At 52.1% G+C, this 115,343-nt stretch carries 101 protein-coding genes, 1 tRNA gene, 1 pseudogene and 1 riboswitch (1 of these 104 cut by a window edge); of the genes and pseudogenes, 33 read left to right on the forward strand and 70 right to left on the reverse strand.

Translation table 11 applies throughout. From position 1 onward, the window contains the following. The first annotated feature begins 93 nt into the window (after positions 1-93). The 4 genes from purE (at position 94) to P8H26_RS10015 (ending at position 2,899) form a co-directional block, all read left to right on the forward strand. Positions 94-600: a 5-(carboxyamino)imidazole ribonucleotide mutase gene (gene purE, locus P8H26_RS10000; protein WP_289632822.1), complete on the forward strand. Its 507-nt coding sequence runs from the start codon at positions 94-96 to the stop codon at positions 598-600. A 3-nt stretch (positions 601-603) separates the two neighbouring features. After that, positions 604-1,677: a 5-(carboxyamino)imidazole ribonucleotide synthase gene (locus tag P8H26_RS10005; protein WP_289632824.1), complete on the forward strand. Its 1,074-nt coding sequence runs from the start codon at positions 604-606 to the stop codon at positions 1,675-1,677. A gap of 242 nt (positions 1,678-1,919) precedes the next feature. Then, complete coding sequence (gene ykgO, locus P8H26_RS10010; RefSeq protein ID WP_075657282.1) at positions 1,920-2,045, forward strand: type B 50S ribosomal protein L36; 126 nt, start codon at positions 1,920-1,922, stop codon at positions 2,043-2,045. A 182-nt stretch (positions 2,046-2,227) separates the two neighbouring features. Further along, positions 2,228-2,899, forward strand: a complete 672-nt coding sequence (locus P8H26_RS10015; RefSeq protein ID WP_289632825.1) for a M48 family metallopeptidase — start codon at positions 2,228-2,230, stop codon at positions 2,897-2,899. A 56-nt stretch (positions 2,900-2,955) separates the two neighbouring features. On the opposite strand, the gene pyk is transcribed toward P8H26_RS10015, so the two are convergent. Together pyk and P8H26_RS10025 are read right to left on the reverse strand one after the other, a co-directional pair. Further along, on the reverse strand, positions 2,956-4,392 hold the full coding sequence (gene pyk, locus P8H26_RS10020) for a pyruvate kinase (RefSeq protein WP_289632826.1): 1,437 nt from the start codon (positions 4,390-4,392) through the stop codon (positions 2,956-2,958). Next, a pseudogene (locus P8H26_RS10025) lies at positions 4,389-4,781 on the reverse strand (DUF1036 domain-containing protein); the annotation flags it as partial. The pseudogene P8H26_RS10025 and the gene pyk, both read right to left, overlap by 4 nt. Before the next feature lie 602 nt (positions 4,782-5,383). Between P8H26_RS10025 and P8H26_RS10030 the strand changes: the two are divergent. The 3 genes from P8H26_RS10030 to P8H26_RS10040 all read left to right on the forward strand — a co-directional run bounded on the left by P8H26_RS10030 (position 5,384) and on the right by P8H26_RS10040 (position 6,944). After that, positions 5,384-6,187 (forward strand): N-formylglutamate amidohydrolase, encoded by an 804-nt coding sequence (locus tag P8H26_RS10030; protein ID WP_289632934.1) that lies wholly within the window; start codon positions 5,384-5,386, stop codon positions 6,185-6,187. 18 nt (positions 6,188-6,205) lie between these two features. After that, positions 6,206-6,514 (forward strand): DUF1244 domain-containing protein, encoded by a 309-nt coding sequence (locus tag P8H26_RS10035; protein ID WP_289632829.1) that lies wholly within the window; start codon positions 6,206-6,208, stop codon positions 6,512-6,514. A gap of 160 nt (positions 6,515-6,674) precedes the next feature. Beyond that, on the forward strand, positions 6,675-6,944 hold the full coding sequence (locus P8H26_RS10040) for a DUF2312 domain-containing protein (protein ID WP_113945304.1): 270 nt from the start codon (positions 6,675-6,677) through the stop codon (positions 6,942-6,944). Between the two features lie 62 nt (positions 6,945-7,006). Here P8H26_RS10040 and P8H26_RS10045 read toward each other — a convergent pair whose 3' ends face one another. Further along, a complete protein-coding gene (locus P8H26_RS10045; protein WP_289632830.1) occupies positions 7,007-7,360 on the reverse strand; it encodes a DUF1428 domain-containing protein in 354 nt (117 codons plus the stop codon). A 73-nt stretch (positions 7,361-7,433) separates the two neighbouring features. Between P8H26_RS10045 and P8H26_RS10050 the strand changes: the two genes are divergently transcribed. Together P8H26_RS10050 and P8H26_RS10055 are read left to right on the forward strand one after the other, a co-directional pair. Continuing rightward, positions 7,434-7,919 carry a MarR family winged helix-turn-helix transcriptional regulator gene (locus tag P8H26_RS10050; RefSeq protein ID WP_289632831.1) on the forward strand — a complete coding sequence of 162 codons (486 nt, stop codon included), beginning with the start codon at positions 7,434-7,436 and terminating at the stop codon, positions 7,917-7,919. 135 nt (positions 7,920-8,054) lie between these two features. Next, complete coding sequence (locus P8H26_RS10055) at positions 8,055-9,002, forward strand: aldo/keto reductase (RefSeq protein WP_289632832.1); 948 nt, start codon at positions 8,055-8,057, stop codon at positions 9,000-9,002. A 63-nt stretch (positions 9,003-9,065) separates the two neighbouring features. Here P8H26_RS10055 and P8H26_RS10060 read toward each other — a convergent pair whose 3' ends face one another. The 3 genes from P8H26_RS10060 to P8H26_RS10070 form a co-directional block, all read right to left on the reverse strand. After that, entirely contained in the window at positions 9,066-10,880 is a 1,815-nt protein-coding gene (locus P8H26_RS10060) for an ABC-F family ATP-binding cassette domain-containing protein (RefSeq protein ID WP_289632833.1), read from the reverse strand. Between the two features lie 171 nt (positions 10,881-11,051). Further along, positions 11,052-11,336, reverse strand: a complete 285-nt coding sequence (locus P8H26_RS10065; RefSeq protein WP_075657278.1) for a glycine zipper 2TM domain-containing protein — start codon at positions 11,334-11,336, stop codon at positions 11,052-11,054. 113 nt (positions 11,337-11,449) lie between these two features. Beyond that, the gene (locus P8H26_RS10070; RefSeq protein WP_289632834.1) at positions 11,450-12,091 is read right to left on the reverse strand and encodes a thiamine diphosphokinase; all 642 of its coding nucleotides are present in this window, start codon (positions 12,089-12,091) and stop codon (positions 11,450-11,452) included. A 94-nt stretch (positions 12,092-12,185) separates the two neighbouring features. After that, a riboswitch (TPP riboswitch) is annotated at positions 12,186-12,297 on the forward strand. Between the two features lie 58 nt (positions 12,298-12,355). Between P8H26_RS10070 and thiB the strand changes: the two genes are divergently transcribed. The 4 genes from thiB (at position 12,356) to P8H26_RS10090 (ending at position 17,546) form a co-directional block, all read left to right on the forward strand. Then, on the forward strand, positions 12,356-13,369 hold the full coding sequence (thiB, locus tag P8H26_RS10075; protein ID WP_374708271.1) for a thiamine ABC transporter substrate binding subunit: 1,014 nt from the start codon (positions 12,356-12,358) through the stop codon (positions 13,367-13,369). Positions 13,370-13,442: 73 nt separating this feature from the next. Beyond that, positions 13,443-15,080 carry a thiamine/thiamine pyrophosphate ABC transporter permease gene (gene thiP, locus P8H26_RS10080; protein WP_289632835.1) on the forward strand — a complete coding sequence of 546 codons (1,638 nt, stop codon included), beginning with the start codon at positions 13,443-13,445 and terminating at the stop codon, positions 15,078-15,080. Further along, positions 15,077-15,811: an ATP-binding cassette domain-containing protein gene (locus P8H26_RS10085; RefSeq protein ID WP_289632837.1), complete on the forward strand. Its 735-nt coding sequence runs from the start codon at positions 15,077-15,079 to the stop codon at positions 15,809-15,811. The genes thiP and P8H26_RS10085 overlap by 4 nt, the downstream gene beginning before the upstream one ends. A gap of 229 nt (positions 15,812-16,040) precedes the next feature. Then, on the forward strand, positions 16,041-17,546 hold the full coding sequence (locus P8H26_RS10090; protein WP_289632838.1) for a M48 family metalloprotease: 1,506 nt from the start codon (positions 16,041-16,043) through the stop codon (positions 17,544-17,546). 45 nt (positions 17,547-17,591) lie between these two features. Here the strand turns inward: P8H26_RS10090 and P8H26_RS10095 are convergent, their stop codons facing one another. The 8 genes from P8H26_RS10095 to mtgA form a co-directional block, all read right to left on the reverse strand. Further along, positions 17,592-18,491, reverse strand: a complete 900-nt coding sequence (locus P8H26_RS10095; RefSeq protein ID WP_289632839.1) for an RNA polymerase factor sigma-32 — start codon at positions 18,489-18,491, stop codon at positions 17,592-17,594. A gap of 463 nt (positions 18,492-18,954) precedes the next feature. Then, on the reverse strand, positions 18,955-19,533 hold the full coding sequence (locus tag P8H26_RS10100) for a CarD family transcriptional regulator (RefSeq protein ID WP_289632840.1): 579 nt from the start codon (positions 19,531-19,533) through the stop codon (positions 18,955-18,957). A 439-nt stretch (positions 19,534-19,972) separates the two neighbouring features. After that, positions 19,973-20,311 carry a ferredoxin FdxA gene (gene fdxA / locus P8H26_RS10105; RefSeq protein ID WP_121994126.1) on the reverse strand — a complete coding sequence of 113 codons (339 nt, stop codon included), beginning with the start codon at positions 20,309-20,311 and terminating at the stop codon, positions 19,973-19,975. Between the two features lie 503 nt (positions 20,312-20,814). Further along, positions 20,815-21,219 carry an RNA-binding S4 domain-containing protein gene (locus P8H26_RS10110; RefSeq protein WP_289632841.1) on the reverse strand — a complete coding sequence of 135 codons (405 nt, stop codon included), beginning with the start codon at positions 21,217-21,219 and terminating at the stop codon, positions 20,815-20,817. Positions 21,220-21,223: 4 nt separating this feature from the next. After that, positions 21,224-24,301, reverse strand: a complete 3,078-nt coding sequence (locus P8H26_RS10115) for a helicase-related protein (protein ID WP_289632842.1) — start codon at positions 24,299-24,301, stop codon at positions 21,224-21,226. Between the two features lie 905 nt (positions 24,302-25,206). Beyond that, positions 25,207-26,391 carry an acetyl-CoA C-acetyltransferase gene (locus P8H26_RS10120; protein ID WP_289632843.1) on the reverse strand — a complete coding sequence of 395 codons (1,185 nt, stop codon included), beginning with the start codon at positions 26,389-26,391 and terminating at the stop codon, positions 25,207-25,209. A 310-nt stretch (positions 26,392-26,701) separates the two neighbouring features. Next, on the reverse strand, positions 26,702-26,884 hold the full coding sequence (rpmF, locus tag P8H26_RS10125) for a 50S ribosomal protein L32 (protein WP_022709922.1): 183 nt from the start codon (positions 26,882-26,884) through the stop codon (positions 26,702-26,704). 258 nt (positions 26,885-27,142) lie between these two features. Beyond that, complete coding sequence (mtgA, locus tag P8H26_RS10130; RefSeq protein WP_289632844.1) at positions 27,143-27,868, reverse strand: monofunctional biosynthetic peptidoglycan transglycosylase; 726 nt, start codon at positions 27,866-27,868, stop codon at positions 27,143-27,145. Positions 27,869-28,082: 214 nt separating this feature from the next. On the opposite strand from mtgA, the gene P8H26_RS10135 reads away from it, so the two are divergent. Continuing rightward, on the forward strand, positions 28,083-29,003 hold the full coding sequence (locus tag P8H26_RS10135) for a polyprenyl synthetase family protein (protein WP_289632845.1): 921 nt from the start codon (positions 28,083-28,085) through the stop codon (positions 29,001-29,003). Positions 29,004-29,059: 56 nt separating this feature from the next. Here the strand turns inward: P8H26_RS10135 and ispG are convergent, their stop codons facing one another. The 5 genes from ispG to P8H26_RS10160 form a co-directional block, all read right to left on the reverse strand. After that, entirely contained in the window at positions 29,060-30,331 is a 1,272-nt protein-coding gene (gene ispG / locus P8H26_RS10140; protein WP_289632846.1) for a flavodoxin-dependent (E)-4-hydroxy-3-methylbut-2-enyl-diphosphate synthase, read from the reverse strand. Positions 30,332-30,464: 133 nt separating this feature from the next. Then, positions 30,465-31,658, reverse strand: coding sequence for an MFS transporter (locus P8H26_RS10145; RefSeq protein WP_289632847.1), 1,194 nt, complete (start codon positions 31,656-31,658; stop codon positions 30,465-30,467). Positions 31,659-31,838: 180 nt separating this feature from the next. Next, positions 31,839-33,164 (reverse strand): TRAP transporter large permease, encoded by a 1,326-nt coding sequence (locus P8H26_RS10150; RefSeq protein ID WP_289632848.1) that lies wholly within the window; start codon positions 33,162-33,164, stop codon positions 31,839-31,841. Next, a complete protein-coding gene (locus tag P8H26_RS10155) occupies positions 33,161-33,775 on the reverse strand; it encodes a TRAP transporter small permease (RefSeq protein WP_289632849.1) in 615 nt (204 codons plus the stop codon). The genes P8H26_RS10150 and P8H26_RS10155 overlap by 4 nt, the downstream gene beginning before the upstream one ends. A 195-nt stretch (positions 33,776-33,970) precedes the next feature. Beyond that, positions 33,971-34,969: a TRAP transporter substrate-binding protein gene (locus P8H26_RS10160; RefSeq protein WP_289632850.1), complete on the reverse strand. Its 999-nt coding sequence runs from the start codon at positions 34,967-34,969 to the stop codon at positions 33,971-33,973. 233 nt (positions 34,970-35,202) lie between these two features. Between P8H26_RS10160 and P8H26_RS10165 the strand changes: the two genes are divergently transcribed. Together P8H26_RS10165 and P8H26_RS10170 are read left to right on the forward strand one after the other, a co-directional pair. Further along, on the forward strand, positions 35,203-37,203 hold the full coding sequence (locus tag P8H26_RS10165) for a PAS domain-containing sensor histidine kinase (protein WP_289632851.1): 2,001 nt from the start codon (positions 35,203-35,205) through the stop codon (positions 37,201-37,203). Next, a complete protein-coding gene (locus tag P8H26_RS10170; protein WP_289632852.1) occupies positions 37,203-37,805 on the forward strand; it encodes a response regulator transcription factor in 603 nt (200 codons plus the stop codon). The genes P8H26_RS10165 and P8H26_RS10170 overlap by 1 nt, the downstream gene beginning before the upstream one ends. Positions 37,806-37,847: 42 nt before the next feature. Here P8H26_RS10170 and pyc read toward each other — a convergent pair whose 3' ends face one another. The 11 genes from pyc to P8H26_RS10225 all read right to left on the reverse strand — a co-directional run bounded on the left by pyc (position 37,848) and on the right by P8H26_RS10225 (position 52,891). Next, on the reverse strand, positions 37,848-41,306 hold the full coding sequence (gene pyc / locus P8H26_RS10175; RefSeq protein ID WP_289632854.1) for a pyruvate carboxylase: 3,459 nt from the start codon (positions 41,304-41,306) through the stop codon (positions 37,848-37,850). Positions 41,307-41,546: 240 nt separating this feature from the next. Continuing rightward, positions 41,547-42,665, reverse strand: a complete 1,119-nt coding sequence (locus P8H26_RS10180) for a branched-chain amino acid ABC transporter substrate-binding protein (protein WP_289632855.1) — start codon at positions 42,663-42,665, stop codon at positions 41,547-41,549. Between the two features lie 219 nt (positions 42,666-42,884). Then, positions 42,885-43,997, reverse strand: coding sequence for a branched-chain amino acid ABC transporter substrate-binding protein (locus P8H26_RS10185; protein WP_289632856.1), 1,113 nt, complete (start codon positions 43,995-43,997; stop codon positions 42,885-42,887). Between the two features lie 305 nt (positions 43,998-44,302). After that, a complete protein-coding gene (locus tag P8H26_RS10190; RefSeq protein WP_289632936.1) occupies positions 44,303-44,647 on the reverse strand; it encodes a DUF6867 family protein in 345 nt (114 codons plus the stop codon). A gap of 206 nt (positions 44,648-44,853) precedes the next feature. Further along, positions 44,854-45,585, reverse strand: a complete 732-nt coding sequence (locus P8H26_RS10195) for an ABC transporter ATP-binding protein (protein WP_374708282.1) — start codon at positions 45,583-45,585, stop codon at positions 44,854-44,856. Beyond that, positions 45,585-46,862 (reverse strand): ATP-binding cassette domain-containing protein, encoded by a 1,278-nt coding sequence (locus P8H26_RS10200; RefSeq protein WP_374708272.1) that lies wholly within the window; start codon positions 46,860-46,862, stop codon positions 45,585-45,587. Before P8H26_RS10200 ends, P8H26_RS10195 begins: the two co-directional genes overlap by 1 nt. Positions 46,863-46,879: 17 nt before the next feature. Then, positions 46,880-48,262: a high-affinity branched-chain amino acid ABC transporter permease LivM gene (livM, locus tag P8H26_RS10205; protein ID WP_289632860.1), complete on the reverse strand. Its 1,383-nt coding sequence runs from the start codon at positions 48,260-48,262 to the stop codon at positions 46,880-46,882. Between the two features lies 1 nt (position 48,263). Continuing rightward, positions 48,264-49,172: a branched-chain amino acid ABC transporter permease gene (locus tag P8H26_RS10210; RefSeq protein WP_289632861.1), complete on the reverse strand. Its 909-nt coding sequence runs from the start codon at positions 49,170-49,172 to the stop codon at positions 48,264-48,266. A gap of 419 nt (positions 49,173-49,591) precedes the next feature. Beyond that, positions 49,592-50,593, reverse strand: coding sequence for a 4-hydroxyproline epimerase (locus P8H26_RS10215; protein ID WP_289632862.1), 1,002 nt, complete (start codon positions 50,591-50,593; stop codon positions 49,592-49,594). A 9-nt stretch (positions 50,594-50,602) separates the two neighbouring features. After that, positions 50,603-51,880: an FAD-binding oxidoreductase gene (locus P8H26_RS10220; protein WP_289632863.1), complete on the reverse strand. Its 1,278-nt coding sequence runs from the start codon at positions 51,878-51,880 to the stop codon at positions 50,603-50,605. 117 nt (positions 51,881-51,997) lie between these two features. Continuing rightward, a complete protein-coding gene (locus P8H26_RS10225; RefSeq protein ID WP_289632864.1) occupies positions 51,998-52,891 on the reverse strand; it encodes a dihydrodipicolinate synthase family protein in 894 nt (297 codons plus the stop codon). Between the two features lie 297 nt (positions 52,892-53,188). Here P8H26_RS10225 and P8H26_RS10230 point away from each other — a divergent pair, with 297 nt between their 5' ends. From P8H26_RS10230 to P8H26_RS10240, 3 genes are all read left to right on the forward strand, one after another. Next, positions 53,189-53,866, forward strand: coding sequence for a GntR family transcriptional regulator (locus tag P8H26_RS10230; protein WP_289632865.1), 678 nt, complete (start codon positions 53,189-53,191; stop codon positions 53,864-53,866). Positions 53,867-54,099: 233 nt separating this feature from the next. Next, complete coding sequence (locus tag P8H26_RS10235; RefSeq protein WP_289632866.1) at positions 54,100-54,399, forward strand: hypothetical protein; 300 nt, start codon at positions 54,100-54,102, stop codon at positions 54,397-54,399. A gap of 75 nt (positions 54,400-54,474) precedes the next feature. Further along, positions 54,475-54,621: a hypothetical protein gene (locus tag P8H26_RS10240; protein WP_162994585.1), complete on the forward strand. Its 147-nt coding sequence runs from the start codon at positions 54,475-54,477 to the stop codon at positions 54,619-54,621. A gap of 105 nt (positions 54,622-54,726) precedes the next feature. Here the strand turns inward: P8H26_RS10240 and P8H26_RS10245 are convergent, their stop codons facing one another. The 7 genes from P8H26_RS10245 to P8H26_RS10275 form a co-directional block, all read right to left on the reverse strand. Continuing rightward, on the reverse strand, positions 54,727-55,134 hold the full coding sequence (locus tag P8H26_RS10245) for a F0F1 ATP synthase subunit epsilon (RefSeq protein ID WP_121994146.1): 408 nt from the start codon (positions 55,132-55,134) through the stop codon (positions 54,727-54,729). A gap of 179 nt (positions 55,135-55,313) precedes the next feature. Then, the gene (gene atpD, locus P8H26_RS10250; RefSeq protein ID WP_289632867.1) at positions 55,314-56,795 is read right to left on the reverse strand and encodes a F0F1 ATP synthase subunit beta; all 1,482 of its coding nucleotides are present in this window, start codon (positions 56,793-56,795) and stop codon (positions 55,314-55,316) included. Between the two features lie 17 nt (positions 56,796-56,812). Then, positions 56,813-57,703, reverse strand: coding sequence for a F0F1 ATP synthase subunit gamma (locus P8H26_RS10255; RefSeq protein WP_289632869.1), 891 nt, complete (start codon positions 57,701-57,703; stop codon positions 56,813-56,815). 22 nt (positions 57,704-57,725) lie between these two features. Beyond that, positions 57,726-59,255 (reverse strand): F0F1 ATP synthase subunit alpha, encoded by a 1,530-nt coding sequence (gene atpA / locus P8H26_RS10260; protein WP_289632870.1) that lies wholly within the window; start codon positions 59,253-59,255, stop codon positions 57,726-57,728. After that, a complete protein-coding gene (locus P8H26_RS10265; protein ID WP_289632872.1) occupies positions 59,255-59,815 on the reverse strand; it encodes a F0F1 ATP synthase subunit delta in 561 nt (186 codons plus the stop codon). Before P8H26_RS10265 ends, atpA begins: the two co-directional genes overlap by 1 nt. Positions 59,816-60,369: 554 nt before the next feature. After that, positions 60,370-60,759, reverse strand: coding sequence for a DUF4345 family protein (locus tag P8H26_RS10270; RefSeq protein ID WP_289632873.1), 390 nt, complete (start codon positions 60,757-60,759; stop codon positions 60,370-60,372). 152 nt (positions 60,760-60,911) lie between these two features. Further along, the gene (locus P8H26_RS10275; RefSeq protein WP_289632874.1) at positions 60,912-63,101 is read right to left on the reverse strand and encodes a primosomal protein N'; all 2,190 of its coding nucleotides are present in this window, start codon (positions 63,099-63,101) and stop codon (positions 60,912-60,914) included. A gap of 213 nt (positions 63,102-63,314) precedes the next feature. On the opposite strand from P8H26_RS10275, the gene fsa reads away from it, so the two are divergent. Both fsa and P8H26_RS10285 read left to right on the forward strand, forming a co-directional pair. Next, a complete protein-coding gene (fsa, locus tag P8H26_RS10280; protein WP_121994152.1) occupies positions 63,315-63,968 on the forward strand; it encodes a fructose-6-phosphate aldolase in 654 nt (217 codons plus the stop codon). Positions 63,969-63,983: 15 nt separating this feature from the next. Continuing rightward, on the forward strand, positions 63,984-64,187 hold the full coding sequence (locus P8H26_RS10285; RefSeq protein ID WP_289632948.1) for a hypothetical protein: 204 nt from the start codon (positions 63,984-63,986) through the stop codon (positions 64,185-64,187). Between the two features lie 81 nt (positions 64,188-64,268). On the opposite strand, the gene lptE is transcribed toward P8H26_RS10285, so the two are convergent. Continuing rightward, positions 64,269-64,826, reverse strand: coding sequence for an LPS assembly lipoprotein LptE (lptE, locus tag P8H26_RS10290; RefSeq protein WP_289632937.1), 558 nt, complete (start codon positions 64,824-64,826; stop codon positions 64,269-64,271). Positions 64,827-64,836: 10 nt separating this feature from the next. Continuing rightward, positions 64,837-67,452 (reverse strand): leucine--tRNA ligase, encoded by a 2,616-nt coding sequence (gene leuS / locus P8H26_RS10295; RefSeq protein ID WP_289632875.1) that lies wholly within the window; start codon positions 67,450-67,452, stop codon positions 64,837-64,839. A 114-nt stretch (positions 67,453-67,566) separates the two neighbouring features. Here leuS and P8H26_RS10300 point away from each other — a divergent pair, with 114 nt between their 5' ends. Next, on the forward strand, positions 67,567-68,259 hold the full coding sequence (locus P8H26_RS10300; protein ID WP_289632876.1) for a YggS family pyridoxal phosphate-dependent enzyme: 693 nt from the start codon (positions 67,567-67,569) through the stop codon (positions 68,257-68,259). A 302-nt stretch (positions 68,260-68,561) separates the two neighbouring features. Continuing rightward, positions 68,562-70,517 (forward strand): acetate--CoA ligase, encoded by a 1,956-nt coding sequence (gene acs / locus P8H26_RS10305; protein ID WP_289632877.1) that lies wholly within the window; start codon positions 68,562-68,564, stop codon positions 70,515-70,517. 19 nt (positions 70,518-70,536) lie between these two features. On the opposite strand, the gene P8H26_RS10310 is transcribed toward acs, so the two are convergent. Further along, complete coding sequence (locus P8H26_RS10310) at positions 70,537-71,415, reverse strand: NAD-dependent epimerase/dehydratase family protein (RefSeq protein WP_289632878.1); 879 nt, start codon at positions 71,413-71,415, stop codon at positions 70,537-70,539. A 157-nt stretch (positions 71,416-71,572) separates the two neighbouring features. On the opposite strand from P8H26_RS10310, the gene P8H26_RS10315 reads away from it, so the two are divergent. After that, positions 71,573-71,956 carry an N-acetyltransferase gene (locus tag P8H26_RS10315; RefSeq protein WP_289632879.1) on the forward strand — a complete coding sequence of 128 codons (384 nt, stop codon included), beginning with the start codon at positions 71,573-71,575 and terminating at the stop codon, positions 71,954-71,956. A gap of 22 nt (positions 71,957-71,978) precedes the next feature. Here P8H26_RS10315 and P8H26_RS10320 read toward each other — a convergent pair whose 3' ends face one another. Further along, complete coding sequence (locus tag P8H26_RS10320; protein WP_289632880.1) at positions 71,979-72,230, reverse strand: DUF1674 domain-containing protein; 252 nt, start codon at positions 72,228-72,230, stop codon at positions 71,979-71,981. 149 nt (positions 72,231-72,379) lie between these two features. On the opposite strand from P8H26_RS10320, the gene htpX reads away from it, so the two are divergent. The 4 genes from htpX to purH all read left to right on the forward strand — a co-directional run bounded on the left by htpX (position 72,380) and on the right by purH (position 78,524). Beyond that, positions 72,380-73,420 carry a zinc metalloprotease HtpX gene (htpX, locus tag P8H26_RS10325; protein ID WP_374708273.1) on the forward strand — a complete coding sequence of 347 codons (1,041 nt, stop codon included), beginning with the start codon at positions 72,380-72,382 and terminating at the stop codon, positions 73,418-73,420. Next, the gene (locus P8H26_RS10330; RefSeq protein WP_374708274.1) at positions 73,417-74,856 is read left to right on the forward strand and encodes an RsmB/NOP family class I SAM-dependent RNA methyltransferase; all 1,440 of its coding nucleotides are present in this window, start codon (positions 73,417-73,419) and stop codon (positions 74,854-74,856) included. The genes htpX and P8H26_RS10330 overlap by 4 nt, the downstream gene beginning before the upstream one ends. A gap of 178 nt (positions 74,857-75,034) precedes the next feature. Continuing rightward, positions 75,035-76,762, forward strand: a complete 1,728-nt coding sequence (locus P8H26_RS10335; protein WP_289632881.1) for a heparinase II/III family protein — start codon at positions 75,035-75,037, stop codon at positions 76,760-76,762. Positions 76,763-76,910: 148 nt separating this feature from the next. Beyond that, positions 76,911-78,524 (forward strand): bifunctional phosphoribosylaminoimidazolecarboxamide formyltransferase/IMP cyclohydrolase, encoded by a 1,614-nt coding sequence (purH, locus tag P8H26_RS10340; RefSeq protein WP_289632882.1) that lies wholly within the window; start codon positions 76,911-76,913, stop codon positions 78,522-78,524. Positions 78,525-78,577: 53 nt separating this feature from the next. Here the strand turns inward: purH and P8H26_RS10345 are convergent, their stop codons facing one another. From P8H26_RS10345 to ffh, 8 genes are all read right to left on the reverse strand, one after another. Continuing rightward, entirely contained in the window at positions 78,578-79,918 is a 1,341-nt protein-coding gene (locus P8H26_RS10345) for an MFS transporter (protein WP_289632940.1), read from the reverse strand. Positions 79,919-80,056: 138 nt separating this feature from the next. Next, entirely contained in the window at positions 80,057-84,880 is a 4,824-nt protein-coding gene (locus tag P8H26_RS10350; RefSeq protein WP_374708275.1) for an NAD-glutamate dehydrogenase, read from the reverse strand. A gap of 183 nt (positions 84,881-85,063) precedes the next feature. After that, positions 85,064-85,711, reverse strand: a complete 648-nt coding sequence (locus P8H26_RS10355) for a TPM domain-containing protein (protein WP_289632884.1) — start codon at positions 85,709-85,711, stop codon at positions 85,064-85,066. 12 nt (positions 85,712-85,723) lie between these two features. After that, positions 85,724-86,527 (reverse strand): YgcG family protein, encoded by an 804-nt coding sequence (locus tag P8H26_RS10360; RefSeq protein ID WP_289632943.1) that lies wholly within the window; start codon positions 86,525-86,527, stop codon positions 85,724-85,726. A 126-nt stretch (positions 86,528-86,653) separates the two neighbouring features. Further along, positions 86,654-87,283, reverse strand: a complete 630-nt coding sequence (locus P8H26_RS10365) for a LemA family protein (RefSeq protein WP_374708276.1) — start codon at positions 87,281-87,283, stop codon at positions 86,654-86,656. Positions 87,284-87,477: 194 nt separating this feature from the next. Continuing rightward, entirely contained in the window at positions 87,478-87,897 is a 420-nt protein-coding gene (gene rpsP, locus P8H26_RS10370) for a 30S ribosomal protein S16 (RefSeq protein WP_289632885.1), read from the reverse strand. 102 nt (positions 87,898-87,999) lie between these two features. After that, the gene (locus P8H26_RS10375; RefSeq protein WP_289632886.1) at positions 88,000-88,311 is read right to left on the reverse strand and encodes a chorismate mutase; all 312 of its coding nucleotides are present in this window, start codon (positions 88,309-88,311) and stop codon (positions 88,000-88,002) included. A gap of 2 nt (positions 88,312-88,313) precedes the next feature. Then, entirely contained in the window at positions 88,314-89,882 is a 1,569-nt protein-coding gene (ffh, locus tag P8H26_RS10380) for a signal recognition particle protein (protein WP_289632887.1), read from the reverse strand. Between the two features lie 513 nt (positions 89,883-90,395). Between ffh and P8H26_RS10385 the strand changes: the two genes are divergently transcribed. Then, complete coding sequence (locus P8H26_RS10385) at positions 90,396-91,235, forward strand: lytic transglycosylase domain-containing protein (protein ID WP_289632888.1); 840 nt, start codon at positions 90,396-90,398, stop codon at positions 91,233-91,235. 57 nt (positions 91,236-91,292) lie between these two features. Here P8H26_RS10385 and P8H26_RS10390 read toward each other — a convergent pair whose 3' ends face one another. The 6 genes from P8H26_RS10390 to P8H26_RS10415 all read right to left on the reverse strand — a co-directional run bounded on the left by P8H26_RS10390 (position 91,293) and on the right by P8H26_RS10415 (position 97,962). Then, complete coding sequence (locus tag P8H26_RS10390) at positions 91,293-92,018, reverse strand: DNA helicase (RefSeq protein ID WP_289632889.1); 726 nt, start codon at positions 92,016-92,018, stop codon at positions 91,293-91,295. A gap of 223 nt (positions 92,019-92,241) precedes the next feature. Beyond that, positions 92,242-92,934 carry a carbonic anhydrase gene (locus P8H26_RS10395; protein ID WP_289632890.1) on the reverse strand — a complete coding sequence of 231 codons (693 nt, stop codon included), beginning with the start codon at positions 92,932-92,934 and terminating at the stop codon, positions 92,242-92,244. Positions 92,935-93,156: 222 nt separating this feature from the next. Next, a complete protein-coding gene (gene pdxY / locus P8H26_RS10400; protein WP_289632892.1) occupies positions 93,157-94,041 on the reverse strand; it encodes a pyridoxal kinase PdxY in 885 nt (294 codons plus the stop codon). Between the two features lie 126 nt (positions 94,042-94,167). Next, entirely contained in the window at positions 94,168-94,938 is a 771-nt protein-coding gene (locus tag P8H26_RS10405) for a DUF6065 family protein (RefSeq protein WP_289632893.1), read from the reverse strand. A gap of 160 nt (positions 94,939-95,098) precedes the next feature. Beyond that, positions 95,099-96,118, reverse strand: a complete 1,020-nt coding sequence (locus tag P8H26_RS10410; RefSeq protein WP_289632894.1) for an NADP-dependent oxidoreductase — start codon at positions 96,116-96,118, stop codon at positions 95,099-95,101. A gap of 347 nt (positions 96,119-96,465) precedes the next feature. Then, on the reverse strand, positions 96,466-97,962 hold the full coding sequence (locus P8H26_RS10415) for a CoA-acylating methylmalonate-semialdehyde dehydrogenase (protein ID WP_289632895.1): 1,497 nt from the start codon (positions 97,960-97,962) through the stop codon (positions 96,466-96,468). Between the two features lie 113 nt (positions 97,963-98,075). On the opposite strand from P8H26_RS10415, the gene P8H26_RS10420 reads away from it, so the two are divergent. Next, positions 98,076-98,957: a LysR family transcriptional regulator gene (locus P8H26_RS10420; RefSeq protein WP_289632896.1), complete on the forward strand. Its 882-nt coding sequence runs from the start codon at positions 98,076-98,078 to the stop codon at positions 98,955-98,957. A 7-nt stretch (positions 98,958-98,964) separates the two neighbouring features. Here the strand turns inward: P8H26_RS10420 and P8H26_RS10425 are convergent, their stop codons facing one another. Together P8H26_RS10425 and P8H26_RS10430 are read right to left on the reverse strand one after the other, a co-directional pair. Continuing rightward, positions 98,965-99,624 (reverse strand): YoaK family protein, encoded by a 660-nt coding sequence (locus tag P8H26_RS10425; protein ID WP_289632898.1) that lies wholly within the window; start codon positions 99,622-99,624, stop codon positions 98,965-98,967. A gap of 85 nt (positions 99,625-99,709) precedes the next feature. Next, a complete protein-coding gene (locus tag P8H26_RS10430) occupies positions 99,710-99,964 on the reverse strand; it encodes a GlsB/YeaQ/YmgE family stress response membrane protein (RefSeq protein WP_289632900.1) in 255 nt (84 codons plus the stop codon). A 349-nt stretch (positions 99,965-100,313) separates the two neighbouring features. Between P8H26_RS10430 and P8H26_RS10435 the strand changes: the two genes are divergently transcribed. After that, on the forward strand, positions 100,314-102,263 hold the full coding sequence (locus tag P8H26_RS10435; RefSeq protein ID WP_289632902.1) for a sensor histidine kinase: 1,950 nt from the start codon (positions 100,314-100,316) through the stop codon (positions 102,261-102,263). 100 nt (positions 102,264-102,363) lie between these two features. Here the strand turns inward: P8H26_RS10435 and P8H26_RS10440 are convergent, their stop codons facing one another. The 12 genes from P8H26_RS10440 to rplU all read right to left on the reverse strand — a co-directional run bounded on the left by P8H26_RS10440 (position 102,364) and on the right by rplU (position 112,876). Continuing rightward, the gene (locus P8H26_RS10440; RefSeq protein WP_289632903.1) at positions 102,364-102,876 is read right to left on the reverse strand and encodes an RNA pyrophosphohydrolase; all 513 of its coding nucleotides are present in this window, start codon (positions 102,874-102,876) and stop codon (positions 102,364-102,366) included. A gap of 141 nt (positions 102,877-103,017) precedes the next feature. Then, complete coding sequence (locus tag P8H26_RS10445; protein ID WP_289632904.1) at positions 103,018-104,355, reverse strand: S41 family peptidase; 1,338 nt, start codon at positions 104,353-104,355, stop codon at positions 103,018-103,020. Continuing rightward, complete coding sequence (locus P8H26_RS10450) at positions 104,345-105,679, reverse strand: murein hydrolase activator EnvC (protein WP_374708277.1); 1,335 nt, start codon at positions 105,677-105,679, stop codon at positions 104,345-104,347. Before P8H26_RS10450 ends, P8H26_RS10445 begins: the two co-directional genes overlap by 11 nt. Before the next feature lie 119 nt (positions 105,680-105,798). Next, positions 105,799-106,281 (reverse strand): 23S rRNA (pseudouridine(1915)-N(3))-methyltransferase RlmH, encoded by a 483-nt coding sequence (gene rlmH / locus P8H26_RS10455; RefSeq protein ID WP_289632905.1) that lies wholly within the window; start codon positions 106,279-106,281, stop codon positions 105,799-105,801. A gap of 120 nt (positions 106,282-106,401) precedes the next feature. Continuing rightward, the gene (gene rsfS, locus P8H26_RS10460) at positions 106,402-106,827 is read right to left on the reverse strand and encodes a ribosome silencing factor (protein WP_289632906.1); all 426 of its coding nucleotides are present in this window, start codon (positions 106,825-106,827) and stop codon (positions 106,402-106,404) included. Positions 106,828-106,965: 138 nt separating this feature from the next. Next, positions 106,966-107,637, reverse strand: coding sequence for a nicotinate-nucleotide adenylyltransferase (locus tag P8H26_RS10465; RefSeq protein WP_374708278.1), 672 nt, complete (start codon positions 107,635-107,637; stop codon positions 106,966-106,968). 9 nt (positions 107,638-107,646) lie between these two features. Next, on the reverse strand, positions 107,647-108,927 hold the full coding sequence (locus P8H26_RS10470) for a glutamate-5-semialdehyde dehydrogenase (protein ID WP_289632907.1): 1,281 nt from the start codon (positions 108,925-108,927) through the stop codon (positions 107,647-107,649). Beyond that, entirely contained in the window at positions 108,917-110,086 is a 1,170-nt protein-coding gene (proB, locus tag P8H26_RS10475; RefSeq protein ID WP_289632908.1) for a glutamate 5-kinase, read from the reverse strand. Before proB ends, P8H26_RS10470 begins: the two co-directional genes overlap by 11 nt. A 7-nt stretch (positions 110,087-110,093) precedes the next feature. Next, positions 110,094-111,152 carry a GTPase ObgE gene (gene obgE, locus P8H26_RS10480; RefSeq protein WP_289632909.1) on the reverse strand — a complete coding sequence of 353 codons (1,059 nt, stop codon included), beginning with the start codon at positions 111,150-111,152 and terminating at the stop codon, positions 110,094-110,096. A 218-nt stretch (positions 111,153-111,370) separates the two neighbouring features. Continuing rightward, complete coding sequence (locus tag P8H26_RS10485) at positions 111,371-112,054, reverse strand: GNAT family N-acetyltransferase (protein ID WP_289632910.1); 684 nt, start codon at positions 112,052-112,054, stop codon at positions 111,371-111,373. Positions 112,055-112,198: 144 nt separating this feature from the next. Continuing rightward, entirely contained in the window at positions 112,199-112,468 is a 270-nt protein-coding gene (gene rpmA, locus P8H26_RS10490; RefSeq protein WP_289632912.1) for a 50S ribosomal protein L27, read from the reverse strand. Positions 112,469-112,492: 24 nt separating this feature from the next. Then, positions 112,493-112,876, reverse strand: a complete 384-nt coding sequence (gene rplU, locus P8H26_RS10495) for a 50S ribosomal protein L21 (RefSeq protein WP_289387794.1) — start codon at positions 112,874-112,876, stop codon at positions 112,493-112,495. Between the two features lie 365 nt (positions 112,877-113,241). On the opposite strand from rplU, the gene P8H26_RS10500 reads away from it, so the two are divergent. Both P8H26_RS10500 and P8H26_RS10505 read left to right on the forward strand, forming a co-directional pair. After that, positions 113,242-113,331, forward strand: a tRNA-Ser gene (locus P8H26_RS10500). 208 nt (positions 113,332-113,539) lie between these two features. Further along, positions 113,540-114,601, forward strand: a complete 1,062-nt coding sequence (locus tag P8H26_RS10505) for a PD-(D/E)XK nuclease family protein (RefSeq protein ID WP_289387795.1) — start codon at positions 113,540-113,542, stop codon at positions 114,599-114,601. Between the two features lie 310 nt (positions 114,602-114,911). Here the strand turns inward: P8H26_RS10505 and P8H26_RS10510 are convergent, their stop codons facing one another. After that, a protein-coding gene (locus P8H26_RS10510) for a hypothetical protein (RefSeq protein WP_289387796.1) crosses the window boundary here: on the reverse strand, positions 114,912-115,343 show its 3' end. 681 nt of this gene lie beyond the right edge of the window; only the last 432 of its 1,113 coding nucleotides appear in the window; its start codon lies off the right edge, out of view — the gene reads right to left on this strand; its stop codon occupies positions 114,912-114,914.

Here is a 115,343-nt window from a genome sequence, read left to right on the forward strand (position 1 = left end):
TCTAAATTCTTACCGCAGATAAAACACCGGCAGACTTTTACAAAGCCTGACCGATTTTTTATTTTCAAAATCCCGCACCTGACAGGACATTTCATGGCAGATAACACTCCAACTTCCCCGAAAGTCGCCATCATTATGGGCAGCCAGTCCGACTGGCCAACCATGCGCAATGCGGCGCAGGCACTGGATACACTGGGGGTTGCTTATGATGCCCGTATTATTTCTGCACACCGCACACCGGATCGCATGGTTGAATTTGCCAAAACGGCACGCGATCAGGGTTTTCATGTGATTATCGCCGGTGCAGGTGGTGCCGCCCATCTGCCGGGTATGGTTGCAGCCATGACGCCCCTGCCGGTCTTTGGCGTGCCTGTGCAATCCAAGGCGCTGTCCGGTCAGGATTCTCTGCTTTCCATCGTACAGATGCCTGCCGGCATTCCTGTCGGCACACTGGCAATCGGCAATGCTGGCGCAACCAATGCCGCCCTTCTTGCCGCAGCAGTTCTTGCATTGCATGACAAGCCGCTGGCAGACCGTCTGGATGCTTATCGCAAAGCCCAGACCGATGTTGTGGCACCTGCCCCGAAAGATGAGGACTGAGCCATGCTGCAAGCAGGATCAACAATCGGCATTATCGGTGGAGGCCAGCTTGGCCGCATGCTGGCTATGGCTGCCGCGCGTCTGAGCTTTAAAACCATTATTCTGGAACCACAGGCAGACTGCCCTGCCGCACAGGTTGCCAACCGTCAGATCGTAGCGAGTTATGATGACCGCGCTGCCTTGCAGGAACTGGCTGAAGCCTGCGATGTGATTACCTATGAGTTTGAAAATGTGCCCGTAGAAGCGGCACAATTTCTGGCAACACAAAACATCGTTTCCCCGCCGCCTTACGCCTTGGAAATCTCACAGGACCGCGTTGCGGAAAAACAGTTTCTCAATGACAGCGGCATTGCCACAGCGCCTTGGCGCGTTGTTGATGATGTGGAAGATCTGGTCGCAGCGCTGGGCGCGCTTGGCGGGCGTGGCATTCTGAAAACCCGCCGCTTCGGCTATGACGGCAAAGGTCAGGTGCGCCTTAACAGTCTCGACAATAATGCCGCCGCAGAAGCAATTGCAGCGATCAAGAATGCACCGGCGATCCTTGAAGGCTTTGTGGAATTTACCCGCGAAGTTTCTGTGATTGCCGCCCGCGACAAGACAGGCAATGTCCGCCTTTATGACATCGCTGAAAATGTCCACAAGAATGGCATTCTCGACACCTCGACTATACCGGCTGCCATCAGCGCTGAAACCACCGCACTCTGCATCGATGCCGCACAGAAGCTGCTTCATGCACTGGATTATATTGGTGTGCTCGGTTTCGAATTTTTCGTTCTGCCGGATGGCTCGGTTGTGGCCAATGAATTTGCACCACGAGTGCATAATTCCGGCCATTGGACGGAAGCAGCCTGCGCTGTATCACAATTTGAGCAGCATATCCGAGCCGTTGCCGGTCTGCCTCTGGGCGATCCTAAACGCCACAGTGACTGCGTTATGGAGAACCTGATCGGTGATGACGTACTGCAAGTACCGGCGATTCTGGCAGAATCGGATGCAGTCCTGCATCTCTACGGTAAGGCAGAGGCACGTGAAGGGCGCAAAATGGGGCACGTCACACGCATTAAAAGCGGAAAATAACACCGTTTTAAGGGTTCCGTGCGCATCAATGGTTGACAATTGACCCATTCATTGACTATTTCACCTCAACCATTCAAACGTGCTCTTTGGCTCGCACTGAAACATGCTCCCAAATACGGGAAACGGTTTTGGGAACAAGGCATGTATAGAAACAAAGAGCTGGAACGAGCGCAGCGTTTCTAATGAAATGAGACACGTTCCAGGAATATGCCCAATTCGGGCCAAACACATTGGTGAGTAACATGAAGATCAAGAATTCGCTTAAAGCGCTCAAAGGCCGTCATCGTGACTGCCAGCTGGTTCGTCGTAAGGGCCGCGTATACATCATCAACAAAACTGCTCCTCGCTTTAAAGCTCGTCAGGGTTAATAAGCTGAGTGAGAACAGGTTGAACCTGTTCTGCTGCAGTCAGTTGTAAGAATTTTAAACAGCGCCGGTATTTATTTACCGGCGCTGTTTTTATGTCTTTAAACCGCCGGCTTCTGTATTATGATAGAGCGATGATCAAGACACGCAGCATCCTGTACCTTTCCGCAATGACAGCCCTGATAATGACAGGCGCTATAGGTATTGCTGCGGCTGAAGACATCAGCACGTCCGGTAAGATGCAGCAACCTATGCCACCGGCCATCACAATTCCTGAACCTGCAAAAACCGCGCCGGTTCAGAACATCGCCCCTAAAGCCAAAGAGAAACCCAAAAATCCCGACGTGGAAATGGCAGGGCCGCTCACAGAAGTTCGCCAGAAAGAACAGGAGCAGCTGTTCGCAGATCTGCGTAAGGCCTCAACACCGGAAAAGTCCCACGCTATTGCCAGCCGTTTGCGCCAGAGTTTTGTGCGCACCGGCAGCGATAGTCTGGATCTGATGCTGCGCTGGGCAGAAACAGCCCTCAACCAGTCGCGTGATGCAGAAGCGCAGGATTATATTGATGAGGTCATGGCGCAACGTCCTGACAATGCAACTGTCTGGCAGTTGCGGGCGCGCCTGCATTTGCGCCGCAACGAACTGGCACCGGCTCTCAGCGATATCCGGCAGGCCATGATCTTAGAGCCACGCAATTTTGATGTTCTCATCAACTATGCGACTTTGCTGCGCGAGACCGGCAACAATAAAGGTGCCCTGTGGCTCTACAGTCAGGCGTTGAGCGTTTATCCGATGATGAAAGAAGCACAGGATGAAATGCTGAAACTAACCGAGGCCGACAGCGATACAGCACTTTAAAGCATACAAAAAAAGCCCGCTCGAAAGCGGGCTTTTTTATTGCAATCTGACAACGATCAGATCCCTGTCAGGCCATCCATACCGATATAGGCAATGCGCAGCATATTGGTATTGCCAGGAGTTCTGAGCGGCACACCAACCGTGATAATCACACGGTCACCCGGCTTGGCAAACTCTTCCCGATAGGCAATGTGGCACGCACGGTTGACCACATCGTCGAGGTCACGCGCATCTTCTGTTACCACGCAATGCAAGCCCCACACGATCGACAGGCGGCGTGCAGTCTCTACGACAGGTGACAGAGCAATGATCGGCGTCAGCGGCCGCTCACGCGACGCTCTGAGGCCTGTGGTGCCCGATGAGGTGTAGCAGATAATCGCCGAGAGGTTCAGCGTCGTGGCAATCTGGCGGGCAGCCAGCGATACCGCATCCGCACCGGTTGCCTCCGGTTCTGAACGCTGATTATTGACAATGGACGGATAATTCGGATCGCGTTCCACTTTTTCAGCAATACGTGCCATTGTCGCAACCGCTTCAACCGGATAATCACCGGCTGCCGATTCCGCGGACAGCATCACCGCATCCGCACCGTCAAACACGGCAGTCGCCACATCGGAGACTTCTGCACGGGTTGGCACCGGCGCCGTAATCATGGATTCCAGCATCTGGGTCGCAACAACCACCGGCTTACCGGCCTTACGGCAGGCACGCACAATCTGCTTCTGAATACCCGGAACGCTTTCCAGCGGCATTTCAACGCCCAGATCACCACGGGCAACCATCAGTGCATCTGACAATTCGATAATCTCATCGAGACGGGTAACAGCCTGCGGCTTCTCAATCTTAGACATCAGCGCAACGCGACCGCGGGCAATCTTGCGCACTTCCGCCAGATCCTCCGGCCGCTGAATGAAGGACAGCGCTACCCAGTCAATATCTTCCAGCAGCACGGCATCGAGATCGCGACGATCTTTTTCAGTCAAAGCACCAACCGGCAAAGTCGTATCCGGCAGACTCACACCCTTACGGTCAGAGATTTTTGTGCCCGAAATCACCTTACAACGAATGGATTTACCGTCAGTCGCCTCAGCCTGCAATGCTAAGCGGCCGTCATCAATCAGAAGACGGTCACCGGCCTGCACTGCCTGCAAAATTTCTGGATGCGGCAGGAAAACTCGGGTTTCATCACCCAGTGTCTCATCAGCATCCAGCGTGAATATCTGACCCGGCACCAGATCAACTTTGCCGTCTTTGAACTTGCCGACGCGCAGTTTTGGCCCCTGCAAATCTGCAAGAATACCGATCGGACGACCAAGCTTGCGCTCCACATTACGGATACGGCGCACCAGCTCACGCATCAGATCGTGATCCGCATGGCTCATATTGATACGGAATACATCCGCACCGGCTTCAAACAATTTCTCAATAACCGCTTCATCCGAAGATGCGGGGCCGAGTGTTGCGAGGATCTTTACCTTGCGGGCACGTCTCATTGGTGATTGGTTCCTGTCACTGTGGCATTGCCGGCCGGTGCATCATCCGTGAGCTGCACCATCCAGCTTGATTGTTCACCCGTATCGTATTCCTGAAAACCGGAGCGCTGAAAACCGCGGGCAAAACAGTCATTCACGCCGTTAATTTTAAACTCGTTTTCGGCCACACACATATTGACCTTGCCGTCCCAGCGACCGCCGCCTTCTGAATCCTCGGCATAAACATAATAATAGCGCGAGGTCAGGGGGCCTTCGATCAGGGTTTTGCAGCTCGACCCGTTAATATGCCACCAGCCCTCTGTAATCCATCCGCTCTTGGCACGATAACCAATTGCAACACCGACCAGATTTTGCGTTGAGTTACAAACGCGGAAATCAGCCCGTGCTTCAGGCGCAGAAAATGCCATTGAAATAAACGTAACCGAAATAAGTGCCAGAAAATATGACAAGGTAGAATGAAGACGCATCCGCCAGAACCTTTCAGCGCACGGTACTGCTTACATATAACAGCAAGGTGAAAAACTTTGCGTTTATCACCGGACTGCAGCTTGTGCTCCTGACAGGCACAACAAGAACAGCGCTGTAAACAATTGAGTTACGGCACCGTATCTGCTCACGGAGAAAAATGCGATGCCTGAGAGCTGCATAATTCACGCAAGTTGCTGGCAGACTCAAGTGCCTGATGCCGGTTTTCCGCTAAAATCGGAGTGAATAGCAAAATAGACTGCTCTGCCAAACGGCGGAGCCCTGCAACGCACCCGCATCCTGAAGAAACCGCATCAAACCTGAAAGTTACTTTCCCTCACCCTGTCGATTTTCCGGTTTTAGAGTTTACAACAAATCAAATCGATTTAATTGCAGTTTGTCTATAGCCCACCACCTGATCTGATACCAGCCCCCCTCTCCGCAACCGGAGCGCAGCACATAAATGGCTCGCAATTCTTTGCAATCCATTTATATCTGGAACCATCTTGTTAATTCCGGAACGCAGATGTCAGGCTTTTCCCCTTTTGAAACCATTGGCGGTGATTTTTCGCAAGGAATGTTGCTGATTGCGGATCACGCCAGCCGCGCAGTACCGCAACCTTACGGAACACTGGGGCTCGCACCTCATATTTTTGAACGCCACATTGCCTATGATATCGGCGTTGAAATGCTGACCCGCGCATTGGCTGAAAAGCTCAAGGCTCCGGCAGTGCTCGGTGGTTTCTCACGATTGCTGATTGATCCTAACCGCGGTGAGGATGACCCGACACTCATTATGCAGCTCTCTGACGGAGCCGTTATTACCGGCAATTATCCGATGACGCTACAGGAGCGGGAGAACCGGCTGAATGCCTTCTACCGCCCTTATCATCAGGCCGTGGATGCCGCCTGCAACATAGTTTCGCAAACCAGCGGGCACGCGCCTTTTGTCGTTTCTGTCCATTCCTATACACCGGTGTGGAAAACCACACCCCGCCCCTGGCAGGTTGCCCTGCTCTGGGACAAGGACGACCGTGCAATTACCCCGCTTCTGTCTATGCTGCGTAAAGACGGCACCTTATTTGTCGGCGATAATGAGCCTTATGACGGCGCGCTGCGGAATGATACATTGTTCCGGCACTGTACGGCCAAGGGCTATGCTAATGTGCTGATCGAGGTCCGGCAGGATTTGATATCAACACCGGCAGGTGTAGCAGAATGGGCAGACCGCCTCGCTCCGATGCTGAAACATATTAATGCAATGGCAGGTCTCCATGATATTCGCCATTACGGTTCGCGCACTGACCCTGCTATTGCTCTGTCAGCCTGAACTTTGAAAGGAAATCACGTGACTGAAATGACAAGTGAGCAGCGTTTGGCTTATGAAGCCGCGGCTTTTCGCAGGCTGACAGAGCATTTGCGCAATCGCACCGATGTTCAGAATATTGATATGATGAACCTGACCGGGTTTTGCCGCAACTGTCTGTCCAACTGGTTTCAGGAAGCAGCCAATGCGGATGGTAACGCTCTGACCAAAGAAGAAGCCCGCGCTGAAATTTACGGCATGCCTTATGATGAATGGCGTGAAAAACATCAGACACCGGCCAATCAGGCACAGTTGGATGCTTTTTCTGCACAAAAACCGGACCATAAATAAATATTTTAACCAGTATCTTACCGCTTACGCGCTATTTCAAATTCAAGATTCTTGAAACCGTTGCTTGACCATGAGCCCCATGTGAGGCAACCAAGACCCCTGTTTTTAAGGCCTGCGACTCGCGTCACGCGTTTCAGATGGTCTTGTCTATAATCGGAGAATGATATTGAGCGACGATATTACCGGCGACAGCGCCCAGTCCATTGCAGTTGGTCAGCTGCGTGCATTTATTGAACGTGTTGAACGACTGGAAGAAGAAAAGAAAACCATCTCTGATGATATCAAAGAGGTTTTTGCTGAGCTGAAAGGCTCCGGCTTTGACACCAAAGCCGTGCGCACCATTATCCGCCTGCGCAAAAAAGAAGCGCATGAGCGTCAGGAAGAAGAAGCGATGATCCAGCTTTATATGGACGCGCTTGGCATGAGCTGATCCGTCAGCGGACAATAAAAAAGGGAGCTGTATGCTCCCTTTTTTATTGCTAAAAATCAGCGTCAGACATCCAGCAGTTTTTCAAAACCACCATAGATCATCCGCTTGCCATCAAACGGCATGGATTCACCCATCGCCTGCATACGGGGATCCTCCATCATTTTTTTCCATGTTGTATCGCGGACAGTTTTGTTCGGAAATTCAATCCAGCTGAATACAACAACTTCGCCATCTTTGGCTTGCACGGAGCGGCGGAAATCCGTCAGCTTGCCATCGGGCACATCATCGCCCCAGCACTCAACAATGCGGGTGGCGCCAAATTCCTTAAAAATCACAGCCGCTGCAGCTGCATGTTTACGGTAGTCTTCTTTGCGGCCTTCCGGTACAGACGCTACAAAACCCTCAATATATCCCATTTTACCTCTCCTCGGTTGTGGGTAACATCATTCTTCCGTTGACTTAATATGTTGATATCAACATAATTATGGAATGTCAATAAATGTGCCTTTTTCAACCACACTTGAAGTTCGCGATACCTGCCTGTGCCTACATGCACAACGCGCCGCCCGTGCTCTGGCACGGTATTTTGATGATGCTTTGCGTCCCTATAATCTCACAAACGGCCAGTTCTCATTACTGATGGCGCTCAACCGTCCTAAGCCGCCCTCCATTGCACCGGTTGCGCAATTACTGGCGATGGATCGAACAACTTTAACCGCAGCTCTAAAACCGCTTCAGAAAAATGCACTGGTTGAAATTGTGCCTGATCCTTCAGACCGCCGCAGCCGGTTATTACTGCTTACGCCCAAGGGATCAGCTCTTCTTGCAGCGGCTGTGCCGGTCTGGAGAGCAACACATGCAGAACTGGAAAACACGCTCCTGAACGGCAATGGCGATTTGTTACGCGCAATGCTGTGTGATCTTGGTAATGTCAGCCATGCCACTCAAAAAGTGAAACACGAAATCGTGTCATAAAAACGGTGCACTTCAGCTGCTTTCCCTTTCCATGATCTGCTTTTTATTCATAATCCGTTTCGCAATGAATACAGTGGTGAGAGCAGTTTCAGTAAGCGCTGAATCGCTCTGACCGCTTTCGCGGAGGAAAACGGAATGCACTTAAAACAGCTCGGACGTTCAGATTTAACAGTTTCCCCTTTATGCTTTGGCGGAAATGTCTTTGGCTGGACAGCCGATGAAACAACATCATTTGCCTTGCTCGACCGCCTGCTCGATGCAGAGCTGACATTTATTGATACGGCCAATATCTATTCACGCTGGGTGCCGGGGCATCAGGGCGGCGAGTCTGAGGCCGTCATCGGCAACTGGCTCAAAAGCCGCGGCAACCGCGAAAAGCTGACCATTGCCACCAAAGTTGGCGGCGATATGGGCGAAGGCTTTACAATGGCGCCAGCCCATATCCGCGAATGTGTTGATGCTTCTCTCAAGCGCCTGCAAACAGATTATATTGACCTTTACCAGTCGCATTATGATGATCCGAATACACCGTTTGAGGATGTGCTCGGCACATTTCAGGATCTGATCAAAGCCGGTAAAGTACGCGCAATCGGCGCTTCCAATATCACAGGCGAGCGCCTGAAGACCGCATTGGAAACCTCTGAAAAACACAATCTGCCGCGCTATGACTCATTGCAGCCGCTTTATAATCTCTATGACCGCAGCGACTATGAAACCACGCTGGAACCGGTGGTGAGCGCTAATCAGGTCGGCGTCATTCCTTATTATGCGCTGGCAGCAGGCTTCCTTACCGGCAAATATCGCAGTGAAGCCGATCTTAGCATCAGCACGCGCGGTAACAGAGTTGGCGCAAGCTATCTCAATGAGCGCGGGCTGAAAATTCTGGAAGCGATGGATCAGGTTGCAGAGCGCTATGCGGTTAAACCTGCACAGATTGCCATTGCATGGTTGATGGCTCAGCCGTCAATCACCGCACCGATTGCCAGTGCAACGAAGATTGAACAGCTGGACGAGCTGATTAAAGCCACACGTCTGACACTCGATCAGGATGCTCTGGACACTTTGAACAAAGCCAGCGCCTAAAACAAAAAGCCTGCCTGAAGGATGCTTCAGGCAGGCTTTATATTCTATAGTGTTAAAGGCAGCTCAGCCTTCAATTTCTTCCCGCAGCATTTCCAGTTCAAGCCATTCTTCTTCATGAGCTTCAACTTCATTACGCTTTTTCTCAATCTCACCGGCAATCTTGGCAAACTGATCAGGATTTTTTGTATAGAGCGCCGGATCAGCCATTTTCACCTCAAGAGCAGCAATCTCTGCCCCAAGCTTTTCCATTTTTGCAGGCAATGTCTCCAGAGCGAACTTTTGCTTATAGGATAATTTGCGCTTTTCATCGCGCTTGGGAGCAGCAACAGTCGTCTCCGGCTCAGCATCACCACGCGGAGCGGCAGTTTTCACCTGACGGCGCGCCAGTGCGGTTTCTTTACGCTGCGCCATCATATCCGCATAGCCGCCGGCATATTGCAGCCAGCGCCCGTCACCCTCCGGCGCAATCACCGAAGTCACTGTACGGTCAAGAAAATCACGATCATGGCTGACCAGAATAACGGTACCCGGAAAGCCCGCAACCAGTTCCTGCAACAGATCCAGCGTTTCCATATCCAGATCGTTGGTCGGCTCATCGAGGATCAGCAGATTGGCAGGGCGCGAGAGAACCCGTGCCAGCATCAGTCGTGCGCGCTCACCACCGGATAACTCACGGATCGGCGTGCGTGCCTGCTCCGGCTGGAACAGGAAGTCTTTCATATAGGACACAACATGGCGCTGCTCGCCATTGACCACCAGCGATTCACCGCGCCCGTCTGTCAGATAATGGGACAGCGTTTCATCCGGATTAAGCTCGCGTTTCTGATCGAGCTCGGCAAAATCCAGATTAACACCAAGACGGATCGTACCGGAATCCGGCTCAAGCTTACCGATCAGCATCGAGAGCAGAGTCGTTTTACCCGCGCCATTCGGCCCGACTAAACCAATCCGGTCGCCGCGATTCACACGAATTGAAAAATCCTTGACCAAAACACGGTCATCATAGGCCTTGCTGATTTTATCAGCTTCAACCACCAGCTTGCCGGATTCTTTGACGTCGCTTGCCTGTAATGTCGCCACACCCTGCGCATGACGATGCGTGCGAAAATCTTTGCGCATGGTGTGCAGTTCACCAAGGCGGCGCATATTGCGCTTACGCCGCGCAGTTACACCATAGCGCAGCCAGTGCTCTTCACGCACGATCTGGCGGCCGAGTTTCTGATGATCGCGCTCTTCTTCTTCGAGAACTTTGTCACGCCATTCCTCAAAATGCGCAAAACCCTGCTCGATACGGCGCGTAACTCCGCGATCAAGCCAGATGGTTGCACGACTGACATTTTCCAGAAAACGCCGGTCATGGGAGATCAGCACAATCGCAGAGCGGATCTGGCGCAGTTCCTGCTCCAGCCATTCAATGGTTGCCAGATCGAGATGGTTGGTCGGCTCATCCAGCAGCAACACATCCGGCTGCGGCGCAATTACCCGCGCCAAAGCGGCACGACGGGCTTCACCACCTGAGAGCTGCTCCGGCGTTTCATCACCGGTCAGCCCGAGATTTTCCAGAAGATAGGCCACGCGATAAGGATCATCTGTAGGGCCGAGACCCGCCTCTACATAATCACGCACATTCGCAAAACCATCCATATCCGGTGCCTGCGCCAGATAGCGGATCGTCGCAGACGGATGACGGAAGATTTCCCCGCCGGTAGGTTCAACCATGCCTGCGGCTATTTTCAGCAATGTGGATTTACCGGAACCGTTACGTCCGACCAGCGCGATACGTTCCCCCTCGCTGATCGACAATCCTGCATCTTCAAGCAGCGGCGTGCCGCCAAAAGTCAGGCTGATCTGGTCAAGTCGGAGAAGAGGAGGAGCCATAAATATATACGCTTTAAAAAGAGAGGCAGAAGATCGTCACTGCTCATTACTGCATATTGATACAAACAGGAACCCTTACGGAAAATTTCCTGAATCCCTTAAGTGCTATGCGCAGACATAAAAAAACAGGCCGGAAACCGGCCTGTTTTCATCACAAGGACTTGCGTCCTGTTAGTTACAAGGCGCTTCGTAAACGCGGCCGTAATTGTCGCGGTAGCGGCAATACTGAACGCCGTTACGGGTCTGTGCTGCACCGAGCAGAGTACCGGCAACCGCACCGATTGCAGCACCGGTCAGAGCGCCACGGCCGTTACCGCCGATTGCACCACCGGCAAGAGCGCCAAGCGCTGCGCCACCAACACCGTAACCGGCGGTGCGCTGCTCACCAGTTGTACAAGCAACTGTCGAAAACGCGAGTACTGCCGTTACTGCGATCATTGAAAGACGTGATTTCATCAAAAGTTACTCCCGTTGAGACTACTCACTGCATGCCATAATCTCATGCATTTTATAGCAAAAAGAAGACAGCACCTATCAAAACAATTTACAGGTTTTTATGTTCAGTCACATCAGAGCATGTCGCTGACGGGGGAAGCCAATAAAATTGCAGCCCCCGCATCCAATGTTACCGTTAACTTTTCTTTTACTCTATTTGAGAGCGTTAAAGAAGAGCCAAACGGCACGTAAACCTGATCAAGCGGCCATTCAGCGCCGGAAATTGACAATCTGGTTAACGCCTCAAATCCCAGAATACTGAATAATGTTCCGTCCGGCAGATCAAAGCCCGTTTCACCATAGGTCAGCGGCGTCGCCTCTTCATGCCCGCTGGTCAAAAAGACTTGTCTGCCCTGATGCGCATGGGCGACCGCCATGCTCAGATGCAGAAACGCATGATCGGTACGCTCACCACCAAAAGCACCGGCTAAAATCACCTGCGTAGCACCACGCTCATAGGCTTCATGCAGGGCAAGTTCGCCGTCGGTCATTGCCTTGGCAACAGGAAAAACCTGCCGCTCGATGGCCTGATAATTGCTCGCCAGAGCTTCATCGGTGGAATCAAAATCTCCGAGCCATAATTCCGGCTCCACACCCAGAACTGCCGCATGGCGCATACCGCTATCAGCCGCCAGAACACGCGCACCGGCAATTTGCTGTTTCAGCCGCGGAGTGACGGTCAGATCACCGCCGAGAAGAATAAGAAATTTTGACATAGCGCTGCATATCACGACGCATTATTGACCGGAAGACCCGCCTTTGTTTCCAACAATTTTCTTGCTCTGCCCCTGCACTCTGTCTTATGGTCGGCGCGCTCTAACGGGGTGCCTTCGATCTATCGAAGGCTGAGAGGCCGGTCTCCGGCTAACCCGCTGAACCTGATCCGGTTTGTACCGGCGGAGGGATTAGATGCTGTCCGGCTTCCGGCGCTCAATCCTTGAAAACAGAAACCAAAGGAGAGCCCGCGCGGCCTGAAACCTATGAACGCAGCTATCAAACAACTTCTTCTGACGACCGGCATCCTCTCTGCTCTGACCGTGGGCAGCGGCTTAGCGCAGGCACAGGATCTGACAATCTATACCTATGACAGTTTCACGGCCGAGTGGGGGCCGGGACCGAAGGTAAAAGAAAATTTTGAAAAATCCTGCGGCTGCACAGTGAATTTTGTGGCTGTTGCCGATGGTGTAGCGCTGCTCAACCGCCTGAAACTTGAGGGCACTTCAACCAAGGCAGACATTGTGCTGGGGCTGGACACCAATCTGATCAGCGATGCCAAAGCCTCCGGCCTGTTTGCCCCGCACGCGCTGACCGATATTAAAAGCAACGTACCGGGCAATTTTCAGGATGATGTCTTCCTGCCTTATGACTACAGCTATTTCGCTGTGATCTACGACAGTGAAAAACTGACAAACCCTCCTAAATCCATGACTGAGCTGATCAATGGTGATACGTCACAGAAAATCATCCTGATGGATCCGCGCACCTCAACACCGGGTCTGGGCATGATGCTCTGGGTGAAAGATCTCTATGGCGATCAGGCAGCGGAACAGTGGCAAAAACTCAGCAAGCGCGTTCTCACAGTTACTCCGGGCTGGTCTGAGGGCTACGGCCTGTTTACCAAGGGTGAAGCACCGATGGTGCTATCCTACACGACCTCGGCCGCCTATCATATCATCTCGGAAAAAACCGAACGCTATAAGGCCGTTGTGTTTAAAGAAGGCAATTACCTTCAGATTGAACTGGCAGGTCAGACGGTAAACGGTGCTAAAAACCCGCGTGCCGCAGAGTTTTTGAAATTTATGACCACATCCGGTTTTCAGGATGTTATTCCGGAAACCAACTGGATGTATCCGGCCTATAATACATCTGCCCCACTCAATGCTGCCTTTGATACGCTGCCAAAACCGGACAAAAGCCTGTTGCTCGCCTCCGATACAGTTGCACAAAACCGCAAAGCATGGGTGGATGAGTGGCTGAAAGCCATGAGCCGCTAATAGCAGAGTATAAAAGGTTATGACAAACGACCGTATTCCGCCGCTCTGTGTGGCGGAATACAACCGGAGAATTATGCCAGTATTGCGTTTTAAAACCTATTCAGGTCTGCTTGTCCTGACCCTGTTGCTGGTGCTCACCGGCGGGGCTCTGCTGTCTCTTGGACTTCAGGGATTTCAGGCAGACAGTAATGCAGCGGCTGCCTTTGACAGCTATCTATGGAATATCACGCGCTTCACTTTGTTACAGGCGATATTGTCCGCCCTGTTATCCATCGTCTTTGCACTACCGGTAGCACGCGCCTTACATGCCAGTACCGGTTTTCGCGGCCGCACACTTCTGCTGCGCTTTTTTGCCATTCCTTTGACATTGCCGTCTCTCGTCGCAGTCTTCGGCCTGACCAGTATTTACGGACGCAACGGAATAATCGCACAAGGCAGCACGGCGCTGGGCATACCCCTGATACCGGATATTTATGGTCTGACCGGTATCTTGCTCGCCCATGTCTTTTTTAACATGCCACTGGCCGTCAGACTTCTGCTCGCCAGTCTGGAATCCATACCGCAAGACTATTGGAAACTTTCCGCACAGCTCGGCATGGGCAGTTTCGCCCGCTTCCGGTTGATTGAATGGCCGGTAATTGCCCGTAATTTAAGTGGTATAGCAGGGCTGATTTTCATGCTCTGCGCCAGCTCTTTTACTATTGTGCTGACCTTAGGCGGCGGCCCGCGTGCCACCACGCTGGAAGTAGCAATTTATCAGGCACTGCATTTTGACTTTGATTTAGGGCGAGCCGTCGCGCTGACACTCACACAATTGCTGCTGACGATTGCTGTACTATGCCTGCTGCGCCTCACCGGCAAACCGGCAGAAGAAGGCTTGTCCCTGACCACAACAAGCCGCAACTATATCCGCCACGGCAAACCGGCACAAATCCTGTCCGGTCTGATGATCATCATCGCCACGCTGTTCATCGCCTTACCGATCTTTGGCATGATCTTTTCCGGCCTCACCTCTGATCTGCGGCGACTGCTTAGTGAGACTGCGGTACAACAAGCCATTATCACCTCACTGCTGCTGGCATTTGGTGCGGCCACTTTGTGCGTATTGCTGTCACTCACACTGGTCACTGCGCGTGAATACAGTGCAGCACAAAATCTGAAACACCCGCGGGCTCTGCGCTCTCTCTTCACCACGGCGCTCGATAGCGGTGCCAGCCTTGTGCTGATTATCCCGCCGATTGTACTTGGTGCGGGCTGGTTCATTCTGCTGCGCCGGTTTACCGATGTTTTCACGCTGGCACCCTTCATGGTCATCGCCGTCAATGGTGTCATGGCCATGCCTTTTACCGTGCGGTTGCTGCGTCCTGCATGGGACAGCGCAGCCGCACAGAACAACCGGCTTTGCACCGCGCTTGGCATAACCGGCCTCAACCGTTTACGACTGATTGACTGGCCGGTGCTACGGCGGCCACTGGCCTTGAGCTTTATGTTTGCTATGGCGCTTTCTATGGGCGATCTCGGCACGATTGCGCTTTTCGGCAGCGACGCGGTACAGACATTGCCCTATCTTCTGCTGCAACGTATGGGCAGCTACCGCACCACGGATGCAGCGGGGCTGGCGCTGATTCTTGCTGTCATCTGCTTTGCTTTGATGCTGGCCACCGGCAAAAAAACCAATTCTGACAAAACCGCTGGACGGAATATCCTATGAAGCGACATAACGCTGCCATCGAACTTGATACGGTTCGTTTTTCCTTCGGCCAGGCGGAGATGCTGTTCAATCTGCAACTGGGAGCCGGTGAAACCGGTGTGATTGTTGGTCCGAGCGGCTCGGGTAAATCCACCCTGCTCAACCTTATTGCCGGATTTGAAACACCGCAATCCGGCCGGATACGCATTGGCAACGCTGATATCAGCAATGAACCACCGGCAAACCGGCCGGTCACAATGGTGTTTCAGGAAAACAATCTTTTTGCCCATCTGGATGTGCGTTCCAATATCGGTCTGGGACGTTCTCCTTCATTGAAACTCAGTAATACGGATCAGGCAGCCATTCAAACCGCGATCGACCGCGTAGAACTGACAGGCAAAGAGCACCGCAAACCGGCAGAGCTTTCCGGCGGTGAAAGGCAGCGTGTTGCCATTGCCCGCGCCCTTGTGCGTGACAAGCCGGTCTTGTTGCTGGATGAGGCATTCGCATCTTTAGGGCCGGCTTTGCGTCAGCAAATGCTGGATCTGATCCGCGACCTGCAACGCGAGACCGGCATTACCATTCTGATGGTAACCCACACGCCGGAAGATGCGCTGCGCTTTAATTCAACTTTACTCTTTCTTGCCAATGGCGAGATAAAAGCGCAAGGCGATGCAGCAATGATGCTTTCGTCCTCCGGCCCTCAGGCTATTCGTGACTATATGGGCACCACGGGGCATAAATTGCTCTGACATGCAGTCTATAAGTCTGGTCATCATGCCGAAAGACGTGATATTGCCATAGTTTAACAGCAGAGCGGTTTATAGCTGCAATAAAACACTACCTGACAATTTGTGAAATGCCGCAAAGATCATTTCACTTCTCTTGGCAGGAGCATTGTTTATATTGGAGATACAGACGCGTTTATACGAGCGAAGAATCAAGTACCGCACGATAAGAACCGAGGATACAATACTGGACATGCACACAAGGGCATTACGTTTTTCCGCTGCGGGAAAGCCCTCCATCTCTCCGGTTTTCAAACGGGCAGCCGCCATCGGTCTGGTCGCGTTTTTATCTGCCTGCCAATCTGTTGATTTTTCTGATCCGGATGTCATCGGTCCTTCGTCCAATCCTGTAACCGTTGCCAATGTCAGCAAAAATGACAAGCTTGCGCAGCTTGGTGCGCAACAGCACCCGCGTATTCTGGCAACCTATGGCGGCGAATATAACGATGCCAAGCTTGAACGCATGGTGGCAAAAATTGTCGGCAAGCTGACAACGGTTTCGGATAATCCTGATCAGACCTATCGTATTACCATTCTTAACAGCCCCAACATCAACGCCTTTGCCCTGCCCGGCGGTTATCTCTATGTAACCCGCGGCCTGCTGGCGCTTGCCAATGATTCATCTGAAGTTGCAGCAGTGATTGCGCACGAAATGGGTCATGTCACAGCCAATCACGGTATTCTGCGGCAGGCAAAAGAAGCTGAATCCATTATTTCCAAGCGTGTGGCATCCGAAGTGTTGCATGATGAAGCTGCCGGTCGTGAAGCCGCCATTCGCAGTAAGCTGCGTCTGGCGCAGTTCTCGCGCAATCAGGAATTGCAGGCGGATGTCATCGGCATCAAAATGATCGGTGCTGCGGGCTATGATCCGTTTGCCTCGGCACGCTTTCTGCAATCTATGGAAGCCTATACCAGTTTCCGTTCTGTATCCGGCGCCACAGATGCCAGCCTAGACTTTCTCGCATCGCATCCGGCAACACCGCAACGTGTTGATCTTGCGATCGGTCATGCACGCCGCATCGGCGCGCCCGGTGTCGGCACCACAGAACGCGCTTCGTTCCTCAATGGTATTGACGGGCTGCTTTACGGCGACTCTCCGCAGGAAGGCTATGTGCGCGAGCGCACCTTTATCCATCCGAAACTCGGCGTGACCTTCAGCGTCCCGCAGGGCTTTACGATTGATAATTCTGCAAGTGCCGTGATGGCCAGCGGCCCCGGAGAAATTGCAATCCGCTTTGACGGCGCGGCCTTGCCGCAGGGCAGCGATCTTGCCGCCTATATCCGCAGCGGCTGGGTAACCGGACTGGATGATCAGTCGGTTCAGACAACCACTATCAATGGCCTGCCAGCGGCCACAGCACGGGCAAGTGCAGATAAATGGCAGTTTGAAATTGTTGTTATCGCTTCCGGTCAGAAGGTTTATCGCTTCCTCATCGCTGCACCAAAGAACAGCAATGCGCTGAGTGCCACAACACAGTCGACGACACAAAGCTTCCGTGTCTTGACCACCGCAGAACAGGCCGCTGCGAAACCACTGCGCATCCGTGTTATACCTGTTAAGGCCGGAGACACGCTTGGCTCGCTGGCAAACCGCATGCAGGGGACAGACCGCAAGCTGGAGCTTTTCCGCTTGCTGAACGCTCTGCCAGCCGGAGGAACTGTCTCTGCCGGCGATCGTGTCAAAATCATCAGCGAATAAAAAAAGCCCCGTCAGGGGCTTTTTCATAGACTATTTTAAACGCGTTCAGGCGTGATAACCGGCAATACCGTTTTGTGAGAGCAAGGCCGCACGTAGCTTTTCCAAGGCGCGGTTTTCAATCTGACGCACACGCTCTTTGGAAATTCCGAGCCTTGTACCAAGCATTTCCAGCGTCACCGCATCATCCTTCAGCCGTCGCTCACGAATAATCCTGAGCTCACGATCATTCAAAACACAAAGAGCCTGTTTCAGCCAGCTGACGCGCCTTTCACTGTCGATCATGTTCTCGACAATCTCGTCCTGCAACGGATGATCATCAACCAGAAAATCAATTTTTTCAGCACTGTTACTGTCATCAGGAGAGACGGTCATGCTTAAAGAACTATCGGGCCCCGACAATCTGGAATCCATCAGTTCGACATCTTTTTCAGGAACGCCCAACTGACTGGAAATGCGGCTGTAAATCTCGCCTTTGGAGATTGTTTCATTCTCTTGCGCCAGCTTGGCACGCAAACGCCGCAAATTGAAAAACAGCGCTTTCTGTGTGGAGCTTGTGCCACCGCGCACGATTGACCAGTTTCGCAATATATAATCCTGAATAGAGGCTCTGATCCACCAGATCGCATAGGTAGAAAATCGTACATCCCGTTCCGGTTCAAAACGAAAAGCAGCTTCCATAAGTCCGACTGTGCCTTCCTGAATGAGATCGGCCATTGGAAGATCAAACTTGCGGAAGCGTGAAGCGGTAGAAATGACCAGTCGCATATGTGCTGAAGTGATCTGATCGAGTGCAACCTGATCCCCCTGCTCTTTCCAGCGTAACACCAGAGCCTGCTCCTGCTCACGCTCAAGATAGGGCGCGGACATCGCACTGCGAATTAAATTTCTGGAGGTTACAAAGGATACGGAACGTGTCGCTACTTCAGAATACGCTACAGGCTTCATTTCAATCTCCATAACGAAAAAGCAATGCGCCCTGCGGGCATGTTTCCTGAAACAAACGAGTTTTAAGAGACATGCCTTGAACAAAGACAATAAAGCGGGCGCAGCGAATGGGGAAAACGCAACACGTTCTGTGAGGATTACGTTATCCGTTACGAGCTAAACGCATCAGGAAAAGGCTGGTTCCTTCATCTGTCGCTAATTCTATAATTTATTGGGAGAGAGAGCTTGAAAACTGCTTTTACTGCACCAGCAATAAAATCCGGCAAACAGAAGGACGGATCAGAGTGCACAGCATCCAGAGCGGTTTACGTTCAGACTGGATCGCAACGCTCGTTCTAGATTTTTAATGGCCGCATCCGCTCTGGGGCGAACACATTGTGCATCTTCAAAAACAACAGCGCCGTTCTGCTTGGGCAGAACGGCATTGTTAAATATCAGAACAATTTCAGCTTAAAAGATCGCGTTATGCGGCTTCGGCTTCATCATCTTCAACATCAGCTTCATCTGTCTTGGCGCCACGTTTAGGGCCTTTTGCCAGATTTGCTTCGATGAGACGAACGGACTCAGTATCAGACAGCTTGTTCACCGCAGCAACTTCACGTGCCATGCGGTCAAGGGCTGCTTCATAAAGCTGGCGTTCAGAATAAGACTGTTCCGGCTGGTTTTCTGCGCGGAAAAGATCACGCACAACTTCCGCAATGGAAATCAGGTCACCGGAATTGATCTTTGCATCATATTCCTGCGCACGGCGCGACCACATGGTGCGCTTGATGCGGGCACGACCCTGCAGAACTTTCAGTGCGCGTTCTACAAAATCAGTTTCGGACAATTTACGCATACCGATGGTCGCCGCTTTGGCAACCGGCACTTTAAGACGCATCTTATCTTTATCGAAATCAATAACAAAAAGTTCAAGCTTCATGCCTGCAACTTCTTGTTCTTCGATTGCAACGATCTGTCCCACACCATGTGACGGATACACAATAGACTCACCCGTCTTGAAACCCTGACGGACTGCGGTCTTTTTCTGCTGGGATGACATACGCTTCAATACTCCCTGTAGTGTCCGGCACCTGGAGCGCCGGTTTACACGCGGTGATACAACCAGTCCTGCGAAACCGCCCCGAAGAAAACGGAACAAGCATTACAGCTGATTAAAACAAGTGTCGAAACAGAATGTAAAAGGGATGCTGAGGCAAAACTTAAGCATAAAAAATCACAGGATAAACGGTGGGAGCAAAATTTAAAAACAAACTTGCTCCGGCACTATTTCAGCCTGTAATTAATATCAGCCTTTCAGTGAATACCTTTAGCCGCCACGAAATGACGTCTGCTCATCGACATTGTTGTGGACAGTAACACAAAAAACCGGCAGAATCAACAAAATGCCATCACAAGTCGCCATTCCGGCGAATTGTGTTAATAATCTGTTAATTAATATGGCAGGCTCTGTCGCTTTCCCGATGAAGCCGCAGCAGGAATCAATCGCCTTCGCCGGGCTCTGCCGAGAAGAACTGCTCAAGCTTATTGGCCACACCGTCCATCTCGACGGCTTCAGGCATCTGGTCTTTTTTCACTGTCAGATTAGGCCATTTCGCTGAATATTCAGAATTCAGTTCAATCCACTTATCAAGGCCAGGTTCTGTATCCGGGCGGATCGCCTCAGCCGGACATTCCGGTTCACACACACCGCAGTCAATGCACTCATCAGGATTGATGACGAGCATATTCTCGCCTTCATAGAAGCAATCGACAGGACAAACCTCCACGCAATCCGTATATTTGCAACGAATGCAGTTATCGGTCACGACATAAGTCATTGTCGAACTCCTAGAGTTTTGAACTGCCACTCAGATAATGTGGCGAATATTACATGAAACAATCAGATGATGATCCGAAGCGGTCACCTGATCAGCAATCTGAAAAAGATTTTTTGCAGCAGCTGTATCATACAAAAGACGACAGAAAACCTGTCTGTCAGGTAACGACTTTAGCCACAGCTTGCAAGGGGGTTTTCCCTTAGCCGCGACGCTCCGCCGCAAAAAAAGAACCACATTCTGCGGCGCTGTAATTTCCTAAAAACTGCGTTCCCGCCGATCTTTAATACAGCACAAACCATCCTCCCGCTCTCTGCCCCTTCCAGCCTGAAAACGACATCACACGAAAAATTGATAATACGGAATCACTGATTCCGGCATGGTTTTAAAATACAGGCTTGAAGACAGAGCATTGCTGTCAGTCAACTGCCCCGCACGACAGTGTTCAAACTTCCTATGATCGGGAGTATTTGCTATCCGCACCGAATCCTTCGTTGCAAAGCATTTCAGATATCGTCGAAACCATTGCCGGATTGTTTAAGACGCTCGGTCGCCCGGCGATCGCGCTTGGTCGGACGGCCGGAGCCGGCATCTCGTTTTTCAGCAAGAAGCTTTGCCTCTTGGGCTGTGGCGTCCGGCGGCGGCGTCATATCTTCATAGAGCAATTGCGCTTCCGGAAAAGAGCCGCGACGCTCTCCGAGTTCAAGCACTTTATAGATCAGAACACGGCGATCCAGCGTGATCGTTATCACATCACCGGTTTTTATGCCGTAAGATGCCTGATCAATTTTATCGCGGTTAATACGAACACGCCCGCCGGCAGCCAATTTTGCCGCCAGCGAGCGCGATTTTACCACACGGGCGAAAAACAACCATTTATCAATGCGTTGTTTCAGAACACCCGTATTCATAGCTTTACTTCTTCAGCTGCTCTTTCAGAGCAAGCAGCTTGGCAAACGGTGAATCAGGATCAATCTGCGCAGGGCGATCATTGCGTTCAACACGCTTCTGATCCTGAGCCTGATCACGCTTACCATGACGCGGCTTACCGTGATGCTCGTTGCGACCAGACTTCTGCTCACCGTTACGGAAATCAACCCGTGCCGCTTTCTCAAACCGCTTGCTGCGGTTATCACGACCCTGATTATCCTTGTCCGTAGTGCCTTCTTTGGCATCAACAGCCGGTGCACCATCTTTTGCCGGTGCACGGCGATTGCCCTGCGGACGCGGGCGATTGCGATTCTGCTCACGGCCCTGATCCTTGGCCTGATCACGGCCACGGTTATCATGACGACCCGGACGCCACAGCAGAACCATCTTTACAGGTTCCTCTGCTTCAGTGGTTTCAGCAGCTTCAGTCACAGTCACTTCAGCAACAGGTGCCTCTTCAGCTGTATTCTGAACTTCAGCTTCATCCGCCTTCACAGCGTCTGCCGCTTCACTGGCCTCAACCACAGCAACTGCATCACCATCCGCAGCTTTTTTCGCCGCATCAGCTTCAGCAAATGCATCCAGTTCTGCAAGCTTAGCAGCAACAGCCGGTGCTTCCATAGCTTCATGGCGATAGCCAAGGCTTTTCAGCACTTCTTCCATATCTTCCGGTGTAGCACCAAGGATCGACATCATCGACGGTGTCACCATGAAACGGGCACCATCATAGGCACCTTCAGCGCGCAAACCTGCACCCGTACGCCATGCCAGCGCCGGACGGATAAGATCAGCCAGACGTTCCAGAATATCAAAGCGAACAGCACGGCGGCCAAGAACACGATAACCGGCCAGTGTGTAGAAAACCGGATCGAAAGCCGGATCAACAACAACCGAAGTACGTCCTGCTGCCAGCACATGAACGACATCACCGTAACCGGCGCGTTCACGGCCGTCATTGTTCAGAGCCCAGAGCAATGTCATCAGACCGGCGGGCGCCGGTTTCAGCAATGCCGGAATAAATACATGATAGGCACCAAAGCGCACGCCGAAACGACGCAATGCTGCGCGGGAATCCTGATCAAGACCACGGATTTCCTCAGCGATCTCACGGCGCTGGATCACACCGAAGCTCTCAACCAGACGGAAAGCCAGACCACGGGTCATGCCGGTCAGGGCATCAGCCTCGGTCAGATCGTGCAAAGGCTTGAGCACTGTTTCAATGTGATGCGCAACAAAGCGGTCAATACGGCTTTGTACTTTCTCGCGGGAGGCGCCTGTCAGCTGTTCATCAGCCAAAAGCACGGCGCGCGGGCGCATAGTGCTGTCACCGGCAACCAGTGTTGCAACCGGTGCACCGACCCAACGCATAATGCCGTCGGAGCCAAGCGCGAAATCACCGTTGGCCGCCGCAGAGAAGCGCTCGGCACGACGGTCATATTCAGCGGCAAGCGCTTTTTGTGCTGCCCCCTTCACCGCCTTGGCGTCCGGCCCTTCGGCCTTGACATCAGCGGTAAATCGGAACCCTTCCAACTGCCCGACATTGTGGTCTTCGACAAGGACATCCCCTGTCGGGCTAATTTCTGCTTCTAGCATGGCATTCTCTCTCAGGCGCTTCATAAGCACGCTTGTCCTGCGGTCTACAAAGCGTTTCGTCAACCGTTCATGCAACGCATCGGACAATCTGTCCTCAATTTCGCGCGTCTTCTCTTGCCAATGTGTCGGATCTGCCAGCCAGCCCGGCCGATGCGACACAAAAGTCCATGTGCGAATTTGTGCAATACGATGAGATAGAGTGTCAATCTCACCGTCAGTCCTGTCGGACCGGCGCACCTGCTCGCTCATATAGTCCTCATCCACAAAACCTTTGCGGATGATATCCTTATAGATTGCAGCAATAATATCGGCATGTTGTGCCGGTGCAATCCGTCTATAGTCGGGAAGCGCACAGGCATCCCACAAAATTTCTACACGCTTGGCCGTATCCGCAAGCCGCATGATCTCTTCATCACGCGTCAGATTTTCCAGCGCCTGCATGTCAACTGCGGGCAACGCCCGTGTCAACCCTTCCAAAGGCGCAGAACGGTCTAATGAGTGCTTCAAAGCCCGTACAGATGAAAAATCAAACTGTGCCGTGCGCCATTGCAACACTTTAGCCGCATCGAAATTATGCGATTCTATCCGTTCAACAAGATCCTTATCAAACGGATCAACCTGACCGGTGACCCCAAAAGTCCCGTCGCGCAAGTGACGTCCGGCACGTCCGGCAATCTGACCAAGCTCTCCGGGATTGAGATCACGATACTGGAAACCGTCAAATTTGCGGGCCTGCGCAAAAGCCACATGGTCAACATCGAGGTTGAGCCCCATGCCGATTGCATCGGTAGCCACCAGAAAATCCACATCGCCGGACTGATACAACTCGACCTGTGCATTGCGGGTGCGCGGAGAAAGCGCGCCCATCACCACGGCAGCTCCGCCCCGCTGGCGGCGGATCAGCTCGGCAATCGCATAAACCTCATCCGCAGAAAACGCGACAATCGCACTGCGGCGTGGCAGGCGCGTGATCTTCTTCGAACCCGCATAGGCCAGATGCGACAGGCGCGGACGTGTAATGATATTAATGCCGCGCAGCAGTTTTTCGAGAATAGGTCGCATGGTTGCAGCGCCCAGCAGCAGTGTTTCCTGCCGCCCGCGCAAATGCAGAATGCGGTCGGTAAAAATATGGCCACGCTCAAGATCTGCAGCCAGCTGCACTTCATCAATAGCGACGAATGCAGCATTGGTCTGGCGCGGCAAAGCCTCAACAGTGCAGACCGAATATTTGGCACTTTTAGGGATGATTTTTTCTTCGCCCGTTACCAGCGCCACTTTTTCAGGGCCCACTTTAGTAACCAGCTTGTTGTAAACCTCACGCGCCAAAAGGCGCAGCGGCAGACCAATGATCCCGCTCTCATGGGCGAGCATCCGCTCCAGCGCCAAATGAGTCTTACCGGTATTGGTCGGGCCCAGCACAGCCGTAACATCACGACCACTTACAATAAGCGGTGCTGCGGTTGAGTGCATAGACGCCGCCCCGAGCGGAGGCGTCAATGAGGTCTTTTGGTCATTCATGCGGAATTGATTATTCCCCGTCTCATGAAGTCGTTACACATGAAGTCTGCCTTGCCAGCGACCGGCTGTATTTTCCAATACAGCAACACCTGATCCGGCATCCCCCATTTTTCTGTCTGCCCGTTCATCAAGGCAGTTCAGGCAAAGCAGGTAGCACTATCTTCCAATGACTAAAAGGGTGACAATGGCACCTTTATGACTTCTTTTATCTCAAACCGTAAGAAAATTACAGAAAAGCGCCCCAACCGCTGAAAATATTAAAATTTTCGCGTTTTTTGCCCTAAACGGTCATGCTGCCTGACAATGAAAAACGCACAAAAAACTCCATATTTTAACAACCGGAACAACAGTGGAACAAAGCAGCTACGAATCAATGCTTATTGTAAGTTCTTATTTTGTTCAAATCTACATAATGTGTTTTTGGAAAATATGCATACTAGATACAGAAACACGGCAGAACAGAACCTGTGATTTCGTCCGGATAAATTAACGTCTGCCAAAAGAGACGTGCTGATTATTGGTTTTGATTACTGCAGACCAATTTTGGATGCTCGTCACATTAAGACAAGTTAACAGTGTCTTTAAGAAAGCAGCGCGATAGCAAAGCCAGCGTTAACATTTCGCTCAAACCCTGAACGAATCAACGACGAATCGCTGATACAACTCAGTTCCTGCTTTGTTTCCACAAAATGTAGGCAGCAATACAAACAATGACACTACATATAGCTTTAGCTGATTGTAATAAGCGCTCAATGCGAACAAAAAAGCCACGGAAAAGTTAATTTTCCCGTGACTTTGATCTTATTGGCTGCACTGATGATTAACACATCGGCGATGCAGCTGAATGCGGAAGAGGCTTAATCACGCTCAACGCAGAGAGCAACGCCCATACCACCGCCGATGCACAGGGTCGCCAGACCTTTTTTAGCATCGCGGCGCTGCATTTCATAAAGCAGCGTTGTCAGCACGCGGGCACCGGAGGCGCCGATCGGATGACCGATGGCAATGGCACCGCCATTCACATTCACAATTGCCGGATCAAGACCCAGCTCCCGGACAACACAACAGGCCTGCGCAGCAAAAGCCTCATTAGCCTCAACCAGATCGAGATCTTTCACGGTCCAGCCAGCTTTTTCCAGTGCTTTGCGCGATGCAGGAATAGGGCCTGTGCCCATCACTGCCGGATCAACACCAGCCGTTGCCCATGATGCAATCCGCGCCATTGGCTTGATACCACGGCGCTCTGCCTCAGCCTCACTCATCAGCACGGTTGCCGCCGCACCGTCATTGATACCGGAAGCATTACCGGCAGTGACAGTCCCTTCCTTGTCAAAAGCCGGACGCAGTTTCTGCAAAGCTTCAATCGTTGTACCGTGGCGGATATATTCATCATCGCTGACAACCACCTCACCTTTGCGGGTCTTGATGGTAACCGGCACGATCTCATCTTTAAAACGACCTGCAACTTGCGCAGCTTCTGCCTTGTTTTGTGAAGCGAGCGCAAAATTATCCTGCTCCTCACGGGTCAACTGCCAGCGGTCAGCAATATTCTCCGCAGTCACGCCCATTGGATAGCCGTGAAACGCATCCGTCAGGCCGTCCTTCATCATCGAGTCGATCATGGTCAGATCGCCCATTTTGGTGCCTGAACGCAAATGAGCACAATGCGGTGCCATCGACATGGATTCCTGACCGCCTGCAACGATGACAGCCGCATCGCCATTAACAATCTGCTGTAAGCCCAGAGCCACAGAGCGCAGACCCGAGCCGCACAACTGGTTCACGGCAAAGCCGGTGGTTTCAATCGGGCAACCGGCAGCCATTGCCGCCTGACGCACCGGATTCTGCCCCTGCCCTGCAGTCAGTACCTGCCCGAAAATCACTTCATCAACATCTGCGGCATCAACACCGGCGCGCTCAAGCGCAGCCTTAATGGCTGTTGCACCCAGCTCATGTGCCGGAACATGGGCGAATGCCCCGTTGAATGAACCAACCGGAGTACGCGCAGCACTGGCAATGACGACTGTTGTTTCTTTGCTCATGACAGATAACTTCCTCAAATCCCAATCTCTGCCCCCTGCACGGCTGCACAGGAGCGGCTTTTCTCCACTATAGCGTCAGTTACAGATGATGCTGACGTTAAATGCAATCAAGGTTTTGAATATTTCGCATAACCCCGTGCTGCCTTACCGGAGGATTATCGCGATTTTCCGTAAAATGTGCCCGAAACAGCCTGATTGAGACTTATGTCGCTGCTCAGGTGATGCGCTGGCGGAATAGAGAGCAAACCGCAAACAAAAAAAGACCGGCTAAAAAGCCGGTCTTTTTTAAAAGCTCCAAGAAAAAGCGAAATTACGCTTCCTTTGGCTCCAGAACCTGACGGCCGCGATACATACCGCTTTTCAGGTCGATATGGTGCGGGCGACGCAGTTCGCCGGAGTTCTTGTCTTCAACGTATGTAGGAGCCTTCAGCGCATCGGCCGAACGACGCATGCCACGCTTCGAAGGGGAAGTTTTTCGTTTAGGTACAGCCATGGATTCTGCTCCAGTGATTAGTCAATCGAATGTCCGGGTGCCTCGCAAAAGGCTGTCACATCGGACATTGTTCCGGAAAGTTTTGCTGCATATACACGCTCGCCCGCCGTTTGACCAGCAGGAGTCGCATTTTTTTATGCAAATCCTGATTTACCGGCTTAAAACTTGCTCAGAAATGTATTTCAGTCGATGCCGTGTACCACAACTTGCATTCAAAAGACAAAAACTTTTGCGTTTTTTGCCAGAGTTTCACGCAAATTACTGCACACACCAGACATATGCGCCGCTATTTTGGGCTCTGCGCTCAATAATACGGGAGATTCTTACCATTCCGCGCCCCGGTTTAGCCGCATCGCGGAGAATCGGATTCGGCAGCGTAACAGCCAGATAAGCAGCCTGACGCGCTGTCAGCTTAGAGGCAGGACGCTTGAAATAATGCTGAGCCGCCGCTTCAACACCATAAATCCCGTCACCCCACTCCACAATATTGAGATAAATCTCCATCATCCGTCGCTTGGAAAGAATCAATGACGCAACCTGCGCCAAAGGAAACTCCAGCGCTTTGCGCACATAGGAACGTCCGTTCCAGAGGAAGAGATTTTTCACCGTCTGCATCGGGATTGTCGAAGCACCGCGGCTTGGTTCGCCATCGCTGCCCAGCACCAGTTTCAGCTGGTTCCAGTCAATACCGTAATGACTGCAAAACTGACCGTCCTCAGACATCATCACCGAATTAACCAGCACAGGAGCCATATCTTCGATCGGCACCCACTGGCGTTCATAGCCTTTCAGCGTCACCAGATCTTTGATCATCAATGTCGAGATGGGATGCACAAATGGCAGCTTATAGAGAAAAAGCAAAGCAAAAGGCGCGATTATGAGCACAAGCAGACAACGCTTCAGCCAGCGCCACCACGGACGGGTTCGCGCGGGGTCAGCCAGATAGCTGGTGCCGTCTTCCTTATGAATGACAAGTTTTGTCATTGCGCCCGTGTTCTCTCCGTTACCTGCCCCATCGTTACTGCATAATTTCAGCTGCTTGAAAAGCCAGACCTGCAAAACATAGCAGTTTTCAGGCATTATTTATTGGTAAAAAACAATTCGCGGCTTTTCTGCATCACTTCTCATGCATAAATTTCATCCGGCTCCGGGCTAACCGGAGTTGATTATTACAGCCGGATGGTTCATGCCCTTAGCCATGAAAAACGATCATGATATTTCCGGTTTTGAACTGCGACTGGCAGCCCATGCCGCATCTGTTGAGCAGCTGCTGATCACGCTTCTGGATGAGCGTCCGCGCCTTGGCGAGGTTACACGCCCGCCGCGCCTGATGGCTGCCATCCGCCACGGCGCGCTGAATGGCGGCAAGCGTTTGCGCCCGTTTCTGGTCACGGAAACTGCACGCCTCTATGATGCTGATCCGCACGCCGCATTGCGCGTTGCGGCAGCGCTGGAATGCATTCATTGCTATTCGCTTGTGCATGATGATCTGCCTGCGATGGATGATGATGACATGCGCCGCGGTCAACCGACCGTACATAAAGCCTATGATGAAGCGGCAGCGATTCTCGCCGGTGATGGTCTTCTCACTTATGCCTTCGATATTATTGCCGATGATGCGACGGAATTGCCGGTGAAAACCCGTCTCGATCTGATCGCCGCTTTAGCGCGGGCTTCCGGTGTTGGCGGCATGGTCGGCGGTCAGGCACTCGACCTGATGGCTGAAACCGCCAGTCCTGATGAAGCGGAAATCATCACCCTGCAAGCCATGAAAACCGGCGCGCTGATCCGCTTTGCCTGTGAAGCCGGTGCAATTATCGGTAATGCAAGCACGGAAGAACGTGAGCGCCTTGCAGAATTCGGCTCGGCCATTGGTCTGGCTTTCCAGCTTGCTGATGATCTGCTTGATGTGACTGCCGATGCGCAAACGATGGGCAAAGCCACCGGCAAAGACGCCGCCGCAGGCAAAGCGACCCTTGTTTCCCTGCATGGTATTGACTGGACAAAGAAACAGCTGGCCGGACTGGTCGCACAGGCTGAAGACCTGTTGGCACCATTCGGTGAAAAAGCACAAGTTCTGAAAGAAGCAGCGCATTTCATCGCCCTGCGTCAGAGCTGAATTCAGCCAAAAGTCTCAATTAAAAAACCGGCTGAGAAGCCGGTTTTTTATTATTCTTATTCAGCGGCTTCCGGCTTTTTCGCGCCAAGCCCGTAGCGATTTTCGATATAATCCGCCACCATCTTCTGGAAGTCCTCAGCAATCGCCGGACCGCGCAATGTGGCGACTTTCTTGCCGTCTACGAAAACCGGTGCGGATGGCGTTTCACCGGTTCCCGGCAGAGAAATACCGATATTCGCGTGTTTCGATTCGCCCGGCCCATTGACGATACAACCCATCACCGCAACGGACAGGCCTTCAACGCCCGGATATTTCTCGCGCCAGATCGGCATATTGGTGCGGATATCATTCTGGATTGTCTGCGCCAGTTCCTGAAATACTGTCGAGGTGGTGCGGCCGCAACCAGGGCATGCCGCAACAATCGGGATGAACTGACGGAAACCCATTACCTGCAGCAATTCCTGCGAGACCTGCACTTCGCGGGTACGGTCGCCATTCGGCTCCGGTGTGAGGGAAATACGGATTGTATCACCAATCCCCTGTTGCAGCAGAATACCCATTGCTGCGGAAGAGGCGACGATGCCCTTGGTGCCCATACCGGCTTCGGTCAGCCCCAGATGCAGCGCATGATCGCAGCGTTTGGCAAGCTCAGCATAAACGGCAATCAGATCCTGCACCTGACTAACCTTGGCAGACAGAATAATCTTGTCGCGCGGCAGGCCGATTTCCTCAGCCAGATCAGCGGAAATCAGCGCAGACTGGATAATTGCCTCGCGCATGACTTCCTGCGCGGTCAGCGGCGCACCTGCGGCCTGATTGCGATCCATCAGCGTGGTCAGCAATTCCTGATCCAGCGAGCCCCAGTTTACACCGATACGCACCGGCTTGTCATAGCGGATTGCCATTTCAATGATTTCGGCAAACTGCTTGTCTTTTTTATCTTTGAAACCGACATTGCCCGGATTAATGCGGTATTTCGCCAGCGCTTCCGCACAGGCCGGATGGTCTGAAAGCAGCTTATGGCCGATATAATGAAAATCACCGATCAGCGGCACATTGAGGCCGAGGCGTTCCAGACGCTCACGGATTTTTGGCACAGCAGCAGCGGACTCATCACGATCAACAGTAATGCGCACCAGTTCAGAACCCGCATGATGCAGGGCTGCGACCTGCGCAACTGTGCCGTCAATATCTGCCGTATCCGTGTTGGTCATGGATTGCACAACCACAGGGGCATGACCGCCAACTATGACACCGCCGACATTGACCCCGACAGATGAGCGGCGGGCAAAGGGATGGGCATTATAGTGCAGATTATCAGAAGCCATAGTCGTACAATCTTAAAAGTGGGCAATCTTGAAGTGATACAGAAGTCTACGCGATCAAAGCTGTTTCGCACCGGTGACGGAACAGCCTTTGAACTGCAATTGTGACAGTCTTACAGCAGGGCTGTTAAAAGTTCTATTCTCTTTTCTGGTCTGCGGCACTTGCGAGTGAGGAAAGCATGAAAACCACCACCAGCATCAGTGCCAGCACCATATAAACCGGACCAAAACCAATATGCCCGCCGATAAAGCCGATCAGTGACGGTGCAACCAGAATCCCTGAATAGCCCATCAATGTGACAAGACTTAAAGCCGTGCCCGCATGGATGCCGCTCTGATTACCCGCTGCCGAGAAGATAATCGGCACAATATTGGCAACACCAAGCCCCGCAACCGCAAAGGCAAGAATTGCTATCCACGCATGTGGTGCAAAACCGCTGACAAACAAGCCTGCTGCGGCAATAATGATCGACACGCGAAATGTCCGCACGGCGCCAAACCGGTTGCGCACGCCGTCGCCGAGAAAACGAACCAGCGCCATCGTCCCGGAAAAAGCCGCAAAACCATATCCGGCAGTGGTCAGGTCAGCGTTAAATGCCTGCTGAATATAAACCGCCGCCCAGTCCAGAACCGCACCTTCCGGTATCATCGCAAATAGTGCCATCATGCCGATCAGATAAATCACCGGCTGATTGGGAAGTGTAAAACGGATTTTTTCGCCGGTGTGCGGCTGACGGTCAGCGACCAGTTTCGGCAACGCAACCAGCATAATCCCGCCGGCAATAACAGTCACCATCAACGCATGGCTGAAAGCACCCTGATAATGCAGATAGAAACTGCCAAGGCCACTGCCTGCAAAACCGCCAAGGCTCCAGAACCCGTGAGAGGAGGACATTAAAGCACGGCCGAGTGTTTTTTCCACGGCAACGGCATTGGCATTCATCGCCACATCCATACCGCCGACCACCGCACCGAACAGAAACAAGACCGGCACAGCAAGATAGAGATTGCCAGTGAGAGCGACAAAAACCAGCCAGAAGGCCACACCGACAGCAAAAGCCTTGGTGATACGATCTGAGCCGTAGCGGGCAATCAGCGGGCCGCACCAGCTCATTGCCGCCAGAGCACCAAGACCAAAGACCAGAATGAGCAATCCGAAAACGCCTTCAGACACACCCAGCCGGTTCATCAGCAACGGAATATGCAGTGCCCAGCTGCCGGTTACAAAACCATTGGCAAAAAATGCACCGGCCACCGCCCAGCGATAATAACGCGCACCATCGTCAACAACGAAGGTCTGCGCTGTACTGGTCCCTGCATCTCCGCTCACACAACCGCTCCATCAGGTTCAGAATATTTGCAGGCATATATTGCACTGCTTCCATGTGGATTACTGCATTTCACACGCAAAAGAAATCACTTCAAGTGTGCAGCACTATCGTCACGGATTTTTGACGAAAAATGGGCGGCATAAAAGCCGCCCGTTTTTATTTTTCATATCGGATTGTCTCTATTTCATACCCAAAGTGTGCGGCAGCCAGAGCGTGATCTGCGGCACATAGGTAACGAGCCCGAGGAAGACCAGCGTTGTGATAATCCACGGCAATGTGGATTTGGTCACCGCCGTCAGCCCCATTTTGGATATGGATGAGGCCACATAAAGATTGAGCCCCACCGGCGGTGTACACAGACCGATCTCCATATTCACCACCATCATCACCCCGAAATGCACCGGATCAACACCGAGCTTCACGGCAATCGGGAACAGGATCGGCGCCATAATCAGCACCACGGCAGAAGGTTCCATCACCATGCCGATCAGCAGCAGGATGATATTCACCATCAGGAGGAAGCCGATCATGCCAAAGCCCTGCTCGACAATCCATGCGCTCATCTGCTGCGGAATTTGTTCCGAGGTCAGAATGAAAGCAAACATCACCGCATTGGTAATGATATAGAGCAACATCGCACTCATCGCTGCCGAAGACAGCAGCACGCGCGGCACATCGCGCAGCTTGATGTCTTTATAGACAAACACCGCAATCACAAAAGCATAGACCGCAGAAACCGCTGCCGCCTCAGTCGGCGTGAATAAGCCGCCATAAATACCGCCCATGATGATGATGATCAGCATCAATCCCCAGACGGAAGAGCGGAATGCTTCCCAGCGTTCGCGCCAACTGGCTTTCTGCATGCGCGGATAACCGTTTTTCCATGCGCGCCAGATCGTGGTACTGCCGAGCATTGCCGCCAGCATCAGCCCCGGAATAACACCGGCCATAAACAATGTACCGATGGAGGCAGACATAACCGGTGCACCGTCCGGTCCGGTCACCACCATGCCGGATGTGGCCACCGCATACATCACCATCACAATCGACGGCGGAATGAGAATACCAAGCCCGCCGGATGTAGCGATAACGCCGGTGCCGAATTGCGGCGGATAGCCCTGCTTGACCATTGCCGGTATCAGGATGGAGCCAACCGCCATCACCGTTGCCGGAGAAGAGCCGGAAATCGCGGCAAACAGCGAACAGGCGGCAACCGCAGCCAGTCCCATACCGCCATACCAGTGCCCGACCATCGACGTGGCAAAGCGGATCATGCGCTTGGCCACCCCGCCATGCGTAAGGAAATTACCCGCCAGAATGAAAAACGGGATCGCCATGATCTCGAATTTTTCGATACCGGTAAACAACTTCAGCGCAATCGAATCCATCGGAATGGATGTGAAACTGAACAGGAAGGTGAAAACTGTCAGACCCAGCGCAATGGAAACCGGCATACCGGTCACGAGCAGCAATGCCAGAATAAGGAAGATAATCAGAGCGGTCATCGGAACTCCTCCGCTTCTTCCATGCCATCCACATGACCATGATCGTGATGAGCGATATGACCTGTGGTCAGATAGAGCCACATTGCCTGAATAAAGCGGAAGCACATCAAGGCAGAACCAAGCGGCACAGCGAGATAAACGATCCACATCGGCATTTCGAGATCAGCCGAAATCTGGCCGGTTTTGGAAATATGCCAGACGAAATCCGTGCCGATCCACGTCACAATCCCTGTGAACAGAATACAGGCCAGAAACGCGATGATGATCATCAGGCGTTGATTTTTCGGGGACATCCGCTCCACCAGCACATCAACACCAACATGGATGCCGATACGCACCCCATAGGCCGCACCGAACTTCGCCATCCATACAAACAGATAGATACAGGCTTCCTGTGCCCAGGTCAGATTAATGGATGCCAGCCAGCGAAAAAGACTGCGGGCATAGCTCTGCAATCCGACATAATCATTCGCCCGTGCCCAGGATAAAAAATCAGCAGCAACGCCGATAGAATAACGGTGAACAACCGCCACAAAGATCAGCACGACGGCCGATGCGATCAGGAAAGACAGCAATATTTCTTCAAAGCGGTCGAGGATACGCAACACCATAGGATGCTCCTCAGATGAAACGGCACCGTCTGACGGCGCTCCGGTTCGTTAAATTTTGTGCGCAACAAATCAACCGCTGTGGCCGCCAGCACGCGCAAGGATGAAGGAAAAGATATAATACGGGATAAAGTGCCTGCTCTGAGCACCATCGTCAGAGCAGGCAAACCCGCCGCAAGCGGCGGGCTCTTGAGAGGATTATTCTTTCATCCCGACAGCTTCATAAACCTGCTTGATGAGGTCTGCGCCCACACGATCTGCCATTTCAGTATGCACAGGCTTGAGTGCTGCAACCCATTCCGCATGTTCTTCCGGTGTCAGTTCATAGAAAGTTGTCGTACCGGCCGCTTTCATCGCCGCCAGAGAATCGTCATTTTCTTTCTGAGCGATGTCGTTGGCATAGGCGGTTGATTCAGCCATAGCTTTATCAAGCTGGCCACGCACATCATCCGGCAAACCTTCCCAGAAGGCTTTATTGACGATCACCGCATAGCCCAGATAGCCATGATTAGAGACCGTGGCATGTTTCTGCACTTCGTGCATTTTCTGGGTATACATGTTGGATGGCGGATTTTCCGTGCCATCCACAACGCCGGTCTGCAAAGCCTGATAAACTTCCGAGAATGCCAGCACCTGCGGCACCGCGCCCAATGCTTTCATCTGCGCTTCCAGAATTTTGGACGACTGAATGCGCATTTTCAGGCCGAGAAAATCATCAGGCACATGCAGCTGGCTGTTTGCTGACATCACTTTGAAACCGTTATCCCAATAGGCAAGACCTTTGATGCCCTTGGCATCCAGCTTGTCGAGCAGCGCACGGCCAACAGGACCATCGGTAATTTTGCGCAGATCATTATAGTCTTTCATAATGAACGGCAGATCGAACACTTCAAATTCACGCACGCCAAGCGGGCCGAATTTTGCCAGTGACGGTGCCAGCATCTGCACAGCGCCGAGCTGTAATGCTTCCAGCTCTTCCTTGTCTTTATAGAGCTGTGAGTTCGGATAAATCTCGACCTTCACTTTGCCGTCTGTATAGGTTTCAGCAAGCTCTTTAAACTTTACAGCGCCTTTGCCTTTTGGTGTATCCGGTGCCACAACATGGCTGAATTTAATGGTAATCGCCTGCGCAAGCGCAGTTGTGCTCACACCGAAAGCGAGAATGGCAGCAAGACCGGCAGTTGTCAGAAATTTCATAGAGAGGCCCTCCCAAGCCTGCATAATGCGTTTCATAAAATCCGGCAACGAACCGGCACATGCTCCGTGCGGAGCAGAAGTCAGATAAATTCCTTAAAAGGAGTGTGAGGTTAATTCTATTGTGGAATACCACAGTATTTCTATTGTGGTTTACCACAGGCATAAATCTGCAAGGGCAAAACTGCCCTGACCTGTGCCCGCAAAAAAGACAATGAGGATAGCCAGACCGACGCATGAAACCCCGTCCCGCCGCATTGAATGATCACAACAGCAGCAGTAAAAGTCAGACAGGCTTTCGTCTGACAGCGCGCGATTACACGCTGATCATACCGCTGCTCGCTATCCTGCTGATTGTAACCCTCACAGTCACACTGCTGTGGATGACGTCGCGCGACAACCAGTCTGAAACCGAGAAAAAACTGACCACAGATGCTTTATGGGTTGAGCAATATCTGCGCTTTCAATTGCAGACCTTTGAGACAGAGCTACGGGATCTGGCAACCGATATCGGCCGCGATCCGCAGCAGACAGACCATATCAGAGCGCAAATCCAGCATCTCGTTTCCATCCACTCGGAATTTATTGATATCAGCTGGTTTTCACCGGACGGCAATCTGCTGGAGAGCGCACCACCCGGCCTCAATATAGTCAGCGCTTATAAACCGGCACTTGCAGATCATAGCCGCCTATTCGGCAAACCTGTCTATTCCTCGCCACGGCACACGACCGAGGGCTGGGCTGTTGATATGGTGGCGCCGGTTTACACCAATAACCGCTCCGCAGGCTCCCTTTGGGTGATTTTATCTCTCGACAGGCTGCTGTCGCGCAATGTGCCCTGGTGGGTGGCAGGCAAATATCAGGTCTCGTTGACGGATGCCGGTGGCGATGCCCTGCTCTCGAAATCCAGCATCATGCCGACCAATAATCAGGCACGCCATACCATCTCTTTTGACCCGCCGCTCACCGGTACTTACATCACCGTTACGCCCTATCAGAGCCGGCCGGCCATTGGCCCTATTGTGGTTTCAGCGGCCATTATCAGCCTGACCATTCTGGTTATTATCAACCTCTGGATGGCCTATCGCCAGAACCGCCGCAGAGCCGCTGCCGAACACGCGCTGCGTACCGAATATGCTTTCCGGCAAGCGATGGAAAATTCGCTGACCATCGGCATGCGCGCACGCGACCGTAATGGCCGCATTATCTATGTGAATCCGGAATTTTGCCGCATGGTCGGCTATGAGGAAAAACAGCTAATCGGCATGGTGCCGCCCCATCCTTACTGGGCGCCGGAGATTATGTCTGAGGGCATTCAGCGCCAGAACGATATGCGCAGTACAGGCATCGCCCCGCATCAATTTGAAACACGGTTCATCCGGCCAAACGGTGTGCTGATTGATGTACTGGTTTATGAAGCTCCGCTCATTGATGCTGACGGCACCCATATCGGCTGGATGGGTTCCCTCGTTGATGTGACCGAGCGCAAAAAACTGGAAGAAGCCCGCCAGACAGAAGCAGAGAAACTGCAGCACAATGCCCGTCTGATTACGATGGGTGAAATGGCCTCCACACTCGCCCATGAGCTGAATCAGCCGCTCGCAGCAATCACGAGCTATGCGACCGGCAGCCTCAATCTGCTCAATTCCGGCACCATGCCAATGAGTGAGCTGGGCGGTGTATTACAAAAACTATCCGATCAAGCGCAACGTGCCGGTACCATTGTGCACCGTGTCCACGATTTTGTGCGCAAACGCTCGGTCACACAGGAGCAGCATGATCTGCGCCGGATTGTGCAGGACGCAACCAGCTTTGTCACCGGCGATATCCTCAAAAGCGGCGGAAAGATTGACCTGCGCCTGCCGGATGCACCGGTGTCTGTGCGCGCCGATGCCGTGCTGATCCAGCAGGTCCTGCTCAACCTGATCCGCAATGCGCATGAAGCTGCCGCAGGTCTGCCGCGCAACCGGCAGACCCTGCATATCACACTTGAAACCGGCCATACCGAGGCCGTTATCACCATCACCGATCACGGGCATGGTATTCCGGCAGACATGGAAAATGAAATTTTCACGCCTTTTATTTCTTCAAAATCCGACGGGATGGGTATGGGGCTGCCCATCTGCCGCTCTATCCTGGAATCCCACAAAGGTCGCCTATGGCTGTCGGATACGCCTGACAAGCAAGGCGCCAGTTTCTGCCTTTCCCTTCCTCTGGCCGCGCAGGAAAAACCATAATGACTGTTCATATTATCGATGACGATGATGCGATCCGCGACAGCCTGTCATGGCTGTTCCGCTCCCGTGGCGTAGGCGTGGTGACTTGGCCGTCAGGAGAAACATTTCTTGAGAAATGGTCACCTGATCTTCAGGGCTGTATCCTGCTCGATATGCGAATGGAGGGCATGTCCGGCCTTGAGGTTTTCGACAAGCTGATCAGCCTTCATGCCAGACAGCCGGTGATTTTTCTGACCGGCCACGGCGATATTCCGCTGGCCGTGGAATGCCTGAAACAGGGGGCAGCAGATTTTCTCGAAAAGCCGTTTAATGACAATAACCTGGTTGATCGTGTGCTGGCCGTTTTGCACAAAGCGAAAGAACGCGCCGTCGCAGACCGTCAGCGCGATGAGATCTGGCGCAAGCGCACGCAGCTTTCCCCGCGTGAAAATGAAGTGCTGCTCATGATTTTAGAAGGACTGCTCAATAAACAGATTGCTGACCGGCTGGAGATCACCATCCGCACGGTAGAGGTACACCGCGCTCATATCATGGAAAAAATGGGCGCCCGCAATGCTGTTGAACTCGCGCGGCTGATCAGCCTGACCGAGCAGAATTCCTGAAATCTGAGGGGCGGAAATCTGCCGCCCCTCAGTTCCTTGTTCTCAGGCATAAGTGACAAGCAAGTCCTTGGCATCAATCTGGTCACCGGCACGCACCAGCACTTCCGCCAGCACACCATCACGCTCGGCATGGAGCGCTGTTTCCATTTTCATTGCCTCGATCGACAGCAACACATCACCGGCTTTCACACTTTGTCCGCTCACCACCGCAACGGTTGAAACAATGCCCGGCATCGGCGCACCAATATGCGCCTCATTATTCAGCTCTGCTTTGCGGCGCGCACCTTTGCCTGCACCACGGGCACGGTCAGGCACTTTGATACGGCGCGGCTGACCGTTCAGTTCAAAGAACACCGTGACCATTCCCTGATCGTCAACATCGCCCACCGCCTGGTTGCGGATGACCAGCGTCTTGCCGCGCTCGATCTCAACAAAGACCTCCTGCTCTTGTGCCAGTCCGTAGAAATAAACCGGCGTCGGCAGCACACTTGTCGGGCCATAGAGGGTCTGCGCACCGGCAAAATCGGTGAAGACTTTCGGATACATCAGATAGGACGCAAACTCCTGATCGCTGATTTTGCGCTCAAGTTTCGTCTCAATCTCCTGCCGCTCCGCCTCCAGATCAGCCGGTTGCAGCAATGCACCCGGACGCTCAGTAAACGGCTTCTCGCCTTTCAGCACTTTGACCTGCAATGGCCTCGGCCAGCCTGCTGGCGGCTGCCCCAGATCACCGCGCATCATCGACACCACAGAATCCGGAAAGGCTATATCCTTGGCCGGATTGGTCACATCGGCAGTCGTCAGGTCTTGACTGACCATCATCAGCGCCATATCGCCCACCACCTTGGAAGATGGCGTGACTTTAACAATATCACCGAACATCAGGTTCACATCCGCATAGGCCTGCGCCACCTCATGCCAGCGGCTTTCAAGCCCCAATGAGCGCGCCTGCTCCTTCAGATTGGTGAATTGTCCGCCCGGCATTTCATGCAGATAAACCTCCGATGCAGGCCCTTTCAGATCACTCTCAAAAGCTGCATATTGATTACGTGCTGCTTCCCAATAGAAAGAAATCCGGCGGATGGATGCAGGATCAAGCTGCGGATCGCGCTCGCTTCCTGCCAGCGCTTCGACAATCGAACCGAGACATGGCTGCGAGGTATTGCCCGACAATGCATCCATCGCCGCATCAACAACATCCACACCGCTCTCCACAGCCGCCAGCACAGTTGCCGCCGCGATGCCGGATGTATCGTGAGTATGGAAATGGATCGGCAGATCAGTTTCCTGCCGCAAGGCAGTGAACAGCTTGCGGGCAGCCTGCGGCTTCAATAGCCCTGCCATATCTTTAATAGCAATAATATGCGCACCGGCCTTTTCAACCTCACGCGCCAGTTTCAGATAATAATTGAGGTCATATTGCGGGCGCGCCGCATTCAGCAGATCGCCGGTATAGCAAATCGCGGCCTCGCAAAGTTTGCCCTCGCTCAGCACGGCATCCATCGACACGCGCATATTCTCAACCCAGTTGAGACTGTCGAATACGCGGAACAGATCAATGCCGCCCCGCGCTGCTTCACGCACAAATTGCGTCACCACATTATCGGGATAGCTCTTATAGCCAACACCATTGGCACCGCGCAGCAGCATTTGCAGCAGCAGGTTCGGCGCACCGTCACGCACTTTGCTCAGACGCTCCCACGGGTCTTCCGTGAGAAAGCGCATGGAAACATCAAAGGTCGCACCGCCCCAGCATTCCAGTGAGAACAGGTTTGGCAGCAGACGCGCATAGGTTTCCGCAATCTGCGCAATATCATAGGTGCGCATCCGCGTGGCCAGCAATGACTGATGCCCGTCACGCATTGTCGTGTCGGTTATCAGCACCTGTTTCTGATCGCGCATCCACTGGGCAAATTTCTGCGGCCCCAGTTCCGCCAGTCTCTGGCGCGTACCATTTTGAATATCGCCGCTTGGGACATAGGGCACTTTCGGCGCGGCTGCATTGGCTGGCGGCAAAGCACGGCCTTTGGTTTCCGGATGGCCGTTGACCGTAACATCAGCAATATAGGTCAGAAGCTTGGTCGCACGATCCTGCCGCTTCACATGCTCAAACAGCTCCGGCGTCGTATCAATAAACCGCGTGGTATATTCATTGCTGCGGAATTTCGGATGCGTAATAATCGCTTCCAGAAAGGTCAGATTGGTCGATACACCACGAATACGGAACTCACGCAAAGCGCGGTGCATACGCAGGATCACCTCTTCCGGTGTTGATGCCCATGCGGTCACCTTTTCCAGCAGCGGATCATAATAGCGGGTGATGAAGGCGCCGGAATAAGCAGTGCCGCCATCCAGACGAATACCGAAACCGGTTGCCCCGCGATAAGCCGTAATCCGTCCATAATCCGGAATAAAATTCTGCTCCGGATCTTCCGTGGTAATTCGGCACTGCAAAGCATGGCCGCGCAGCACAATCTTGCTCTGCTCCGGCACACCGGATTCCGGCGTGCCAATGGCAGCGCCTTCCAGAATACGGATTTGCGCTTTCACAATATCAATACCGGTGACTTCCTCTGTCACCGTATGCTCCACCTGAATACGCGGATTGACCTCGATGAAATAGAATTTTCCGGAGGTCACATCCATCAGGAACTCAACCGTTCCTGCACCAATGTAGTCGGTGGCATGGGCAATCTTCAGCGCATAATCCGCCAGTTCCTGCCGCTGCATATCATTGAGATAGGGTGCCGGTGCGCGCTCTACCACTTTCTGGTTGCGGCGCTGCACGGAACAATCACGCTCAAACAAATGCACGGCATTGCCATGCGTATCACCGAGGATCTGCACCTCAACATGACGTGCGCTCTCAACCAGCTTTTCCAGATAGACCTCATCCTTGCCGAAAGCGGCTTTGGCCTCGCGCTTGGCTTCCGTCACCTCACGCGCCAGATCCTTGGCCTCGCGAATGGCGCGCATGCCACGCCCGCCACCGCCCCATGAGGCTTTGAGCATCAGAGGATAGCCGATGCTGTCGGCAATCTTGCGCACCTCATCCATATCCTCCGGCAGAGGATCACTGGCAGGCACCACCGGCACACCAACCTCAACAGCCAGATTGCGCGCGGCAACCTTATTGCCAAGACGGCGCATCGTATCGCCTTTCGGACCAATAAAGATGATGCCGTTCTCAGCGCATGCATCGGCAAATTCAGGACTTTCCGACAGCAGACCATAGCCCGGATGGATGGCGTCAGCACCGGAGAGTTTGGCAACGCGGATTACTTCATCGATAGAAAGGTAGCTTTCAATCGGCCCCAGATCACGCGGCAGATGCGGCCCGCGCCCGACCTGATAGCTCTCATCCGCTTTGAAGCGGTGCAATGCAAGTTTGTCTTCCTCTGCCCAGATCGCCACGGTTTTCATGCCCAGCTCATTTGCAGCGCGAAATACGCGAATGGCAATTTCAGAGCGGTTAGCGACAAGAATTTTATGGATAGGCAAAGCAGATCTCCCTCACTGCAAATAACACAGTCCACACCGGTTTTCGTTCCCGTGAAAAGCGGTATATCCGGCTGCATACTGAAAGTTTTTTTGAGGAAAGAACAGCAAAATTACGACTATAAATAACAATGCCCGACACAAGTGCCGGGCATCTCTGTTCCAATTATTCCAAAGTATTAGACTGCATTCGGAGAAAGAGAATCCTATTCTAATTCCGCAGTCATTCCTCGTTTTGAGGAATTATTTTTTCTGGAAATAATTGTATTTTCCGTCATCGCCTTTGCGCCATTCGAACATCACGTAAGGTGACAGATTCGGATCGCCCTTTTCGTCATAGGAAATGTCACCAAGCACAGTCTTAAACGGACCCTTTTCTTTCATAGCGGTTGCAACGGTCATAGGATCGTTGCTGCCTGCCGCTTTAACTGCAGCAGCCAGAGACTGAACCGCGGCATAAGAATAGAAAGTATAGGCTTCCGGCTCAAAACCGGCATCGCGGAATTTCTTGATCAGCTCGGCATTGGCCGGATCTTCACGCGGATCTGGACCAAAGGTGTTGAGAACACCGGCAACCGCATCACCTGCAATGGAGGCCAGTTCGTTGGACACAATACCGTCACCGGAGATGAACTGCGCTTTCAGTCCCTGATCACCCATCTGACGAATAATCAGACCGGCTTCCGGATGCAGACCGCCCCAGTAAATGACCGTAACACCATCGCGTTTCAGCTTGGCGATCAGTGCGGAATAGTCTTTTTCACCGACATTGACGCCTTCATAAACTGTTTCTTTCAGACCCAGTTCATTCATTGCGTTTTTAGTCGCATCCGCGAGACCTTGACCATAAGGGGTTTTGTCATGGACGATTGCGATTTTGCCGTCTTTGAAATTATCGACAATATATTTGGCAGCGGCAACGCCCTGATTGTCATCGCGGCGGCAGGTACGGAATGTATTCCAGAGACCACGATCTGTATAAACCGGATTGGTTGTGCCTGGTGCGATCGCCAGAATACCGTTCTCAGCATAGACTTCCGACGCCGGAATACTGACACCCGAGTTAAAGTGACCAATAACAAACTGCACGCCGTCAGCAGCAAATTTATTGGCAACGGACATGCCCTGCTTGGGATCAGAGACATCATCACCATAAACCAGAACGATCTTTTCGCCGTTCAGACCACCTTCAGCGTTCACAACTTCAACAGCTGCTTCCACGCCGTTTTTAATCTGAGCGCCGTATGCGGCACCACCGCCTGTAAGAGGTGCACCAACACCAACCAGAATATCAGCCCATGACGAGCCGCTAAAGGCCAGCATTGCAGACAGTGCAACACCACAGAACAGAGACTTCTTCATATTTCCTACTCCCATGAATATGCCCAGAAAACTGTCAAGAAACAGCGTCTGAGGGCGCCGGAACACCGGCATTTTCCTGCCGGAATGAGACATTCCGGCAGAATTTCGCAAAGCGTGAAATCAGATGAGCTTTTAACAGCTGCCATTTTTCAGGCGCTGCAGCTTCTCAAACGTAAGGCCGGATCTGCACCCGGCCTCACTGATTTTCACGAAAAGATTTTACTGCTGAATGTAAGTGAACTTACCGTCAGCGCCTTTTTCCCACTTGTACATAACGTAGCCCGGCAGCTTAGGATCGCCCTTTTCATCGAACGAAATATCTCCGAGCACAGTCTTGAACGAACCCGATTTCAGTGCTTTCGCAACTGTTTCCGGATCATTGCTGCCCGCAGCCTTAGCGGCACCGGCCAGAGACTGCATCGCTGCGTATGAATAGAGGGTGTAAGCTTCAGGTTCGAAACCGGCATCGCGGAACTTCTTCACCAGATCAGCATTGGCCGGATTATTGCGCGGATCAGGACCGAAAGTATTCAGCGTTCCTTCAACAGCATTACCGGCAATAGAAGCCAGCTCATTCGACACGATACCATCGCCGGAAATGAACTGCGCTTTCAGACCCTGATCGCCGAGCTGACGAATAATCAGACCAGCTTCCGCATGCATACCGCCCCAATAAATAACGGTAATGCCTTCCTGCTTCATCTTTGCGATCAGTGCAGAAAAGTCTTTTTCGCCAATATTCACGCCTTCATACAGGGTTTCTTTCATACCCGCTGCATTGAGTGCTTTCTTGGTTTCGTCAGCCAGCCCCTGTCCGTAAGGTGTCTTGTCGTGAACAACCGCGACTTTGGCGTCTTTGAACTTCTCAGCAATATACTGTCCTGCAACAATACCCTGCTGGTCATCACGGCCGCAGGTACGGAATGTGTTCCACATACCACGGTCGGTATAAACAGGATTTGTCGCGCCTGGTGAGATCTCCAGAATGCCGTTTTCCTGATACACTTCAGAGGCCGGGATAGTTACGCCGGAGTTAAAGTGGCCGATAACGAATTTAACGCCGTCAGCGGCAAATTTATTGGCAACCGAGATGCCCTGCTTTGGATCGGAAACATCATCACCAAGCGTGAAAACGATCTTTTCACCATTCATGCCGCCTTCAGCATTGATGACTTCAGCCGCAGCTTCAGCACCTTTTTGGATCTGAAGACCATAAACAGCGTTCGGACCGGTCAATGGTGCGCCGATGCCGATTGTAATATCGGCCAGAGCAGAACCGCTGAAAGCGACGAGGGCCGACAAAGCTACGCTGTATAATAAAGTTTTTTTCATATTAACTGCTCCCATTACAATGATCATTACGGAAACTGACTTCAGTCAAAGCTCAGCTTCTTTGTTAATTAATTCCGGATGGTTTGCCGTTTCGGGATACGAAACAGCGGATAACCAGCCGTTTATTTTTATTACAATCATTAAGCAAAACCGGTTCCCCGGGCAGTTTACGCCGAAGCAGAGCTCCGGCAGGCATCACAATACTCACTTCGTTCCCGCAAAGCGGAATATTGTAATTTTATAAAGCAGCCCCGCTATAAATACGGATCGGGGATGCCGTTTCTTCGTTTTCCTTCCGGTCTGTATTACTTCGACTTATAGGAAAATGGTGAAGTCTGTTCATAAAGCCAGTTATACTGTCGTACCATTTGCTTCACTTTTGTAAAGCGGTAGCCAAGAGTACCGATAATCAGCAAAACAACAAAATCTACAAGATAATAATGCAGGGACAGTAATGTGCCTTCAAACATTGCAAAATGAATAAAGCGTACCATCGCTGTCAACGGCAGAAGATAGAGTACAAACATCCCATAAGGACGCCATGTCTGTGCGCAGGCCCGCCCTGTCATCCATGCAGCCCAACCACCGAGAATGCAGGTGATCAGCAGAAAAAGCCAGAATGACGGCTCTTCATAGAGAATGCCTTGCATAAGTAGTTCTCCCATATTCACCGGATCTCACAATCGCGATTTCCGGCCAGAGCATTTCATGATCAGGCGGACCAGCCTGACCGAGATGATAATGCGACAAATTACAAAATCCAGAGCGGTAACTGCGACCTCATGAAACACAGGCCGCTCCGGCAATCATGCGGGCAGGCAGCAAACCTGCCCTTCAATATCCCCGCCCTTAGGTATCAATGACGACCGCCCTCAAGATAGGCTGCACGTACTTCCGGATTAGCCAGAAGTTCCTGACCGCTGCCACTCATTGTGATCACGCCATTGACCATCACATAACCACGATGAGCGAGCTTCAAAGCACCAAAAGCATTCTGCTCCACCAGAAACACAGTCAGTCCGGTGGTGCGGTTCAACTCTTTGATCGCCTCGAAAATCTGTTTGACGATCAGCGGTGCCAACCCAAGAGACGGCTCATCCAGCATCAGCAATTTTGGCCGCGCCATCAGAGCACGGGCGATAGCCAGCATCTGCTGCTCACCACCCGACAATGTGCCGCCACGCTGATTGATACGCTCTTTAAGACGCGGAAACAGATCAAACATCAGTTTCACATCTTCATCAAAATATTTCTGATTATCGAGGCTGGCACCCATTTGCAGGTTTTCCATCACGCTCATGCGCGGGAAAATACGGCGGCCTTCAGGAGACTGTGCAATACGCAGTTTTGCAATCTCATGAGGCGGCATCGCCGTAATGTCTTTGCCCTCAAACAGAATACGTCCGGTGCGGGCACGCGGGGCACCGAAAATCGTCATCATCAGAGTCGATTTTCCGGCACCGTTTGCACCGATCAAAGTGACAATCTCACCGGACTGCACGGTAACATCGACGCCTTTCAATGCGCAGATATTGCCATAGAAGGTCTCAACCTTATCAATAACCAGAAGCGGGTTCTGAGCCTGCATCATTTACCCCCCTCGGATTTTTTGTTTGAAGCCTTATCAGCAGATGTCTCGTGGCTGGAAGGTACCTGACCGTCTTCAACACGGGCAGAGAACTCAGTTTGACCACCGCTCGCCAGCTGGCGTGCCTGCCCGACCCAATCTTCGCGCGTGATACGACCGTCAAAGCTCAAATAGGTCTCAGCCAGTTTGATATCTGCCTCAGACCATGCGGCAATCTGATCGAAATGATAGATGCCATGCGCATTGAGCTTGGTCTCATTGACGCTGCCAATGCCCTTAATCAGCGTCAGATTATCGGCTGCGCCACCACGCGGTGCATCCAGACCACCGGCAAGATGTTCCGGTGCTGCGACTTCAGCCGCAGGATCGACATCCGCAAGCTGAGTGACCAGCTGATCGACTTGCCCGACGTCGCCGCCGGAGCCTTCGATCAGATCTGTGACCTCGTCATCATCAACGCCGAGATAGGCCGCAATAACTTTCGGATCATTCTGCACAAAACTCGGAGCGCCGTCGGAGATTTTTGTCCCGTATTCAAGCACGATCACATGGTCGGAAATTTCCATAACCACCGACATGTCATGCTCAATCAGCAGGATTGATGTCCCTGTTTCATCACGGATAGCAAGCAGCAGCTTATTGAGTTCCGCAGATTCACGCGGGTTAAGGCCGGCAGCAGGCTCATCCAGACACAGCATTTCCGGATCTGTACACATCGCACGGGCGATTTCCAGACGACGCTGATCGCCATAAGGCAGATCGCCGGCCGGATCGTCCGCACGATGGATCAGATTGATTTTCTCAAGCCAGACACGGGCTTTTTCAATCGCATCCTTGGCTGCTTTTTTATAGGCAGGAAATCCGAGAAGCCCCAGAAAGGTAAAGCCGGATGACACCATAAGCGGATTGTGCTGGGCAACCAGAAGGTTTTCCAGAACAGTCAGACCTGTGAACAGGCGGATGTTCTGGAAAGTACGGGCGACCTTCGCTTTTTTGGTAATCACAAAATCAGGCATCCGTTCAAGAAGGAACTTATCGCCGTTTTTGTGATGCATCGTCACCATACCGCCGGTCGGCTTGTAAAAACCGGTCAGGCAGTTGAACACCGTGGTTTTACCTGCACCGTTCGGGCCGATCACCGCAGTGATCTCCCCGCGTTTGGCTTCAAAACTCAAATCGTTAATCGCAACCAGTCCGCCAAAGCGCATGGAAAGATGTTCGACTTTCAGAATTGTATCGGCGTTTAGTCTTTTTTCAGCAAGTTCAGAATTTGCCATATTTGTTGTCCCCGCCATCAGCCATGCCCTTCCTTGGTAAAGGAGCCGGACACCAGCTTGCGCTCATTCAGGAAGGCACTCGGTTCACGATGTCCGACAAAACCACGCGGTTTCCAGACCATCACCACAACCATCGCCAGACCAAAAATCAGCATGCGATAAAGTTCAGGCGTAAAGCTCTGCCCAAAAACAGCTTTCAGGAATGAGAGCTCACGTAGAATTTCCGTGCCACCGATCATCACGATTGCAGCAATTGCAATCCCGATCAGCGAGCCCATACCACCGAGAACCACAATGGCCAGAATAACCGCAGATTCCAGGAAGATGAAGGATTCAGGGCTAACAAAACCCTGACGCGCTCCAAAGAAGGCACCGGCAAAACCACCGAACATAGCGCCGGTCGCAAAAGCAGTCAGCTTCGTGGTTGTCGTATTGATACCCAGTGCACGGCAGGCAATTTCATCCTCGCGGAGCGCTTCCCATGCACGACCGATCGGCATGCGGCGCAGACGAATTGTGACCCATGCAGTCAAAAGCGCCAGCAACAGAATAACATAATAGAGGAAGATTTTATAATGCGCTGCGGAGAACTGCAGACCAAAAGTTGCAGCAAAACCATCAGGACCGGCCTTGAACGGAATGCCGAAGAATGTGGCTTTGGCAATACCGGACACACCATAGGTGCCTTTGGTGACGGCCGTCCAGTTTATCAGCACAAGTCTGATAATTTCACCGAAGGCCAGTGTCACAATCGCAAGATAATCCCCCCGCAGACGCAGCACCGGAAATCCGAGAATAATCCCCCAGAAAGCTGCGAGAATACCGGCAACCGGCAGCAGCGTCCAGAAAGACAGGCCGAAATAGGACGACAGCAAAGCGTAGGAATAAGCGCCAACCGCGTAGAAGGCCACGTAACCCAGATCCAGCAAACCCGCGAGACCGACAACGATGTTCAGCCCCCATGCCAGCATGATGTAGATCAGGATCTGCACGCCAAAATTATCCACCCATTTCAGCGAGCCCTGAAAACCGAGAGTGAGAACAATCAGCACCGGATAGATAAACAGAAACAGGATGGCCAGTTTCGAGAAATTCTTGCGGAAAAACGATACATCACCATTGACGGCAACATGTTTCTCGGCTTTCCCGCGCTTTGCCATATAAGGCACCAGAAAAGCACGATGCAGGAAACGACCGACACCGGACAAAGCAACCAGTGTAAACAGTAGTCCCCAGCGCTGAACCAGCACCAGTTCATTATTGATATTCTGTTCGGTTTTGAAACCAACAATCAGAACGAACAAGCCAAAGGCAAGAATTGCCGCAATGATACCTTCACGGATACCGGCTGCGAAATCCGATGGGACAGTTTTAGGAGAAGATTGAAAACGGTCTGTCATTTTACACCTTCTCAACTTCTGGGCGGCCAAGAATGCCGGAAGGCATGAAGATCAGCACGATCGCAAGGATCGAGAATGCTGCAACATCTTTATAATCAATCGAGAAATAAGCGGACCAGAGCGCCTCGATCAGACCGATCAGCAAACCGCCGATCACAGCACCCGGCAGAGAGCCGATGCCACCGAGAACAGCTGCGGTAAACGCCTTAACGCCCGGAATGAAGCCATCTGTGAACGAAATAACGCCGTAGAAGGTCAGATACAAAGTACCCGCAACAGCAGCGAGTGCCGCGCCCATAACGAATGTCAGGGAAATCGTGCGATCCACATTGATACCGAGCAGCGATGCCATTTTGCGATCCTGCTCACAGGCACGCTGGGCGCGCCCTAAGGATGTACGGTTAACAATATACCAGAATATCGTGAGCAGTACGATTGTTACGACAATAATCATAATCTGCTTGAGCGAGATGATAATATTGGTACCGAACACGGAGTAGGATTCATTGATCAGTGAAGGGATCGGCTTGTTACGCGGACCCTGGGTGACCTGAACAAAGTTAGACAGCGCAATGGACATACCGATTGCTGTGATCAGTGGTGCAAGCCGGAAAGAACCGCGCAGAGGCCGGTAGGCAACCCGCTCAATGGTCCAGCTCCACATACTTGTCAGTATCATGGCGACAATCATCATCAGCAAGATTGCAAGAACCACAGGAACCGCACCAACAAAAGTTGTCAGCAGCAAAAAAACAATAAGCGCCATAAAGGCGCCGAGCATAAAAACATCACCATGAGAAAAATTGATCATGCCGATAATACCATAAACCATGGTATAGCCGATGGCGATCAATCCGTAGATCGACCCGAGCGTGAGCCCGTTGATCACTTGCTGGATAAAATATTCCATTGCAAAGTCACCCTTTTCTGATCTGAATTATTTTCGCCTTTTATAGGCACTTCCCTTATATTTCAGATCGTTTACTCCTACTGCACAATCCAGAAGCAAAAACCTGCTTCAGCCTTGTCCAGCATCTTATAGTCTGCCGTCTGTCCTTCGGACAAACCGGCGGTATTTATTTCAGATTTGCAGGCAACCGCACTCCGATAGTTTCTGTGAAGCAGAAACGAGAATCTCCCCCAATTGGCCGAATATGACCAAAGCCGGATTGCCCGCTTACACAGAAACTATAGAAATAACGACTAGTAATATAGTATTATAGTCCCCCTGCCCTGCGCCCTGAAATTTAGATTACTCATAATTTATTGCGGGTCAATCGCACATCTGCATTGTTATAAAAATTGAACAATGTTCAGTTTGCGACGTCTTTAACGAACTACAAACCCATGCGCAAAAGGATCACGGTCATCAATAAAAATCGTATTATATCCGGTCATGCGCGCCCAACCCGCAATTGACGGAATTATCGCTTTTTTATCAGCAACTTGAGCGTCCGCTTCCACGCGTCCGTGGAACAGCGATCCGATCACGGATTCGTGAACAAAGCTGTCACCCGCCTTCAGCTCTCCCCGCGCAGCAAGCTGCGCCATACGGGCTGAAGTTCCGGTACCACATGGTGAACGATCAATCGCTTTCTCTCCGTAAAATACTGCATTACGGGCATGGGCTTCCGGTTTCGTCGGTTTTCCTGTCCACAGAATATGGCTGAGGCGGTTGATATCGGCCAGTTCCGGATGCTGAAAACGGTATAATTCATTGAGTCGCTGGCGCAAAACAGGGCTCCAACCGATCAGATCCAGTACCGAATAATCGGCAAGATCCGTGTAATTTTGTTGCGCCTCAACAATTGCATAGAAATTGCCGCCATAGCTGACATCAACCTTCAGCATGCCGAGATCAGGACATTCCACTTCCAGACCTTCGGCATAAAGAAATGCCGGAACATTGGTCAGACGCACGCTTTCGACATATTGGCCATTCTGCTCATATTCGATCGCGACTTTGCCTGCCGGTGTATCCAGATTGATTTTGCCCGGTACTTTTGGCGTAATCAGCCCCTGCTCAATCGCCATAGTTACTGTGCCGATGGTGCCATGTCCGCACATCGGCAGACAGCCTGATGTTTCAATAAACAGAACCGCCACATCGCAATCATCCCGTGTCGGCGGATAAAGAATAGAACCTGACATCATGTCATGGCCGCGCGGCTCAAACATCAGTCCTGTACGAATCCAGTCATATTCGGCCAGAAAATGCGCCCGTTTTTCCATCATAGTTGAACCATGCAGGTTCGGGCCTCCGCCGGCTACAAGCCGTACAGGGTTTCCGCAGGTATGACCATCGACACAGAAGAAGGAATGTTTTGCCATGATGTTTTCTCAAAAGCGCTTGGGACTAAGGGCACTGACAGGCAGCGCAGTTTTTTCATGATTGAGGAGTTGTGTAACCAGCCGCGCGGTCGCAGCAGATTGTGTCAGCCCGAGATGTCCGTGACCGAAAGCATACACAACATCATCCGTTGCAGAGGAGAAACCGATGACCGGCAAGCTATCCGGCGTTGAAGGACGGTATCCCATCCATTGCCGTCCGCCCTCTGTATTGAGCTGCGGTAAGAACTGCTTTGCCTTTTTCAGCATCGCTGCCGAGCGGGCATAATTCGGAGGTAATTTCAGCCCGCCAAGCTCCACAGCCCCGCCGACACGCACGCCCGTTGTCAGCGGCGTTACAACAAAGGCATGCCCCGGAAATGTTAGCTGACGACGCACATCAAATGCCCCGACCGGCAATGTGGTATTATATCCGCGTTCTGTTTCCAAAGGCACTGCATCGCCCAGCTGCGCACTCAACTGATGCGACCATGCACCGGCGGCAATAATCAGTTTTTTACACTGCAGCTTTTCACCATTCGCAAGTGTTACCTCTGCACCGCTCTGCAAGCGTGCAACCGCAGCAACACTGGCCTGCCGGAAGCGACTGCCAAGCTTTTCCGCATAGCTCCACAGTGCTTTACCATAGAGTTTCGGATCGGAAACATTCTTCCATTTCGGCACAAAACAGCCAACCACAAATTGCGGCGACAATCCCGGCTGCAGCGCTGCAAGCTCTGCGCCCCGCACAATGGCAAAATCAATACCGGCCTGCTTTTTAGCTTCCCAGCCTGCCATTGCAGCCTGCAACTCAGCTTCACTCTCATAAAGCTCGAGATTGCCTTCATGATGGATCATATGCATTACACCGGCACGTTCTGCCAGAGCCAGCATTTCCTGCTCGGCCAGCCGCATCAGCTGCCCCTGCATTTGTGTGCTGCTACGCAACGCAGTATCACTGCTCGCCCGCCAGAACCGGTAAAGCCAAGGCAGCAATTTAGGCAAATATGTCGGCCGGATTGCAAAAGGTCCCAGAGGATCCAGCAGCCAGCGTGGAACCTTCTTCATCACGCCTTTAGAGGCGAGCGGCAACACTTCTGAAAATGCCAGTGCTGCCGCATTACCGGAACTTGTCTCCTCACAAATACCGGTGCGATCCAGAACCAGCACAGAATGTCCCGCCTCACTCAGCAAAGCTGCTGTAGCGATCCCGACAATACCTGCCCCGATAATAATGACCTCAGAATTATTCTGATTCCCACCCACATTGACGCTATTGACCGACGCCATGTGCCCTCCTGCCTGCTACTCTTATTGTTATTCAGCTTGTGCAGACCTTACGCCGTAAAATACATTCTTGCTATCAAAAAACCCCGATTATTTTTGAATTAACCGGGGTTCAATTGATCAGATTTTTGGCAGTTCCGGACGATTGGCCAGAGCCTGTTTTACGATCTTTTCCACCTGTGCGCGGCGCTCTCCGCTCAGCGGCAGTCGCGGCAGACGAACGCGGTCATTCGACTGAATAGCATGAACTTCGATCAGCTTGAGATTCTGCACCAGATAGGTTGAAACATCGAGATCAAGCAGCGGGCGCATCCAGCGATAAAGCGGCAGCGCTTCATCATAGCGCTTCTGTTTGATGAGCTGATACAGCACAACAGTTTCACGCGGCAGCGAAGTCACAACACCCGCAACCCAGCCGATTGCACCGGTTGTAAGCGCCTCAAAGGCCAGATTGTCCACACCGGTGAACAGATCAAAACGATCACCGAACTGATTGACGATATCAATGGTGCGGCGGATATCATCTGACGATTCTTTAATCGCAACAAACAGATCGTCTTTCGCCAGTTCTTCAAGGCACTCACCGGTCACATCCACACGATAGGCCATGCGGTTGGAATAGATCATCACCGGCAGGCCACCGGCTGCAGCCATAGCTTTCAGCGTGGTAACGGTTTCCTGAGGATTGGTGAAATAGATCGGGCTCGGAACAACCATCAGGCCATCTGCGCCGGCTTTTGCAGCGGCTTTAGCTGCGGCTGCACCTTCACGGGTTCCGGCTTCAAAAACAGTCATCAGCACCGGACGTTTTCCGGCAACGGAGCGGGCGGTTTTGAAAACCTCCAGCTTTTCTTCTCCCGACAGCATAGGGCCTTCACCCAATGAGCCGCCAACTACAAAGCCGTCTACGCCTGCGTCGATCTGCAAACCGAAGCAACGCTCCATCTCTTTGTGATCCAGCGCATCATTTTCAGTGAATTTGGTTGTGACTGCCGGAAAAATACCTGACCACATTGTCTCTCTCCCAATTGATATATTTCTGATATATCTAAATTCGTACGAGCCGTCAAATTATTTTTGTGCAAAAAACCATGATAAAATCCCGCACAACAAAGAGCCTGTTTTTGCTGATATTGAGAAAAGCACATTCTTGTAGTATCCCTCAGTCAATCATCATTAAATTTCATACGCTCCTGAATATTTCCCTCGCGGCAATATCGGCTCCACAGAAACAAAAGCAGCGCCCTCGTTCCGCCGACAATGACTCCGGCGCCACTGACTGCTTACGAATAATAAGGACGCAAAGCCATTATGTCAGGGAACACAACACTGACCACCGAACAGCAGAATGCTGCCACTCCTGCGCCCTCGGCTCTCAGCCTGTCTGATCAGGCCTATCGTGTGCTTGAGCGCCATATCGTTACCCTGCAACTACAGCCGGGTAGTGTCATCAATGAGCGTGTACTTATTGAACTGACAGGCATGGGGCGCACGCCGGTACGTGAAGCGATACAGCGTTTGGCATGGGAAGGACTAATGGAAGTGCGCCCGCGTTCGGGAATTGCCATTACTGCGCTTGATCCGAAAGATTTCACGAAAGTTCTAGATGCCCGCGAAGGTGTGGAGCAAATACTCTGCCGTGATGCCGCCCGCTATTCCGGTGCCTATGAGCATGAAAAACTACATGAAGCAGCGGTCCTGATGAAACAGGCTGCCGTGACGCAGGATATTCCTCTGTTTCTCGATGCCGATAAAGCTTTTGATGAAGTTCTGGGCAGCGCATCATTAAATGCTTACGCCACACGGCTGGCGGCACCATTGCAAAGCCATAGCCGCCGCTTTTGGTTCCGCCTGCGTCGTGACAACAGTTTGCAGGATTCCTCCGCCGCCCATACACGCATGATTGAAGCCATTGTCTCCCGTGATGAAGATGCTGCAATTGAAAGCGCAAAAGAACTGATAACCTATCTGCGTACGCTTACGCCGTAAGCATGCCCCGGAAAAGCGGGCACCGGTTTTCCGATAACGACATGCGTAAAAACAAAGAGATAGAGCGAGTGGAGTGGAGTGGAGTGGATACGATTAAACGCGACACGCTCTAGCACACCCTTTTCTCTTTTCAGGAACCTATTCCATCCTGCTTCGTTATCTCTTTGACTAACACGTCTGATCCTTAAAGCTCAGCCTTTAAGGATCCCTCATGTTTAAACAAGGAGATCAGCATGGCTTCCAAATTGCGTAATGATGCAGAAAAAACCCTCGAAGAACAGATTGCCGAATTGAAAAATGAATTGGCTTCTGTGACCAAAAAACTTTCTGATCAAGGTTCTGCATTATACGATGATGCCCGCGAGAACGCGGCAGAAACCTATGAAAGCCTCCGCAAACACGGTCGGGTTGCAGCCCGCGAGGTGCGTCATCAGGCACAGGTGATGACAGAAACAGCCCGTGAAAATCCTCTCGCTGCCGCCGCAGTTGTTGCAGGTATTGGTCTGGTGCTTGCCCTGTTAGCTCGCCGCTAATTTGTCCATTGCCTGAAGCGCGGCCTCATATGCGTAGCGCTGAGGTCTTCCCATAGAAATAATCACTGAGGTTTTATGAATAAAAACGGATTGTATATTCTGCTCGGAGCGCTGATTGTCGTGATTATCGGTTTTTCAATCTACACTTATCAGCAGGAATCCAAGCCAAAAGGCGTTGAATTGAAAATCGGAGAACAGGGTGTCTCCATAGAGCAAAACTGATTTGCTAAGGATGACTACCGTCCGAACCTAGCCTGAAAATGAATTCAGAAAATAAAAAAGCCGCGATATAAATATCGCGGCTTTTTTAATAATCACAACATCAACTTACGCAGGAAGAATAGCGCCTTCCAGCGTTGTCAATTGATGCAGGAACAATTCTGCTGCTGTACGATGCTCCGCTGAAGCTGCATCATCAATCAGCTGACGTGCATGCTCGATGCGGGCTGCAATGTCTTCACGCTTAACTTCATCAATATGAAGTGCGGATTCTGCAAGCAATGAGCAACCTTCCGGCGTAATGTCAGTGAAGCCGCCGAAAACGATATAAGCGTCGCTCTTACCGTCAGCAGTTTTGACTGTTACTTTACCAGGAATGATGGTGGTCATCAAAGGAGCATGACCGGCCAGAACTGTCAGATAGCCTTCGCTACCGGGAATGACCACTTCGCTCACTTCAGCAGAGAGCAACAGGCGTTCCGGTGATACCAGTTCGAATTTGAAGGTTCCAGCCATGATTCTCACTCAAATTTCCTGAACAAGCTGCTCTGTAAAACAGTGTTCCGGCGTTGAATTCTATAGGTCAGCGCATCAAACAGCGCCGTCAGATTTAACTGTGCTTTCCAAGAGGGTCTGATGAGACGCACCTCTTGTAAGAACGGTCAGGCAGACCAAAGCCTGCCTGACCAATCACATTAAGCGGCCTGTGCCAGCTTCTGTGCTTTTTCAATCGCTTCTTCAATCGAACCGACCATGTAGAAGGCTGCTTCTGGCAGATGATCGTAATCACCGGCGCAAAGACCTTTAAAGCCTTTAATGGTATCGGCCATATCAACCAGTTTACCTGGCGAACCGGTGAAGATTTCAGCCACGAAGAACGGCTGGGACAGGAAGCGCTCGATCTTACGGGCACGGGTCACTGTCAGCTTATCTTCTTCAGACAATTCGTCCATACCAAGGATGGCGATGATGTCCTGAAGCGACTTGTAGCGCTGCAGAATGGACTGAACCTGACGGGCAACATCGTAATGCTCTTCACCAACGATCATCGGGTCAAGCATACGGGATGTTGAGTCAAGCGGATCAACCGCAGGATAGATACCCTTTTCAGCGATCGAACGGTTAAGAACCGTTGTCGCATCCAAGTGCGCAAACGAAGTCGCAGGCGCCGGATCGGTCAAGTCATCGGCAGGAACGTAAATCGCCTGCACCGAAGTGATCGAGCCTTTGTGCGTGGTGGTGATGCGTTCCTGCATCTGACCCATATCCGTTGCCAGTGTAGGCTGATAGCCCACAGCGGAAGGAATACGGCCAAGAAGCGCGGACACTTCAGAACCAGCCTGTGTGAAGCGGAAGATGTTGTCCACGAAGAACAAAACGTCCTGACCGTCATCACGGAAGCTTTCAGCGATCGTCAGACCGGAGAGAGCAACACGGGCACGCGCACCTGGCGGCTCGTTCATCTGACCGTAAACGAGAGCTGCTTTCGAGCCTTCGCCGCCACCCAGCTTGTTAACGCCGGATTCGATCATTTCGTGATAGAGATCGTTACCTTCACGGGTACGCTCACCAACACCGGCAAATACGGAGTAACCGCCGTGGGCTTTCGCCACGTTGTTGATAAGTTCCATGATGAGAACGGTTTTACCAACGCCCGCACCACCGAACAGACCAATCTTACCACCTTTAGCGTAAGGGGCGAGAAGATCCACAACCTTAATACCGGTTACCAGAATCTCAGATTCAGGTGACTGCTCGATATATTCAGGTGCCGGCTGGTGAATACCGCGGGTCGCAGCAGTCACGATCGGACCAGCTTCATCAACTGGCTCACCGATCACGTTCATGATACGGCCGAGTGTTTCAGGTCCTACCGGAACGCGGATCGCATCGCCGGTATCGCGTACTTCCTGACCACGAACCAGACCTTCGGTCGAGTCCATAGCAATGGTACGTACAGTGTTTTCGCCAAGATGCTGAGCAACTTCCAGAACGAGACGGTTACCGAGGTTGTCGGTTTCCAGCGCGTTCAGGATCAGAGGCAGATGATCATCAAACTGGACGTCGACGACAGCGCCGATGACCTGCTTGATACGGCCGACTGCACCAGATGCAGCCTCGCCGGACTTAGCCTTTGCCGTGGTCTTGGTAGTTTTCGGTGTCGCTGCTTTAGCCATCGATCCTTACCTTCCGATTAGAGCGCTTCCGCGCCCGCAATAATTTCGATCAGTTCCGTGGTAATCTGAGCCTGACGCTGACGGTTATATGTGATCGACAATCTGTTGATCATATCGCCCGCATTACGCGTTGCGTTATCCATCGCACTCATTTTTGCGCCCATTTCACCGGCCACATTTTCAAGCAAGGCGCTGAAAATCTGGACAGAGATGTTGCGCGGCAAAAGATCATCAAGAATACCAGCCGCATCCGGCTCATATTCATAGATCGCACCACCAGTAGAAACCGCTTCCCCAGCATCACCTGCACCAGCATTCGCTGAAGCCGGAATAAGCTGCTGAGCTGTCGGAACCTGATTGATCACCGACTTGAACTGCGAGTAGAACAGCGTTGCAACGTCGAACTCGCCTTTGTTAAAAAGCGCGATCACTTTGCGACCAATCTGGTCGGCATTGGTAAAGCCAAGCTGCTTAACTTCACGCAGATCAACATGATCTATGATCAGTCCGCCAAAATCGCGACGCAGAATGTCCGCACCTTTTTTGCCGACAGTAATGATTTTTACTGTCTTACCCTTTGCCAGCAACTGGCGGGTATGCTCACGGGCGAGACGTGCAATCTGCGAGTTGAAACCACCGCACAGACCGCGTTCCGCGGTAGCGACGATGAGCAAATGCACATCGTCTTTACCCGAACCCGCCATCAGTTTCGGTGCATCATCACCGCTTACATTCTGGGCAATATTTTCCAGAACTGCACTCATCCGCTGAGAATACGGCCGTGCCGCTTCGGCTGCTTCCTGGGCACGACGCAGTTTTGCCGCGGCGACCATTTGCATCGCCTTGGTAATTTTCTGCGTCGCCTTAACCGAGGCGATACGGTTTCTCAGATCCTTTAGTGAAGGCATCCGTTCATCCCGTCAGAGTTAATCAAGCAAAGTTCTTGGCGAAAGCGTCGATAGCTGCCTTGAGTTTGCCCTTGATTTCGTCGCTGATTGCTTTCTGGTCGCGGATCGCATCCAGCACATCTTTGTGCTCGGAGCGCAGCGATGCCAGAAGACCGGCTTCAAATTTGCCAACCTGATTAACAGCCAGCTTATCGAGATAGCCGTTAACACCAGCGAAGATCACAGCAACCTGTTCTTCAGTCTTCAGCGGCGAGAACTGTGGCTGCTTGAGCAGCTCAGTCAGACGCGCACCGCGATTGAGGAGACGCTGGGTCGAAGCATCAAGATCGGAACCGAACTGCGCAAACGCAGCCATTTCACGATACTGAGCAAGCTCACCCTTGATCGAACCGGCAACCTGTTTCATCGCTTTAATCTGAGCGGCAGAACCCACGCGGGAAACCGACAGACCAACGTTAACAGCAGGACGAATACCCTGGTGGAAAAGGTTGGTTTCAAGGAAGATCTGACCGTCTGTAATCGAAATTACATTGGTCGGAATAAACGCAGAAACGTCACCGCCCTGTGTTTCAATAACCGGCAGAGCGGTCAGAGAACCGGCACCGAGTTCGTCATTCAGCTTAGCTGAACGCTCGAGCAGACGGGAGTGAAGATAGAATACGTCACCTGGGTAAGCTTCACGGCCTGGAGGACGACGCAGCAGCAGGGACATCTGACGATAAGCAACAGCCTGCTTGGAAAGGTCATCATAACCAATCAGAGCGTGCTGGCCGTTATCGCGGAAATATTCACCGATCGCACAGCCTGTGAACGGCGCCAGATACTGCAGAGGAGCAGCATCGGATGCAGTCGCAGCGATAACAACCGAATATTCCAGAGCGCCGCGTTCTTCGAGAACTTTAACGAGCTGAGCAACAGTTGAACGCTTCTGGCCGATAGCAACATAGATACAGAACAGCTTATCTTTATCAGGGCCGTTATCATGGATCGGCTTCTGATTCAGGAAAGTGTCGAGAATGATTGCGGTCTTACCGGTCTGACGGTCACCAATAACCAGCTCGCGCTGACCACGACCAACAGGGATAAGAGCATCAATGGCTTTCAGACCGGTCGACATCGGCTCATGAACCGATTTACGCGGGATGATGCCAGGAGCTTTAACGTCTACGCGGCGACGCTCGGTTGAAACGATCGGGCCTTTGCCATCGATCGGATTACCAAGAGCATCAACAACGCGGCCGAGCAGGCCAGGACCGACTGGAACGTCAACGATGGCGCCGGTCCGCTTAACGGTGTCGCCTTCCTTGATATCACGGTCAGAACCGAAAATAACAACACCTACGTTGTCACTTTCAAGGTTGAGCGCCATACCGCGGATGCCACCCGGAAATTCGACCATTTCACCAGCCTGAACATTGTCCAGACCGTATACACGGGCGATACCGTCACCAACGGAAAGAACCTGACCAACTTCGGAGACTTCTGCCTCCTGGCCAAAATTCTTGATTTGCTCTTTCAGAATTGCGGAAATTTCCGCAGCGCGGATGTCCATCAGCCGACCTCTTTCAGTGCAAGCTTAAGAGAAGAAAGTTTAGTGCGAAGGGAAGTGTCAATCTGACGCGATCCCAGCTTCACAATGAGACCGCCAAGAATCGACGGATCGACAGTGACATTGATTGTCACGTCCTTGCCGGCCACACTCTTCAGCGTCGCCTTCAATTCAGTTTGCTGCGCCTGCGTCAGCTCACGGGCGGAAGTTACATCAGCTGCAACTTCACCGCGGCTTTCAGCGGCAATCAGATAAAATGCTTTGATCATACCCGGCAGTACAAACAACCGGCGATTACCGGCAACTACACGCAGGAAATTGCCGACCAGACCGGTGATACCGGCCTTTGCAGCCACTGCGGAAATTGCCTGGAGCTGATCTTCAGTGGAGAAGACCGGGCTGGAGATCAGGCGACGAAGATCGTCGCTCTCAAGGATCATAGCCTCGATGCGGCCAAGATCTTTCTCCACCTGAGCAACGGATTTAGACTCAAGCGCCAGATCAAACAGGGATCCAGCATAGCGCTGAGCAACACCGGAAATGAGCGAAGACGATCCTGTCACGAATAACCATCTCTCTTGGTTGAAATCCCGCTTTTAACGCATAGTTTATCTACGCACAAAAACAGCGATTTAATTGATGTTTTTCAATACCCCCCGATGAAGTGCCGATTTGCACCATCATCTGTGCCCTGCGAATGACCCGCCTGACTGCATTGAAATTCGAAAGCCGTCTAGCATAGACAATCAGGACTCGCAACACGCGAATCCCGCCGTTTCATGCGCTTTACAGTGCTATTTTGCACTCATGAACCGCAGCTCAGTAGCCAAGACTGCATCAGCAACACGCTGTAAAAATCAACATCATCTATAAATATATTTATATAACAATGATTTAAACGAAAACTGCCCTGTTATAAAATCGACTTTATGCACCGGAATTCCTTGGTATGTTTTTCGCTAACCATTTGCAGAATTCCGGCAAAATTATGCTCACAACACAGGAATTTTCTCTGAAGCATTATTCAGCTGTTACTGATTCCCGCTCAAAGAATGGGCCACACGCATCTGAACGGCAGCACAGACAGATTCTGCCGGTTTCCGGCAGAATTTACAGTTCAGGCGATAAAGCCAAAAGCGAAGAGCAACGGACCGGCAGCCAGCATCAGCTCAATCAAAGCCGCAATCCAATTATAAAACGTATTGGTTTTATCTGACATCATTGAGATCAGCCGTCCGAAAAGCACAAAACCCCAGACACAACCCAGAGCCATCCACAAAAACGGCTGTGCAAATAACAGACAGGCCACACCAAGACCGATATAGGGCCCTGCAATTGTTGCCCGCACCGACGACAGCGCATAAGCACGCAGATCAGGTGCACTGAGACGCAGAATTTTCAGCGAAATTCCCGGTGCAAACATGAGGATCAGACCAAAGAGCAGCGTGATTACGCCCACACTCCATGCCAGCCATTCACCCTGACTGGAAGGTAGATAAAACGCCACGCCGCACCTCTTAAAATCGTCGCTGCTACTCTGTGAGCAGCACCGAACATAACACGATAAGTGAGCTATATTCCTGACTTGAGGCCAAGCAAAGCAAAATTATCGGCTCGCATTGGTGCCACCGCCAATCAGGGCTTCTAAAATTCTGCAAATTACAGGAAGCTTTGCGGGTCTATATCGACTTGTACTTTTAAAGATCCGCGCGCTTTCGGTGCTGCCTGCAGCAATGCCCGTAGATAAGACTGGATGTCTGAGCGCTTTGAGCCCTGCACCAGCAAGCGGAAACGATGTCTGCCACGAATCACCGCCAGCGGCGCTTCTGCAGGCCCAAGCACTTCAATTTCGCTATCCCGCGGCGCTGAGCGGCGCAATGCACGGGCATGGCTCTCCGCCTCCGCCCTGCTGTCGGCAGAGATAATCAGCGCAGCCAACCGCCCGAAAGGTGGCAGCATCCCGCGCTGCCGCTCTTCAATTTCACGTTCATAAAAAGCATGCGCATCACCGGCAATAACGGCTTTCAGCACCGGATGATCAGGCTGATAAGTTTGGATCAGACCGACACTTTTGCGCCCTGTGCGTCCTGCGCGGCCTGTTACCTGATTGAGCAGCTGAAATGTGCGCTCTGCCGCGCGCGGATCACCATTGGCAAGGCCGAGATCAGCATCAATAACGCCCACAAGTGTAATCAGCGGAAAATTGTGCCCTTTGGCGACCAGCTGAGTGCCGATCACAATATCAGCCTCCCCTTTGGCAATCGCCTCCATCTCCATTCGCAACCGCGTCACGCCACCCGCCATATCGGATGACAGCACAATAATCCGCGCATCGGGAAAGAGTGCAGCTGCCTCTTCGGCAATGCGCTCCACACCGGGACCACAAGCCACCAGATGATCCAGTGCACCGCAGGACGGACAGGCATCAGGGCTTTTCTCATGATAGCCGCATTGATGGCACATCAGCTGCCCACGGAAGCGATGTTCCACCAGCCAGCTTGAACAATCCGGACATTGGAAACGATGCCCGCAAACACGGCACAAAGTGAGCGGTGCATAACCGCGCCGGTTAAGAAACAGCAAGGCTTGCTCTTTGCGTTGCAAAACCTGCCCGACGGCTTCTGTTAAGGCAGGCGACAGAAAGCGCCCTGCCGGTGGCGGCGAGCGGCGCATATCAATCGGCTTCAGATCCGGCAAAGCCGCATCGGCATAGCGTCCCTGGAGCGGCACATAGCTGTAGCGCCCCTGATTGGCATTGACCAGACTTTCAATCGACGGCGTGGCTGAGGCCAAAATAACAGGAAACTTGCCGATTGAACCACGCACTACCGCCATATCGCGGGCATTATAAAACACGCGGTCTTCCTGCTTATAGGCAGGGTCATGCTCTTCATCGACAATGATTAAACCCGGATTGGCAAAGGGCAGAAACAAAGCCGAGCGCGCACCGGCGACCACTTTGACCGTACCTTCCGCGATCTGCCGCCAGACACGCTCCCGCTGACGTGGCGCCAGATCAGAATGCCATTCAGCGGGACGGGTGCCGAAACGGCTCTCAAACCGGTCGAGAAACTGCTGTGTCAGCGCAATTTCCGGCAACAGGATCAAAACCTGTTTTCCCAGTTCCACCGCACGCGCTACGGCTTCGAAATAGACCTCTGTCTTACCCGAACCCGTTACACCATGCAGCAGCGAGACCGAATAGGCCTCCTGCTCCACCGCCTCGACAAGGCATTGCGCAGCAGCCTGCTGATCTTCAGACAAGTCTGCCTGCCCGTAAAACGGGTCAGGTTCCCCCACCACCGGCGGTGGCGGGATCATTACGTCTTCAAACAACCCCTGTGCTTTCAGCCCTTCAACCACACTGCCGGAAACACCAGCCGCATGGGCAAGACCGGATTTCGTCCAGCTCAAGCCGTTATTGGCAGTTTCCAGTACTTTCTCACGCGCGGCTGTCAGCCGCTCGGCCTTACCGCCGATATAGCGCAAGCCCGGAATGAAAGGCTCCGGATCAAAGGCAGCCGGTGCACGCAGCACCATTTTTGCCACCATACCGGGCGGTGACAGCGTATAATCCGCCGTCCAGCGTATAAAACGCAACATACCGCGGCTCACCGGCGGGCAATCAAAAACATGCAGGATGGATTTCAGCTTTTTAGGATCGACCTGATCACTGGCATCATCCGTAACGATACCCGCCACTTCGCGCGGTCCCAGCGGCACACGCACGATTGAACCGGCCTGAATTTCCATATCATCAGGAACCAGATAGCTATAGGGACGTTCCGCTGGCATCGGCACAAGTACCGGAACAACACGGCGCGTCTTAATCTCTGTTTTCCCGTTCAAAAGAATATCCTGATCATTTCCGGCATCCGGTTTTCACCGGTATTTTTCACAACTGCACTTAACCGCAAACACTGCTTATATTCAATTCTTGATGAGATGCGCTGATATTCGCCAAAGGCAGTTTCGGTTTATGGAAATATGCGTTAAACAATCCTATCTTTGTCGGATATAATACCGTCTGTACAGCAAGCCCATAACGGAGGATAAGCTGAAATGAAATTCTTTGTGGATACCGCCGATGTCAAAGACATCCGTGAACTCAACGATCTGGGACTGGTTGACGGCGTTACCACCAATCCATCGCTGATCCTGAAATCCGGTGGCAACATCATCGATGTGACCAAGGAAATCTGCTCGATCGTCAAAGGTCCGGTTTCCGCAGAAGTCACCGCGACTGACTATGCAGGCATGATGAAAGAAGCCGCCGTGCTGGCGAAAATCGCCGACAATATCTGCATCAAACTGCCGGTTACGCTGGATGGTCTGAAGGCCTGTAAGGCTCTGACCTCTGATGGCCATGAAACCAACCTGACTCTGTGCTTCTCAGCTAATCAGGCGCTGCTCGCAGCCAAAGCCGGTGCGACCTATATTTCGCCTTTCATCGGTCGTCTCGATGATATTGGTCTGAATGGTATGGATCTGATTGGTGAAATCCGCACCATTTTCGACAATTACGATTTTGAAACCCAGATTCTTGCTGCTTCCATTCGTACAGTGAACCACGTTAAGGAAGCTGCACTGATCGGTGCCGATGTTATCACCGCACCACCTGCCACCCTGAAAGCCCTCGTCAAACATCCGCTGACAGATAAGGGTCTGGAAGCATTTTTGGCAGACTGGGCAAAAACCGGTCAGTCGATTGCTTAATCCGGCAATAAACGAATGAATAAAAAAGCCCGCTTTTCAGCGGGCTTTTTTATATTCAAAACAATGTCGCAGCTTTTTAGAGCGGTTTCGGTTTTCATTGAAACGTGGAACCGCTCTAATTCTTTGTTTTTACGCATTATCCCACGCAAAACCGCTTCGCACTTTTGCTGGAAATGCTTTAAAAAAGCGGATGATCGTGACGAAAATGGTGATTTTTGAGCACCGGAACGGAATGTACTTTGAGGTACATGAGTACCGGAGCGCAGAAAATTGCCATTTGCAGACCGATCAGGCGTTTTTTTATGGGAGTTTCTGCATATCCTGAGCTAGGGACAGTACAAGATACTGCGCCAGCTCTTCTGCCGCACGTTGCTGGGCATCACGCTGAGCACGCAGGTTAGCAAACTCCTGACGCGGACGGTCATAGGATGCGATAACCTGACGGCGACCGCTGGCCACCACTTTTCCATCTCTGTCGCGAAGCGCGTAGTTAGAAATCATACGCACCGTACCGGCAGAAGGACGTCCGGTTGTGCTGTCACCGACATCCACCTCAACAGCAGATTCAGTAGACGTCTGTAGACCAAGCGCCAGATGATAGGCTGGCTGCGATGGTTCCCCTGCTCCGCCGGACAGGCCGAAGATCAGGCGGTTACGCACCGCCTGTGCAGGAATTGTATCCACATCATCCACTTTGATGGATGCCAGCTTGGTTTTCACGCTCGAAGGCACACCGCCAACACCGGCACTGCCGCTTGTTGAATAAAGCGGCTGCACCGTGCAACCGGCCACCAAAGCTGACAGGACGAGACCTGCCAGCACAGCCAGCCGCTTTTTACGGATCGGAGATTTGTCCATAGCTTGATGATCAGACAACGACATTCACAATCCTCTGCGGTACAACAACGAGCTTTTTAGGTGCATTACCGTTCAACGCAGCCTGCACAAAGTCAAGTGCCAAAACTGCTGCTTGAACTGTTGCCTGATCCGCATCACGCGCAATTGTAATATCACCGCGCTTTTTACCGTTGATCTGTACCGGCAGCGTAATGTCGTTCTCAACGAGCAGCGCTTCATCAATCACCGGCCAGCCACGGGTGGCAACCAGATCAGATGCACCCAGAGCCGCATTACACTGTTCAGCCAGATGCGGCATCATCGGTGCAATCATCGCGATGAACATATCGGTTGCTTCACGGGTGGCAGCCTTGGTCACATCATCCGCTTTACCGGCAGCAATCGCCTGCAAAGGTGTGCTCAGCACATTGAGCAACTCATAAAGACGGGCGATCGCGCGGTTGAAAACGATTTTCTCAATATCGTCGCCAACGGCTTTCACTGTCTTATGGGCAGCCTTGGAAATCTGCGCAGCATCACCTTCATAGGCAGCCTTTGGTGCAACGCCTTTCAGGTTTTCACCCGCTTCAGAAATCAGACGCCAGACGCGCTGCACAAATCGATGCGCACCTTCCGCACCGGCTTCTGTCCAAACGATATCACGCTCCGGCGGGCTATCCGACAGAGTGAACCAGCGCGCGGTATCCGCACCATAAGACGAAATAATATCATCCGGATCGACGACGTTTTTCTTCGACTTCGACATTTTCTCGATCGAGCCGATATCAACCGGTTCACCGGAATCCAGCATGGTTGCCGAACGAACGCCGTTCTTGTCTTCGATACGGATTTCCAGCGGCGATACCCACTGACCATTATGCTTATAGGTTTCGTGAACCACCATGCCCTGTGTGAACAGCCCCTTAAACGGCTCTTCCACTTCCAGATGACCGGCCACTTTCATGGCGCGTGTGAAGAAGCGCGAATAGAGCAGATGCAGGATCGCATGTTCCACACCGCCGATATACTGATCCACCGGCAGCCATTCGTCAGCAGCCTTGCGGTCAGTCGGTTCATTTTCCCAAGGGGCTGTGAAGCGCGCAAAATACCAGGATGAATCAACAAATGTATCCATCGTATCGGTTTCACGACGCGCCTGACTGCCGCATTTCGGGCAGTTGACATGCCGCCAGCCGTCATGACGATCCAGCGGATTGCCCGGACGGTCAAAGGTAACATCATCCGGCAGCTGCACCGGCAAATTATTACGCGGCACAGGTACGGTTCCGCAGGATTCGCAATGAATCATCGGAATCGGGCAGCCCCAATAACGCTGACGGGAAATACCCCAGTCACGCAGACGATATTGTGTCTTGCGGAATGCCTGCGGTTTGCCGTTGAGATCAGTCTTTTCCAGACGATCGGCGACTTCATTAAACGCAGCTTCCGGTGTCATACCGTCAAGGAAACGCGAATTGATCAGCGTGCCTTCGTCGCTATAGGCCGTATCGGTGATTGTGAAGCTTGCAGCATCCGCACCGGCAGGCAGAACAACCGGTGTTACAGTCAGACTGTATTTATTAGCGAAGTCCAGATCGCGCTGATCGTGCGCAGGACAGCCGAAGACCGCGCCTGTACCATATTCCATCAGCACGAAATTGGCGACATAGACCGGCAATGTCCATGAAGGATCAAACGGATGCTGAACGCGCAAGCCAGTATCGAAACCCTTTTTCTCAATGGTTTCGAGTGTGGCAACAGATGTACCATGCTGACGGCATTCAGCGGCAAAAGCAGCCAGACCTTCATTGCTCTCAGCAAGCTCCTTTGCCAGTGGATGATCGGCAGCAATCGCCACAAAAGATGCACCGAACAGCGTATCCGGACGGGTTGTATAAACCTCAATATCGCCTTCCCGTTCAGCAAGGGCAAAACGAAGCTGTAAGCCTTCCGACTTACCGATCCAGTTTTTCTGCATCAGGCGTACTTTGTCAGGCCACTGGTCAAGCGTATCCAGACCGGCGAGCAGCTCTTCGCTGAAATCGGTGATCTTGAAGAACCACTGGGTCAGTTCGCGCTGTTCAACCAGCGCACCGGAGCGCCAGCCGCGACCGTCAACAACCTGCTCATTGGCCAGAACGGTATTATCGACCGGATCCCAGTTGACCTTGGATGTCTTGCGGGTCACCAGACCTTTTTCAAACATATCAAGGAACAGCATCTGCTGACGGTGGTAATAATCCACGTCACAGGTCGCAAATTCACGCGACCAGTCCAGCGACAGACCCATAGTTTTGAGCTGGCGCTTCATGGTCGCGATATTCTGGTAGGTCCATTCTTTCGGGTGAACCTTATTCTGCATCGCCGCATTTTCCGCAGGCATACCAAAGGCATCCCAGCCCATCGGGTGCAGAACGTTAAAACCGCGTGCACGCTTATAACGGGCAATCACGTCGCCCATTGCGTAGTTGCGCACATGGCCGATGTGAATACGGCCGGACGGATAAGGAAACATTTCCAGCACGTAATATTTTTCGCGCGGGTCATCATTGGCGGTTTCGAAGATCTTGTTGTCTTCCCAGATCTTCTGCCAATGGGATTCGCTTACACGCGGATTATATCGTTCGGTTGCCCGTTCAGTTACCATGGCTGTATTTACTCATGCAAAGAGAATGGAATATGTAGTGCGACCTTCATCATGGATTGGCCAAAGCGTCAACCTTCTCCCATAGTGAAGCGGCAGAAAAAGGAGTTTTATACCATGAATGCACCCGCCAACCCCGTTGCGGACAACCTCAAAACCGTTCGCAATGCCATTGCGCAAAGCGAACACGAAGCGCAGCGCACAGCAGGTTCGGTGCAGTTGGTAGCGGTTTCCAAAACCTTTGATGCCGCTGAAATCACCCCTGTTCTGGAAGCGGGACAGCGTATTTTCGGCGAAAACCGTGTGCAAGAAGCGCAAGGCAAATGGCCTGAACTGCGTGAGCGTTTTTCCGACATTGAACTGCATCTGATCGGCCCGCTGCAATCCAATAAGTCGGCTGAAGCCGTAGCATTATTTGACGTCATCCAGACCGTTGATCGTGAGAAGATTGCCGCCAGCCTTGCGGTAGAAATCAAGAAACAGAACCGCGCCGTCAAATTATTCGTTCAGGTCAATACCGGCAGCGAAGAGCAAAAAGCAGGCATCGACCCGCGTGAAGCTGTGGGTTTTGTTGCCCGCTGCCGTGATGTACATGGACTGGAAATCGCCGGTCTGATGTGCATTCCGCCGGTCGATGAAAATCCGGGCCCGCATTTTGCCCTGCTGCGCAAACTGGCAACTGAAGCAGGCGTCTCTGAATTATCGATGGGCATGTCCGGTGACTTTGAAACCGCTATTGCTTTCGGCGCGACTTATGTGCGCGTCGGCTCTGCGATTTTCGGCAGCCGGCCACCGCTGACACAAGCCTGAGAGAACAGGTTTATTATCCTATAGAGTTGTGCACTTTATTCTGATGCAAAACCAACTTGTCGCAAATAATTGTCTTGCGTCACTCCATAACAATTATAAACTCCGGCGCAATCTCAGTCATTTATGCCGGAGATAGGATCTCGTTTGATCAATACGGGAGCCTTATCAGGTGTTTTCTGCCTGCCGCCCTGTGGCGTCATCAGACTTTCGCCTGATTTACGATGTGAGCCGTGCGCATTAACAATGGTGCGGCTTTTTATGCAATGTGCCGGCAAGGAGGGCCGCCGGCGCGAGGAGGAACTATGTCCGAGAAGAAATATCCCGTATTGCCGGAGGCGAAGGCGCGCGCGCTGATCGACAATGAAACCTATCTTTCATGGTATAATGAAAGTATCAGCGACCCTGACGCATTCTGGGGCAAACACGGTAAACGTATTGACTGGTTCACACCTTACACCAAGGTGAAAGATACGTCTTTCGAGGATAATGTCTCCATCCGCTGGTATGAAGACGGCGCTACCAACGTCTCCTATAACTGTATTGACCGTCACCTCGAAAAGCGCGGCGATCAGACTGCGATTATCTGGGAAGGTGACAACCCGTATATCGACAAAAAAATCACCTATCGCGAATTGCATGAGAATGTCTGCCGTCTCGCTAATGTGATGAAAAAGCATGGCGTGCGCAAAGGCGACCGCGTTACCATCTATCTGCCGATGATTCCGGAAGCCGCCTATGCGATGCTGGCCTGTGCGCGTATCGGCGCGGTACATTCCATCGTCTTTGCAGGCTTCTCACCGGAAGCACTGGCAGGCCGTATTATTGACTGCGAATCCACATTTGTTATCACATCGGATGAAGGTATCCGCGGCGGCAAACCTATTCCTCTGAAAGAAAATACCGATACCGCGATTGATATCGCCGCCAAGCAATATGTGTTTGTAAACAAGGTACTGGTTGTGCGCCGCACCGGCGGTAAGATCAACTGGGGTCGCGGCCGTGACCTCTGGTATCATCAGGAAGTTGCAAGCGTGGATGCGGTTTGCGAACCGGAGCCGATGAAGGCTGAAGACCCGCTCTTCATCCTCTATACATCCGGCTCTACCGGCAAGCCGAAAGGCGTGCTGCACACCACCGGCGGCTATCTCGTTTATGCTTCGATGACCCATGAATATGTCTTCGATTATCATGAGGGCGATATTTACTGGTGTACAGCAGATGTGGGCTGGGTCACCGGTCACTCCTATATTGTCTATGGCCCGCTCGCCAATGGCGCGACCACACTAATGTTTGAAGGCGTGCCGAACTTCCCTGATCAGGGACGTTTCTGGGAAGTGGTCGACAAACATCAGGTCAATATTTTCTATACCGCACCAACAGCGATCCGCGCTTTGATGGGTGCAGGCGATGAATTCGTGACCCGCAATTCCCGCAAATCTCTGCGCCTGCTCGGCTCCGTGGGTGAGCCGATCAATCCGGAAGCATGGGAATGGTATTATAATGTGGTCGGCGATCAGGCCTGCCCGATTGTTGATACATGGTGGCAGACCGAAACCGGCGGTATTCTGATTACCCCGCTGCCGGGTGCAACCGATCTGAAACCGGGCTCGGCAACCCGTCCGTTCTTTGGCATCAAACCACAGCTGGTTGATGCAGAAGGCGTTGAAATTGAAGGTGCAGCCGACGGCAATCTCTGCATCACCGATTCATGGCCTGGCCAGATGCGGACGCTTTATGGTGATCACCGCCGCTTTATTGAGGCCTATTTCACCACCTATAAAGGCAAATACTTCACCGGTGACGGCTGCCGTCGTGATGAGGACGGTTATTACTGGATTACCGGCCGCGTTGATGACGTGCTGAATATTTCCGGTCACCGCCTAGGCACTGCGGAAATTGAATCGGCACTGGTTTCGCATCATTCGGTATCGGAAGCAGCTGTTGTCGGCTATCCGCATCCGATCAAAGGTCAGGGCATTTATTGCTATGTCACACTGATGACCGGCGAAGCGGAGCATGATGAAGATGCTTTGCGCAAGGAACTGGTCAAGCATGTGCGCACCGAGATCGGACCAATTGCAACACCGGATATGATCCAGTTTGCACCGGGTCTGCCGAAAACCCGTTCGGGCAAGATCATGCGCCGTATCTTACGCAAGATTGCGGAAGATGATTTCGGCGCACTCGGCGATACATCAACACTGGCCGATCCGGCAGTGGTGGATGATCTGATCGAAAAGCGTCAGAACCGCAAATAAGAATAATAAAAAGGCCGGTTCAACCGGCCTTTTTTATTATATAGGTATCGGCCATTGCGGTCATATCCGGCTGACCGTCACTATAGGCAAAACCGGCCATCTCCAGATCACTGCCATCAATGATCAAGTCCTCATAAAGCTGCTCATACATGGCTTTTTTACCCAGCGGTATCAGCCCAGCCTGCATCAGTCGTCGCGGCACCGGCACCATTCTGTTCGCTCTGCCCATTGCCTGCCGCAGCATCATGACAAGTTGCTTTGTTGACAGCGCAACCGGATCAGCCAGATGAAAAATCCGGTGATCAATCTGCACTCGATCTGCCAGCGCCATAAATTCCAGCGCCCGCACCACATTGCTTAAAGAGACAAAGCTGCGCTGATTATTGGCACTGCCAAACGGCAAAGGCAGAACACTATCACAGAGTTTCAGCAGCAAGCGCAGATTACCGGGGGCACCGGCACCATAAACCAGCGCAGGCCGTGCAATACCAATCTCAATGCCCTGCATTTTCAAAAGCCCCTGCTCCGCCAGCGCTTTTGTATGCCCGTAATCCGATAGCGGATGATAGGATAAATCTGCTGTCAGCGGCGGCGGATGCCCCGCAACCACGTTAATTGTCGAAACAAAGATAAAGCGCTTCACGCCTGCCGCGCGCGCCTGCTCAGCCAATACCAATGCCAACCGATGATTAACGGCATCCATCTCTGCGGGAGAGGCAGCATTGCTTCCGCTTCTGTGCGCAATCCCTGCACAATGAATCACGCATTCAACACCGGAAAAATCAGGTTCACTCAGTTCATGACGTGCAATAATCCGCACCTCATGCGCGTGTTCACACAGATGCTGAACAAGCCTGCGCCCGATAAATCCGCCTGCACCGGTAACCGCAATTTTCATCTGTCAAACCCGTATTTGAAAACCTGTTTTCCTGATAGCAATGCTCTGACCATAATCATACCACTTTGCTGCCAAATGAGGCCGGATCATGCATTTTCACTTCAGCCCTGCACGGTCAGAGGATTTCAGCAGACTATTTGAACTGCGTCTGCGCACCATGCGGGAAAGCCTTGAACGTATCGGCCGTTTTGACCCACAGCGGGCGTTTAAACGTTTTCAAAACAGTTTTCGCCCGCAACATACCCGCTTGGTCATCGTCAAGAACCAGCTTGCCGGTTGTGTCGCTCTCGGGCCGGATCAAGATAACTGGCTTCTGGAGCATTTTTATATAGCGCAGGAATTTCAGGGGCTTGGCTTAGGGAGCCTTGTTTTAGCGCAACTGATTGGCGAGGCGGACCAAGCGGAAAAAACAATAAGTCTCAGCGTCTTGCAGCAAAGCGATGCTGCCCGATTTTATGAAAAACATGGATTTTTCAAAACCGGCGAGGATGAGTGGGATATTTACTATGCCCGCTTTCCGGTCATTTCACGTGAATCATAAAAAGCTAAAAAACACCGGCCTTTTAGAAATCAATCGTGCGGCCTTTGATTTCCCAGTCCCCAAAGCGCGCAGGGTCTTTACCACCGCGACCACCGATTTCCTTAGCCGTTTCGGTTTTCTGTTCGGCCTCGCGGCGTGCTTCTGCTTCCAGCAAAGCACGCTGAGCAGCAGGCGGCAGATCTTCAAAGTTTTTACGGAGCGCAGGGGCATCAGATTTCTGATAATCTGCCAATGAAACCACATTATTATTCACTGATGGTGTTTCATTACTCATGGTTTTTATCCTGTCGGTCTGCAGCATATATCAAAATTGTCTGTACTGATGGTATCATAGCCCGTGTCATATTGAAGATATAGTGTGCAAGCCCCATTTTATCATCACATGAAAATGACCTCATTGACTAACCGAAACGGAGATACTGAATGAACATGATGCGCACTGCCATGCTGATTGCCTTCATGACAGCCATGTTTATGAGTATCGGCTATCTGATCGGCGGCTCAAGCGGCATGATGATCGCCTTGGTTATCGCCGTTGCCATGAATTTCTTCAGCTACTGGAATTCCGACAAGATGGTGCTGCGTATGTATAATGCGCAGGAAGCTGATGAAAATACCGCACCGGAATATTACCGCATCGTGCGTGAATTGTCGGATCGCGCGGGTCTGCCAACGCCTAAAATCTATGTGATCAATGAAGATCAGCCCAATGCTTTTGCCACCGGCCGCAATCCTGAAAATGCAGCCGTTGCTGCCACCACCGGCCTGTTACAGCGCCTGAACAAGCAGGAAGTTGCAGCCGTCATGGCGCATGAGCTTGCACATGTGCAAAATCGTGACACGCTGACCATGACAATTACCGCGACGCTTGCCGGTGCGATTTCCATGCTCGGCAATTTCGCAATGTTCTTTGGCGGCAATCGTGAGAACAACAATGCGCTCAGCATGATTGGCACGATCATCGCCATGATTGTTGCACCGTTTGCGGCCATGATTGTGCAGATGGCTGTCAGCCGTACGCGTGAATATGCAGCCGACCGGCGTGGTGCGGAAATTTGCGGTAATCCGCTATGGCTCGCCTCCGCTCTCAACAAGATTGCCCGTGGCGCGCAGGAAACTGTGAATGAGGAAGCAGAACATAATCCGGCAACCGCCCATATGTTTATTATCAATCCTTTGAGCGGGCGCGGTGCGGATAATCTGTTCTCCACCCACCCTGATACGGCAAACCGTATTGCCGCATTGCAGGGCATTGCTCAGGAAATGGGCATCCATTCTGTGTCCGACTATGCAGATAATAGTTTCCAGAACCGTCAGACTGGTGCATATAGCCCGACAAATAACCAATCACAGAACCGCCCGCGCAGCACACCGTCACGGAATAATCCGTGGGGGCAAACGCCGCAGAGTGGCTCTTCACCGGATGATGAGCCGGAAAAACCCTATAAAGGACCGTGGTCTTGAACGATAAAAACCCTGCCGCAAAACACACCGGCTTTCGCTCAGATAAAAAGCCGTTTGATAAGCAGAGTCAAAATCAGGATCATAGTCTTGGTCAGTCCGAGGCTGAATATCGCGTCAAACTCGAAGCAGAGCATCCGGGGCTGAATGTGCGCCTGTGCGCCGCCAAGCTACTCAATGCTGTGGTTGCTAAAAACACCTCGCTCGACGGCCTCACAGATGCACATCACGGTCACCCGCAATATATGGAACTGGATGACCGTGACCGTTCACTGGTTCGCGCCATTTTGGGCACCGCACTGCGTAACCGCAACACGATTGAAACAGCTCTGTGCAAGCTGCTTGACCGGCCATTGCCTGCCAATGCGCTCGCTCTTCAGCAATTGCTCCATGTCGGTGCGGCCCAGATCCTCTATCTCGATGTGCCGGATCATGCAGCGGTGGATATTGCTGTAACCTCCGCCAATATCGATCCGCGCAACCGCAAATATGCCAGTCTCGTCAATGCTGTGCTGCGCCGCCTCACCCGCAATAAAGACCGCGCCATTGAACTGAAGATTCCGAACGGCCCTGAATGGTATATTGAAGGCCTGACCAAAGCCTATGGTAAGGAACAGGCAGAAGCCATTCTGGCCATGCAGGCACATGAGCCGTCGATCGATCTGACAGTCAAAAGCAATCCGGCGGAGTGGGCTTCAAAACTCGGCGGCACAGTTTTGCCAAATGGTTCTGTGCGTCTCGGTTCCTTTGAAGGTTCTTTGACTGCATTGGAAGGCTTTGCGGAAGGTGAATGGTGGGTGCAGGATGCAGCGGCCAGTCTGCCAGCCACATTGCTTGGCGATATTAAAGGCAAACGTGTTGCCGATCTCTGCGCAGCCCCCGGCGGTAAAACTGCCCAGCTGATTATGGCTGGCGCAAAGGTCACAGCATTTGACATCAATAAGAACCGCCTCAAGCGTCTGAAAAGCAATCTCGACCGTTTGCAGCTTGATGCAGAACTGATTGCCACCAATATTCTCGACTATCAGACCGATGAATTGTTCGATGCCATTTTGTTGGATGCGCCATGCTCATCCACCGGCACTGTGCGCCGTCATCCGGATGTACTCTGGACAAAAACACCGGAAGATATCGTCAGACTTTCGCAAGTGCAGGCCAATTTGCTGCGCCATGCCATTTCTCTGGTCAAACCGGACGGCATTATCGTCTTCTCCAATTGCTCGCTGAACCGCGAGGAAGGTGAAGATATGGCGCAGGCAATCATCGCTGAAGGTATTCTGAAGCCTGAGCCTTTCAAACCCGAAGAGCTGCAAGGCATGGAACAGATGATTACAGATCAGGGTTTCCTGCGCTCAACGCCTGCTGATTTGCCTCATGCCGAGCCGAAAATGGCCGGACTGGACGGTTTTTTTGCAGCGCGCTTCCGGCGTTCCGTTTAAAACTTACTTGAACACGTTATCTGTTTCTTAAAAATCTTGCCAATTCACATCATTCTGCGGCTCATAGTTAACAAAGAGTTCACTATTGCCGTGGAATGATAGATCATGAGTACATAGCAGCATAGGCGGCAGGGAAATGTCTCCCTCAGCCCTGATATGTTCCGAGGAGTATCCCGCCGTGAATGTCGCGCTGAGCGAAACCCCGCATCTGTGGACTCTGGCCGTCGCCCAAAGCTGGCGGCGCTTCAGCAGACGTGTGCGGCGCGGCCCGATGTTCCGCTGGCGGTTTTCCGGTTTCACGCCTGAGCGGGTGCTGATTGCCCCGCCGGATTTGCGCGTGGCTGACCCGCAGCTTGCACAGGAATTCTATCACGGCCGTTATGCACTGGCCGGACGGCTGGTCGAAACCGGCGGCATTTCCCCTTTCGCTATTGAACCGCCGACCGATGCATGGGAGGCAGCCCTGCACTCCTTTGGCTGGCTACGCAATATGCGCGCTGCGGGAACCGAGCTGGCTATGGTCAATGCGCGGGCTCTGGTTGAAGACTGGATCCGCATGCATGGCAAACGCATTGAAGGCATAGCCTGGACACCGGCAATCACCGCGCAGCGCATTATTGCTTGGCTGCAACATTCCAACATCATTCTGGCAACCTCTGATCTTGCGACCTATCGCAAATTCATGCGCTCACTGGCCATGCAGGTGCGTTACCTGCGCACTATGACCGGTGTTATGGATGACGGTGAAGATAAGCTGCGGGCACGTATTGCCCTGTCTTTCGCCAGTCTCGCGCTGCCGGTTTCACAATCCATGACACGCTCGGCGCGCCGTCATCTTGAATATGAGCTGAACCGGCAGATACTACCGGATGGCGGCCATATTTCGCGCAATCCGGCAACCGTGCTGGAGCTGCTGGCCGATCTGCTGCCATTGCGCCAGACCTATAGCAACGGCAATGAAACACCGCCGAAAGCGCTGATTGAAACTGTAGAGCGGATGCTGCCTGCATTGCGCTTCTTCCGCCATCAGGATGGCAGTCTGGCATTGTTCAATGGCGTGGGGCCAACCTTGCCGGAACGCCTGATTTCTGTACTGCGCCACGATGAAACGGACGGTGCGCCCCTTACCCATGCACCACATTCCGGCTATGAGCGCCTGCATATGGGCTCTACCACCATTATCGCGGATACAGGTCTGCCACCACCGGTCACAGCCTCAAGGGATGCGCATGCCGGTTGTCTGGCATTTGAAATGTCCTCAGGCCGCCAGCGCTATATTGTCAATTCCGGTATCGACCGCTTCGGTCCGGCGGAATTCCGTCCGCTTGGACGCACCACAGCGGCCCATTCGACGGCAACAATCAACGACACATCGTCCTGCCGTTTTAGCCTCAATTCCAGTATTTCCCATGTCTTGGGAACACCGATCATCGCAGGCCCGGCCAGTGTCAAGCGTCAGCGGCTGGAAGGCATGGGCGAACAAGGTTTTGTCGCCAGCCACGACGGCTATGTCAAACTTTTTGGCTACACGCATGAGCGGCAGATCGTTCTGTCACACAATGGCAGTCTGATTGAAGGTGTTGACCGTTTTATCAAATCGCACCTCAAAACCACGCGGAACAATCGCAACAAACAGCAATCCGATCTGGTGACGGTGCGGTTTCATATTCATCCGCAGGTCTATATCCGTATGGACGAAGACGGCATTGTGCATCTCACTGCCGATCATGATGACAGCTGGGCATTTTCCTGCGCCGATGTCATGCCGCAGCTCGAAGATTCGATTTTCTTCGCCGGTTTCCGTGGCCCTGTGCGCTCACGTCAGATCGTGCTGACATTCTCAGCCACCCAGACCGATCATGTCAGCTGGCGTTTCACCCGTACCGGCCTCGGTCAATATGTGTGACAGGCGTTCAAATCCGCTGTTTTAGAGTAGGATTCCTGCAAAAGCTGTGATACGCCGCCTTTGTCCCACTTTACCGGATTGATGTATGCGACGGGTAATCAGATCCGTCCTGACGCACAGTCCCGACATAAAGCACAAAGAGACCGTCATGGCTGTCAGCTCCAAACATATTCCCGCTCCTGATCTTTTCCCTGTGCGCCGCGCGCTGCTTTCCGTATCGGATAAAACCGGTCTGGTTGACTTTGCCCGCGCATTGCACGCAAAGGGCGTTGAGCTTCTGTCCACCGGCGGTACCGCCAAATCTATCGCAGCTGCGGGCATTCCCGTGCGCGACGTGTCGGAAATCACCGGCTTCCCTGAAATCATGGATGGCCGCGTCAAGACATTGCATCCAAGCGTGCATGGCGGCCTGCTGGCTGTGCGCAATGATCCGGAACATGTTGCGGCAATGGAAGCCCATAATATTACCGGCATTGATCTGGTTGTGATTAATCTCTATCCGTTTGAAGAAGTGCGTTATCAGGGCGGTGATTACGACACCACCGTTGAGAATATCGACATCGGCGGTCCTGCCATGATTCGCGCTTCGGCCAAGAACCATGCTTATGTGACCATTGTCACCGATCCTAACGATTATGACAGCGTGATTGCAGAACTGGAAACCGGTGCAGGCTCCCTGCCTTATGCTTTCCGTCAGCGCATGGCCGGTAAGGCTTTTGCCCGTACCGCTGCTTATGATGCTGCGATTTCCGGCTGGTTCGCAGAAGCCACGAAAGAGGAAGCACCACTGCACCGTGCACTGGCCGGTAAGCTGCATTCTGTGATGCGCTATGGCGAAAACCCGCACCAAAAAGCAGGCTTCTATCTGACCGGTGAAAACCGCGCCGGCGTGGCCACCGCCACGCAGCTTCAGGGCAAGCAGCTGTCCTATAACAATATCAACGACACTGATGCAGCTTACGAGCTGGTGGCAGAATTTGATCCGGCAAAAACCGCAGCCGTTGCCATCATCAAACATGCCAATCCATGTGGTGTAGCTGAAGGCGCATCCCTGAAAGACGCTTATCTCAAGGCCTATGCCTGCGATACAGTCTCAGCCTTTGGTGGCATTGTAGCCCTCAACCGCACATTGGATGCAGAAGCCGCGGAAGAAATCGTCAAGATTTTCACCGAAGTGATTATCGCACCGGATGCAACACCGGAAGCGCAGGCCATTGTCGCCGCCAAGAAAAACCTGCGCCTGCTGGTGACCGGCGGTCTGCCGGATGTGCGCGCACCGGGCATTGCCGCCAAAACCGTTGCCGGTGGTCTGCTGATCCAGAACCGTGATAACGGCAATGTTGATGACATTGACCTCAAAGTCGTTACCAAACGTGCGCCGACGGCTCAGGAAATGATTGATCTGAAATTCGCTTTCCGCGTTGCCAAGCACGTTAAATCCAATGCGATTGTTTATGTTAAAGACGGTGCAACTGTGGGTGTTGGCGCAGGCCAGATGAGCCGGATTGACTCTTCCCGTATTGCAGCACGCAAGGCAGAAGATGCAGCCGCAGTCGCGGGTGGAGAACCTTTGACCAAAGGTTCAGTTGTGGCCTCTGATGCGTTCTTCCCGTTTGCTGACGGCCTGATCTCGGCTGTTGAAGCCGGTGCCACAGCGGTTATTCAGCCGGGCGGTTCAATGCGCGATGATGAAGTGATTGCAGCCGCTGATGCAGCCGGCATTGCGATGGTCTTTACCGGTATGCGCCACTTCCGCCACTAAACTTATCAGTGATCTAAAAAAGGCGGCTTTTCAGCCGCCTTTTTTTATTTTCCTTATTTCGCCGGATAAGGAGACTTGATCGCCAGATATAGTCCGGCGACAAAAAACAGCACCAGCACCGCAATACCAAGGCGTGGTGAACCGCTGGCAGCCGTCATGCTCGCCACCAGAAACGGTGCCAGAAAACTGGTTGCGCGTCCGGCCAGCGCATAAATACCGAAATAGCGCCCTGCCTCATGCGGCTCGACACTGCGGGCAAACCAAGATCGTGAAGAGGCCTGCACCGGCCCGAAAGCAATGCCGATCAGCATACCGAAAGCCAGATAGGCTTTTTCTCCGCCGGAGGAAAACAGCCCTGTATTACTGTCCGGCGCAAAATGCACCAGACCATAAAGCGTATAATCCGGCCCTGTGGAAACAATACCCAATGTGGCAATCAGCAACAGCACCAGCGACACCACAACCACCCATTTTGAGCCGAACCAGCTATCAACATAACTGGCAAACCAGCAGCCGAAAATCGCCACAACATTGAGGATAATGCCGAACAGACCGATCTCGGTGATCGACCAGCCAAACATCGCCGCAGCAAAGCCACCACCCAGCGCCAGCAGCGCATTCACCCCGTCCTGATAGATCATCCGCGCAATCAGAAATCGGAACAGAGCAGCTTTTTTGCGTACTTCATGCAGTGTTTCTTTCAGCTCTGACAAGCCTTCGCTGATGGCGGCTTTCAGCCCCATGCCTTTTTCCTGATCCGGCGTGAAGATAAACATCGGCAGAATGAAAATCAGATACCACAGCGCGGCAATTGGCCCTGTGATACGGGCATCCTCACCTTTCAGTGCATCCAGATGCCAAAACGGCTCTATGCCAATCAGCGTTTTCCCCGTTTCCGGCGATGCCGCCAGACAGGTCACCACAAAGATCAGCACGAGCATACCGGCAAGATAGCCAAGCCCCCATGCAAAATTCGACACCCGCCCGATATGCGAGGCAGGGATGAGCCGTGGCATCATGGAATCGTTGAAAACAATAGAGAATTCCGCCGCAACGGAAGCGCATATAAAGGCTAACAACACCCAGACATAGCTTGATCCAGGCTCCGCAAACCATAGCATAGACAGGCTGATGATTTTGATAATGGCAAAGAAGCCGATCCACGGTTTTCGCGCACCAGTTTTATCCGCAATGGAACCCAGTGCTGGAGACAGGATAGCGATGATAATACCGGCAAAAGCTACCCCATACCCCCAGGCCGCCTGCCCCGAAACAGGATCATCCGACATGCGGGAAATGAAATAAGGCCCGAAAATAAAAGTTGTGACGACTGTGAAAAACGGCTGAGCCGCCCAGTCAAAAAACATCCAGCCCCAGATGCCTTTGTTCCACATGCTGTCATGTGCCGGTCGTTCTGCAGACGGATGTGTGATGCTCAAATCACTGCCCCCAAATCAATCATTGCAACTATTTAAAACAAAAGGGCCGGTTTAACACCAGCCCTTTCTGTTATGTCATCAATCAGCCGATGATCAGCCTGCAAGATCCGCCATAAAACCGGCGGCCACGGCCAGACGGGAAACACTTAAATCCCCGCCTTCTGTCAGCGCAATCATGCGCTGGCGCACACCGTCAATCCGCTCGGCATCACGGGTCAGCCAGCTCTGTACCGGATCGGCCTCACCTTTGAATTTGGTGAGCGCTTCCATCGTCACAGCGCGGGTTGCCTGTGTGATCGTGTCTGTTGCACGCGACAAAGCCAGACCATCATAATAATCTGTCACCGGCACCGCAGACGCAGCCTTTTCAATATTGGCAATGCGGAATGCATCAACAATTTTGAAGTAAGCCGTCGCGGCACTCATCAGCTCGGCTTTGCCCTGATAGGCAATCAGCGCAATATCCGCCATCAACTTGGCTGACTGGAGACGGGCAAGCTTGCGCGCCAGCGCTTCACCTGCACCTTTGGCAACATACTTAGCCGTATCTGCGGTAATCAGATCAGCGATGAAGTCAGGCATCAGCTCTTCAAGTTTTGGCTCCAGCGCCATTCGTGTGCGCTTAACAGCACTGACCATCTCGCTCAAAGTGGCATCAAAGCGGTTGTTACGCAGCACCCATGCCGAAGTCGAGAACAACATATCCCCGACCAGCGCATAAAACTCGTTCTGCACTTTGCCCGGAATTTTATTATCCAGCGCATTAATCGCCTGATAGAGCTGCTCCGTTTCAAAACCATCGGCCACAGCCACATAGGCACGCAGAATTTCTGCCGGTGCCTCGGCGGTCAGATCGCTCAGGCGGCTGACAAATGTAGGTCCGCAACGATTGATCGCATCATTGGACAGAAGTGTAGCAATGATTTCGCGATGCAGACGGTGATGGGTAATATCCTTGGCAAAACGCTCCTGCATTTCCTGCGGGAAATAGCCGAACAGGCGTGAATGCAGATAGGTATCATCCGGCAGATTGCTGGCGATCAGGTCATCGGACAGCACCATTTTGCCATAGGCCAGCAGTACCGCCAGTTCAGGACGGGTCAGGGCTTCACCACGCTTCTGGCGGTCACTCAGCACCTGATCATCCGGCAGATATTCCACCTTGCGATCGAGCAATTTGCGACGTTCCAGAGACGACATCATCCGCATCAGATAAGGCAGCTCGGATGTGCCGCGCTTTTCAACCAGCGACAAGGCCAATGGCTGTTCATAATTATTATGCAGAACCAGCGCTGCCACTTCATCCGTCATCTGCGCCAGCAACACATCGCGTGCCTCGCGGGTCAGACGGCCATCCTGCAGGCTTGGGGTCAGGGCAATCTTGATATTGACCTCAACGTCAGACGAGTTCACGCCTGCCGAATTGTCGATCGCATCGGTATTGCTGCGTCCGCCATTGAGGCTGTATTCAATACGGCCACGCTGGGTTGCACCCAGATTAGCGCCCTCGCCGATCACCTTGGCGCGAACCTCACGTCCGGTAATGCGTATGGCATCATTGGCGCGGTCACCGACCTGCGCATCACTTTCTTCGTTTGCGCGAATATAAGTGCCAATACCGCCAAACCACAACAGATCAACCTGCGCCCGCAGGATTGCACCGATCACCTCATTCGGCGTTGCCGTCAGTTTGCCCAGACCAATTGCTTCAGCAGCGGCCTCAGACAAGGTAATGACCTTCTGCGAACGGCTAAACACACCGCCACCGGCAGAGATTTTTGACCGGTCATAATCCTGCCAGCTGGAGCGCGGCACATTAAACAGGCGCTGGCGCTCAGCAAAAGTTGAATCCGTATCCGGCATCGGATCAATGAAAATATCACGGTGATCAAAAGCGGCGATCAGCTTGATTTTCGGTGACAGCAACATGCCGTTACCAAAAACGTCACCGGACATATCACCCACACCGGCAACAGTGAAAGGTGTGGTTTGAATATCAATGTCCATCTCGCGGAAATGACGCTTCACGGCTTCCCATGCACCACGGGCAGTAATGGCCATTTTCTTATGGTCGTAACCGGCAGAACCACCAGAAGCAAAAGCATCATCCAGCCAGAAATGCTGTGCCTGACTGATCGCATTCGCCGTATCGGAGAAAGTGGCTGTGCCCTTATCCGCTGCTACCACGAAATACGGATCATCATTATCCTGACGGATAACATCAACCGGCGGTACAATTTTGCCGTCGATAATATTGTCAGTGATTGAAACCATTGTTGAGATAAAGGTGATATAGGCAGCACGTCCTGCCTCAAACACAGCATTACGATCACCGCCAACCGGCAAGCGCTTCGGATAGAAGCCGCCCTTGGCACCACCGGGCACAATCACCGCATTCTTTACCTGCTGCGCCTTTACAAGACCCAACACCTCTGTGCGGTAATCCTGCGCACGGTCAGACCAGCGCAAGCCCCCACGCGCCACCGCACCAAAGCGCAGGTGAACACCTTCAACTTCCGGCCCGTAGACAAAAATTTCACGGTAAGGGCGTGGTTCCGGCAGACCGTCTACCGCACGCGGATTGAGCTTTACCGCCAGTGTTACCGGCGCATTGCCGTTCTTGTCATGCATATAGGCATTGGTGCGCAGCGATGCTTCAATCAGATTGCGGTAGCGACGCAAAATCTGGTCATCATCAATGCTTGGCACCGATTGCAGAGCGGTTTCAATCGCCTCAGCAATAGCCAGTTCTTTAGCCTCTTCACCCTTATCGTGGGCAAGTGCCGGATTAAAGCGCAGGTCAAACAACGTGTAGAGATACGTAGCAATTTCCGGATAACGGTTGAGCGTAGCCGCGATAAAGTCCTGCGAATAGGTGATCCCTGCCTGCTGCAGATAACGGCCATACATCCGCAAAATCATAATCTGGCGTGCGGTCAGACGTCCGCTTTGCGCGAGACCGTTATAGCCGTCATTATCAGCCTGTCCGTTCCAAACGGTGCGGAATACATCATCCAGAAGATCGCCGTCATCGCTCAGATCAACGGCTTTGTCCGAAGCGCTGACAATCAGCATATCATGAATATGAACGGTGTTTTTTCCACCTGTTGCAGTCTGCACCGGAAGAGCAAAGGTCTGCTCGCTGATAACGCGGAAGCCCATATTTTCCAGCAACGGCACACGCTGCGACAGCGCAAGTGCCTCACCGAAATGATAGAGCTTCAGGAAGGCCGCCTGCGGCTCCTGTGTATCATAACGGTAGAAATCCACATAAAGCGGGCTCTCTTCCGTCAGCGCTTCGATGCGCACGGCGTCAACCAGCGCTTCAGTTTCATTAAATGTCTCACGGTAGGATTCAGGGAAGCCGGAAGCCAGACCAATCACACGCGGGGCAAAAGTCTGCGAGCTTTCCTCAGCCGCATCACGCACACCATCTTCCCATGTGCGGACAAAGGTGCGGATCTGCTTTTCCAGTGTCTCACGCGCCATTTCACTCACGCTGCCGTCATGGCGGCGGATGATGAACTGAACGCGGGTCACGCCCTTATCAAGGAAGACCGGATGGAATTCCACGGATTCACCGTGATAAACATCCATCAGATAATTGCTGATCGCTTCACGCACAACCGAGTCATAACGGTCGCGCGGCAGATAAACCAATACGCTGACAAAACGGCTGAAACGGTCAATGCGCGGCAGCACACGGACACGCGGACGCTCATCCAGCGCAACAATCAGTTCCGCATGATCGGTCAGGGCATCCAGATCAATCTGGAACATGTCATCACGCGGATAATCCTCCAGAACCCGCACCAGCGCCTTGCCGGAATGGTCAGCCGCGTTAAAGCCGAGACGGCCGATGACGGCCTCTGCCTTGCCACGCAGATAAGGAATTGTGCTGAGGAAGGATGTATAGGCGGTTGATGTAAACAAGCCTACCAGACGCATTTCGCCGGTCACTTTGCCGTCTGCATCAAACAGCTTGATGCCGATATAGTCGATATATTCACGGCGATGCACCAGCGAGCGGCTGTTGCCCTTGGTAATCAGCAGGCTTTCAGAGCTTTTGAGAAAGTCCTGCAATTCCTGTATGATAGAAGCATTATCCTGCCCTTGGCGCAAAACGCGGATATCTTCATCGCGCAGTATCCCCAAGGAAGGTGTGTCGGCCTGTACAAGCGTGCCGTCTTTTGCCTGATAGCGAAACTCGCGCATGCCGAGAAATGTGAAATTGCCGTCACGCAGCCATTTCAGCAGAGCAGTCGCCTCACGGCCCTCTGCGGTATCCGACAGGTTTTTAACATTAGCGTAAGATGCGATCACCTCATCAAGGCGGGCCAGCATCGGTTTCCAGTCGCTGACGGCAGCATAGACCTGCCCCAGCACCTGACCCAGAGCTTTCTCCAGCGCCGCACGCGCTGTTTCATCCATCTGTGGCAAGTGCAGCTGAATCACACTGACCTGTTCAGTGCCTGCCACGGATTTGCCGGAGCTTGCTTCACCGTGAACTTCATAAGTGCTGCCGTTGAAGGCGACATTCAGCACCGGATGCACAACCATATAGATCATGCCGGAGCGCTCAAGAATTTCACCCATCGTGGAATCGAGCAGAAACGGCATGTTGCGGTTAATCAGCGTTACCACGGTCAGCGGACGTCCGCGACGGCGCAGAATACTGTCATTATCGACAGTAATTACCGGTTTGTCTGAGCGGTAAGAGCCGAGCGCCGTTAATGCGAGCTTGGCAGCTTCTTCCATATCACCGGCATCATAGGCCGCAATATCTTCAGCCGGCGCCCATTCAAACAACAGCTTTGCGAACTGAGAAGCTACAGGCTCAGAGATATTCTGATAATCGACAACGAATTTGGTCTGAGCGGTATGGTCTGTATCGGCACTCACTGTAAAACTCCTCATTATACAGACCGCCTCTGCCTGAAGTACCTTCGGCCTGCTCCATCTCTCAAATAACAAGCAAATTGTGACAAAAGAACCGTTTTTTTCGATTTTTTTGCGTTCGAACAAGCAAAAGTGAAATTAAATCGTTCTTAAAAATCATAAACCCGCTGCAAAAATAAAAATCAGCGGTGGATAAAATTCTTATAGTTCCACCAGATGGTCTTCCAGCTCGTTTTTGTCGCCGTCCTCTTTAGGAAAATGCTGCGCCAGCAGGTTGCCGGCTTTGCTAATCGACTCAATAAACCCTTCCGCAACACTTCCCTGTGCTGCATGGCGACTGAGCGTAGCAACAATCGCATTCCATTCCTGCTGATCGACCCGCTCATTAATTCCGGCATCAGCCACCACTTCCGCATAGCGCTCAGCGAGAGACACAAACAACAGAATACCGGTACGCTTATTCGTCAGATGCACATTACGGGCAATGAACTGCTGCAAAGCATTGAGATGCGCACGCCGGTAACGCACACGATGCGGCACCAGAACCATGCGCAATGCAGGTACCAAAGCCAGAAGAGCAATCAGGCAGATAAAAGCCGCCAGAATGGCCAGTGCAAATTTCGGCAGTGACAGATCAAACCAGTAATATTGCGCCACAAAGGCAGCAATCACGGCACTCACGATCATACCACAACAGGCGATAAAACCGGCCACATAAAAATAGTCGTCACTGCGCTGCGCCAGCACCGCATAAATTTCACCACCGGTTTGCTTCTCTGCATCACGAATGGCAGCAGCAATACGCTGGCGATCTTCCTGAGAAATCTGGTTACGCTGATAATGTGTCATTGATTTTCCTCTTTACCAGCTACCCGATGCGCCGCCGCCGCCCGATGAACCACCGCCACCGGAAAAGCCGCCTCCGCCTGACGAGCCCCCACCAAAGCCACCGCCAAAACCGCCACCGGATGAACGCCCGCCGCCACCGCCACCGCCCAGTGCAATGGTTACGCCCAGCCATTCATAGCGCCCCGGACCAATCTTGCGGCCGAAAACCGGCGCAAGCAGCGTAAAGCCAAAACCGCCAAAGAATATGCTGATCCAGAAAATCAGAAAAATGATCTCAACCCAGTCGGTCTGATCGGCAGCTTCTTTCTGATTGCGTTTGGCACGCGCCTGCAATTCAGCGCCCTCACCGCGTAGCACCTGCAGAATATCATCGACACCTTTGGTGACACCCGCGCCATATTCCCCGTTACGAAATTCAGGGATAATCGCATTCTGAATGATAATGGCCGAAAGCGCGTCTGTCACAGTGCCCTCTAAACCATAGCCGACCTCAATACGCACTTTGCGCTCATTGGGTGCGACCAGCAGTAAAATGCCGTTATTTTCTGTTTTCTGGCCAATGCCCCATGCACGATAGAGCCGGTTGGCATAGGTCTCGATATCCATACCATTCAGGCTGGGGACTGTTGCTACCACAATCTGATCAGAAGATTCTTTCTCATAGGCGCTGAGTTTCGCGATCAGTTCCTGCTGCTGTGCAAATGACAGCACGCCCGCCGCATCAACCACACGATCGGTCAAAGCTATGGCCGGTTTATCAGTACTCTGGGCATAGGCAAAATTTGCACACACCAGCAGCACAACCGCCAGAAGCATTTTCAGCACCGACCGGAAAGCAGATTGTTCTGGCCTGTTCTCTGAAATGATATGTGTAGGAACCATACCGTTTTCCTAAGTTTCAGCAAAAGCAGAACGGGCAGGATTTCTCCTGCCCGCTTTTTATCAGTTGAACTGTACTTTAGGAGCGGCCTGAGAGGCCGGATCAATCGTGAAAGTCGGCATTGGCTCATTGTTCCAGAACCACAATGTCTTCCACAGCATGGTCGGCATGGTTTTCAGGCCGGTATTATAAACCCGTACCGCTTCGATATAATCACGGCGTGACACAGCAATGCGGTTTTCAGTGCCTTCCAGCTGCGATTGCAGCGCGAGGAAGTTCTGATTGGCCTTCAGATCAGGGTATTTCTCAACCACAACCATCAGGCGGGACAAAGCGCTGCTCAGATTGGCCTGATTGTCCTGAAACTGTTTGAACATTTCCGGATTATTCAGCATTTCCGGTGAAATCTGTGTCTGCGTTGCCTTGGAGCGGGCTTCAATTACCGCAGTCAGGGTTTCCTGCTCATGCGCGGCATAGCCTTTAACGGTTTCCACCAGATTAGGAATAAGATCGGTACGGCGCTGATACTGATTAAGCACCTCGCTCCACGCTGCCTTTGCCTTTTCCTCATTGGTCGGAATGGTGTTGAAACCGCATGCTGCCAAAAGCGGCATGAACATCAACAAAACAAGCGTTACCAGCGGGCGCATTTTCAAGCGATCTGCAGCCATAACGGAAGTCTGACCGGTCATAGGGATCTCCTTATCTTCGCCACGCATAACGCAGGCTCTCCATTATCAATAATACGCAAATTCTCATTTGAAAATACACGCTTAATAAAAGCGCTCAATATGAAGCTATAAGGCAAAAAAAATACCGTGCCGCTTTACAGAGGCACGGTATTTTTAATTACGGATATTAACCCGCAAAAGCTTTAGAGCAGAAGTTATTCTGCAGCTGGAGCTTCTTCAGCAGGCGCAGCAGCGGCAGCAGCTGCTGCTTCAGCGGCTTCTGCAGCCTTTGCAGCAGCATCTTCTTCAGCCTGCTTAGCCATTGCCAGACGTTCCTGAGCTTTTTTGCCCGGTACGCCTTTGGTTGGGTTGTTCGCAACTTCACGCTTGGCAATACCAGCCTGATCGAGGAAGCGCAGAACGCGGTCTGTTGGCTGCGCGCCGTGACCGATCCAATACTGAACGCGTTCTGCATTAACAGTTACGCGTTCTTCTTTGTTCGCCAGAGTTGCATTCCATGAACCCAGCTTTTCGATGAAACGGCCGTCGCGTGGTGCGCGAACGTCTGCAACAACGATGTGGTAGTAAGGGCGCTTCTTGGAACCGGCGCGTGCCAGACGGATTTTCAGGGACATAGTGTTTTCCTTAAAGTTTATGTCGTGTCACTTAATCAGCAACAATTTCTGAAATACGACCGTTAAAACGATCGCAATGGTTTTTACACCGCAAACCGGACATTACTGTCCGGTATGATTTGCGGCGGTATGCTCATGATGCCGGATCACTTCTTTCACAATAAAGTTCAGAAATTTCTCAGCAAAATCAGGATCAAGACTGGCGTCCTGCGCCAGATTACGCAGACGTTCGACTTGTCGTTTTTCCCGGGCAGGATCAGCAGCAGCCAATCCGCGCTCGGCTTTCAAAACACCGACAGCCTTGGTGCAGCGAAAACGCTCAGCCAGCATATGGATCAGCGCTGCATCAATATTATCAATGGATGCGCGCAGGGCGATAAGTTCAGCAGGCATAGTCTGTTGTTCGCTCATCATGCTCACTTCTTTTTCGGCAGACCCGGAAGACCGCCACCAAGACCCGGCAGTTTCGGAGCACCAAGCCCCGGCAAACCACCACCTAAACCACCAAGACCGCCGCCTTTTCCAAAGCCTGCAGCCTCAGCCTGTTTCTGCAAGGCTTCCAGCTGTTTCGGATCCATGCTCGACAGATCGGGCATACCGCCCCCTAGGCCGCCCATACCACCGAGACCGCCAAGTCCCATCTTGCCGGCAAGGCCGCCCATCATCTGTTTCATCATGCCGCCTTTGCCCTTGCCCATAGCTTTCATCATATCAGCCATTTGCATGTGCATTTTCAGCAGCTTGTTAATATCGGCCGCATTGGAGCCGGAACCTTTGGCAATACGCTGCTTGCGGCTATGCTTGAGCAAAGCCGGATTAGCGCGTTCAGCCTTGGTCATGGAACCGATGATTGCGAGCTGACGATCGAAAAGTCTGTCGTCCAGACCGGCAGCAGCAGCCTTGTCTTTCATCCCTGCCATGCCCGGCATCATACCCATGATACCACCCATGCCGCCCAGCTTCTTCATCTGCTGGAGCTGGTCCGCAAGATCATTCAGGTCGAACTTGCCGGCCTGCATTTTCTTGGCCATTGCCGCTGCTTTTTCAGCATCAATGGTTTCAGCTGCTTTTTCAACGAGCGAAACAATGTCGCCCATACCGAGAATGCGGTCAGCAATACGCTTCGGATAGAACTCCTCCAGCGCATCCATCTTTTCGCCGGTCGCGATCAGCTTGATCGGCTTGCCGGTAATGGCGCGCATCGAAAGCGCTGCACCGCCACGACCATCACCATCCATACGGGTCAGTACGATACCGGTAATACCAACGCGCTCATCAAAGTTACGCGCCAGATTAACGGCATCCTGACCGGTCAGGCTGTCGGCAACGAGCAGAATTTCATGCGGATTGGCGGCTTTGCGGATATCCGCCATTTCCACCATCAGCGGCTCGTCAATATGCGTGCGACCTGCTGTATCGAGGATCACCACATCATGACCGCCGAGTTTCGCAGCCTGTACGGCGCGCGCAGCAATCTCAACCGGTGTTTGTCCGGCAATAACCGGCAATGTATCAACACTGGTCTGAATACCGAGCTGACGCAGCTGTTCCTGCGCGGCAGGACGGCGTGTATCCAGCGAGGCCATCAGAACTTTTTTACGCTGACGTTCTGTCAGGCGCTTGGCCAGCTTACCTGTGGTGGTGGTTTTACCCGAACCCTGCAAACCGACCATCATAATGACAACCGGCGCCGGTGCGTTCAGATCAACCGTCACACCTTCGGTGCCGAGCATTTCCACCAGTTCGTCATGGACGATCTTAACGACCATCTGACCAGGCTTAATGCTTTTCAGAATTTCCGCACCAACCGCTTTTTCACGCACGCGGTCAGTAAATGAGCGAACCACTTCCAGCGACACATCCGCTTCGATCAGCGCACGGCGCACTTCACGCAACGCGGCCGCAACGTCGGCCTCAGAGAGAGCGCCACGTCCGGTCAGACCGTTCAGAATAGAGCCAAGACGCTCCTGAAGTGATTCAAACATCTAAATTTCCCAATCTCTGTTCAGATCTGCGGGATCTGAGTGCAGGTTCATCCCGAAATCATATAAGGCAACGGCTTAGAACCGAAGCTGCATCCAAAGCAAAACAGCACCCGAGGGCGCATTGCGCTGTCGGATGTTGACCTCCGGGATCTCTTTATACCATACGGGTCCCGGTCGGCTGCCTGAGAACATATACTCATAGCGGAATTATCGCGCGTTCTTTACATGATCTGCAGTTTATGAGTCAAGCTTTTGCAAGGAAAAAGCCACGACACAGCACTGCACAAACAACAAAACCACAGAAACAATCAGAGTCTCTTTAAAACTGTGACCCAAAAAGCGCGGACAATCTGAAACTGCCCCGCAAAGCGCTATGCGCCTCATTCAGACCACATTCAACGGACATCGCCCTGCTTTAAGATGGAACAGCACCAAAACTATGGTTTTTTGTAAAACCCTGTTAACCATATAAATCTATAAAGCACCTGAGCAAAGTTCTAACGAGGCAGCTTCATGCAGTCAAAGACTATCAAATCTTCTCTCCGTCAGCTGAAATTCGCAGTGTTTGGCGGTTCAATTGCTGTACTGGCTTTTTCCGGCATTGCACAGGCAGCTCAATGCGGAAACACCGGCGCCGGTTTTCCGGCATGGGTGCAGGGCTTCAAACAGGAAGCAGCAGCACGCGGTATCAAAGGCAACGCATTGTCAGCACTGGACAATGTGAAATACGCAACCGCAACAATCAATGCAGACCGCAATCAGAAAAGCTTCAAGCTTTCTCTGGACGACTTCATGAAGAAGCGCGGTTCGACCACAATTATCAGCCGTGGCAAAGCTCTGAAAAAACAGAATGCTGCCCTGCTTGCTAAAATCGAGCAGCGCTACGGCGTTCCGGCCGGCCCATTGATGGCAATCTGGGGCATGGAAACCGGTTTCGGCAATTACATGGGCAAGCAGCACACGCTTTCAGCGGTTGCAACACTGGCCTATGACTGCCGCCGTTCAGAGTTTTTCACCAATGAACTTTATGCAGCACTGCAGCTGATTCAGCGTGGCGATCTCAGCCCGAATGCAGTCGGCGCCATGCATGGTGAAATCGGCCAGACACAGTTCCTGCCATCCAGTGTCATCAAATTTGGTGCTGACGGTGACGGCAACGGCCATATTGATATGGTTGGCTCGCGCGCAGATGCTCTGGCTTCAACAGCCAGCTTCCTCAAAGCTCACGGCTGGCGCGCAGGCGCAGGCTACCAGCAGGGTGAGCCGAACTATGTTGCTATTCAGGGCTGGAATGCCGCAACTGTTTACCAGCAGGCAATTGCCATCATGGGCAAGGCTATTGACGGCAACTAATTTGCCCTCGACACATTAAAAAACCGGCTGAAAAGCCGGTTTTTTTATTAATCAGCCTTAAATCCGATTATTCTTACACTGATTCATTTGAATTGTTCCGCCCTGCACAAAGCACATCTTATTAAACAGCGATAAATCCAACGGATTGGGCAGGCGTATGTCGTACATATCCGGATATGGCTTCAGTGACGGATTAAAGAACCGGTCAATCTGCGAAATAAAAATCAGAACCAACCCCTTCTTTTCAGCAAATTTTTTAAGGGCCTCCACCTGCTCCATCAAAGCCGGTTTATCTCGTCGCTGGTCCAGCACCTGCAAATAGTCGACAACAATCAGCGTTCCGTAAGGAGCAGCATCCATTCGAGTCATAATATAATCCGCACTGACAGCATCTGAAGTATCAAACACCAGCAGTTTTGGACTGTACTCCCATTCCGGACGAATTCTTTTTAAACGCTCACGAACATCCTGCTCAGTATATTCAAGCGTAAAGAATGCACCGTGATTGCCTTGATCAACGCCCCTCATCAGCAGTTCAAGACTTAGCAACGTCTTCCCCTGTCCGGGACGCGCGCCAAGCAATACCATATCGCCCGGCATTAACTGCCGGAACAATTCATCTGCAGATAGAGTTCCTGCCTGCTTTGAAATGAGCAGGCTCCAGCTGCTATACCCTTGCTCAGAAGCAATGTGATCAAACGCTTCATGCAGCGGAATATTGTTTTTTCTAGATAAGAGTCTGGCTTTACGTTTTAAAACATAAAGTGGTGCCGATAGTTTCATGCAGATAACCTCCTGTTGAGGACAATCTCAGCATTCCCTCCTTATGCATCATGTCCAAACAGATGGCCGGTTCGTTCTGCACCCTGCATGAATAATACTTTCCCATATGGAGGGGGGAGGCACGGGTTTTGCCTGAAGCAGACTATATGCCGGTTTATCAAAATAGAAAGCGCCCAATAAAAAAACCGGCTGAAAAGCCGGTTTTTTTATGATCTCAAATTTATCAGGCAGCAGATGTGCCTTCTTGTTCCGTCTGAACCGGCACCGGCACTTCATCCATTTCAGGACGAATAAAATCGCCAGTCTGCGAATCCATCACCCATAGTTCACCGGTCGAAATATCAAACCAGGCACCATGCAGTGAGAGGCGTCCCTTTTTCTCCAGAATATCAACGCATGGAAAACTGCGCAGATTATTCAGAGAATAGCGGATTGAAATACGCTCCAGAGCGGTCTGGCGCTCGGTCTGCGTCATCAGCGTATTCGCCGTAATCGTTTCAGCAGCAGGTGCGAGCAGGCTCATCCACTTGCCGATAAAATCGCCCGGCGACAACGGGCTGCTTTCTGTATCAAGCGCAGATTTAATGCCGCCGCAACGACCATGCCCAAGCACAACAATATGCTTAACCTTCAGGCTCTGCACCGCAAATTCCAGTGCCGCTGAGGCAGCATGATATTCGCCATCCGGCTCATAAGGCGGGATGAGATTTGCGACATTGCGCAAAACAAAAATTTCACCCGGGCGGGTATTAAAGATGATTTCCGGCGCAGCGCGGGAATCACAGCAGGCAATGACCATCGTTTCCGGTGTCTGGCCCTGATCTGCGAGTTCCTTATAGCGCATTCTTTCATCGGCAAAATCCGATGCCATGAAGTTGCGGTAACCGGTGAGGAGTGTGTCTGGAAGATCTACCATGATTTTTCGATAAACCCATATTTATCCAAGATCAATCAAAGATTGATCAATTTTTCGCACAACCACGCCCTGTTGCAAGCGCTTTTTTGATCCCGTTTTCGGTAATTTTGAGCGAAAAACAGCGAAAAAACCACTGATTTTGCGTTTTACAGGCCATTTTTATCTATTTTTGCAGCAATAAAACAATCTATCAAAAATAATTTTATCTACAAAAATAATTTCCTATGCGCTCATTCCGTGGTTGGGATGCATCAACCGGCGCAGCTGCACCATTGCCATCGGCCGCTCCAGACTGGACGCATCTGCTTCCAGCATCAATTCGTCAGCACCGCGCTTGGCTGCACGGGCAAGAATTTCGAACACAGCAGCCGTTGTCATTTGCAGTGCTTTTTCATCACTCAACCCGCTCATTTTGCGGGCAAGGAACAAAGCCGATGTCAGATCGCCCATGCCGTTGCCGGGCCCTTGCACAATCCGGTGCTCCGCCATTAAAGCCTGCGTGCGCGTGATCAGCACATTGCTGATACTGTCCCGCATCAAAGCAAAGGCAGATGTCACCAGCATTGTATCCGGCCCTGCACGCAAGGCCGCCTCCATCAGCTCCTGATTATTCGTTGACTCAGTCTGTGTCAGCCAACCCAGCTCATAACGGTTCGGCGTGGCAATATCCGCCAGCGGCAATAACAGATCACGGATAGCAACGGCAGTGGCTTCAGCCACATACAGCCCCTTTGCATCGCCGATCACCGGATCGCAAATATATTGCAGGTTAGGATTTTTGGCTTTCATACCCGCAATAAGATGCGCCACCGCTTCAACTTGAGCGGCATTGCTCATAAACCCTGTGAGCACTGCGCGAACCTCATGCAGCCACGGCGCGCGCTCGATATCTGATATCAAACCTGAAAACTGAGCTTCATCGGGTATAATCCGCCCCGCAGGACCATGCCCCGGATGCCAGGGCAGAATAACCGTAGGCACAGCCCAGACCGGATGACCAAGCCGCTCCAGTGCAAAAACCGCAGCTCTGTTGCCAATAGAGCCACGCACAACATGGCTGGAAATAACGATTACAGCACTCGTGCCGGTCGGATCGGAAGCAGTCATGGCATTATCCGGTATGAATGTGAAAATACAATCCTGCAGAACCTCCACCAGATTCTATAGAAAAGTCAAATTTATTAAAACAAACAAACCGGAAATACCTTTTGCCCGCAGTCATTCCGTCAGAGTTTAAACGTCAGAAAGCTCAGCCTTATTCTCGTGATGTGCAAGCACAGGCATATGCAGGCGGCGCCGGTTAATATGCCCTTCAGCCGGTTCGCCGTTTTGACAACTGGGCTTCTCACCTTTGAAATAGAATTTCTGCCATGCCTGCTTGATTGTCAGCTGATCGCCGTCCTGTAGATTTTGATTGAAAGTGCGACGGGACAGCGCCCAGGTCTCATATTCTTTTTGAAGCAATGGTTCGTCCGCAATATTGCGGATCACCGGCCGGACATTATCCATCTTGTGATGCTCGGTCATTTGAATGAAACAGAATGGCTCTCCCTTTTTAAAACGCACAATCCCGGGACGGGTCATGATCCAGTTCATCGTAAAGGGAAAAGGCAGCCAGTCCGTCTCCACCAGCCCCGTCAGAGGCTGGATACCATCCTTGATATGATTAGGTGCACCACCGGCAATGATTGCGCAATGCGGCGGCGTGCGGAACAGATAGCCCGTATGGAATGTAATTACGCCGTGGGAAAAATGTGATTCCACAAAATGGGCGGCCATAGGATCGCGGCAGGAAACCCGCACATCATTTTTATCCTTACCGCCATTCCAACAAATCTTGTAATCGGCAGGACACAGAATTTCCCAGCCGGTGGTATTCGCCATTGTGAGTTGCAGGCAGCGATAGGGAAAGCGCATATGGAAATTATCCATCCAGTCACGCTCACCTCGCCCCGCAACAATCTGCGGCGCATTCTCCATAACGCTAAAACATTCCAAATACATGATGCACGCCTCCGGATGATGCAAAACTGCCTTTGGCGATATGAAGTTTTTTAGTGCGCCGCAGGCTTTTGTAAAATGCACGGAGCCGCCGGTTTTGTTCACTGACGGTTTTATCAGGCGTGCCGCAAGACAAAAACAGAAGCTGTCCTGCGCATTATTATCAGGCCAATTTAACTACCAGTTTGCCGAAATTCTTCCCTTCCAGCATGCCGGTAAAAGCGTCCGGTGCATTCTCAAGCCCCTCCACAATATCTTCCCGATAGCGGACTTTTCCTTCCGCAATCCACTGTGTCATAGCTTGATAAAATGCAGGGCGTTGCTCACTGAAATCCCGCTGAATAAAGCCGCGAATAGTCAGGCTCTTCGACAAAATATCCCGCATCAGCAAAGGCAGACGGTCGGGTCCGTCAAATGTGCCTGTACTGTTATATTGCGCGACCAGCCCGCAAACCGGCACACGGGCAAACTGATTAAGCAGCGGAAACACCGCTTCAAACACTTTGCCGCCGACATTTTCAAAATAAACATCAATACCGGACGGACAGGCCTCTTTCAAAGCAGCAGCAAAATCCGGCCGGTAGTGATCCAGCGCAACATCAAAACCAAACTCTTCAATCAGCGCCTTAGATTTCTGTGGGCCTCCTGCAATGCCAACAGTGCGTGCGCCATGCAATTTTGCAATCTGCCCGACCGCCGAACCGACAGGACCGCTGGCAGCGGCAACGACGACGGTCTCTCCTGCCTTCGGCTGACCAATAGTTAAGAGTCCTGCATAGGCCGTAAAACCGGGCATACCGAGAACACCAAGTGCTGTGGTGAGTGGCGCTGCGGCAGGATCAAGCTTGCGTAAACCGGCAGCTTCGGCCACGGCATAAATCTGCCAGCCCGAATGGGACAAAACCATATCTCCGGCAGCAAAATCCTTATGACGACTGACAAGAACTTCCCCGACAGTGCCACCCTCCATGACATCGCCAAGGGCAACCGGTGCGGCATAGGATTTGGCATCACTCATGCGTCCGCGCATGTAAGGGTCAAGCGACAAATAATGCAGTTTCAGCAAAACCTGCCCTTCTGCGGGTTCCGGCACCGGAGCGCTTTCGAGGCGGAAGTTTTCCGCTGTCGGACGGCCAGCGGGGCGGGATGCAAGAACAATACGCTTGTTTGAAAGTTGAGCCATGTCAGGCAACTCCTGTGAAAGTGGCATTGCATGGAACAATACACGGCGCATTGCACCGGACAAAACAACAAGCTGTGTTTTTAAGAAGCGGGAAGAAATAGATTTTGCGGAATCACGATTCTCAGAGAATCAAAAACCCCGCCTGTAAAAGCGGGGTTCATTTGTATTCGGTATATAAATCTCAGAATGAAGCACTGCCAATATTTTGGTTATGGCATTTGCAGCCCGTCAGAGCCGAAATAACTAGCTCATTGCCGGAATGACGAACTCTGCACCATCCTTCACACCCTGCCGCATGCCCGCAGCCACGAAGTGGTGAGGACATGCAAACAGATAAAAATCGGGTGTCAGCTCATGGTCGGAATGACAAACTCAGCCCCGTCCTTCACACCCGACGGCCAGCGCGACGTTACCGTTTTGGTCTTGGTGTAGAAGCGGAACGCATCGGGACCGTGCTGGTTGAGGTCACCGAAACCGGAGCCTTTCCAGCCGCCGAAGGTGTAATAGGCAATCGGAACGGGGATTGGCACATTCACCCCCACCATGCCGACCTGAACACGGGAGGCAAAGTCACGCGCGGCATCACCGTCGCGGGTGAAGATGGCTACGCCATTGCCATATTCATGGTCATTCGGCAGGGAGAGCGCTTCCTCATAGTTTTTGGCGCGAACAACACTCAGCACAGGACCGAATATTTCTTCTTTGTAAATGCGCATGTCTCTGGTCACATGATCGAACAGACAACCGCCGAGATAGAAGCCGTTTTCATAGCCCTGCATTTTGAAGTTGCGGCCGTCAACAACCAGCTTGGCGCCTTCTTCCACGCCGAGATCAACATAACCACGGACACGCTCAAGCGCCTGTCTGGTTACCAGCGGGCCGTAATCCGCAGCAACATCCGTCGACGGACCGACTTTCAGCGCTTCAACACGCGGAATGAGCTTGTCCATAAGACGTTCTGCCGTGTCGTGTCCAACCGGAATAGCAACGGAGATTGCCATGCAACGCTCACCGGCAGAACCGTAACCGGCACCGATCAGCGCATCCACCGTCTGATCCATATCCGCATCGGGCATAATGATCATATGGTTTTTGGCGCCGCCAAAGCACTGAACGCGCTTACCATTGGCGCAACCGCGGGCATAAATATATTGCGCAATCGGAGTGGAGCCGACAAAGCCGATTGCCTTGACATCCGGATCATCCAGCAATGCATCAACCGCATCTTTATCGCCGTTGACCACGTTGAAAATACCGGCAGGCAAACCGGCTTCCATAAACAATTCCGCAAAGCGCATCGGCACACCCGGATCACGCTCGGAAGGCTTAAGAATAAACGCATTACCGCAAGCAATCGCAGGGCCCGCTTTCCACAGCGGGATCATCGCCGGAAAGTTGAAGGGCGTAATACCGGCCACAACACCGAGCGGCTGACGCATGGAATAAACATCAATGCCGGTACCGGCGGCATCAGTGAATTCGCCTTTCAGCAGATGCGGTGCACCGAGACAAAACTCAATCACTTCCAGCCCGCGCTGAATATCACCCTTGGCATCCGGAATGGTTTTGCCATGTTCACGCGCCAGCAATTCTGCAAGACTGTCATATTCAGCCTCAACCAGTTCCAGAAATTTGCGCAAAACACGCGCACGGCGTTGCGGGTTGGTCGCTGCCCATGCAGGCTGAGCTGCCTTGGCATTTTCGACCGCTGCGCGCACTTCATCCTTAGTCGCCAGAGCAACCTGCCCCAGCACCGCGCCATCCATTGGCTGATAAAATTCCGTATTACGACCGCTTGTGCCTGCCACATGCTTGCCGCCGATGAAGTGCCCGACCTGTTTCATTGCTTTGCTCTCCCGAGATTATAAAACCGTGCCCCATCATCACCCTGCAAAAAATAGTTTTCAAGTAGGCGAAAAGCGTATCCGTTGTGCAAATATCCATATAAGCTCTTCTCATGAACTGGGATGATATTCGCATATTTCTCGCTGTGGCCCGCTCCGGACAAATCCTTGGCGCAGCAAAGAAGCTCGGCCTTAATCACACGACTGTCTCCCGCAGGCTGACAGCGCTTGAAGCCAGCCTCAATACAACCTTGCTTAACCGGCGCACCAATGGCTCGGAGCTGACACAGGCGGGGGAAGAGTTTTTACATTCCGCAGAGCGCATGGAAGCAGAAATGCTCAACGCCCATGCCCATCTCGCCAATGCAGATATCGCTATTGCCGGTACCATACGCATTGGTGCACCGGATGGTTTTGGCGTCAATTTTCTCAGCCCCAGACTGGCACGGTTCTCTACGCTCTATCCTGATCTGACTATTCAGCTGGTGCCGGTTCCCCGTTCTTTCTCACTCTCACGCCGCGAAGTAGACATTGCCATCAGCGTGGAGCGGCCGGAAACAGGCCGGCTGGTTGCCCGCAAACTCACCGGCTATAATCTCGGTCTCTATGCCCATAAGGATTATCTTGAGCGCTATGGAACGCCGCAAACTGTGGAGGATTTAAACCATCACCGGCTGATCGGTTATGTGGAGGATCTGGTCGCCACACCAACACTGGATTATGCACGGGAAATCAGCCGTGACTGGACACCGGCTTTTGAAGTCTCCAGTGCATTGGGACAGGTTGAGGCCGTCAAAGCCGCAGCGGGCATTGGTATTTTGCATGGCTTCATCGCCCGCGAATATTCTGATCTCATTGAGATATTGCCGCACAAGCGTATCAAACGCTCCTATTGGCTGTCCTATCATGAAAGCGCACGCACATTGCGACGCATTCATACTGTTGCAGATTTCATTTCAAATCTGGTCGAGCAGGAACGGCATTTGTTCAGCTGAAACCGGACTATGCTTTTTTAGATATGAACAGCCCAAGCATAACCGACAGCACCACGACCGGCAGCAACAGCGAATTCAGTCCGAAATAATTGTATAAGACTGCACCTGAAGCCGCGCCTATAACCAGTGACACCCACACAGACACATGCTGCAACCAGCGGCGGCGCGGCACTTGCCCGCGCAAACCATTGGCCAGATCACTCGCTGCATTAAAAATTGTACCCGTTACAAAAGTCGTACCAAGACGCGCCGCGCCATCCGCTTTAAAAACCGCATTCTGCGCACCCATTGCCGCTGCCAGCAGCATAACCGGCATCCGTGTTTCCTGCAGCAGCTGCCCAAACAGAACAATACCTGCAAGCAGTGCAATCACCATCAACAACACGCGTATTGAGTACCAGCGCTGTTCCCGTGCACTGATAAAAGAGGCGATGAATGCGCCGCTGAAAAATAAGCCGATCAGCAACAGCGGCATGAAGAGGCTCTGCCCGCGCAGCAGTTGTACTGCTCTGCCATCCGGCCCGCTCATAGCCAGACCGAGCTGCGTTGTATTCCCGCTCATAAAGGAAGCAAAATATCCGCCCAGTTCTATGAAAGCGAGCGCATCCACAAAACCGGCAACAGCCGTCAGAACCAGACCGGTCAGTAAGCGGGCGGGTGGTGTCATCATCATTCCCGAAACAGGCGTCAAAACAAACAGAAGCCTGCCGGACTATTTTCCGGCAGGCTGCAGCACAACAGATTTTAAAAGATCACGCTCGTTTTACAAGTCTCAGAATAACAAGCAGAATAACCGCACCGATAAAAGCATTAATGATCGAGGCGATCACACCGCCGCCGACCGCAAACCCCAGACGCGGCAACAACCATCCGGCCAGAAATGCGCCGATCACACCGACAACGAGATTCCCCAAAAGGCCGAAACCACCACCGCGGACAACCTGTCCGGCAAGCCAGCCGGCAACGAGACCAACGATAAGAAAGACCAGTAAACTTTCTGCACCCATTATTATCTCCGATATGAATCGTTTGCTGTTTCATGGAATTTACTGTGCATCCGGCAATATTGTTGCTGCAACAATTTGCCAACCGCATCATCAGGATAACGCATTAAATGCTACATGGCTGCATAATTAAACCAATAAATATAACAGGCTATGCTGCCGCGCGTTTTAATCCTGCATCCAGCCACACGAACCTGCTTTTCCGTTGCAAAGCAAAGAACCGCATTTTCACGAATTAACAATGTTTTAAGAAACGCCTTATTTTCATCGCCAAAAACGGCAATACTGCCCGCGTGACATTATGCTTGTTTAAATTCTGCAAGTTTATACATTCGTGTAATAACAAGCTCACATGGGGGATACACAGGTGGAAACCGGATGGGATGCCTCAATCACTGATTTTTCTGGCAATGATCCTTCTGACAATGAGCTTTCTGGTCTGTCGGAAGCCTCTGCATTATTTCAGGCTGTTTTACCGCGCTTTCCGGTCATGAACGGTAACACTGATCCCGTTCTTGATAATCTTGTGGCGCTGGCAGCCAATCTTTGTGAAGCGCCGGTTGCAGCGATCAATCTCATCTCTCAGGAGCAGCAGATTTTCAAGGCGGTCTATGGCCTTAACTTGAATGCCCCGCCTGCCGGTCACAGTTTTTGCCGCCAGACTTTGATGGCTGAAGATATATTCATCATCAGCGATGCAAGTATGACACCGGTCTTTGCCGGCGAGCCCTTTGTGCAAGGCTCCTCATCCTATCGCTTTTATGCAGGGTTAAAGCTTGCAGCCCGTGACGGCACGATATTCGGCACCCTGCTGATACTGGACAAACAACCACGCTCCCTGACAGCCAGACAGCTGAAAGATATGCGCAGACTGGGACAGATTGCCAGTGCCCATATGGAGATGCAAAATCTCCACCACCATCAACAATATAAAGAACAACTGAACCAGTTGATCATCGACAATGCACTCGATTACGCCATTATCACCACCACATTAAGCGGTCAGGTCACCAGCTGGAATGCAGGCGCACAAAGATTGTTCGGCTGGACTGAAGCAGAAATGCTCAAATCCGCGGTCGACATTCTTTTCACACCGGAAGAGAGGGAAAAAAACATACCGGAAATACGCCGCGTCAGTGCCCTGCATCACCGGCAGGATGCCGTTGAGCGCTGGCACATGCGCAAAGACGGTAGCCGGTTTTGGGCAAGCGGACAGTTATTGCCGCTTTATGATCAAGACGGGTGCGTGCAGGGTTTTCTGAAAATCCTCATTGACCGCACGCTTCATCGCGAACAGCAGGAACGTCTGCGTGAGCAGGAAGAAATGCTCCGCCTTTCACAGGAGGCGGGTGGTATCGGTGCTTTTGATATTCACTTGGCAAACCGTACAATCACTGTCACCAATCAGATCCGGCATATTTACGGTATAGCGCCTGATGCCAATATTACGATTGAGCTCTTTGAAAAGCTGATGACACCGGAGAGTAAAACGGGGCAAAAGCCCGATCAATGCAAAACCGCAAATCCTGCGGCTCTTTCTTTACCTGTCTCAGGCCACAGCGAATACTGCATTCACCGGCTGGATAATCATGAGGAACGCTGGGTTGCTCTGTCGACGGAACTCCTCAGCGACGAACAAGGCAAAACAATCCGCTTACGCGGCATTGTGCAGGATATCACCGCCCGTAAATTTGCCGAAGAGCAGCAGGCAATGCTGACTGCGGAGCTGGCACATCGCAGTAAGAATATTCTTGCCGTCATTCAGGGTATTGCCAACCAGACCTTGCGCAACACGACCAGCGCCGAAGAGGCAAGATCCGCTTTTGAAGCCCGTATTATGGCCTTAAGCAAAGCACAGGACGTGCTGACCCAAGGGGCAAATTCTGCGAGTGCCGACCTCAAACAAATTGTGGCAAACAGCCTGTCCGTGCATGCCGGTGCAGATAAACGCCGCATCAGTATCAATGGCCGCTCGGTTACACTGGGCTCCAGACAGTCTTTATCCTTGGTCATGGCGCTGCACGAGCTGGGCACCAATGCCGTCAAATATGGCGCACTTTCAACACCTGCCGGACATATTGAAATCCGCTGGCTCTTTGAGAACGACCGCTTCCTGTTTTACTGGACAGAAAGCAACGGCCCGCCGGTTACAAAACCGGCACGCCGCGGCTTTGGCTCACGCCTGATTGAACGCACACTCGCGGCCAGCCTTGGCGCAACCGCAGAGCTGCACTATCTGCCTTCAGGGCTGGAGTTCCGGCTCAATGCGCCTGCAAATAATATGCGCTTCGATCCGGCATAAAAAACGTTGCTGTTGAGAATATCCCGAAAAGTATGAAACGGTTTTCGGAATACGCGTCAAAACAAATAGTTTAGAGCGGCGTTTTTATAGAAGCATAACCTCAAACCAAATGTCTGAAGGCCTGAATAACCTGATCGTAAACACCGCGCTTAAACGGCACGATCAGCTCCGGTAATTCCAACATCGGTTTCCATGCCCACATATCAAACTCGGCCTCATGGCCACCGGGCGGCGGATTGATCGCAATCTCGTTCTCATCACCTTCAAAACGATAGGCGAACCAGCGCTGTGTCTGACCGCGATATTTGCCTTTCAAAGCAATACCGATCAGATGCTCCGGCAGATCATAATTAATCCAGTCCGGTGCCTCTGCCAGAAGGCTGACTGTGCGCATACCCGTTTCTTCGTAAAGTTCACGCAGCGATGCAATTGCAGGATCTTCTCCGGCATCAATACCGCCCTGCGGCATTTGCCAGAGCTGTGTTGCACCTTCCATCTCGCCATTCGGCTCAACGATGCGTCGTCCTGCCCAGACTTTGCCTTCGCGGTTCAGAACCATAATGCCCACACACGGGCGGTAAGGCAGCGATGCGAGATCACGCTTTTCAGTCATTCTGCTCTCTTCAGTTTATGCTTTAGAGCGCCGTGTGCCAGACGTGGCACACAAAGGTCACTCTAACACTTTAAAATTATGCTCTAAAAACTACAGACAAAAAACGCGGGAACTGCCCCGCGTTTTTCATACTGTATAAGCTTATTTTTTATCCGGCTTTGGCAAATCTTTTTTAGGATCCGGCGGGAAAGCTGCACTTGTCGTTTCACCGCGCAGCAGTTTCAACGCTTCGCCCAGCTGAAGATCATCCTTCGGCTCCAGCGGTACATAGGCTGATGAACCTGAACCGGCATCATCTTCCTCTGCGCCCTTGATATGACCTTTCAGACCGGCCTCACCCTTGGTCGTCACATCACGGCCTTTCAGCTCATCCGGCAGCGGCTGTTCAACCTTGATATCCGGTGTGATGCCCTTACCCTGAATGGATTTGCCTGAAGGCGTGTAATAGAGCGCTGTCGTCAAACGCAGCGAACCGTTTTCACCCAGTGGGATAATGGTCTGTACAGAGCCCTTACCAAAGGACTGTGTTCCCAGGACAGTCGCACGGCGATGATCCTGCAAGGCACCGGCCACGATCTCAGACGCACTGGCGGAACCGCCATTGATCAGCACGATCACCGGCTTGCCTTTGGTCAGATCACCGGAACGGGCATCAAAGCGTGTTACATCCTGCGGATCACGGCCACGGGTTGAAACAACTTCACCCTTATCGAGGAAGGCATCGGACACAGACACCGCCTGATCAAGCAGACCACCCGGATTGAGACGCAGATCGAGCACAAAACCTTTCAGCTTGTCCTCAGGCACCTGAGACTGAATATCCTTGATTGCCTTTGTCAGATCATCGGAGGTCTTCTCGGTGAAGGAAATCACACGCAGATAGCCAACGTCATTCTCAACGCGGTAGCGAACAGCTTTCACCTTGATGATCGCGCGCTTGATCGACAGCTTGATCGGCTTATCAGCACCCTGACGGATCAGGGTCAGTTCAATCGCTTCATCAACCGGCCCGCGCATTTTATCAACGGCATCATTCAACGTCAGACCGCGAACTTCCGCACCATTGATCTGCGTGATCAGGTCGCCCGCCAAAACACCGGCTTTGGATGCTGGCGTATCGTCAATCGGCGCAATGACCTTTACCAGATCATTTTCCATCGTCACTTCAATACCAAGACCACCGAACTCGCCCTTGGTCTGTACGCGCATATCCTGCGCAGCCTCAGGGTTGAGATAGGAAGAGTGCGGATCAAGCGAGGTCAGCATGCCGTTGATCGCAGTTTCGATCAGCTTTTTATCTTCCGGCGGCGTCACATATTGCTGGCGCACACGTTCAAAAATATCGCCGAAAATTGCGAGCTCTTTATAGGTGTCGTTACTGGCAGCGTTGGCAGAAGAAGCCGGAGCTCCCTGCACAGCAACCATCGCCGAAGCCCCCATTAAGGCACCTGCGAAAAGAAGCGACAGTTTACGTATCATCTTGTGTCCTTCCGGAATGCCGCTCGGCCCACCACGGGGTCGGATCGACGGATTTCCCATCTTTTCGAAATTCTATGTAAAGCATCGGTGAAGAATTGCTACTCCCCAGTGAGGCAACACTGGTTAAAAGCTTATCCCCCATAGTGCCGACCGGCTCACCAGCCAGTACAAACCGCCCCTGCGCAACATTGATTCTGCTTAACCCTGCCATGACGATATGATATCCGCCGCCAACATCAAGGATTAAGAGTTGCCCATAGGAGCGAAATGAGCCTGCATAAAGCACAACGCCATCAGAAGGTGACGTAATCGTGGCATTTCGCGGTGTTTGCAGCATTTCTCCGGCTTGCGGCCGTCCGAAATCATCTTTCTGGCCAAACTTTTTAGTGATTTTGCCGCTGGCAGGCATAACCAGCTGCCCGCGCAGGGAGGCAAAATCCGCACGGGAGACAAGAAAATTCTCATCCGACTGCGCCGCGCGCTCCTGCCCCTGTGCCAGCCGCTGCTCTTCCGCCTCGCGGGCTGCATCAGCGGCGGTGCGCACTTTATCCATACGCCCTTGCAGGGAAGCAATCAGATCCTTCAGGCTGGTCGCTTTTTTGGCAAGCTCCTCCGCATGAAGCTGCTCAGCCTTTAACTCTTCTTCAGACTGGCTATAGAGCTTTTGCTTCTCCTGCAGCAGCAATTCCTGTTTTTGCCGCTCTTCTGCTTGCGCTGTGCGACTGGCGGTCAGGCGCGTCTGCTCTTCCTTGATGGATGCCTGCAAGCGCTGCATCTCTTTGAGATCAGCCATCAATTCCAGCGTTTGCGCCCGCATTTCCGGCACGACCGCACCGAGCAGCACGGCCGAACGCACAGAGGCCAGCGCATCATCCGGTCGCACCAGAATGGCAGGCGGCGGATTCAGCCCCATGCGCTGCAAAGCAGCCAGCACTTCGGCAAGAACTGTGCGCCTTGCGCGCAATGACAGCCGGATACCGTCTTCCTGCTCGCTGAGCGCAGTGAGTTTCTGACTGGCAGCTTCAATATCTTCTGAGAGTTTCTTGTCCGTCTTGGCGGATTGAATCAGCGCAGCTGTAATCGTCGTCTGATCTTTTTTCAGCTCTGCGACACTTGTCTCAAGTTGCTGTAATTTCTCTTTGGACAGCGCGATTTCGCTGTTAATTGCATCGAGACTACCTGAAACCTGATTGTGCTGCTGTTCCAGCGGCAAAGGTGGAGAAACGACAGGCGTTTGCTCCTGAGCATGAGCCAGACCTGACATCAGCATAAACAAACCGGCAGACAAAACGCATCCGGCCTGACCGGCACAAATGCGGTTCATCAAATTTTGCCGGAAGGGAATGCTGTTATTATTCATCAAAAGTCTGACACTGGCCCATTATGATGTTCCGATTGTAGCCACGAATATATAACAAAGATTATCCGCAGCACAATTATCTGTCACACCCGATGATAAGGATGTCCGGAGAGGATTGTCACGGCACGGTATAATTGTTCAGCAATCAGAATACGTGCCAGCTGATGCGGCCATGTCATCTTGCCCATTGCCAGCACCAGATCAGCCCGTGCCCGCAATTGCGGATCATGACCATCCGGCCCGCCAATCGCCAATATCAGCTGTCTTTTGCCGCCATCACGGATTTTGCCCATTTGTTCGGCAAAAGCCTCAGAGCCAAACTCTTTGCCACGCTCGTCCATCAGGATCAGCGCAGCACCGTTGTCCAGCGCTTCATAGACGCGCGCAGCCTCATCAGCCTTACGCTGATCGGCACTGCCGCCTCTGCTTTCCGTAATCTCACTGACACCGGTAAACTCAAAACCCAAAGCAGAACCGGCTTTGGAGAAGCGGTCGAAATAGCGCTCAGCCAGCTCCCTCTCAGGACCTGCTTTCATTTTTCCGACCGCATAAACTGTAACACGCATAATCAAAAACCTCTGCCCGCACTTCAAAGTCGGGCAGCTTCAGGCTGCATCAGTATCTGCACCCAAAAGTGGCAAGCCGTCACAAACCGGCATGCCCGCTTTTGGAAACAGTCGTGCATATTAATGCACTGGTTTTTTAAGCGGATTAAATTCAGCCGCATCCGGTGTGAGCCAGATTTTTTCGATATTATAAAATTCGCGGATTTCCGGATGGAAAATGTGGATGATGATATCACCCGTATCAACCAGAACCCAGTCTGCTGATTCAAGACCTTCGATCTGAACATCGCGAACGCCGATTTCTTTCAACGCGCGCAAAGCATGATCGGCCACCGCACCAACATGGCGCTGCGAACGACCGGAAGCGATCACCATATAATCGCCCAGAGCGGATTTACCGCGCAGATCAATGGAAATGATATCTTCGGCCTTGGAGTCTTCAAGACTTGCCAGCAGAACTTCTAAAGCATGAGACACAGTGGCTTCGCCGCTGACCTCAGCTGGTGAAGGCGTGATAACACCCTTCTTTTCAATTGCTGTTCTCAATGAGTACCTTTCCGTAAAGAACAACGCCACACGGTAACTACGCCCCGTGTAACTATAAAAGTGGCAGAGTCCTGTGTCTGTTTCAAGACGCAGAACTTTGTAAAATTGACAGCAAAAATAAATTGCTGATTTCGTTCACTATTCGCCTGCGGTTTGCTGACGTAATTGTGTTGATGACAGATCTGACTGCGGCCCGTGGATAAAAACCCATGCCGGAGCCGGCGTAACCGCAAGTCTGTCTGCTTCAGTTTCCGGCAGACGTGCAGCACCGAATTGCTGTGCCATCACAGAATCTTCTGCTGCCATATTGGAACCAGGCCGGTTGATCACCGCAATCGGATAGGTGCGGGCAATCTCATCCCATTCCTGCCAATGGTGGAAATTCATCAGATTATCTGCGCCCATAATCCAGACCAGATGCATATCCGGATTATGTTTACGCACCAGTGCCAGCGTATCCGCTGTATAGCGCACCTGATAGACCGCTTCAAATGCCGTGACGTGAATGCGCTTATCACGCATCAGCGCCTCACTCAGAGCAATGCGCTTGGACAGCGGCGCCAGTTCGCTCACATCTTTCAGCGGATTTCCGGGCGTTACCATCCACCAGACCTGATCCAGCCCCAGCCGCTCCAGCGCCAGTTCTGCCACCAGAACATGGCCTGCATGCGGCGGATTGAAAGAACCGCCAAACAAACCGATTTTTGCACCTTTGCGGGTGGCAGGCATTTGCAGATAATCCTGCGGAACATCCTGAAACGCTTGCGGCAAAGCGGTCTTGTCAGTTTGATCTTTCACTGGTTTGGACATGAGTGCTATTTAAACCCGTGTCTGACCGTTACCGCGCACGCGGTACTTGAAGGAAGTGAGCTGCTCAACCCCAACCGGCCCGCGCGCATGCATTTTGCCGGTCGCGATACCGATTTCCGCACCCATGCCGAACTCACCGCCATCCGCAAATTGCGTCGAGGCATTGTGCAACAAAATGGCTGAATCAATCTCGTTAAAGAACCGCTCAACAACAGCACTATCTTCCGCAATCACCGCTTCCGTGTGATGGGATGAATAGCGGTTGATATGCTGCAATGCACCATCGATACCATCAACCAGCGCTACCGAAATAATCGCATCAAGATATTCCGTTGCCCAGTCTTCTGCTGTGGCAGGCTCTGCTTGAGGATAAAGAGTGCAAACCTCTGCATCACCACGGATCACACAACCGGCCTTTGCCAGCGTATCAAGAACCGGCACCAGATGCGTCTTAGCCACTTCACGATCAACCAGCAAAGTCTCGGTTGCACCGCAAATGCCTGTCCGGCGCATTTTGGCATTGAGTGTAATTGCTTTCGCCATCTCAAGGTCAGCACTGGCATCTACATAAATATGGCACAGGCCTTCCAGATGCGCGAAAACCGGCACCCGCGCCTCTTCCTGCACACGGGAAACAAGGCTTTTGCCACCACGCGGCACGATCACATCAATCGCACCGTTGAGGCCTTTGAGCATTTCACCGACTGCCGCGCGATCTGTCACCGGCACCATCTGAATCGCCGCTTCCGGCAGTCCGGCAGCTTTCAGACCTTCTGCCAAAGCAGCATGAATTTCACGGGATGAATGGGCAGAGTCTGAGCCACCGCGCAGGATCACCGCATTGCCGGCTTTCAGGCACAGCGCACCGGCATCTGCCGTCACATTCGGGCGGCTTTCATAAATCACACCAATCACACCAAGCGGCGTGCGCACGCGCTCAATATGCAGACCATTCGGGCGATCCCACTCGGTCATTATTTCGCCAACCGGATCTCTCAAAGCTGCAATCGCGCGGATACCATCGGCCATAGCGCGAATGCGTGTTTCATCCAGTTTCAAACGGTCGATGAAGGATGCAGCAGTGCCTGCGGCTTCAGCGGCAGCGACATCCAGCACATTGGCATTGAGGATCAAATCTTTACGACGCAACAACGCCTCTGCCATACCAATAAGAGCTGCATGTTTGCGCTCCGCACTGGCAATTGCAAGAGGTCCTGCGGCAGCACGCGCTTTACGGCCAAGCTCGGCCATCAGTTCAGTAACAGTCAGATTATCCGGCTTATCCAGCATCGCACATTTCCCCCTCAGCGACGGCAACATCTTGCGAGCGGTTACCACGGATCACCAGATCATTGCGATGCACCATAGATGAACGCGCGAAATAACCGAGAATATCTTCAATCTCGCCACTCTTATGACCGGCGATTTTCACTGCATCCACAGCATCATAACCGGCAAGACCACGTGCAACTTCACGGCCTTCCAGATTGAGAATCGAAACCGTATCGCCACGCTGGAAGTCGCCGCGCACTTCCCGCACACCGGCAGGCAGCAGAGATTTACCGGACTTCAGCGCTTTCAAGGCACCGTCATCAATCACCAATTGCCCAGCCGCATCGAGATGACCGGAAATCCAGATTTTCCACGCATTGACCGGCGCATCAGAGGCTTTAAACAAAGTTGACCGTTCACCGCGATCAATCGCTGCCAGCGGGTTCATCCGTGTGCCGGATGTGATGATCATCGCCGTGCCTGCCGCATTGGCAATCTTGCCCGCATCCAGCTTGGTTTTCATCCCGCCGCGTGACAATTCAGAAGCAGCAACACCGGCCATAGCTTCAATATCCGGCGTAATGGTTTCAACTACGGCTAAAAACTGCGCATTCGGGTCTTTATGCGGCGGTGCCGTATAAAGTCCGTCAATATCGGACAGCAGAATAAGCAGATCAGCACCGATCATCGTTGCCACACGGGCAGCCAAGCGGTCATTATCGCCATAGCGGATTTCATTGGTCGCAACCGTATCATTTTCATTGATGATCGGTACGGCCTTGAGTTTCAGCAAGGTTTCAATCGTTGCGCGTGCGTTGAGGTAACGGCGGCGTTCTTCCGTATCAGACAATGTGAGCAGTACCTGCCCCGCCCTGATCTGATGCGCCCCCAGCACATCGGCATAGGCTTTGGCCAGAGCAATCTGCCCTGCCGCAGCCGAAGCCTGACTTTCTTCCAGCTTAAGCGTACCGGCCGGAAGCCCCAGCACCGTACGCCCCAGCGCGACCGCACCGGAGGATACGACCAGTACTTCCACGCCCTCAGCCTGCAAGGCAGCAATATCTGCCCCCAGACTTTCCAGCCATTGCTGCTTCAGCCCCTGAGCCCGATCCACCAGAAGCGCTGAGCCGATTTTCACCACAATGCGACGATAATTTTTCAGCGCTCCGATCGTCATGATCTGCTCATTTCTTTCTTGTATCGGACTGGTTTCTGGCTTCCGCTTTTGCAGCTTCCAGATCAGCTTCTTCAGCGCGGCTTTGATCAATAATCCGTGCCAGTTCGCGCAATGTTGTTTCAATGCCTTCGCGGCTCACAGCCGACAGCAGCAACGGCTCACGGCCGCATGCTTTTTTCAGGGCTTTAATCTTCGCTTTGCGGGCATCCGGATCAAGCGTATCAACTTGCGACAGCGCTACAATTTCAATCTTGTCAGTAAGGCCATGACCATAGGCTTCGAGCTCACCACGGATCACTGTATAGGCCTTTGCCACATCTTCTTCCTGTGCGGAAATCAGATGCAACAGCACACGGGTGCGCTCCACGTGACCAAGGAAACGATCACCAAGACCGATGCCTTCGCTCGCACCTTCAATCAGGCCCGGAATGTCAGCAATCACAAACTCACGGGCATCCACACGCGCAACACCAAGGTTCGGATGCAGAGTCGTGAAAGGATAATCGGCAATCTTAGGTTTGGCCGCTGTGACACTGGCAAGGAAAGTTGACTTACCGGCATTTGGCAAACCGACCAGACCGGCATCAGCAATCAGCTTCAGACGCAGCCACAAGGTGCGTTCAATACCTTCCAGACCCGGATTGGCGCGACGTGGTGCCTGATTGGTCGAGGTTTTGAAATGCAGGTTACCGAAACCGCCGTTTCCGCCCTTAGCCAAGCGATAGCGCTGGCCAACAGTTGTCAGATCGCAGATCAGCGTTTCATTGTCTTCTTCAAAAATCTGCGTACCAACCGGCACTTTCAGAATGACATCTTCGCCCTTACCGCCGGTCATATTGCGACCCATGCCATGCATACCGGTTTTTCCCCGGAAATGCTGCTGATAGCGATAATCAATCAGGGTATTCAGGCCATTAACGACCTCTGCCCAGACGTCACCGCCACGACCACCGTCACCGCCGTCCGGACCACCGAATTCCAGAAACTTCTCACGCCGGAACGAAACCGCACCAGCGCCGCCATCACCGGCGCGGATATAAATTTTTGTCTGGTCGAGAAATTTCATGTGCTTACCTTTTCCGGCACAAAGCCGGCTCTCGGAAAATCCGATATTTAGAGACGATAAATTGCAGTCCGAAACGTCTGCAAATTCAAATAATATAGTGTGACCGTGCCAATACAGCAAAAAAGCAGGTTTGAAAACTGCCGGATATCTGTGTTGTCATCAGAGTTACACATTGAATATCCGACAATCTGTTATCCGCCAGTATACACGGCATAGAATTACTGGCCTGCGCCACGTAATTCCAGCCATTGCTGACGGGTCATGATGTAGCATTCCACCGGCACATCACCATCAACACCAGAGTGACCGACAGCAGAACCGGTATGTCTGAAGCCGCATTTTTCAATCACGCGCTTTGAACCTTCATTGCGGCTTTGCGCACTGATATAAATCTGCTCCAGCGATAATTCCCTAAATGACAGATCAATCAATGCAGCAGTTGCCTCTGTCGCATAGCCTTTGCCCCAGTAAGGCTCACCAAGCCAGTAACCGATTTCATAACCAGAACCATATTTGTGGTCATGCAATGTGATACTGCCGATAAACTCGCCCGTTTCAGCCAGTGTGATCGCATAAGCGAACTGTCCGATCGCACCTGAAGCAGCCAGCTTGATAAAATCGACCGCATGGTCACGAGAATAAGGATGCGGCAAGCGCGTGAGCATGCGCGCCACATTGATATTGTCCGCGAGCACGGTGATGGCATCAATATCTTCCTCATGCGGCGGGCGCAGTACAAGCCGTTCAGTGAGCTGTACGGGAGAATCCCGCAAAGCGACATCCGCTCCATAGGCGCCTGTCAGCCCTGCGCCTTTCAGATCAACATCTGCAGTCAGGTTAGCCTGAGCCCCTGTCCGCTGACTATCACCGTTTAATCCTGTTCCACTCTGTAGTTTTGTCATTGTTGACTTCAGGCCTTACCGGCCATCCTCCGGGGAAAATAAAAAAGGGGAGACGGTTTCCCGTCTCCCCTTCAATATTTTGTCCGTAATGCGGCTTCATATATCGGGTTCGACAGGAACACCGGTATATGAATGGAGCACCGGTTACTCCGCAGCTTCTGCCATCGGGTTCACGGATACAAAGGTTCGGCCGTTTGCTTTTGTCTTGAAAGACACAACGCCGTCAGCCTTTGCGAACAGGGTATGATCTTTACCCATGCCAACATTTGCACCCGGATGCCACTGTGTGCCACGCTGGCGAATAATGATATTGCCCGCGATAACAGCTTCGCTACCGAACTTTTTCACGCCAAGGCGTTTCGACTCTGAATCGCGACCGTTACGCGATGAACCGCCAGCTTTCTTATGTGCCATCGGTATTCTCCTTTAACTCGTTAATTACTCAGCAGCTTCAGCTTTAGGTGCAGCCTTTTTAGGCGCAGCTTTGGCTTTCGCAGATGGCTTAGCACCACCGGTGAGGATTTCCGAAATACGGATTGTCGTCAGTTCCTGACGATGACCGCGGGTACGCTTGGAGTTCTGACGGCGACGCTTTTTGAAAGCGATAACTTTTTTCGCACGACCCTGCTCAACCACTTCAGCGGTTACAACAGCACCGGCAACAAGCGGAGCACCGAGCGTGGCATTTTCGCCTTCGCCAACGAGCAGAACTTCTACAAACTCTACAACATCACCGGCTTCACCGGCAACTTTTTCAACTTTAATCACATCATTGGCGGCAACGCGATACTGCTTACCACCGGTTTTGATGACTGCGAACATTTGTTTTCCTTTCGGTTGTTCGTTTCCGGCTCTCCCGTTTCACGGGGGCCGTCTTCTTGTCAGTCGTGACAGTTTAAATATTTATCTGAGCAAAAACATAAGTTTAAGTTTTGACAAACACACAACAAGAGCCAAAGAGGATTCTCACCCTCTACGACGTGGCCGCATATAGTGGCAAAAACAGCTGCGCGTCAAGGTTTTTAAGGACACCAAACAAGATATATGGGAAATAATAGTATTTCTAAGCGATTGGGACTTGTCTAAATGAGTCTGCCGCGTTATGAGCGCAACGCACATTCAGCAAATCGTGTGAATTTGATATTTGCGAAGGCTTTTAGCCTGAGATTTAGATATCACAATACAGCGGAGAGGTGGCTGAGTGGTTGAAAGTACCGCACTCGAAATGCGGCGTGGGGGTAACTCCATCGTGGGTTCGAATCCCACCCTCTCCGCCAGTTTATACAATAAAATCAATTATTTAGTAAAAATTAACCCTTGCGGTCGGCATTCTGTCACGCAGTCCCTTATTGGTATATTATCAAGGGCCACGCTCAAGGCACGCAGGCTACATATCGTATTCAACCACCATACGCCCTAGACTTGCATAGCATTTAATTTACGGGATAGTGTTCATTTAAACATTTCATACCTTGGAGAATATGTTTGAACGATGAATTCATTCCAACTTTAAGCCATGCAACAGAACGTGACATCGATTTGCTTCTGGTAGAAGAGCTTCATTCTTCATTAGAGTTTACAACCTGGATTGCTGCACAAGCCGGCATCCTGTCTCCTATAGCCTCATGGGATGTGAAGCATAGCAAACGTCGCACGCGTTCAAGGCGAGAAATTGACATATTCGTCGATATCTACCACCAAGACAAAAGCCGCTCAGCAATACTCATAGAAAACAAGCTAGATGCGAGCGAACAGCCAGATCAAGCTGAAAGTTACCGTGAAGAACTAGCCACACTTGACGGAGCTTTCCAGAATAGATCTATGCTCATAACGTGTCCCGAGGCTTACTCTCGGCAGCACCACAATTTCACTAGCAAGTTTGATAGCATTGTATCTTATGAGACAATCTCAGATTTTTTTCGCAAGCTACTTACCGAAGTTGGTAGTGATCTGGTGCTTCGCTATAGCTTTCGCAGTGCCATACTTGATCAGGCAATATATAAACACCGCCGGGGATATACCCCCATACCTGACAAAGTTGTCGGTGACTTCAATGCGAAGTATGTTGCGTTGTTAGCCATCCTGGCACCCGAAATCATCCCGGGCCCCAGCATGCGCAAGTCTGCTAATCCTCGAGAAAGCACTTCTATGATCTTTGATCAAGCCGCGTCTTTTTCAAAACTACCTGAAGTGATTAGACCGCGCCGCTTCGCACATGAATTAGGTCGAGGTTCCGAACACCGAGCAAACTATGTCGCCATTACATTCGCAGGTTGGGGTGCAGCTCTTCCACATGTTCTGCCGCAGTTAAATGCAGATGCATCCAATTTAGGAGCAATATTCACGGCCGACAAACCAACCAAAAACCGACCGAACCCTGGCATGAAAATGCTGCTACCAACAGAACCGGTAGACAATCAAAAGGACTTTGATAAGCAAACTGAGTCTTTGAAGGCTGGAATTCTAAAAGCAAAGGAGCTCCGTGACTGGCTCCTTTCACACCAAGAGATATTACATACGTGGAATATGCTAATTAAAGCCAAGTGATGCTGAATTACATAGGAGCTATATATTTTAAATTCTTTTGTTGCGTGTAGATAATTAATTTGCGCCACTAGACACATCCCTTGTCATTCAAAAGATGTGTCCTGGCATAGATCATCATCCTGACATGTTGCTAGCAATGGGAAGTCTGTCGTTGTTGTAATGCGCAAGACCTCCCGGAATGTGGCAGCTTCCAACACCTTTGCAGTTCCGACACATTAGGTGTCTCTGCGCCTGGTCTTCACTATACGTTGGAGATCACATGGGATCGATCAGGGAACTACATGGACACACTAGCGGGGCATATTTGCCCTTATGAAACACCATGCTTTATTCGTTCAACAAGCTGTGAGCCCCAGACAGTGAATTTCGCCGCAATGTCATCAGAGGCCAGTTGCTTAGCCAGGAATGATGGGAAGCCAGCCAAATTTCCGGTCGACAGCGGACCAACAATTTCTACAAGTTGGTCATAAAGTTCGCGCCTGATACCTTCGTCGGAGAAGGCAGGCTGTTTAAAAAGCCACTTCAATGAGAAAGATATCTCACCCTTCGCCGCCCATAAGTGAAGCGGATAGAGTGGCTTGTCATTGTGATCAGTAATCATCACATAGAGTGACGCATGTGTGCTCGAAATCACTGGCTTTGCACGCCAATTATCGATTGCAGCCAGAAATTGCGATGCGCCCCTCTCAAAATCTGCACCTAACGGCCGAATATGGGTTTCTAGCCATTCTGTTATCGCGAT

Origin of the sequence: Pseudochrobactrum sp. sp1633 (assembly GCF_030376605.1) — a bacterium.
GTDB lineage: Bacteria > Pseudomonadota > Alphaproteobacteria > Rhizobiales > Rhizobiaceae > Pseudochrobactrum.

Coding starts and splice junctions, on each gene's coding strand:
- P8H26_RS10385 (WP_289632888.1), top strand. CDS start 90,396: ATGCAGTCAAAGACTATCAAATCTTCTCTCCGTCAGCTGAAATTCGCA.
- atpD (WP_289632867.1), bottom strand. CDS start 56,795: ATGGCTAAAGCAGCGACACCGAAAACTACCAAGACCACGGCAAAGGCT.
- P8H26_RS10045 (WP_289632830.1), bottom strand. CDS start 7,360: ATGGGATATATTGAGGGTTTTGTAGCGTCTGTACCGGAAGGCCGCAAA.
- P8H26_RS10345 (WP_289632940.1), bottom strand. CDS start 79,918: ATGTGGAACAAAGGCATCTGGGGCTGGATGTTTTTTGACTGGGCGGCT.
- P8H26_RS10375 (WP_289632886.1), bottom strand. CDS start 88,311: ATGATGAGCGAACAACAGACTATGCCTGCTGAACTTATCGCCCTGCGC.
- P8H26_RS10285 (WP_289632948.1), top strand. CDS start 63,984: ATGAATAAAAAAGCCCGCTTTTCAGCGGGCTTTTTTATATTCAAAACA.
- P8H26_RS10070 (WP_289632834.1), bottom strand. CDS start 12,091: ATGTCAAAATTTCTTATTCTTCTCGGCGGTGATCTGACCGTCACTCCG.
- P8H26_RS10095 (WP_289632839.1), bottom strand. CDS start 18,491: ATGAAGCCTGTAGCGTATTCTGAAGTAGCGACACGTTCCGTATCCTTT.
- P8H26_RS10055 (WP_289632832.1), top strand. CDS start 8,055: ATGCACTTAAAACAGCTCGGACGTTCAGATTTAACAGTTTCCCCTTTA.
- P8H26_RS10170 (WP_289632852.1), top strand. CDS start 37,203: ATGACTGTTCATATTATCGATGACGATGATGCGATCCGCGACAGCCTG.
- livM (WP_289632860.1), bottom strand. CDS start 48,262: ATGACAGACCGTTTTCAATCTTCTCCTAAAACTGTCCCATCGGATTTC.
- P8H26_RS10085 (WP_289632837.1), top strand. CDS start 15,077: ATGAAGCGACATAACGCTGCCATCGAACTTGATACGGTTCGTTTTTCC.
- P8H26_RS10060 (WP_289632833.1), bottom strand. CDS start 10,880: ATGGCTCCTCCTCTTCTCCGACTTGACCAGATCAGCCTGACTTTTGGC.
- P8H26_RS10440 (WP_289632903.1), bottom strand. CDS start 102,876: ATGACTGAAAAGCGTGATCTCGCATCGCTGCCTTACCGCCCGTGTGTG.
- P8H26_RS10115 (WP_289632842.1), bottom strand. CDS start 24,301: ATGCACTCAACCGCAGCACCGCTTATTGTAAGTGGTCGTGATGTTACG.
- leuS (WP_289632875.1), bottom strand. CDS start 67,452: ATGGTAACTGAACGGGCAACCGAACGATATAATCCGCGTGTAAGCGAA.
- P8H26_RS10470 (WP_289632907.1), bottom strand. CDS start 108,927: ATGCTGGATAAGCCGGATAATCTGACTGTTACTGAACTGATGGCCGAG.
- P8H26_RS10415 (WP_289632895.1), bottom strand. CDS start 97,962: ATGAAACAGGTCGGGCACTTCATCGGCGGCAAGCATGTGGCAGGCACA.
- pyk (WP_289632826.1), bottom strand. CDS start 4,392: ATGAGACGTGCCCGCAAGGTAAAGATCCTCGCAACACTCGGCCCCGCA.
- obgE (WP_289632909.1), bottom strand. CDS start 111,152: ATGAAATTTCTCGACCAGACAAAAATTTATATCCGCGCCGGTGATGGC.
- ffh (WP_289632887.1), bottom strand. CDS start 89,882: ATGTTTGAATCACTTCAGGAGCGTCTTGGCTCTATTCTGAACGGTCTG.
- P8H26_RS10395 (WP_289632890.1), bottom strand. CDS start 92,934: ATGGTAGATCTTCCAGACACACTCCTCACCGGTTACCGCAACTTCATG.
- P8H26_RS10350 (WP_374708275.1), bottom strand. CDS start 84,880: ATGAGGAGTTTTACAGTGAGTGCCGATACAGACCATACCGCTCAGACC.
- P8H26_RS10180 (WP_289632855.1), bottom strand. CDS start 42,665: ATGAAGAAGTCTCTGTTCTGTGGTGTTGCACTGTCTGCAATGCTGGCC.
- rpmA (WP_289632912.1), bottom strand. CDS start 112,468: ATGGCACATAAGAAAGCTGGCGGTTCATCGCGTAACGGTCGCGATTCA.
- P8H26_RS10110 (WP_289632841.1), bottom strand. CDS start 21,219: ATGAATACGGGTGTTCTGAAACAACGCATTGATAAATGGTTGTTTTTC.
- proB (WP_289632908.1), bottom strand. CDS start 110,086: ATGACGATCGGAGCGCTGAAAAATTATCGTCGCATTGTGGTGAAAATC.
- P8H26_RS10210 (WP_289632861.1), bottom strand. CDS start 49,172: ATGGAATATTTTATCCAGCAAGTGATCAACGGGCTCACGCTCGGGTCG.
- P8H26_RS10185 (WP_289632856.1), bottom strand. CDS start 43,997: ATGAAAAAAACTTTATTATACAGCGTAGCTTTGTCGGCCCTCGTCGCT.
- P8H26_RS10445 (WP_289632904.1), bottom strand. CDS start 104,355: ATGATACGTAAACTGTCGCTTCTTTTCGCAGGTGCCTTAATGGGGGCT.
- fdxA (WP_121994126.1), bottom strand. CDS start 20,311: ATGACTTATGTCGTGACCGATAACTGCATTCGTTGCAAATATACGGAT.
- P8H26_RS10365 (WP_374708276.1), bottom strand. CDS start 87,283: ATGACCGGTCAGACTTCCGTTATGGCTGCAGATCGCTTGAAAATGCGC.
- P8H26_RS10405 (WP_289632893.1), bottom strand. CDS start 94,938: ATGTATTTGGAATGTTTTAGCGTTATGGAGAATGCGCCGCAGATTGTT.
- rpsP (WP_289632885.1), bottom strand. CDS start 87,897: ATGTCCCTGAAAATCCGTCTGGCACGCGCCGGTTCCAAGAAGCGCCCT.
- P8H26_RS10410 (WP_289632894.1), bottom strand. CDS start 96,118: ATGGCTCAACTTTCAAACAAGCGTATTGTTCTTGCATCCCGCCCCGCT.
- P8H26_RS10120 (WP_289632843.1), bottom strand. CDS start 26,391: ATGAGCAAAGAAACAACAGTCGTCATTGCCAGTGCTGCGCGTACTCCG.
- P8H26_RS10190 (WP_289632936.1), bottom strand. CDS start 44,647: ATGCAAGGCATTCTCTATGAAGAGCCGTCATTCTGGCTTTTTCTGCTG.
- P8H26_RS10015 (WP_289632825.1), top strand. CDS start 2,228: ATGACAGGCGCTATAGGTATTGCTGCGGCTGAAGACATCAGCACGTCC.
- pdxY (WP_289632892.1), bottom strand. CDS start 94,041: ATGACTGCTTCCGATCCGACCGGCACGAGTGCTGTAATCGTTATTTCC.
- P8H26_RS10240 (WP_162994585.1), top strand. CDS start 54,475: ATGAATAAAAACGGATTGTATATTCTGCTCGGAGCGCTGATTGTCGTG.
- P8H26_RS10160 (WP_289632850.1), bottom strand. CDS start 34,969: ATGAAATTTCTGACAACTGCCGGTCTTGCTGCCATTCTCGCTTTCGGT.
- P8H26_RS10165 (WP_289632851.1), top strand. CDS start 35,203: ATGAAACCCCGTCCCGCCGCATTGAATGATCACAACAGCAGCAGTAAA.
- ykgO (WP_075657282.1), top strand. CDS start 1,920: ATGAAGATCAAGAATTCGCTTAAAGCGCTCAAAGGCCGTCATCGTGAC.
- P8H26_RS10320 (WP_289632880.1), bottom strand. CDS start 72,230: ATGAGTAATGAAACACCATCAGTGAATAATAATGTGGTTTCATTGGCA.
- P8H26_RS10315 (WP_289632879.1), top strand. CDS start 71,573: ATGCGGGAAAGCCTTGAACGTATCGGCCGTTTTGACCCACAGCGGGCG.
- P8H26_RS10005 (WP_289632824.1), top strand. CDS start 604: ATGCTGCAAGCAGGATCAACAATCGGCATTATCGGTGGAGGCCAGCTT.
- P8H26_RS10425 (WP_289632898.1), bottom strand. CDS start 99,624: ATGACACCACCCGCCCGCTTACTGACCGGTCTGGTTCTGACGGCTGTT.
- P8H26_RS10435 (WP_289632902.1), top strand. CDS start 100,314: ATGGGGGATACACAGGTGGAAACCGGATGGGATGCCTCAATCACTGAT.
- lptE (WP_289632937.1), bottom strand. CDS start 64,826: ATGGACAAATCTCCGATCCGTAAAAAGCGGCTGGCTGTGCTGGCAGGT.
- P8H26_RS10245 (WP_121994146.1), bottom strand. CDS start 55,134: ATGGCTGGAACCTTCAAATTCGAACTGGTATCACCGGAACGCCTGTTG.
- P8H26_RS10450 (WP_374708277.1), bottom strand. CDS start 105,679: ATGAACCGCATTTGTGCCGGTCAGGCCGGATGCGTTTTGTCTGCCGGT.
- purH (WP_289632882.1), top strand. CDS start 76,911: ATGGCTGTCAGCTCCAAACATATTCCCGCTCCTGATCTTTTCCCTGTG.
- P8H26_RS10155 (WP_289632849.1), bottom strand. CDS start 33,775: ATGGTGTTGCGTATCCTCGACCGCTTTGAAGAAATATTGCTGTCTTTC.
- P8H26_RS10235 (WP_289632866.1), top strand. CDS start 54,100: ATGGCTTCCAAATTGCGTAATGATGCAGAAAAAACCCTCGAAGAACAG.
- P8H26_RS10150 (WP_289632848.1), bottom strand. CDS start 33,164: ATGACCGCTCTGATTATCTTCCTTATTCTGGCATTGCTGCTCGTGACC.
- ispG (WP_289632846.1), bottom strand. CDS start 30,331: ATGGCTTCTGATAATCTGCACTATAATGCCCATCCCTTTGCCCGCCGC.
- rplU (WP_289387794.1), bottom strand. CDS start 112,876: ATGTTCGCAGTCATCAAAACCGGTGGTAAGCAGTATCGCGTTGCCGCC.
- P8H26_RS10050 (WP_289632831.1), top strand. CDS start 7,434: ATGTCAATAAATGTGCCTTTTTCAACCACACTTGAAGTTCGCGATACC.
- P8H26_RS10040 (WP_113945304.1), top strand. CDS start 6,675: ATGATATTGAGCGACGATATTACCGGCGACAGCGCCCAGTCCATTGCA.
- rpmF (WP_022709922.1), bottom strand. CDS start 26,884: ATGGCTGTACCTAAACGAAAAACTTCCCCTTCGAAGCGTGGCATGCGT.
- atpA (WP_289632870.1), bottom strand. CDS start 59,255: ATGGACATCCGCGCTGCGGAAATTTCCGCAATTCTGAAAGAGCAAATC.
- P8H26_RS10485 (WP_289632910.1), bottom strand. CDS start 112,054: ATGACAAAACTACAGAGTGGAACAGGATTAAACGGTGATAGTCAGCGG.
- P8H26_RS10360 (WP_289632943.1), bottom strand. CDS start 86,527: ATGCTTCTGGCGGTTGTGCTGCTGGTGTGTGCAAATTTTGCCTATGCC.
- rlmH (WP_289632905.1), bottom strand. CDS start 106,281: ATGCGTGTTACAGTTTATGCGGTCGGAAAAATGAAAGCAGGTCCTGAG.
- acs (WP_289632877.1), top strand. CDS start 68,562: ATGTCCGAGAAGAAATATCCCGTATTGCCGGAGGCGAAGGCGCGCGCG.
- P8H26_RS10100 (WP_289632840.1), bottom strand. CDS start 19,533: ATGTCATCCCAGCAGAAAAAGACCGCAGTCCGTCAGGGTTTCAAGACG.
- P8H26_RS10220 (WP_289632863.1), bottom strand. CDS start 51,880: ATGGCGTCGGTCAATAGCGTCAATGTGGGTGGGAATCAGAATAATTCT.
- P8H26_RS10420 (WP_289632896.1), top strand. CDS start 98,076: ATGAACTGGGATGATATTCGCATATTTCTCGCTGTGGCCCGCTCCGGA.
- P8H26_RS10255 (WP_289632869.1), bottom strand. CDS start 57,703: ATGCCTTCACTAAAGGATCTGAGAAACCGTATCGCCTCGGTTAAGGCG.
- P8H26_RS10065 (WP_075657278.1), bottom strand. CDS start 11,336: ATGAAATCACGTCTTTCAATGATCGCAGTAACGGCAGTACTCGCGTTT.
- P8H26_RS10030 (WP_289632934.1), top strand. CDS start 5,384: ATGTCAGGCTTTTCCCCTTTTGAAACCATTGGCGGTGATTTTTCGCAA.
- P8H26_RS10465 (WP_374708278.1), bottom strand. CDS start 107,637: ATGTCCAAACCAGTGAAAGATCAAACTGACAAGACCGCTTTGCCGCAA.
- P8H26_RS10230 (WP_289632865.1), top strand. CDS start 53,189: ATGTCAGGGAACACAACACTGACCACCGAACAGCAGAATGCTGCCACT.
- P8H26_RS10090 (WP_289632838.1), top strand. CDS start 16,041: ATGCACACAAGGGCATTACGTTTTTCCGCTGCGGGAAAGCCCTCCATC.
- P8H26_RS10300 (WP_289632876.1), top strand. CDS start 67,567: ATGAATGCACCCGCCAACCCCGTTGCGGACAACCTCAAAACCGTTCGC.
- P8H26_RS10430 (WP_289632900.1), bottom strand. CDS start 99,964: ATGGGTGCAGAAAGTTTACTGGTCTTTCTTATCGTTGGTCTCGTTGCC.
- P8H26_RS10195 (WP_374708282.1), bottom strand. CDS start 45,585: ATGCAGGCTCAGAACCCGCTTCTGGTTATTGATAAGGTTGAGACCTTC.
- thiB (WP_374708271.1), top strand. CDS start 12,356: ATGAACGCAGCTATCAAACAACTTCTTCTGACGACCGGCATCCTCTCT.
- P8H26_RS10215 (WP_289632862.1), bottom strand. CDS start 50,593: ATGGCAAAACATTCCTTCTTCTGTGTCGATGGTCATACCTGCGGAAAC.
- htpX (WP_374708273.1), top strand. CDS start 72,380: ATGAACATGATGCGCACTGCCATGCTGATTGCCTTCATGACAGCCATG.
- fsa (WP_121994152.1), top strand. CDS start 63,315: ATGAAATTCTTTGTGGATACCGCCGATGTCAAAGACATCCGTGAACTC.
- mtgA (WP_289632844.1), bottom strand. CDS start 27,868: ATGACAAAACTTGTCATTCATAAGGAAGACGGCACCAGCTATCTGGCT.
- P8H26_RS10200 (WP_374708272.1), bottom strand. CDS start 46,862: ATGGCAAATTCTGAACTTGCTGAAAAAAGACTAAACGCCGATACAATT.
- P8H26_RS10310 (WP_289632878.1), bottom strand. CDS start 71,415: ATGAAAATTGCGGTTACCGGTGCAGGCGGATTTATCGGGCGCAGGCTT.
- purE (WP_289632822.1), top strand. CDS start 94: ATGGCAGATAACACTCCAACTTCCCCGAAAGTCGCCATCATTATGGGC.
- P8H26_RS10225 (WP_289632864.1), bottom strand. CDS start 52,891: ATGTGGTCAGGTATTTTTCCGGCAGTCACAACCAAATTCACTGAAAAT.
- P8H26_RS10135 (WP_289632845.1), top strand. CDS start 28,083: ATGAAAAACGATCATGATATTTCCGGTTTTGAACTGCGACTGGCAGCC.
- P8H26_RS10390 (WP_289632889.1), bottom strand. CDS start 92,018: ATGAAACTATCGGCACCACTTTATGTTTTAAAACGTAAAGCCAGACTC.
- P8H26_RS10355 (WP_289632884.1), bottom strand. CDS start 85,711: ATGACACATTATCAGCGTAACCAGATTTCTCAGGAAGATCGCCAGCGT.
- thiP (WP_289632835.1), top strand. CDS start 13,443: ATGCCAGTATTGCGTTTTAAAACCTATTCAGGTCTGCTTGTCCTGACC.